Here is an 84052-nt window from a genome sequence, read left to right as displayed (position 1 = left end):
AAACCAAACAGGAAGCAAAGCAGAGTCTGTTTGAATACATCGAAGTCTTTTATAACAGACGCAGGCGTCACTCGTACTTGGGGTATGTAAGTCCTGCAGGATACGAGGCAAAGTGTGCCTCTTAATTAATTCATCCGTTAAACCGGGGGAGCCTCAACAAGGAACTAAATTAGGATGGGGATCTGTAGTAAATGGTGCGTAATAGCGCGTACGTAAAAGGGGCGGGGTGAAGATCCCCTAATGGATCGGACGCTTCAATTGGTAGACATTGGACTTCCTTCATTTCCGTGGACACTCAATCTGATTTTTCCATCTGTTCCTCCCATGCTTTGAATTTATCTATAGGAGTGTCTGTCGGTTTGGGGGATGTCTAAGATGGAGGTAGTGCATGGCAACGATTGTTAGTTGTTGATGGATAAGTATTTTGAAAAAGGAATGTGTTTTTTGACATGGAGGAAGTTAATGATGTTGCGTTTTGCTTTTCGATTTTGTTTTGTGGTTTCTGTTGTTGTCTTAATTGGGTGCTCTTCTGCGCCATCTAAGAATGTTCGGGCGGGGGTTGTTGGCGTCGAATATACGAGGAGTCTTCCCGATCAGTCGTATGTTAAAAACCTGCCGCAAGAGGTTCGCTTGATCAGTAGGGCTTCAACGGGGAAGAGTGTGGCTATGCAGGTTGGTGTAAATGTGTTGTCGCTTGCTCTTGGCGGAGAGGTGGGTGGCCAGGGTTTTTCGAAGAATGAGCTCAGGGGTGAGGTTATTTCGGATGTTGATGATCGCGATAATGTAAGAAATCCAGTGGCTACCAGGTTTGTCTCTAGGGTCAAAGATGTTGTCAATGAATCGGTGGCAACGAATCCTGAGTGGAAGTCGAAGGTTTTTGTGAATCCTATTCTTGTTGGTGGCGGAAGTGCGGCGCTGGTGTATGAGAGTCTGTTGGGTGACGATGAGCTCTTCCGTTTAAAGCTGTTCCTTGAGGTCTATAAACGGAAGGAGGCGCGCGGTTTCAGCTTTAGCGGTCCATATGAAGTGGTTGATTGTTCTACTGAGACTGAGAGTCCACGTGTTTTGAGTGAGTGGTCTAGCAACGATTACGTTCTGGTTAAGTCGGAACTGGCGTCCCAGCTTGATCGTTGCCAGGGAATGGTGATCGCTCAACTTGATCGTCTGTTGGCTAACTGAGCTTCTCTTCTAGAATCGAAAAAGGCGCCAAAGGGCGCCTTTTTCGATTAGGTCTTGGATCAGACCGTCTGGTAGTAGAGGTTCTGTGGGTGGTTTGCCTGGGCGAAGAAGAACCAACGCTCAAACAGTAGGCCGAGGTACTGGATGGCGAAGGCGAGTACCAGTGCCTGAGGATTGCCGTCCATGCCGAGCCAGAGCAGTAGCAGTGGCAGTGGGAAGACCAGTACCAGGAAGATCCACTTAATCGACTTGAGGAAGATGGCGGTCTTGCCGTGGAAGTACTCGCGGGTGTTGTAGGAGCCACCCATCATGCCCATCGCCTTCTGCTGGATCTGGGTGTGGCGTACGCCGATGGCGGTTTGCAGGGTCGACTTGTACTTGATACGTGCGTTGCGGAACAGGCTCATGGCGCGGCTGACCAGTGCGGCGAGGGTGATGATCATCGCCCAGCTAGCGTAGAAGGCGACCAGCTCAGGTGCAGCAAAGGCGCTGTAGGCAGCGGCGAGGGTGAAGCCGGAGGCGCCACCGAAGAGGATGTAGTTGAACACCGTCAGCGAGCAGTTCCACTCCTGCAGGAACTTGAGGCTGGCGTAGATCATGCCGGTGGCGACAAACAGGATAAATACAGCAGCGCTGCCGAGGCCGCCGATCACCAGAGTCAGCTGCCCCTTGGTCTCTGCGCTACCGAAGATGTCGGCATCCCAGCCGAAGTAGTGGAAGACCATGTAGAGGAACATCAGCCCCATCACCAGCGGCAGGGCGATCAATTCACGCGACAGCCAGGAGGTGCGCCACTGCGTGACTCCACGCCAGGCGCGGGTGATGAAATAGCTCGGTTTGCCGAGGTGGAAGACCGCGGCAAACAGGCCGCCGACCATGAAGGCGAGGGCGAGCAGGCTACCGGTGACGTAGAAGCTGCTCTCCTGTGCCGGAAGCAGGTTGACGGTTGAGTAACTCTGTTCGGTGAAAATCGCCAGGAACAGGCCCTGGCCGACACCGATCAGGGTGGTGAGGAAGATTACTGAAAATGTGGGATGCATCTGTCGGATCTCCTGATTTACATCATCCAGTCGTCGAGGGTGACGTCGTCGCTGATCTCATGACGGATGTCCTCCTTCTTGAGCGGATTGTCGGCACGGACCAGCTCATCCTCATGGATGTGCATCTTGGTCTTGCGCCGTGGCAGGTAGTGGTTGGAGGGCTTGGTGCCCCATTCGGGCATCAGCTGGTAGCCGCCCTGTTCACGAATGGTGACCGAGACCTCGGAGTCGGGGTCGTGTACATCGCCGAAGAGGCGTGCCGAGGTTGGGCAGGCGAGCACGCAGGCGGGCTTGCGCATCGACTCGGGCAGTGACTCGTCGTAGATACGATCGACACAGAGGGTGCACTTCTTCATCACCTTCTGGTGCTTGTCGAACTCACGCGCACCGTAGGGGCAGGCCCAGGAGCAGTATTTACAGCCGATGCACTTGTCGTAGTCGACCAGTACGATGCCGTCATCCTCGCGCTTGAAGCTGGCGCCGGTCGGGCAGACCGGTACACAGGGTGCATCCTCACAGTGGAGGCAGCTCTTCGGGAAGTGCAGCGTCTCGGTGCGTGGGAACTGACCGATTTCGTAGGTCTGTACACGGTTGAAGAAGGTGCCGGTCGGGTCCTTATCATAAGGGTTGTCATCGAACATCGGACCGGCGTCGCCGGAGGTGTTCCACTGTTTGCAGCTGGTGACACAGGCGTGGCAGCCGACGCAGACATTCAGGTCGATAACGAGGGCTAACTGGCTCATTTGAACTCTCCCTTGCGGAACAGGCCGGCGAAATAGTTTTGCATCTTGCGGCGCATCGGCGTGCCGGGTGCGGAAGGCATGGTGGCGTACTGTGGGAAGGTCTCCTGCTTCTCACCTGGATCGGTGGGATAGACACGAACCTGCACATCGTACCAACCTGCCTGCCCGGTGACCGGGTCGGAGTTGGAAATGTTGGCACCCGCCTCGCAGCTTGGCAGCTCCTCGCTGATCAGGTGATTCATCAGGAAGCCCTGCTTTGACTCGTTGGCCTTGCCGTCTAGATTCCAGGCGCCAGACGCCTTGCCGACAGCGTTCCAGGTCCAGACGGTGCCCGGCTCGGTGCTCTCGCTGTAGCGCGCCATGCAGCGTACCTTGCCGTGCATCGACTCGACCCACATCCAGCCACCATCCTCAATACCGGCAGATTTTGCCGTCACTGGGTTGATGTAGAGGAAATTGTAGGTGTGGATCTGACGCAGCCAGGCGTTCTGGCTGTCCCACGAGTGGTACATCGCCATCGGACGCTGAGTGATCGCGTTAAGCGGATATTTATGTTTATCCGAGAGCTGCGCCTCGAGCGGCTCCGAGTAGAACGGCAGTGGATCGAAGTGGGTCTCGATGCGTTTGCGCAGATGATCGGGTGGCTGTTTGCCCTGGCTCTTGCCCTGTGCAGCAAGGCGGAACTTCTGCAACACCTCGGAGTAGATATGGATGTTGATCGGCTCGTCATAGCGGGTCAGGCTGTGTGACTGTGCCCACTGCAGATAGCCCTGGTTCCAGTTACGCATGTACTGGTAGGACTTCGGCAGATGATGGTGGTAGACGCAGTTGTTCTTCTCGTACATCTCCCACTGCTTCGGATTGGCCTCACCCTTCATGCTCTTCTCACCCGACTGGCCGCGCCAGCCGCTGAGGAAACCGATGCCCGAACCGGGTGCGGTTTCGAAATTGGTGACAAAATCGGGGTAGTCGCGATACTTGCGTGAGCCGTCGTCATTAACAAACGGTGGCAGCTTGAGGCGTGATCCGAGTTCGATCAGCACCTCCTGGAACGGTTTGCTGTCGCCCATCGGCGGCACTACCGGTACACGCACCGAGTCGACTGGTCCGTCATATTCGGAAATCGGACGATCAAGCATCGACATCACATCGTGACGCTCAAGGTAGGTGGTATCGGGCAACACCAGATCGGCAAAGGCAACCGTCTCAGACTGGAAGGCGTCGGCCACCACCAAGAAGGGGATCTTGTACTCACCATCCTCATCCTTGTCGTTGAGCATCTTGCGCACTTCATCGGTATTCATCGATGAGTTCCACGCCATGTTGGCCATGAACAGCATCAGGGTGTCGACCTTGTAGGGGTCGCCGCGCCAGGCGTTGGTGATGGCGTTGTGCATCAGGCCGTGTACCGAGAGTGGGTGCTCCCAGGAGAAACCCTTGTCGAGTCGTACCGGCTCACCCTTATCATCAACAAAAAGATCGTCCGGATCGGCGGGCCAGCCCAGCGGCATACCATCAAGCGGGGTGTTGGGCTTAACTGCCTCGGGACCCGTTGGGGTCTTCGGGCAGGGTGGGATCGGACGTGGGAAGGGCGCCTTGTGACGGAAGCCGCCGGGCCGATCGATCGTGCCGAGGATCGACATCAGGATCGACATCGCACGGATGGTCTGGAAGCCGTTAGAGTGTGCTGCCAGTCCGCGCATGGCGTGGAAGCTGACAGGGTTGCCGGTGATGGTGTCGTGCTCGTTGTCCCACACATCGGTCCAGGCAATCGGCAGCTCGATCTTCTCATCACGGGCGGTGATACCCATCTCGTGGGCGAGGCGACGGATTGTCTCGGCAGGGATGCCGGTGATATCGGCGGCCCACTCCGGTGTGTACTGCTCTACACGCTCGGCTAGCAGTTCAAAGGCAGGTTTGACCGGGGTGCCATCGGAGAGCTTAAACTCGCCACGCAGATAGGGATCGGCACCCGGGGTGTGGGTCGAGATCGGTTTATTAAGTTCACGATCCCACCACAGCTTGTTCTGTGGATCGAAACAGCCCTCTTCGGGTGGAACCTCAAATCGAACGAACATACCGTATTCGCTCGAGTTCTCATCCATGTTGACCAGCTCTGCGGAGTTGGAGTACTGGATCAGGAAGTCGCGATCGTAGAGCCCCTGATTGATGATCTCGTGGTTGAGTGCCAGCAGCAGTGCGCCATCGGTGCCGGGTTTGATCGGAATCCACTCATCGGCGATGGCCGAGTAACCGGTTCGGACCGGGTTGATCGAGATAAAACGGCCGCCGTTACGTTTGAACTTCGCAAGCTCAATCTTCATCGGGTTGGAGTGGTGATCCTCGGCGGTGCCGATCATCACGAATAGTTTGGAGCGCTCCAGATCGGGTCCACCAAACTCCCAGAAGGAGCCGCCGATGGTATAGATCATGCCAGCGGCCATGTTGACCGAGCAGAAACCGCCGTGTGCGGCGTAGTTTGGAGTACCGAAGTTCTTGGCGAATAGACCAGTGAGCGCCTGCATCTGGTCGCGGCCGGTAAATAGCGCAAACTTCTTCGGGTCGGTGGCGCGGATATCGCCGAGGCGCTCTTCTAGGGTGCTAAAGGCCTCTTCCCAGCTGATCTCTTCAAACTCCCCCGCTCCGCGTTCAGAGCCCGCCTTGCGTTTAAGTGGCTTGGTCAGGCGTGCTGGAGAGTACTGCTTCATGATGCCTGATGAACCCTTGGCGCAGATCACACCCTTATTAAGAGGATGGTCAGGATTGCCCTGGATGTAACGAACCTGTCCATCGCGCAGATGGACACGGATACCGCAGCGACAGGCGCACATGTAGCAGGTGGTGTTTTTAACCTCAGTACGGCCTTCGGCCACAGCTTGCTGAGTGGTTGATGACATAGGGGAGTCTCGATTGCCTGAGTTGTTGCTAGGAAAATAACGCATCGCTGTGAATAGTTCGCCCCACAGATGATGATCGCTGTAAAATATCACAATATACTAATATGCGTATATCCCATATGGGGTATACGGCTGGACCGAGAAATACATTTGGTAATAAGGAGTTATCGCCCTTCCATATATAAAGGAGTAAGAATAAAGCCGCCTTATGGCAGCTAAAGATAATACTGTTTGGATTTCCCCCCCTGAATCATTATGGTAGACACCCTCCACAAGCCGGGTCATTGCGTCTACGCCTTACGACAGACAGCAACTTGAACAGCTTGGTGATGCGCTGAAGGTTGAAGTTATGGCCACAGCGGTGCGATCAGAAGCAGTGATTGGTCACACAAGAATTTAAGTCTTTATAAGACTCTAGAGTCCATCTTTCGGGGCCGCCTGTTAGATGGGTGTATAAAACTGCAGTTCAACGGAGAATAAAACATGCCTACATTCGTACGTACCGATAAATGCGATGGCTGCAAGGGTCAGGATAAGACCGCTTGCATGTACATCTGCCCGCACAACCTGATGAAACTCGATATGGACGGTTCTGAAACCGGCCACGCAATGAAGTCTTTCAATCAGGAACCTGAGCAGTGCTGGGAGTGCTACTCCTGCGTTAAGATTTGCCCACAGCAGGCAATCGAAGCTCGTCACTACGCTGACGTTGTTCCTCTTGGTGGTTCAGTACAGCCACTGCGTGGTTCTGATTCCATTATGTGGACCATCAAGTTCCGTAACGGCACCATGAAGCGCTTTAAGTTCCCGATCCGTACGACCCCTGAAGGTTCTATCGATCCTTACGGCGGCAAGGCTGACGCTGACATGTCTAAGATCGAAGAGCCCGGCTTCTTCAATCACAACGAGCAGAATGGCTACCGCGCTGGCGATCCCAGCGAGCTGATCTGTAAGTAAGCCGCGTCGAACAAATCTACAAGAGGAATTTAGAAATGGCAGAATTTGGAAATCCTGAGGTCGTTGAAGAAACAGTAGACGTCCTAATGATTGGTGGCGGTATGGCTAACTGTGGCGCCGCTTACGAAATCATGAAGTGGGCTGAAGGCACTAACCTGAACATCAAGCTGGTCGATAAGGCAGCTATGGACCGCTCTGGCGCGGTTGCACAGGGTCTTTCAGCAATCAACACCTACATCGGTTCTGAGCAGGATCCTGCGGACTACGCTCGCATGGTCTCTAACGATCTGATGGGTATCACCCGTGATGACCTCGCGTACGACCTCGGTCGTCACGTTGATGAGTCGGTTCACCTGTTCGAAGAGTGGGGTCTGCCAATCTGGAAGACCGACGAGAACGGTGAGCGTCATGACGGTTCTAAGGGTATGACTTCACTTAAGGACGGCGGCAAGCCAGTACGTTCTGGTAAGTGGCAGATCATGATCAACGGTGAGTCATACAAGTGGATCGTTGCTGAGGCTGCTAAGAAGGCACTCGGTATGGACCGCATTCAGGAGCGTGTCTTCATCGTTAAGCTGATTAACGACAAGAACGATCCTAGCCGTATCGCTGGCGCTGCTGGCTTCTCCGTACGTGAGCACAAGGTATACGTCTTCAAGGCAAAGGCTATCCTGCTGGCCGCTGGTGGTTGTGTAAACATCTTCCGCCCACGTTCAGTTGGTGAGGGCACCGGTCGTGCCTGGTACCCTGTATGGAACGCTGGTTCTACCTACTCAATGGCTGCTGAGGCAGGCGCTGAGCTGACCCTGATGGAGAACCGCTTCGTACCGACCCGCTTTAAGGACGGTTACGGTCCTGTTGGCGCATGGTTCCTGCTGTTTAAGTCACAGGCTACCAACGCTATCGGCGAGACCTACATGACCCGCAACAAGGAGATGCTCGACGACTATCCTCCTTACGGTCAGGCTGCTGTTCCTGCTTCATGTCTGCGTAATCACCTTATGCTCAAGGAGATGAAGGAAGGCCGTGGTCCTATCTGGATGGACACCGTCACCGCGCTGGGCAACCTGCGTGAGACTCTCTCTCCTCGTGAGGTTAAGCACCTTGAGGCAGAGGCATGGGAAGACTTCCTCGACATGTGTGTTGGCCAGTGTGGTATCTGGGTTGGTGAGAACATCGAGCCTGAGAAGAAGAACTCAGAGCTGATGCCTACCGAACCCTACCTCCTCGGTTCACACTCTGGTTGCTGCGGCATCTGGACCTCTGGTCCTACCGACGTAGGCGCGCCTACCGACGAGACCGAGGCTGGCGTTCCTGACCACCTGCCTTCAGGCTGGAACTGGGGCTACCGTGGAATGACCACCGTTAAGGGTCTGTTCACCGCAGGTGACGGCGTTGGCGCATCTGGTCATAAGTTCTCCTCTGGCTCACACGCCGAGGGCCGTATGGCAGCCAAGGCAATGGTCAAGTACTGCCTGGACAATGCAGACTTCACTCCTGAGCTGGACACCTCTACTGAGGATCTGGTGAATGAGATTCTGCGTCCGGTTAAGACCTTCCTTGAGCACAAGGATTACTCAACCGCTATCGACGTTAACCCTAACTACATCACTCCTAAGATGCTGCAGTTCCGTCTGCAGAAGATCATGGATGAGTACGTTGCTGGTGTTGCTACCTACTACACCACCAACGAGCACATGATGAAGGTTGCTGGTGAGAAGCTGGACATGCTGAAGGAAGACTCTGAGAAGCTGCGTGCTAAGGACCTGCACGAGCTGCTACGTGCTTGGGAGAACTATCACCGCATCCTGACTGCAGAAGCTCACCTGAAGCACATCGAGTTCCGTCAGGAGTCTCGTTACCCTGGTTTCTACTATCGTGCAGACAAGAACTTTGTCGACGAAGAGAACTGGCACTGCTTCGTTAACTCTATCTATGACAAAGAGACTGGTAAGTGGACCTGCTTCAAGCGCGCTCACGTTGATCTCGTAGATAAGTCTAAGCTGTTCAAGTAAGCATTACTTGAGTCGCAAATGACGAAAAAGTCCGGGTACCGAAAGGTGCCCGGATTTTTTATTTCTATGCCTTTAAAAAGAAAGGGTTATAGAAACATAGAGTTATGACCCTCCGAGGGGTTATAATCACAGATTCCGTTCCATGGTGGACCTTTCTGGTCGGCCATTTGTTTAAAGGAAATCGCTAGTAATTAGGATTTTCGTTTGAGAGTAAGGCGTACGAAGCGCAGCGACTGAGGCATATCAGTTCGACAGGCGAGGAAGTGCGTACCGCACAACGCCGCTATCAGACGAAAAGAGTATTAATAGAATTTCCGCAAGTTGTTCGAGGTCTAGTTATGAGTCTCATCGAAGATTCCCCATTTGATACAAGCCCGGTTGCTCCGGTTGAATACAGCCCTGATTCTGAAATAAGTTTCAGATGCCACAAGGGTGTTGATTGCTGGAATGCCTGTTGCCGCCAGATCGATATCACCCTGACTCCCTACGATATCGTGCGTCTAAAGAATCGACTCGGCATGAGCTCTGAGGAGTTTCTGAAGAAATATACCGCACCGTTCGAGTTTGATCGCCACGGCGTTCCCGGTATCAAGATGCGCACTCAGGAAGATGCACCGGTCTGTCTCTTTATGGACGAGGTTGATGGTTGTACCGTCTACGAAGATCGCCCCACCAGTTGTCGTTACTACCCGGTTGGTCTGCTCTCCAAGCGTAACGAGAAGGAGTACACCGACCGTACGGGTTATGTGCTGGTTGAAGAGGAGCACTGCCATGGTCACAGAGAGGATCGCAAGATCACTATTGGTGACTACCGCAAGGATCAGGGTGTTGAGGTCTTTGATGAGGAGGCGCGCCCATGGCGTCAGCTGCTGTTGAAGAAGCTCTCTTCCGGTCCAACTATCGGAAAGCCTTCGCCACAGAGCCTTTCGCTCTTCTTTATGGCCTGTTACAACCACGATAAATTCCGTGAGTTTGTTAATGCGCCTTCGTTTACGACTATGTTTGATATCAGTGACGAAGAGATGAAGAGACTCAACGAGGATGATGTTGCGTTGATGCACTTCGGCTTCAAGTTCCTCGCGCAGGTGCTGTTTGGCGAGCAGAGTATTCCGCTTAAAGAGGGTGCTGCTGACAAGCGAACTGAAGAGCGTAAAGAGACCTGGGAGCTGCGTCGCGAGGCTGAGGCTGAGATCCATCGCGCCAAGCAGGAGCAGGCGGAAAAGGACACGCTTTAACTACTCGATTGCTCTACGCAATGAGAGGCCGTCCAGTTGGACGGCCTTTTTTATGCGTAACGCTAAAGTCTAATTCCTCTACTACTGTGACGCGGATACAATAGAGTGCATCTCGTCTGGGTTCGGGCTTATATATGTCTATAGATCTGTTGATAATCATCTTGTTGATGCTGGTGCTGTTGCTCCTGCTGCACCTGTTACGACGCCTGGAAGAGGCGCAGCAGCAGAATGAGCAGGTACACACCGAGCTTGATGAGAAGATCGAGCGTGAGCGTGACAACCTCTTCGCCCAGCTTGAGGCCTACAACTCACTGCGCGACCGTCTCGATCTTCGCAAGGGTATGCCCTTTACCAAGTCGTGGTCGGCGGCACCCGATTTTCTGCAGTTGATCGTCAACCACGCACTGGCCGAAAAACCGCAGGTTATCTTTGAGTGCAGTAGCGGCCTCACCTCACTGATGCTGGCACGCTGCTGTCAGTTAAACGGAGCGGGGCATCTTTTCAGTCTGGAGAATGGTGAGGAGTATGCGGCAAAGAGTCGTGCCGAGATCGACCGCTATGAGTTGACCGATTTTGCTGATGTGGTCTATGCGCCGCTTGAAGGAACCGAGGTTAACGGTGATCTCTATCAGTGGTATGCCCAGGATGGGATTCCAGATGCCGCGATCGATATGTTGGTGATCGATGGTCCGCCAGGCTTTATTCAGCGCTATTCACGTTTTCCCGCGTTACCGCTGCTCTACGACAAGCTGGCCGACGGTTGTGTTATCTATATGGATGATGCGGCGCGAGAGGATGAGCTGGAGATAATTGAGATGTGGAAACGGCTCTATCCAAAGCTGGAACATCGTTACCTGAAAACCGAACGCGGCTGTTCGGTGGTGGTGATCAGGAAGTAGTTATTCACCTGAAGCGTTATGGCTGATATCCCACTCGGCCAGCGCCGCATCGAGATTCCCTTCTGCGCCGATACGCTCCCAGAACGTTTTGAAATCCTCTTTGGCGTTCTCGAGTCTAAATGCCATGCGTTTTGATTTGTCCTTGAGGAAAAGCTCGATATTGCTCTCAATGGTCTCGATGTAGTCGTGTGCAATATCGTGCGATTGCTGTTCGTTTCTCCCTTCAAGCAGGACTCCTTCGCGATACGCCTTCATAATGCCGTAGCTCTCTCGTTTGGCGAAGCTGGAAGCTGTCGCATCGATATTACGGCTCAGGTGGACATAGAAGGCCTCATCACCATAGCGTTTATCGAGTCGGCCCAGAATCCATGAGAGGCGATTGTCGGCTTCAATATGGTTGTCACTATAGGCGAGGCGTTGATCTCCGATCAGCTGTGAACGGGACTCGTGGTCAGAGCTGTAGTTTCTGATGTGGCCGCATGCCTTAATGAAGGTGGTCGAGCCACAGCGGCCTGTATTGAGCACAAAGATATTCATGTGCTAGCAAGCCCTTCGAGTGCGGAGCGCCAGCTGATTCTGTCCCACTCATAGCCGCTCAGCGCTATCTGAATCTCTTTGTAACGTTGGTGAAGATGGCGGGTGTCGTTAATTAATCGATAACCTTCGGCGTTAGTTCCGAAGTTATGATCGATATTGTCGATGAATCGCGTCATGTTGCTCAGCGTGGCTGTGTTGGGCTGGTCGTTCCACCAGTGGGCTGGATCGTGTGTAAGCGCCTTTAGCTGTTCAATACGATGAATGATTTGTTGATGTTTTGTGGTGTATAGCGACTGCATATGGGCGCCAGTCTGTTCTATCTGCTCACCAATTATCTTGGGCAATACGGGCGTGTCTGGAAAGCCCTGCTTGCAAAGAGCCTCCATAGTGAAGAGCATTACGTCACCGAAGAACTGCCGTTCAAATTCAGCAGACAGGTCGACGCGCTGATCGTTGCGATCAATGCCGGGGCGAAACTCAGACTCACCCAATTCATCTACTGTGCGTTTGTGCAGCATCGGTAGATTGGCTGAGACGAATTGAGTGTCGATTGAGGCCTTGAGCATGCGTCCAAGTGTGGGGCCTGCCATGCGCAGCTTAAGCGTGGCAAAGGGGATAAACCACTCTAATGCCTGTGGCTTGAAGATGTAGTTGCCGGTATAGATTGTTCTGGCAGGTTTGATGCTTTCAAACAGTGGTTCGAACTCGTAGAGACTTTTGCGTGTTGGGTGCTCACCATCGAAGAAGCGGTTGAGCTTGTCACTGAAGTCGTTAAGGCAGTCGCTGTGGTCGTGCTCACCCTTCAGAGTGCAGTAGTAGCGGTAGCTATCGGCCGCAGGTTTAAAGCCGAACAGGTCAGCCATGTCATGATAGGCAGCATCATCGGCCCGCTGTAGCTCATCATGGAAGGTGCAGCTATCTGAAGGATTCCGTATTGAGAGTTGATGGAGTGAGGCGATTAGATCCTCGAGAAAATTACCGGCCATCACTGAGGGTGAAACGGGCGGATCACCGACCACCTTGCCGGTGAGGATGGTGGCATCGGTTTCGCTAAAGATGCGATCTAGCTGATAGAGATAGTTGATGGCATAGAGTGGCCGCTCCCCCTCCGCCTGCTCAACGGTGACCTTGAACTCCTGATCGCTATCAATGAAGTAGAAGAGCGGTTTCTCCAGTTGCAGCGCCAGTTCATTAAGCTTCAGGTAAGCGATGTTCCGCGTGATCGAGGCGCCCTTATGGAAGAAGGCGTCGGGTGTGTTGGCACCGACAACATTGATCAGAGCGACACGCTCATGTTCTGACATATTTGCAAGCGTTGATTGCTGCTCAGTCTGTCCGAAATAGATCGTTGTAATGCCTAGCTGGTTATACTGTTCGGCAATCTTTTGATGCTCATCAATCGAGTCCTGCTCGCGACTGTCATCGGCAATGACGACTGTGAGCTTGTTGTAATGCCCCTCATGTTTGCCGCCGTAGTGATAGAGGCTACAGAGGGCATGAATACTCCCCAGGCAGTTGCGCAGGTGTTGTGGTCGATCAGCGACGGGAATGGTGATAACAAAGTGGTGGCGATGGTCGTCACCCCGAATTGCAATGAGCTGTTCGAGTAGCTGAAATAGCTTATGGTAGCTAGCTATTAATGTGTCGTTAGGTGTTGTGTCCCAGATGGCAGCTTCGAGTGGTTCGAGTGACGAAGATAATGCCTCTATCGTTGCTGAGATTGATTCTGTCTGGGTGAGTTTGATCGACTCAGCCAGAGCCAGTGCGTGACTGAGTACGGTGACGGATTCAAACTGCACAGAGAGTGTGCGCAGTGCACTGAGGTCGAGTTCACCCATGATGCAAAGCCGTTAACGTCTCGATGAGTAGTTGGGAAAGACGTTCTTGTCGATCACGATCTCGATCAGGTTAATCGTTCCGCGAAGATCGGTGGTGCTAAACAGTGCGTCGATATCGCTGTTCTGCTCAATTCGCTGATGGTTAATACCAAAGGAGCGAGCGAGGTAGGCGTAGTCGGGATTGTTAAAGTCGCAATTGATAAAGCGCTGTTCATACTGCTGGTGCTGATTCTTGCGAATCAGTCCCATGCTCTCGTTGTTGAACATCACGATGTTGAGCGGCTTGTTGTAGTTCACCGCTGTCATGATCTCCATGCAGCACATCTGGAAACCACCATCGCCAAGAATGGCGAACATCGGCACCTCTCGATAGAAGCTAGCTCCGATGGCAGCGGGGATCGCATGGCCGAGTGAAGAGATGCCGGAGTTGGGGTAGTAGCGGTTGGCGCTGGTCACATTGAAGAAGTTCTGCGCGAAGATGATGTTGTCATCAAAGACCACGGCATCCGTCGGAAAATGCGACTCGAGCTGGGAGAAGAAGTGCTCAACCAGTGAGAAGCCTGATTGGAAGACAGAGTAGCTCTTCTCTGAGGAGTCCTTGAGCTGTACGATGCTCTGCTCACGTAGGCCGCTGGTCTCGCAGTAGATGCCGCGCTGGGCAAGTTTGTTGAGTACGCCAGTTAAGGTGGTCTTGATATCACCATTGATCGCGACCTCGGCAGTAAAGACCTTCTCTAGCTGCTCCTGGTCGCTATCGACCTGGGCGATCTTGCACCCCTTGAGAAGTTTTTCGTCCCAGAGGTAGCTGGTGCGTTCATTGAATCCAGCGCCCAGCACTACAATCAGGTCTGCCTTCTCAGTAATGTACTTATACGCATGACCACTGGAAGTGACACCGAGGCTGCCGAGTGAGAGCGGAGACTGCTCGCTGATAATGCCCTTCGCCTTGAGGCTGGTAGTGACGGGGATTTTCAGCTGTTCACTAAGTCGAGATATCTCATCGTGAGCATTTGCACTGATCGCACCATAACCGGCAACGATGACAGGGTTGTCTGCACTCACAATCAGGTCGGTTAGTGTATCGACCTGCGGAGACTCCTCGTAGACAGTGTGGGCAGGGCGGTCAAACTTGATCTGATCGAGAATAGAGTCATTGACCAGCTCCTTCTGCACGTTATAGGGAAAGCTGAGTAGCACCGGCCCAGGGCAGGGTGAGAGCAGTCGCTTGGTTGCCTGGGTCAGTACCTGTGCCAGATAGTCGGTGCGTTCGATAATGCGGTTGTAGCGGGTGATGCCCTTAAATAGCGAGACCTGATCGATGCTGCCGCCTTCGCCCGAACTCTCCTGCAGCCCGCCCTTGCCAAAGATATGGGTCGGCGTCTCTCCAGTAATCACAAGAATGGGCTGCTTATCGGCATAGGCGTTGGCGATGCCGGTAACCAGGTTGGTTGCACCCGGGCCAGCAGTGGCGATACAGGCGGAGACCTTGCCGGAGTCCCGTGCATAACCGCCGGCCATGAAGGCCGCACCCTGCTCGTGTTTAACTAATACACTCTCGATATCAGAGGTATAGAGAGCGTCGTAGACAGGCAGGATGTGCGCACCCGGCATGCCAAAGATCACCTCTATACCGAGGCGCTCCAGATATCTAACAATCAGTTCACTGACTTTAATCTTCATAAGAGATGAGTGCCAGGTGGTTCCTGTGCTTCGCCAACCTTTTGTAGGGCGTAAGAAAAAATGAGTGGTTCATTATACAGAGTGTGATTTATAGAGGGAGTGGTTTAGGTGATGGGCTGCGTAGAATGAGAGTGAGCAATGTCGCAACGTTTTGAAGACAATAATTAAAGTAGGTGATAGTTAAATAATCCCCCTATTGGTACCACCAAGAAAGGGGACGAATGACCTTCTTAGTGAGTAGTCAGGGCGTGCGTAAAGGGTAGGGGTCTCTGTATTCGAGATGTTGTTGCGTTAGATCAATTACTGGGTTGGACTGATCATTTAGTTTCTAGGGCATTTTCCATCCGTACGGTTACTAGCGAAAAGCTCAAGAGGTTCAATATGGTCAGCACGCAGAAGAAGTTTGATAGCGCATCCACTCCCTTTAGTCTCGATAATGATGATCTCTACCAACGCTGGCGTGATCAGAAGCTAGAGGGCTATCCCAAGGGGTTGGGTGATCTGTTGGTTGAAATCAATGATCCACGCAAGCTCACTGAGAGTGAACATGCGGCGCTGCTCTCTCGCTGCCAAAAAGCGAATATGGCGCTCTATGTCAGTAACACGGGTACCGATACCGATCCTGAAATTCCGTTGACCATGGCGCGTCGTTTCGGGTTGCAGTATCTGAATAAAAACTGGCTTGCTGACGAGTCTGGCCTTACCTCGCTGACGGTTCGAGGTGATGGTGTTCGACAGGATTACATCCCCTTCAGTAATCGTGCGATTAACTGGCATACCGATGGTTATTACAATCAGGCATCAAAACAGATTCATGCGCTGAACCTTCACGTTACCCAACAGGCTGCGAGTGGCGGTGAGAACGCGCTAATGGATCATGAGATCGCCTATATTCTGCTGCGTGAAAAGAACCCTGAATATATCCGAGCCTTGATGGGGGCAAATGCGATGACCATTCCGGCCCGAATCGATGAAGGTGGTACTGTGGCGCGTCAAGAAGAGCCGGGGCCGGTATTTAGTATCATGCCATCGGGTGATCTGCATATGCGCTACACAATCCGTGTCAATAATGTCATGTGGGCAGATGACGAGGTTAGTCGTGAGGCGTTGGCCTTTCTCGAAGAGCTGCTGAATAGTGACTCACCCTATATCTACCGAGGTCGTTTGGAGTCAGGGATGGGGCTTGTGAGTAATAATGTACTGCATGACCGCGCAGCGTTCAGTGACGATGCGGATCATAAGCGCCACTATTACCGTGCGCGCTATTTTGATCGTCTGGCTGGTACCAGCATCTCAGATATATACGCGCTTTGATGTAACGGTGCCGTTACTCGGTTAGATAGAAAGAGCCCCTCATTGAGGGGCTTTTTTATTTGGCCATATGTAGCGGCTTTGCAGACATCTCGGATAAACAAGTAATTGAGTGAATTGAGTTGGAAGAAGTGTTTTGAGTTGTTAAATATAAGGCTGTTAAAGAAACTCAATAAGCAGTGGGTGATAAATTATTTCCCTATGTTAGATAAAGCTTGCTGCGTAGTTGAGAATAAGGCCGACCCAAAAACTGATGCATGGGTGAGATGATGGTCTGGACTATGTTTCGAGAGTTTCATAAACAGGCAAAACAAATTATCGGCTCTGATGTTTTAACGCACAAACCAGAAGAAAGTACGATAAGCACTCTTGAGGAAAGCTATAGGAACAATCTTAATATTGAGGGATGGATGCCGGAATGTGGCGCATACGAAGGTTTGTCAGTTAATGCCTAACAATAAGCCCATGGGGGATGTTGGTGGTTCACATTAGTTCGTTCTGTTGTTCTCGTGCTATGCCATGAACGGGTAATGCTGCATTTTACCTGTTCTATTGGGAGTATAATGCCACTATTTAACACCCATTGAGCTGATATTCCTATGAGTAATGAGATCAATTACAAGAGTAACCCCCTGCACGGGGTTGGTTTGAAAAGTGTATTGACTGAGATAATTGATCAGTACGGTTTTGAGATTCTCTTTGCCTATTTAAATATCAACTGTTTTAAGACAAATCCAAGTATTGAGTCCAGTGTGAAGTTTCTGAAAAAAACGGATTGGGCGCGTGAAAAAGTAGAAGCCTTCTATTTGTATGATTATAAAAACTTACCTAGAGCGTCTTCTGAACAGTTTTTGCTGCCCCCAAGGGAGCGGGTTATTCCAGAAGGCCAATCACCGGGTGAGCCTAAAGAGCTAAGTTTGGAAGATGCTGTGCGGTTGCAAGAGAAGCGTGCAAAAAAAGCAGCTGAACGAGATCAGCGGGTAGTGCGGCGCCCTGCAAAAGGTGTCGACCCATGGGGTGGTTGGAATGAAAAAACTAAGCGGTGATGGTACGGGTAGACGCCAGACGATGGCGATCACGGGGGGCTGAGCGTGCTACGTTAGTGTACATATTTCTGCAAAGTGGTTTCATGTCCATCGGATAACACGGGAAGTCACCTTGCGGGCATTAACTTTTACACACGAGAACCTACTAATGGCCCAAATAAAAAAGCCCCTCCGAGGAGGGGCTTTTTTGTGCTGCTAGATAGTGCCGCTGTTACTTGTTGGCAATATCTTCCAGCTGCTTGGCGCGGATCATCTGTCCATCGAGAGCAGCATCCTTGGCGTTGCGGCCGAAGGCGACTGACATCAGGGTGGAGTAGTAGACGACCGGGATGTTGAAGTTGGTGCCGTGGTCCTTGTTGATCTGACCCTGGTAGACCTCAACGTTCATCTGGCAGACGGGGCAGGGGGTGACGATCATGTCAGCACCGCCATCGTAGGCCGACTCGATGATGTCCTTGACCAGTGCCTGTGACTTCTGAGGCTCTGAGAACATCAGCGCGCCACCACAGCAAGAGACCTTCTTGTCGTAGTTGACTACGGCGTCTGCACCAACGGTTTCGATCATCTTATCGAGATACTTGGGATTCTCGTAAGACTCACCATCGATACCGAACGGACGGTTGGTCTGACAGCCGACGTATCCGGCGATCTTGAGGCCCTCGAGAGGGCGTTTAACCTTCTCAGCGATCTCGTTATAGCCAACGTCTTCGATCAGCACTTCAACCATGTGGCGGGTCTTAGGCATCTCGGTAGCGATTTCGATACCGATCTCGCCGAGGGCAGCGTTGACGCCCGTGCGTACCTTCTCGCTATCCTCGATGCGCTCTTTAGCCTCGCGGGTAGCCAGCCAGCAAGCGGCACAGGTCGCAACGATGTCCTGCTGGCCGTGGGCCTGCTGAGACTGTGCGATGTTACGCGCTGAGAGGCTGATACGGGGCAGCTCACCACCACCGCCGTAACCGATTGAAGCACCACAACAGTTCCAGTCTGGAATGTCGTTGAGCTGGATGTCGAGCTCCTCACAGATGGTCTGGGTAGACTTCTGGTAGTTGACCGAGGAGGCCTTGGACTGTGATGAACAGCCCGGGTAGAAGGAATATTCGTATTTAGCCATTTTCTATCTCTCCTCAGCCTTTGAACTCGGCAGTGTTACTCTCTTCGATCTCTTTGGCCTTGGCGAGCATCTTCTTGATGTCGCTGGCGCCCTTGCAGCTGTGGCCACCAAAGATTTCGAATGGGTTCAGACGGCCTGTCTTCATCATGCCAAGACCAACATCCTTCATCTTCAGAGCGGTCTTGATACCTTCACCAAAGCCGTTCATGAAATAGAGGGATAGGCCGAGCTTGAGCTCGTTGACGCGTCCTGTCTTGGTCAGGTTGTCCCAGAAGAGCTGGGAGAACTTAACGGTCGGTTGCTCCTTGGGAGCGAGGCCGAGACGCTTACCGTAGTGTGCCAGGCCGTGCATGATGTGGGTGATCGGCAGGCCGCGTGGGCAGCGAGCGATACAGTTGTAACAGGATGTACACATCCACATGGAGGAGCTAGAAAGCACCTCTTCACGCTTGTTGGCGCGGATCATCATGAAGAGCTCCTGGGGCGGATGCTCCCAGTTGTTCTCCATCGGGCATGAGCCCGAGCAGACGCCGCACTGCATGCACATCTTGACCCAGTCACCTTCCTCGACATTCGCCTCAACTTCTTTGAGGAAGGAGCTGCGATATTTCTCTACCATCGCGGTATTCATGTCACTCATGATCTCTCTCCTTTAGAACTTGAACGGGCTCATGCCGATCTTCTCGATGGTCTCTTCCATCTCGTTGATCAACTGAGGGATGCGCTGGGTATCGGTGATCGATACTTCGTAGGTGGCAACACGCTCCTGCTCCAGGTTGAGCGACTGGAGTGTGTCGTCGATCTTGCTCATACGATAGTGAGCCATCTCAGAACCCTTAACGAAGTGACACTGATAGTTGTCGCCCTTCTGACAACCCATCAGCATGATGCCGTCGTAGCCGCTGTTGAGTGCGTCGGTCACCCAGATGGTGTTGACCGAGCCGAGGCAGCGAACCGGGATAACACGGGCAAATGAGCTGTACTCGGTACGGTTCATTGCGGCCATGTCCAGTGCTGGGTAGGCATCGTTCTCACAGGCGAGGACCAGGATACGTGGCTTCTCGTCGAACTCGTCAGGCATATCAACGTTCTTGAGCTGCTGACCGACGGTCTCGACCGAGTAGTTCTCGAAGGAGATAACGCGAACCGGGCAGGCACCCATGCAGGTACCGCAACGGCGGCAGCGTGACTCGTTGTACTGCGGGTAGCCCTTCTCGTCCTCGTTGATGGCGCCGAAGGGGCACTCAACGGTACAGCGCTTACACTGGGTACAACCTTCGATACGGAAGGTTGGGAAGCTGAGGTCACCAGAGCGAGGGTGCGCTGCGCGACCCTGTGAGGCGTTCTCGCAGGCCTGAATCGCCTTCAGTGCGGCACCGGTAGCATCTTCCTGCGCCTGCTGCATATCCATTGGACGACGTACAGGACCGGCAGCATAGATGCCGGTACGACGGGTCTCGTAAGGGAAGCAGATAAAGTGCGAATCAGAGAAACCGTGCTTGAGGTGCGGCAGGTCAGTACCCTGACGGTAGTCGAGGTTCAGAACCGAAGGTGGAGCAACCTCAACCTTCGCCTGTAGCTCGGCAACCAGTGACTCATCTTCAGCCTCTTCAGCCGCCTTCAGGTCCTGTGCCAGATACGGATCAGGTCCATTGTTAGGCACCATGCCGGTAGCCAGGACAACGATATCGGCACCGATGGTGCAATCCTCATTGAGGATCATATCCTTGTACTTAACCTCAAGACCGCCGCCTGCTGAAACAACTTCAGAGACCTCGCCCTTGGAGAAGGAGACACCTGCCTCCTGACCGCCGCGGTAGAAGTCCTCACCACCGGCACCCGGGGTGCGCAGATCGGTGAAGATAACGGTTGCATCGGCACCCGCCTCTTTGGCGTAACGAGCCTGTTTGATCGAGGTCAGACAGCAGTGACCAGAACAGTAAGGGAGGTGACCCTCTTTCTCGCTGCGCTGACCGGCACACTGTACAAAGACAGCGTTGCTGATCTCTTTGCCGTCGGAAGGACGCTTGATAGCGCCACCGTTGGCCTCTTTAACCAGCTTCTCAAAGGTGAGCTGATCGACAACGTCGGGGCTCTGGCCACCACCAAGTTCAGGGAGCTTGTTGATGTCATAGGTATTGAAGCCGGTCGCCTGGATGATAGAGCCGGTGGTAACGGTGTTGGTCGCGCCGCTCTCGGTTGAAACCTCAACCTCAAAACGACCCGGTGCACCCGAGGTTTTGGTAACGCTGCTGTTGAGGTGAACGCTGATGTTGCCGTCTGCCTCAATGGCGGCGGCCATCTCTGCGATACCGGTATCGGCCATTTCATTATAAGGGGCCTTGGCAGGAACGCGCTTGACCAGCTGGCCAGCGACACCACCGAGTGCGCCACTTTTCTCGATCAGGTCGACCTTGTAGCCAGCCTTCGATGCTTCGATGGCTGCGGTCATGCCGGAAATTCCGCCACCGACAACCAGCAGCTCGCGGGTCAGCTCTTGCTCACCGCTGGCTGCAGGGATCTTCATGCTCTTCGACTCGGCACAGGCCATGCGAATGTAGTCGTCGGCCATCTCCTGAGTCAGCTCACGAGCCTCGTCGGTATCGGGACGAACCCAGATGACACCCTCACGCAGGTTAGCACGAGAGATGGTGACGTTTTCAAAGTTGAATGCTTCAGTCTTGGCACGACGTGAACAGGCACCGATAACAAGGTGGTTAACACCCTCATTGTCGATGTCGTTCTGGATCATCGCTACGCCCTCTGCATTACAGAGGAAGGGATGCTCCTTGGCGAGTGCCGCCTTACCATCGCGCGTGGCGGTGGTTGCCAGCTGGCCAGAGTCCAGGCGATCGCCCAGCTCACAGCCCTGACAGATATATGCTCCGATCTTCATATCAGACACTGTTTAACCCTCCGTTCCAGCAGCTTTGTTGACGACCTGAATCGCACGCAGCGCAGCGGCTGTGGCGTTCTGGGCGGCACGGTTGACGTCAAGTGCATCCGAAGAGCAACCTGCGCCGAAGATGCCACCGTTGGCCTCGTCAAGCTCAAGGAAACCGTGTTCGTTGATCTTGGTCTCTACAGGGAAGATTCCCTCAGGGACAGTCGATTCCATACCGGTCGCCAGTACCACGAGATCGTGCTCGGTCTCGTAGCGGTGGTAACCCTCGGTGTCTACACCGCGCAGCTTCAGATTGTCGTTCTCCTTGTTGCGAACAATGTTGGCAACCTTGGATTTGACGAAGCTGACGTTCTCATCGTCCTTAACCGCACGATGGAAGTCGTCGAGACGGTCAATGGCGCGGATGTCGATGTAGTAGATGGTCGACTTGGCATCATTCTGCTGCTCGGCCACGTAGGTGGTCTGCTTTAGAGAGGCCATGCAGCAGATGCGCGAGCAGTGCTTGAGGTGGTTGTGGTCACGAGAACCGGCGCACTGGATAAAGGCGATTTTCTTCGCCTCGGCACCATCTGAAGGACGCAGGATCTTGCCGCCAGTCGGGCCTTCAGGAACCATCATGCGCTCGAGCTCAACGTTGGTGATAACGTTCTCGAAACGATCGTAGCCGTAGGGCTGGATCTTGTTCGCATCGTATGGCTTCCATCCGGTTGCCCAGATGACTGCTCCGACGTTCAGCTCAAGGCTCTCTTCCCGCATCTCAAGGTCAACGGCGTCGTACTTACACGCCTCTTTGGCCTTGTTGCCATCATCGGTACCGATGATGGCAGGGTCGAGTGTATAGCGCTGAGGATAGGCGTGGTTATGGGTGAGGTAAGCACCCTTACGCTTCTTCATGCCGTAGTTGTGATCGTCGTCGAACTCTGCCTCGACCGCGTCGCCACAGGCGCCACAGGCAGTGCAGTTTTCGTTGACGTAGCGTGGGGCGACCTTGACGGTAACAGTGTAGTTACCTGCTTCCCCTGCTACTGACTCTACGTCCGCCATGGTGATGAGACGAAGATTCTTGTTCGCCTTGAGGCGACGCAGCTGAATCTCCACACCACAGGTGGGGTAGCAGAGTTTAGGGAAGTATTTGTATAGCTGGCTGACACGACCGCCGACGGTGGGCTTTTTCTCTAGCAGGATAACCTGCTTGCCGCACTCGGCCGCTTCAAGGGCCGCCGTCAGGCCGCTGATACCGCCACCCACGACCAGTATGGTCTGGTTGGTTGCGATGACCTCCGACATGGTATTCCTCCGTTCCGGATGATTTGAAAATGATTGGATGCAGTGCCAGGTAGATCTGTTGACCTAAAGACACTGCGCCGGGAATCTGCGGTCCGTTGGTGAAAAGACACGCTGATCCCCAGAATCACGAACCGTGAACGATACTCCGTCTCTACATGGGGTGCCAGCTTCTGAGATGAAAAGAGGTATCGAATTTTCCAATAGAGAAATAGATTGGCTATATAGCTACGCGCTACTAGGGTATTGATTATTAACCAACTTTGGCGCGTGGTTATTCCCGCTCTTTGGGTGGGGTAGCTACTTCGGCAGGGTTGTGCTGGTGCATATATATAAGGTGCGTTGCAGCATCTCCGCTGGGGTGGGGTATGATTCTCGCTCAGGTGTTGCAGAGTGCCGGTCGCTCCGTTAGGTTTTAGAGCGAACTGAGAACAATAATCAAAAAATTCCACGGCTTGTAGTGACAGTGTGCATAACGAAAATCTAAAATCCGGTCTGGTCGCCTGTCATGAGTGCGATCTCCTGCATGAGATCTGTGAGGTGCCGCACCACGGTCGCGCCCACTGCACCCGCTGTGGTGCCGAGCTCTATCGCCATATTCCAAACGGTCTCGACAAGATGCTGGCGCTACAGCTTGCGGCACTGCTGCTGTTTCTAATCGCCAACCTGTTCCCTTTCCTCTCCCTCGAATTTGGTGGTCGTGGAGAGCAGATGCTACTTGCCTCCGCCTCTTTTAAGTTTTTCAGCGCCGGGATGGAGGGGCTGGGGGTGCTGGTCTTTCTTACCAGTGTGCTCTTCCCGCTGATGACTATCGGCGGCATGGTCTACATTCTATTGCCGATTCGACTCGGGTATCGGCCACCGTGGATGTCGCAGGTCTATCGGGTGGTTCGTGTTGTGGCGCCCTGGAGTCTGCTCGGTGTCTTCATGCTCGGCGTGTTGGTCTCGTTTGTGAAGCTGCTCGATATGGCAACGGTGATTCCCGGTGTAGCGCTCTACGCCTTTGCCGCGCTGCTGCTGGTGACGACTATGGCACGTTATATCCACGATGAGTCGGTGATCTGGCCGCTGGTCGGTCACGATGTGGGAGAACGAGTGTTGAGCGGCAGCGCCAGTGAGCATGGGCTATTGCACTGCCATATCTGCGGGCTGCTGAGTGAAGGGCCGGCAGAGGATGAGCATCATGAGCATTGTCAGCGCTGCGGCAGCCAGCTCCATAGTCGTAAGCGTGAGAGTGTGGCGCGTACCTGGGCGCTGATTGCGACTGCAACCATTCTGTTTATTCCGGCTAATGTCTACCCGGTGATGACCATTACTCAGCTCGGCAGCAGTGATTCGAGTACGATTCTGGGTGGTGTGGTGAAGCTGATCGAGAGTGGTATGTGGCCGCTCGCGCTACTGGTCTTTTTTGCCAGTATAGTAGTGCCTGGATTGAAACTGATCGTGCTTACGTTACTGCTGGTGACGGTGCAGCGCGGTTCGCTGTGGCGACTGCGGGATCGCACTACGCTCTACCGTCTTACCGAGGCGGTTGGCAGCTGGTCGATGGTCGATGTCTTTCTGGTGGCGGTACTGGCGGCACTGGTCGATCTCGACGCACTTTCGACCATCAGCCCCGAGGTCGGGGTGAACTTTTTTGCAGCGGTGGTGGTGGTGACGATTGTGGCGGCGCAGAGTTTCGATCCACGACTGATATGGGATAGTGATGAGCGAAGTGGGAGAAAAGAGCTTGAGTAGCGAGCGCGAAGGAGCGCAGGGCGCGCCCAGCCCAAAGATAAAACAGCGTACGGGTCTCTCGGTGGTCTGGTTGGTGCCGTTGATTGCGGCGCTGATCGGCGGCTGGCTGGTGGTGAAGACACTCACCGATCAGGGACCACAGATCACCATCTCCTTTGAGACGGCTGAGGGAATCGAGCCGGGCAAGACGCTGATCAAATATAAAAATGTGCAGATCGGTCTGGTCGAGTCGCTGCAGTTTAGTGACGACTTCTCTCAAGTGACACTCACCGCCAATCTTTCCAAGGAGGCGGCCTCATTCCTGAAACGTGATACCCGCTTCTGGGTGGTGCGGCCACGTCTCGATATGCGCGGTGTCTCCGGGCTCGGTACCCTGGTCTCTGGTGCCTACATAGAGATCGAGCCGGGACGCGGTGCCGACCGACGCCACTTTATCGGTCTAGAGAATCCACCGGTAGTGCGCGAGGGAGATGAGGGCAAGAAGGTGGTGCTGGTCACCGAGAAGCTCGGCTCCATTGGCCAGGGCTCGCCGGTCTACTACCAGGGTCTCGAGGCGGGCGAGGTGCTCGGTTACGAGCTGGCCAACGACAAACGCAGCGTCTTTATCCACGCCTTTATCAAGGCCCCCTTCGACAAGCTGATACATGGCAATACCCGCTTCTGGAATGTGAGTGGCCTCGATATTTCGGCCGACGCCTCCGGTTTCCGCGTGCGAACCGAATCACTCACGTCACTGCTCTATGGCGGCATCGCCTTCGACACACCCGATGGTGGCGAGGTGATGGAGGAGGGGCTCGACGGACTGGTCTTCACCCTCTTTGGTGGTTTCGACAAGATTGAGGAGTATGCCTATACGAAGAAGGTGCGCTTTGTGCTCTTCTTCGACCGCTCGGTGCGTGGGCTGGCAATCGGTGCGCCAGTTGAGTTCAAGGGAATCAAGGTCGGCTCGGTGATCGATGTACGACTTGAGTTCGACACTAACGACGCCACCTTCCACATTCCGGTCACCATTGAGATTGAACCGGAACGGGTCATCGAGCGTGGTGGTGAGGCCTCCACGCCGATACAGATGTTGCAGACACTGGTCGAACGGGGCCTGCGGGCACGACTGCAGACTGGCAGTCTGCTGACCGGCCAGCTCTTTGTTGAGCTCGACATGTTCCCCGGTTCACCCCTCAAGCTCTCAGGTGAGGGCGGTAAGGTGGCCGAGCTGCCAACCCTGCCGGGTGAGTTCGATGAGATCGCCGCATCGGTGAAGGGTATTCTGGTCAAGTTCGAGCAGCTCGATCTTGAGTCGATCGCCAGTGAGCTGGAGCAGACCCTGGCCGGTGCGAACAAGTTGATCAACTCCGATGAGGTTGGCGGTGTGGTTTCCGATGCCAAGACCGCACTGGAAATACTGCGTGGCTTGTTGCAAAAGATCGATAAGCACGCCGAGCCGATGGTCGGCAATCTCGATCAGACCATCGTCGCTGCACGCGATGCAATGAAGAAGCTTGAAGTGACGATTGAGCATGTCGATGGCGTGGTCAAACCGGGTTCACCGACCCTTTATCGTGTCGATCAGATGGCCGAAGAGCTGGCAGAGATGGCACGCTCGATTCGTATCCTGGTCGACCTGCTGGAGCGTGATCCGCAGTCGGTACTGTTTGGTAAAGGGAGAACGGAGTAGTCACCGTGATCCGCTGGGAGATAACAATGTCTAGTTTCTACAGAAATAGCCTGTTGGGCCTGTTGCTGGCAGCGCTGGTTGGCTGCGGCGGATCGACGCTGCCGCATCGCTACTACGTGATCAATGCTGCACCGGCTGAGGCAGCCAGTGAGGTGGTTAACAAACAGCGGGTGCTGCAGGTGGGTTCTCTGCGCCTGCCGCAATATCTCGATCGACCGCAGCTGGTGACGCGCCACTCCGGTAATCGCCTGGCGATGGCCGAACATCATCAATGGGGCGGTAATCTGCGCAAGGATATGATCCGCGTGCTGGCCAAAAACCTCTCCATCATGCTCGAGACACCGCACCTCTATATTGCGCCGCAGCAGCCGAGCGGAAGGCTCGATGTGCGTATCGATGTAGAGGTGATGTCGTTTGAACGTGAGGCCGATGGACAGGTCGCCATCACCGCACAGTGGCGTCTGATCAGTGGTGACGGTAGCGAGATCGAGACTCGCTTCACCAGCCATAAGAGCCCGGTACTGCTCTCCGAAGAGGATTACGAGGGCACGGTGGCGCAGATGAGTCGGGTCTTCTCCGCTATGAGTAGAGAGATCGCCAATGCGATCATTGCGGACGCAGATTAACACCAGCCAGGCTGCCGGGGTGGCCGTCACGTGAGCGTGCGGCCACTGCTTGCGCTACTGCTGTTGGTGTTCACCAGCAGTGGTCTGCTCTATGCGGCTGAGCCGAGTGGGGCGGAGATCATGCAGGGTGCCCGTGAGCGTCACGACCACTTCCCCTACACCTTTGAACGCCAGAGCATGATCCTGGTTGATGCCAACGGCAGTCGCAATGTGCGCCGGATGCGCCGATTTACCCGCATCGAGGATGATGGTCAGCTTAACCATCTGCTGGTATTCGACTACCCGCGCGAGATTGCCGGAGTGGCGCTACGCCTGCGTCGGTTCCCCGATGGAAAGGTGGAGAACGATCTTTACCTGCCAGCCTACGGTGCGCAGCTCAAAGAGAGTGCCGCACATAGTCGTGGTGCGACCTTCCTCGGTTCCGACTTTACTGTGCGTGATCTTACCCCCGAGGTGATTGAGGATTATCACTACCGGCGCGAGGATGATCTGGTCATCGATGATATTGAACACTTCGTGGTGGAGGCGACGCCGAAGGGGCAGGCGATCGCGTTGGCGACCGGATACGGTATGCGACGACTCTTTATCCGTAAGGAGAATCTGTTTCCGATACGGATCGACTACTACGATCGCCATGAACGGCTCTTCAAGCGCGAGACGCGCCACGATATACGTCAGGTTGATGGAAAGATGTGGCGCTCGAACATGATCCTGATGGAAAACTTTCGCAAGCAGCATCGCTCATTGATCAAGATCGATCACCGCATCTTCTCCATCGACTATGTACCCGAGACTCATTTTGAAGACGCATGGGTATTGGAGAATCGTCATCTACCCGGTGCTGATCTGACGCAGCCGGCTGCCACAGATGAAACGAGCAATAGTGCGAGCGAACAGAATAATAACGAACCGGGTTCAGAACCCGTTGAGTAGATAGGGAGCGCAGAGTGTTCAACAGATTACTGATGGTCGGTGTTAACTACCGCATGGCATCACTGCTATTTCTGGTGTTGGTCACAGCGGTCAGTGCATTGGGGTTACAAAAACTGCGAGTCGAAACCGACTTTAGCAGTCTGATCGCGGCCAACGATCCGAAGAAGATGATGTATGACCAGGTGGCGGCGGAGTTCGGCTCCGATAACCGTTCGCTGATCTATGTGCGTGATGTACAGCTCTGGACGCCTGAAAAGCTCGCCTCGCTGGAACGTCTCCACCGTGCGCTGGAGTCGCTCGATTTTGTTGAACGGGTTGAGGATCTCTTCACCCTGCGCTCGATTCGCGACAGCGATGGGGCGATCGATTCGCGTCTGTTGATCGCCGAGGCGCCCGAGAGTGAGGAGGATGCGCGCAGCGCCTACGAGAATGCCAGCTATAACCCGCTGATCCTCGGCAACTATCTCTCCAACGATGGTCGAGTGGTGGCGCTGATGGTGAGCGTGAAGGCGCCGCCCGATGAGCGCGGCTTCGATCATCGTGTAAATGGTGCGCTGGAGCAGATCGTAAACAATTGGAAGGGCGAGTTTGACGAGTTGTTCCAGGTCGGACCGCCACGTATCAATGCCGAGATGCAGGCGAGTCTCTACGATGACCTGGTGCTGCTGGCACCGCTCTCAATGGGGCTGCTGATCGTTACCATCGTACTGCTGCTACGCAGTTTTATGGCGGCAATTATTCCGGTGATCACCTCGATATTGAGCCTGGTCTGGGCCTTCGGTCTGATGGGGTGGTCTGATATTCCGATCAACATTCTTAGCGCAATGATCCCATCACTGGTGGTGGTTATCGGTTCGACCGAAGATACCCACATGATGGCGGCCTACTTCCAGGGTGTGTCAGAGAGTCGAGGGGATCGACGGGCGGCGACACGTTTTATGATGCGCCATATGGGCGTGCCGCTGCTGTTGACCATCCTCACCACCTCGCTCGGTTTTGTCAGTAACATTTTCAACGGTATTGGCTTGATCCAGGATTTCGCCATCGCCTCGGCAGTAGCGATTCTCGCCAACGGTGTGATCACGGTGTTGATGGTGCCGATGCTGCTCGACCGTATCGGACCACGCGGTAGTTCGGTGAACGATGAGAGTGGTCGAGTCGGTGGTCTACCGGGTGTGGTGGTACGACTGTTTGGTTTCTCCCAACAGCGTTTCTCCAGTGCCATTCTGGTACTGACCACGCTGCTATGTGCCTTCTTTATCTACCACGCCTCACAGCTACACGTGACCAATGATCCGCTCACCTACTTCCACAGCGATCGGCCACTGATCCAGGATGTAAATCGGGTGCAGCAGGACCTCTCCGGTATCAAGCTCTTCTTCGTCACTCTTGAATCGAAGGATGAACGCGCCTTTCTCGAGCCGAAAAATCTACGCCGTCTGACAGAGATACAGGAGTTTATCGAGGAACAGGGGGTGTTTGATCGAAGCGTTTCTCTGGCCGATCAGCTGAGTCTGGTCAATAGAGAATTCCATCGCGGCGACGAGGAGTATCGGGTAGTACCCAATACACGCGAATTGGTGGCCCAATATCTGCTCTTCTTCCACCGTAACGATCTACGTAGCTATGTGAGCAACGATTTCCGGCGTACCAACATTGTGGTGCGCCACAATGTCAGTGATTCGGCCACGCTCAACCGCAGTATCAAGGAGTTGGAGGCGGTGGCGGAGGATATTGCCGGCGGTGATATCAAGGCCTATGTGGTGGGTGAGAACCTGATGATCAATGAGTCGGCCGAGCTGCTGATGAGTGCGCAGGTTAAATCGCTTGGTCTGCTGCTGATCGCCATCTTCCTGATCATGTCGACGATGTTCACCTCCTTCATGGGTGGTGTGATCGCACTGATCCCGGCGATGATTCCGATCGTGTTGATGTTTGGTGTGATGGGGCTGTTCGATATCCCGCTCAATCCCGGTACCGCGATGGTGGCGGTGATTGCGATCGGTATCGCGGTCGATGGCACCATTCACCTCTTTTCGCGTTACAACGAGCTCTGTCGCCGCACCTCCGACTACGAGGAGGCGGTACGCCAAACGGTGAAAATGGAGGCGACCCCGGTGGTCACCACCAGCCTGGCGCTCTCGCTCGGTTTCGGTGTGCTACTGCTCTCCAACTTCACCCTGATCGCCCAGTTTGGTGCCCTCTCGGCGTTGACCATGCTCTTCTCGATCTTCGCCAATCTGCTGATCACACCGATCATCATGACCCGTGTACGCGTGGTGGCTCTGCACCAGATTATCGGTCTCTCGGCCTCAAAGGAGGTGCTGCAGGGGAGCCCGCTGTTCAAGGGTATGAGTGAGTATCAGATCCGCAAGGCGATCCTGATCTCCGAGATGCACGACTTTACCGAGGGCGAGATGGTGATTCGCCAGGGCGATGTCGGGCGCAGCATGTATCTGATCCTCTCGGGTGAAGCGGAGGTGCTACGGCGTGTCGGTGGAGATGAGCAGTGCGTGGCACAGCTCAAACCGGGCGAGGTGTTTGGTGAGATCGGCTTTGTACGCGAGACGACCCGCACCGCCGGGGTGCGCGCAGCGAGTGATCTGCACATGCTGCGCTTCGACTTTGAGAAGATCGGCAAGGATCTGAAGTACTTCCCCAACATCGTGGCCAAGATCAATTTCAATATCAGTTGCATCCTTGGCGAGCGGTTGGTCGATGTGATGGAATCGCAGGCAAAGCAGCAGAGCTCGCAGGACTGACTACTGGCCGTCGCTGCCGTCCTGTAGCCTATACCCCTTGGCCCGACGGGTTTTAATGAGGTGGTGAAACGGGTTTAATCGAGCCACTTTACTCAAGCGGATAGCGCACGTGTCGGATCAGCAGACGGAATCAACCCTTACCCTTATCGAAAACGAGCCCTACTACGAGCCAGTGGCGCAGGAGATAGAGGTCTTCGAGGCCGCCTATCGTAACCACCTGCCGGTGCTGCTGAAGGGGCCAACCGGCTGCGGTAAGACGCGCTTTATGGAGTATATGGCGTGGCGTCTGCAGCGACCGCTGATCACCGTCTCCTGTCACGACGATTTGACCGCCTCCGATCTGGTAGGTCGTTACCTGATCAAGGGCGGTGAGACCACTTGGATCGATGGGCCGTTGGCACGCGCGGTACGTGCGGGTGCGATCTGCTATCTCGATGAGATCGTCGAGGCACGTAAGGATACGATGGTGGTGATCCACCCGCTCGCCGATGATCGTCGTGTATTGCCGATGGAGAAACTTGGTGTACAGCTTGAGGCCGATGGCAATTTCGCCCTCTCGATCTCATACAACCCCGGTTATCAGAGTGTGCTCAAGGATCTAAAACAGAGTACCCGCCAGCGCTTTGTCGCGCTCGAATTCGACTATCCAGACTCCGAACTGGAGCAGCGCATTGTGGTCAAGGAGTCGGGGGTCGATGCAGCGCTGGCAACACAGCTGGTCAAGTTCGCCCACATGACTCGTAACCTGAAAGGGAGCGGTCTGGAGGAGGGGGCGAGTACCCGTCTGCTGGTGCACGCGGCGAAGCTGATTGCTGCCGGTATCGATCCGGTGGTCGCCTGTGAGGGTTCGATTGCACAGGCACTGACCGATGATGCCGAGATGCTGGCCGCGGTCAACGAACTCTCTGCCTCGCTTTTCTGATGCCACTTTTCGTCATCTATTGAGTCATTGTGAGTCAGAACAGCGCACTCTCGGTTGAGACGATACTCGAGCAGCTCAACGAGCTGCTCGAGGTGGAGTTCACCTTTATCCATCCCGAGGGGGCGGCCAACGCCGTCGCCCAGCTCCCCCAGGAAGAGCAGCGCTTTCTGCTCGACTGGGTCGGGCGAATCGCCAGTACCAATATTCAGATCGCCTTTCAGTTTCTCGAGCAGGTCGCCTCGCTGATCGATGTGATGGATCGTGAGGTGATCGAGGCGTGGGCGCTCGATGCGGTCGATACCTACGACAGCTCCGGGCTGCGTGCAGCTATTGAAGTGATCGAGCAGGGCGCGGCCTATGTCGAACGGCACCGTGAGCGTCGAGTTGGAGCGCTGCTGGAACAGAATGAGAGTGTGCTGCTGCACTTTATCCAGGGGTTGAGTGGTCGCCGACTCAAACTCAAACCGGGCGGTGTCGAGGCCTATACCGATAGCGAAACACTGTTCCTGCCTAATGTGACCTCACGCATGGTGACAGCCGAGCAGAACTATCAGCTGCTCAAGGCGACGGCGGTCTATCTCTGGGCGCAGACACGGTTCGGCACCTTCCGCCAACCGTTGACCGAGCAGCTAAGTGGCTACGACGATCTTGGTCATGCCATCGCCTGCTTCGCCTCGCTTGAACGACTGCGGCTCGATAGTTATATCGAGCGGGAGCTGCCTGGCGTGGCACGTCAGATGGTCGCGCTGAAAACGGCATTGGGTGAACTGGAGCTGCCGCCGCAGTGGCAGGGGATTCGCGATTTGCTCTCCGTTGCTGACGCGACGGTTGCCGAGTCGGTGGCACTGGTCGAACAGTGTTATGCGCTACCGCCGCTGCAACCGGTCTGCTATCAGGGAGTGATCGATGCCGCAGAGGTGGCCACCGTTGCTGCGGCGCGAATCGAACGTGAGAAAGCGCTACTGCGCATACGCCTCGGTGAAATCTCACGAGAGGTGGAGGAGGGCGAAGAGGGTGAGGAGGGTCGAGACTGCTCTGAGAAGCCGAAACGTTTCGACATTGAGCTACCCGAAGATCAAGTGTCACATCAGCTGGAGAGCTTTGAGCTAACGATTGATGATCATCCGGTCGCACCACCCGAAGATGTGAAGGCGCTGGTCAGTTCGATCATGCTCGACCTGGGCGAGATTCCCGATGAGTATCTGGTTGCCGCCGGTCCTGGTGAATACGATCCAGGTTTCTATCGTGAGGAGGAGGCCGATCCTGATGCAGTGTGGCAGGGAACCTATCACGAGGAGGGGGCCTTCATCTATCACGAGTGGGACTACAAGCGACAACACTATCGAAAGAACTGGTGTGCGGTGCGTGAGCGTGAGGTGAAGCCGGTCGAGGATGAGTTTGTAGCCGAGACGATGGCGCGATACAGCGGCATGATCAAACAGTTACGTAAGACCTTTGAGGCGATGCGCGATGAAGATCGGCTGCTCAAACGACAGGTCGATGGCGAGGATGTCGATATCGATGCGCTGGTTGAGGCACTCGCTGATGCGCAGGATGGCAGTGAGATGAGTGATCGACTCTTTACTCGCATGCACCGTGCCGATCGAAATATCGCGGTGATGTTAATGGTCGATATGAGCGGCTCGACCAAGGGCTGGATCAACGATGCAGAGCGTGAGTCACTACTGCTGCTCAGTGAGGCGCTTGAATCGCTCGGCGATCGTTACGCCATTTACGGCTTTTCGGGTATGTCGCGCAAGCGTTGCGAGCTGTTTCGAATCAAACGTTTCGATGAGCCTTACAATGAGACGGTGCAGGCGCGTATCAGTGGTATTGAACCGCAGGACTATACCCGTATGGGTTTCGCCATTCGTCATCTCAGTCAGCTGCTCAACGAGGTCGATGCGCGTACTCGAATCTTGATTACCCTCTCCGATGGCAAGCCCGATGACTACAACGACTATCGCGGTGAGTATGGCATTGAAGATACACGCCGGGCACTGATCGAGGCGCGCCGTAGTGGCATCCACCCCTACTGCATCACCATTGATGAGCAGGCGCGCGACTACCTGCCCCATCTCTACGGACCAGCCTCATTTACGGTGGTGGATGATGTGCGTCAGCTGCCGCTAAAGGTCTCTGATATCTATCGTCGACTGACGACCTGAAGTGGGGGCTCCTCGCGCTGGGGTATTCTTGCGAACTAAAAAACGCCATACCGTGCGAACGGCGTGGCGTTTTTTTATAGGGTGTGACTCTTTTTTAGAGGATGCAGTTCTTGGTGTATTCACCGGCTTCGTTTGCGCTCCACTCACCCTTGGGCTTCTCTTTCATCTGCTTACACCAGGCATCGCTGCCAACCTCGGGAGAGCAGGCGGTGATGATAAAGAGCAGTGCGGCGAGTGCTGAGATATTACGGATGATTTTAGTCATTGTGATTCTCCTTGTGAGTGAAATCGTTGCTGATTGAGTCGTCTGTTTAGAGCATGCGCTTGAGAATGTCGCGCGCACTCCCTTTGGCGGTGATGCGGTGTTTGAGCGCGCCGAGGATGTGCAGAGTCACCAGCACCATAATTGCGGTGCCCATGATGTGGTGTGCCTGTTTGGCGGCGTTGGCGATCTCCTTATTCTTGCCTATTAGCTGTGGCAGTTCATAGAGATCAAACAGGTTGATCGGGTAACCTGCCGCCGTTGACATCAGATAACCGCTGACTGGAAGTAGGATGAGCAGCAGATAGAGTAGCCCCTGGAGTGCGTTGATGAGCGCGCTCTCGCCACGCGAGAAGTTGACCGGAAGAGGCGGTGCCGGGCTGATCTTTAGCCAGATGATGCGGGCAATCAGAAGCAGAAGAATCACGACGCCGACAGCCTTGTGCTGCCCGTAGATCATCTGCCGAGTGGTGTCGTCCCTGTCGAGTCCGGTCATATAGAGGCCGACACCGATGAGTGCGATGATCGCCAGTGCCATGATCCAGTGAAGTAGTTTTGAGATGGCACCGTATTCGTAGGCGTTGTTGTTCAGCATAGTGATCTCGATTCCCTGTTGTTTTTGTTGTTTCAGGCTACGCCTAGCATAACGGGCGGCGACGTTTATTTAAAACGGCGCATGGATCGTTATCTGGCGTAACGATGCCAGTACTGTTCGAAGGCCTCGGCATCAGTAGGACGGCTGAAGTGAAAGCCCTGGAAGCGGTTACAGCCGATATCATGCAGGAAGTCGAGCTGTCGCTCATCCTCGATGCCCTCGGCGACGGTCTCAAGTTTGAGCGATTTTGCGAGGCTGACCACGGCGGTGGCAATCATGCAGTCGTTATTGTTGTCGGGAAGATGCATCACAAAGGAGCGGTCGATCTTGAGCATGTCGATCGGCAGGCGGCGCAGATAGGAGAGTGAGGAGTAGCCGGTGCCAAAATCATCAATCGCCACACGGAATCCCTCACTGCGTAGCTGATCGAGTATAGATATGCAGGTGTCGATGTCGTTCATCATGATGTTTTCGGTGATTTCGATCTGGATCTGGTCGCCCGTTAGTCCATGTTTGAGCATCAGTGCGATTAGCGTCTCGGCGAAGTTGAAATGGTAGAGCTGGGCACCAGAGACGTTAATCGAGATGTAGTCGAGTTCGATGCCGCTGTCACGCCACGACTTATATTGTCTGATCGATTCCTCGAAGACCCAGTAGCCGATCGGGATGATAAGGCTCGACTCCTCGGCAATCGGAATGAATTTCATCGGGCTGACGTTGCCGAGCAGGGGGCACTGCCAGCGCAGCAGTGCCTCGGCGCCAAAGACGTGTTGTCTCTCGCAGTCGATCAGCGGTTGGTAGTGGAGGTGAAACTCCTGCCTCTCAAGTGCATGGCGTAGTGCGTTTTCGATGGTGAGCCGCTCGACGGCGCTCTCCGAGAGTTCGCTACTGTATTTGTGATAACCGTCGCGGCCCGACTCCTTGACCTTGTACATAGCCGTGTCGGCGTTCTTGATCAAGGTGACGGAGTCCTCACCGTCATCGGGATAGATGCTGATACCGATACTGCAGCCGATGTGGAGCTGGTGCTCATCAATATCGAATGGCTGCTTGAGTGCGTGAACAATCTTGTTGGCAAAGGTGGTGCAAGCGGTGTCGCTGGTGACATTTTCGATCAGGATGACAAACTCATCACCGCCAAGACGGGCGACGGTGTCCGACTTGCGCGACAGGGAGGAGATCTGTCGAGCAACCTGCTGCAGCAGCGTATCACCCACGTCATGTCCAAGGCTGTCGTTGATGATCTTGAAACGGTCGAGGTCGATGAAGAGCAGACCGATCTTGTTGTCGTTGCGCTCGGCACGTTCGATGGCGTGGTCGAGGCGGTCGTGAAACAGCAGTCGATTGGGTAGCTCGGTGAGTGCGTCGTGGTGGGCCAGGAAGTCGAGCCGCGTCTGCGTCTCTTTGAGTGAGGTGATGTCAGTCAGGATCGAGATATAGTTGGTGGTCTGTCCCTGCCAATCTGTAATCTTGCTGATAGTTTGCAGCAGTGGCACCAGGGAGCCGTTTTTGTGGCGATCAATGATCTCGCCCTTCCAGGTACCGCTCTCCTCCAGGCTCTTCCAGTGCGAAGCGTAGAACTCACTGTCGTGGCGGCCCGATTTGAGCAGGCTGGGGCGCTGACCGATCAGATCGGCGAGGCTGTAGCCGGTGATGCGGGTGAAGGCGCTATTGGTCTCGACGATCTTCGCCTCGCCATCGGTGATCAGAATGCCTTCGGCGGTGTTGTCGAAGACCTTCTCGTAGAGTCGCAGGCTCTCTTCGGCCTGCTTCTGTGCGGTAATCTCGGTGTAGAGGAGGACGGTGCGGCGCGGTGCGCCACCCTTTGATTCGAGATGGGTGGCGTTGACCATGAAGTCGCGTCCATCGATCACAGTCTCACAGGAGAGATTGAGGCTCTTGAGTACCTTCTCGCCGATGCCCTCTTCGCAGGTGCAGATTTCACGCGCAACGTGACCGATGATCTGCTCGCTCTCGAGCTGCTTGAAAAAGAGGGTGTGCGCCAGGCGATTGTACTCCTCGACGCGCCCCTGATCGTCGATCACGACCACGGCGGCGTTGATCGCATCAAGGATGGTACGAATCTCATCCTTGGCTGATGCCAGCTGTTCATTGGTCTCATGCAGGTGCTGCAGCACCTGAGAGAATGATTGCGCAACGATGCCGATCGGATCGAGCTCAATCAGGGTGTGATCATCGAGCTCCTCGGGGCGAAGTGGTAGGGTTCCCATCAGCTTTAATAGCTGATCGATCTTCGCCCTGATATAGGTGATCGATTCGGCATACTTCTCTTCGTAGTCCATCTCTTTCTCTGTAATGGTTTATGCCTTGAAGATCCGTATCTGGTAGCTGCCATCGTCCTTGTTGATTTCGGTTGTTAGACCCATGTTCTTCACGGTATCGGGAATGGTGGCAACTGCCTGTCGGTCATCGGAGATGATGTTGATGGTACATGCACCGCTCTTTAGCTGTTCGACGTGGTTGTTGATCTCCTTGAGTGCCAGCAGCAGACATGAGGGACAGATCTGTCCACGGATATCGAGCTCGATGTTCTGGTCATCTTCCATTCTCTCTCCTTCTCCTGTTTAACGTCCAACCACATATCGTGCGAGTAGACGGCTACCGATCCATGCGCCAGGCAGCAATCCAAGGGCGAAAATTAAGCTCTGCAGAGCGAGAACGGGTACCCCGCCCCAGAGGTGCCAGATGTTGCAGCCGGGAACCATTCTCGCAGCAAGGCCGACGATGAGGCCGCCGAGCAGTGCTGAGGCGTACTGGCGATGTGGGACGCGATAACTCAGCTTGAACTCCTTCAGCAGCAGTGCAGAGAGGGTTGCGCCGAGTGTGATGGCAATGATCAGGGGATATTGAATGGCAGCAACGGCATCGAGCTGTGGTCCTGCACCGCCGCTAATGCGGGTCTCAGTGAGGGGGGGGTGTAGTTGAGTGGCGTGGCATTGAAGTAGACGAGTGATGCGACATGTTCGGGTAGAAAGAGCGCCTCAAAGGTGGCGCCGAGCTTGGCATAGGAGGTGGTGATTCCAAACGGCATGCCGACAAAGAGATAGGAGATAAAACCGAGCAGTGCCAGCAGCAGTGCCGCCTTCCATGGCGCGATATAACCCTCAAGCGCGGTCGATTTGGTCAGCCGGTTGCCACGATGTAGTTGGTAGATATAGATAAGCCCAAGCAGTGCCAGAGGCAGGGTGAGCAGATAGGCTTCGATCTCAAATAGTTGTGGCAGAGTAATGTCACTACTGAGGGTCGTCGCCTTGGCAAATTGTGACCAGTGGGGGTGGAGGTCGGCATAGAGCGCGCTGCCGCTCAATAGACCGATGAAGGCGACAAGGCTCAGCACACTACCAGCCCCCATTTTGTAGAGCGTACCGACCACGCAGCCGCCGGCCAACACCATGCCGATGCCAAACAGCATGCCACCGACAAGGGTGGCGAGTGAGGGTTTGCCGAGTAGTGGGAAGGGGTTTGCGGTGAGTAAACCACTGCTGTTGCCGAGTTGAAATAGCAGCATGCTTGCAACGACCAGAATCAGTAGCATGCGCATCATGTAACCATCTTTGAACAGAAATATGTCGCGGAACATAGCGGTCACGCAGAAGCTGGAGCGGTGCATGATGAAGCCGGCGAGCAGTCCGGTCAGCAGCGAGGTGGTAATAATAAGAGTGTAGGGGTTAGTCATTAATACTTATGTGGTTATTATGGTATTTAATATCCCGATGATAGCGGGTTCTTTGTGTTATTAAAAACAGTCTAAATTGGATCTGGCGTGGTTGGTGTGGCTGGCTGCTACCGGTATGCTTGCCGCGACAACTCATTAACGATGCGGGATATCGATGTCACTTGAGATTACCTTAGTCACCCTCTTCACCATTGGTCTGCTGGGTGGCGTCCACTGCGTGGGAATGTGTGGTGGCATTGTTGGTGCGCTGACCTTTGGTCTGGATGCTGAGCGTCACAACAGTGCCGGCCGTATGATGCCGCTACTGCTGGCCTATAACGCTGGCCGTATTACCAGCTATGTCATTGCGGGCGCTCTGTTTGGCGCGATCGGTATGGTGGCCTCACAGCTCGGAGAGCTACGACAGGTGCAACTGCTGCTACAGCTGGTAGCGGCGTTATTCATGCTGGGCATTGGCCTCTATCTGGGGGGCTGGTGGTATGGCGTGACGCGGATCGAGAAGCTCGGTGGTGTACTGTGGCATCGGATCGAGCCGATCGGACGACGTTTCCTACCTGTTCGCACACCTCGACAGGCGCTGCTGCTCGGTATGTTATGGGGCTGGCTGCCGTGCGGGCTGGTCTACAATGCTCTGATCTTTGCCATGACCTCTGGCGATATTATCTCGGGAGCACTGCTGATGTTGGCCTTCGGCCTTGGTACCCTGCCGAATCTGCTGGCGATGGGATTGGTGGCAACACGGCTGACACAGTGGGCACGCCATCTCTGGGTACGGCGGGCGGCGGGTGTGATGGTGCTGGTTTTCGGCTTTTACATGCTGGCTCTGGCGTTACGCGGCTGGTATCCCAGTTAGCCTGCAACCTCCTGACTGAGGGTGGCTTTGCCGCTGATCCCCTTAATGGTTTGCACCGGCAAAAAATCGGCCTGTGGTCGGCTGAGGTAGTAGCCCTGTCCCATATCGATCCCGATCTCCTGAAGTATCGCGAGGATCTCATCGTTTTCAATGAACTCAGCGATCGCTGTCATGTTGAGACTGCGAGCAACATCGTGGATGGCTCGGATAAAGACCTGATCGGTGCTGTCCTGATGTAAGTTGCGCACAAAGCTGCCGTCGATCTTGATGTAGTCGACATTGAGATTTTTCAGGTAGTGGAACGAGGCGAAGCCAACACCGAAATCATCCAGAGCAAAGCTACAGCCGAGCTCGCGCAGGTCGTTAATGAAGCTGCGCGCCTTATCGAGATTCTCAACCGCCACCGTCTCTGTGACCTCAAAGATGATGGCGTGCGGATCGGCGTTTGAGATGGTGATGGTGTTGCGCACCAGCTCCAGGAAGTCGTTATCACCGAAGTTGCGACCCGAGAGGTTAATCGCCAGTTTAACCGGTTCGCCACGCTTCTCACTCACACCCTGGGTGCGAATGGTCTGCTCTACTACCCAACGGTCGATATCGCGTATCAGACCAAAACGTTCTGCGGTGTCGAGGAAGGCGCCGGGCGGTATGAGTGTGTCGTCGTCATCGAGCATGCGTAGAAGCGCTTCGTAGTGGCTGATCGCACCGCTCTTCAGATTGACAATTGGCTGGTAGTGAAGCACAAAACGATCATTCTCCAGCGCCTGGTGAATACGATCCTCCCAGCGTACCTTGTCGTGCATACGAGCCAGCCGAACATCCTGTTCGCAGTAGATATGGTAGCGATTGCGGCCGAGCTCCTTGGCGGCGTACATGGCGGTATCGGCACGGGCCAATAGTTCACTGGGTAGGGTGCCCTGCTCTGGGAACAGTGCGATACCGATGCTGGCACTGACGCGTGAGGCGTGTTCGCCGTGAATCAGCTCCTCGCCGGTGAGTGCCTCGAGCAGGTTGGTTGCTACCTGCTCCGCCTCGCCCTCTTCAACGCGTGGCAGGATAACGCCGAACTCATCACCACCAAGACGACCGAGCACATCGGTATTGCGAAGAGTGCGCTGCAGGCGTTTAGCGACCTGAGTCAGGTACTCGTCACCGGAGTGGTGGCCGTAGGTGTCATTGATATATTTGAACTGATCGAGATCGATGAAGAGCAGGCCGCCGCTGTGCGCGTAGCGCTCGGCGTAGGCGATATGCTGGTCAAGAATAGTCTGGAAACGGCGACGATTGATCAGGCCGGTGAGTGAGTCGTGTTCGGCAAGATAGACGATGCGTTCCTCGGAGGCCTTCTGCTCGGAGATGTCGAGTAATAATCCACGCAGTACCAGTTCGTTCTGATCGTTATATTCACTGGTGCTGATCATGCGTGCCCAGATGGTGTGGCCACTCTCATCGTAGAGGCGGAAGTCGATGCTAAAGCGGCCAGTGGCGCTGCTGTTGTCCGTAACTGATTCGATCACACACTGCAGGTCATCGGGGTGGGCATGCTTGTGGAAAAAGTCGGGGTGGTACCAGCGCTCTATCGGTAGTCCGAGAAGGTTCTTCGCCTCGTTGCTGACGTAGGTGAAGCAGCCCGATTCCGGCTCTGCCTCCCAGATAACGGCATTAACACCATTGAGCAGGTTGTTGAGATGTGCGGTTTGACGCAGCAGCTTGGTGTGTTCCAGCTCCAACTCTTTCTGTGTGGCATCGAGGTGGTTGGCGAGCTGGTTAAAGGAGTTGGCAACATCGCCAATCTCATCGCTACGATTGATCTCGATACGATGATCCAGGTCACCGCGTTGTAGTGCTTCGGATCCCTGTTTTAGTTGGCGCAGGCTACGGGTCAGAAAGAGGCCGATGGCTACCGTCACCATGATTGAGAAGAGTAGCGCGGCAGCAGCAATAGCGGTGTTTTGGAAGCGAGTCTGTTTGGTCAGGGCCACGACCAGTTTGGTTGAGTAGCCGATGTGCAGGCTGCCGAGCGGTTGACCCGAAACGACGACCGGGTGGGAGAGGTCGAAAACACCATCTTCGGTGGCTTCAATGAAACTCAGGTCGTGGTGGCTATGTGAAAGGTCGGAGCGTTTCTCTATCTTGGTGCCGATGTGCGCCAGTACCCGGTTGTCGAGACCGTAGACGGTGGCGTAGAGCAGGGTCGGATTTTTCTTCAGTGGTGCGAGCGCATCGATGAGCAGCGCACGGTCGAGTGTGATCAGCCCTGGAGCCAGAGAGTTGGCGAGCAGTTCGGCCTTCTCATTGAGTGACTGTTCCATGAGTTCGGCGTGACTGGTGTTGATCAGTCGTACGCTGTTCCAGACCAGTAGAGAGAGCATCAGCGCCTCGATGATGACTACGCTAAGGATGATGCGGGACGCAAAGCGTAGTTGCATCAATGCAGTCCCTTCTTGAGATTGGGCATGAATGCGCGAGCGGGTTCAAACTCCTCGATCGAGGCCGTACGAAATCCTGGGAAGGCAATCTTCTGTAGGATCTGTTGACCATTCTGTGAGCGTTGCAGTGAGATCATGGTCTCGACGAAGAGCCGATTGGTCCTGTCATCGTTGCTGTTGGCGACGAGCACACCCATTCCAGGAAATTGTCGACTAAATTCAATCACTCTGAGCGGAATGCCACTGTGGTGGACTTTTTTGAGTACGTAGTTGGAGATGATTGCTGCGTCCGCCTCGCCGCCAAGCACCGCCTGATAGGCGGCGTTATGTGTCCTGAAGGGAATATATGTGGGACTCTTGTTGCCGGTTACACCGTTCTGTGTAAATAGCTCCTTTCCTGCCAGTGAGATGAAGCCCTGTGCGGGAGGTGTGGCGACACGTAGTTCAGCCAGATCCTCGATGGTTCGATAGGGCGCAGGGTAGGAGACTACGACCTGTGCAGAGACGGCGTTGATCGGCGTGGCGGCCATGCGGTAGTAACCGCTATCAACTGCGAGCAGAGAGAAGGTGGGTGAGGTAAAGACAAGATCGTAGCGTCGTTGTGCGGTGCGCTTAATGAACTCATCGAAGCTACTGGCAGTTTCGATCAGTACCTGTCGTTTCAAGGTGTGGCTGAGGTGGTTGCGTAGCGCTGTGAATCGTTGCATCAACGCAATGGGGCTCATAAAGGGTGTAATACCAAATATGATCGGTCGTTCAGAGTCGTGTTCGGCACTCTCAGCTGCGTATGTTGATGAGAAGTGCGAAACGCAGAGCAGGGCTAGAAGCAGCGTTAACCACTTCCTTAAGCCTATACGGGTTGGTCCCAAGATAGCCTCCATACCACTGGTTGTTTTTTTTATTGTCAGACAAAGTATAGGGCAGTTTAAACCCAAATGGTCAACTGTCCCTTGCAGAGTGGGTGGATTAGTTAAGGGTGGTGAATACGGTAGAGCGCGATCTCACCAAAAAGGTTGGGTAGTTTGGAAGCGAGCAGGGTTTTATTGTGTTTGCGGTTGACCACGCTACGTTCGAGGATTTCGATCCCCTTCTGCTCACAAAGACGTTCGAAATCGGCAATGGTGCAGAGATGTATGTTGGGTGTGTCGTACCACTCGCTGGGCAGGGTGCGGGTGACCGGCATATGACCGCCCAGTGCGAGCTGGATACGGTTCGGCCAGTGGCCGAAGTTGGGGAAGGTGACGATACCCTGACGACCGACACGCAGCATCTCATCGAGCAGCCGCTCAGGGAAGTGCATTGCCTGTAGGGTCTGCGTCATGATCACGTAGTCGAAGGTGTCGGCCTCAAAATCGGCCAGCCCTGCATCGAGATCGGTGTGGATGACATTGACGCCGGCGCGAATACAGGTGGCGATGTTCTTCTCATCGATCTCAAGCCCATAACCGCTCACGTTGTGGCGTTGCTGCAGATGCGCGAGCAGGGTGCCGTCTCCGCAGCCGAGGTCGAGCACCTTGGCCCTGGGTGTGATCCAGTCGTGGATGATCTCCAGGTCGGCGCGAAGGGTCATGATTGCGCTACCTCTTTAATGATGCGTTCCATGTAGGCGTGGAAGATGTCCATATAGGGTTTGATCGGTACCAGGAATGCGTCGTGGCCATGGTGCGCCTCGATCTCGGCGTAGCTTACCTGTTTGTTGCCATCGAGTAGCGCACGCACGATCTCACGCGAACGCTCTGGTGAGAAGCGCCAGTCGCTGGTGAAGGCGATCACCATAAATTTGGCAGTTACCATTGCCAGTGCTGCGGCGAGATTGTCGTTGTGCTCGCTGGCGGGGTCGTAATAGTCGAGTGCCTTGGTCATCAGCAGGTAGGTGTTGGCATCAAATCGGTCGACAAAAGAGCGTCCCTGATAGCGCAGATAGCTCTCCACCTGAAATTCCACATCAAAGCCGTAATTGATCTGTCCCTCGCGTAGTTCTCGCCCGAACTTGGCGCGCATCGAGTCGTCAGAGAGGTAGGTGATGTGCCCCAGCATGCGTGCCAGCATCAGGCCGCGGCGCGGCACCGTATCGTGGCTGTAGTAGTCGCCGTCGTAGAAGTCGGGATCTGACATGATCGCCTGGCGTGCCACCTCGTTGAAGGCGATGTTCTGTGCCGAGAGTTTGGGGGCTGCGGCGATGACGATGGCGTGGCTGATACGCTCCGGGTAGTCGATTGCCCACTGCAGTACCTGCATGCCGCCCAGGCTACCACCAATCACTGCGCTCCAGCGCTCAATACCGAGTACATCACCGAGTCGTGCCTGACTATTGACCCAGTCCTCAACGGTGACGATGGGAAAGTCGGGGCCGTAGGGTCTGCCGGTTTCCGGGTTGGTGGTGGTGGGGCCTGTTGAGCCTTTGCAGCCGCCAAGATTATTAGAGCAGACGACAAAGAAACGGTCGGTATCGATCGGTTTTCCCGGTCCAATTGCCGATTCCCACCAGCCCGGTTTGCGATCATCCATCGAGTTGTAACCAGCGGCGTGCTGGTCACCCGAGAGTGCGTGGCAGATCAGGATCGCATTACTGGCAGAGCTGTTGAGCGTGCCGTAGGTTTCATAGACCAGCGAGTATTCGCCCAGCGTCTTACCGCAGGCAAGCTCGAGTGGCTGACTGAAGTGGTGCGTCTGTGGGGTGACCAGACCGATGGAGTCGGCCGGGATCGTGTCTGGCATTGCGTTCTATTACCTTGCTTCGGTGTCGTTTTGATCGACCGCTGATTCTATGTGAGCACTCGCTCTAAACCAAGCGCTACTGCATGCGCTGCTATTCGGGGGGCTGGAAGGTGACGAGCAACTGCGAAAGCTCCTCATACTGCTGGACCAGCTCTTTCAGGTGCGCCTCAAGCTCGCTGATCTTCGCCTCAACCGTCTCACGCGATTCGTTAATCTTACGTAGCGTCTCGAGACGTTTCTCCATCGACGCCTTGTGCTCCTTGATCTGATTGACCAGCGGGTTCATCACCTCTTTGAGCCAGTTGTCGGCTTGCTGGTTCGCCTTGAAGAAGAGGTTGCGGGCGTGGCTAACCAGCGAAATAAAGAACTTCTTCACCACAAAGCTCTGTTCGGTGAGGGTGGTGACCGGGCTGTTGCGGAATACCTCCGCCTCTTCGTAGAGCTTGTCGAGATCGCCCTTGTAGCGGCTCACGGAGAACATCTTCGGGTTGCCGACGGGCAGTCCATGCTCTTCGTTGAACTTCTTGTAGATAGACATGATTAGACGGCGTGTCTGTTCGGCCTGTTCGCCAGCACGCTCCATAGTGTCGTGGGCGCCCTCAAATAGCGTCTTCATGCCTTTTTTCATGCCGACGGTGGTCCAGCTGTCGACCATCTCCTGACGGGTCTCTGCGATCAGGGTGTCGAGGGAGTCGACGCTCAGGGTGTCGAGCAGGGACTTGGCCTGACGAGCCAGGATGCGGCGGCTGGCCTGGAAATTCTCAACATTCTTCAGGTAGTCGGCCTGCTCGTCGCGGGTCTTGCTCATCAGGTGAGCGATGACCTCGGAGTTTTTGCCACTGATGGCGTGCAGCTCTTCGAGCTGCTTGCGAGTGTTATTGATGCGGGTTTCAACGGTCTGACGGCTTTCGTTGACCATGCCACCGATCTCACCCGCAACGCTCTCCTGCACGATGCGCTGTTTGTCGGGTAGTACCGACTCGGCGATGTGATTCTCCAGCGTCAGCAGCTGGCTGCGCTGGAGTAGTTCATGATCGTCGCGGATCTTGCCTAGCAGACCCTTGTGGGCCGAGAGAGGGAAGATAGAGTCGGCATCAATCTTTAGTGTCTCGGCAGTGGTGTCGCACTGTTGCTTGATGCTGGCCTGAATGGCAGGTTCACCCTTGAGTTCATCCCAGAGGGTATCGGTCTTGTTGAGTACGACCAGCAGCCCCTTGGGATGGCTGTTGCGCACGCCAGTGATGTAGAGCTGCCAGACATCGAGATCACTCTTGGTGACGCCGGTGTCGGCAGCGAGGATGAATAGCACCGCTTGCGCCGAGGGCAGCATATTGACGGTCAACTCCGGCTCCGTGCCGAGAGCGTTGAGTCCAGGGGTGTCGAGAATTACCAATCCCTGCTTGAGCAGCGGATGAGGGAAGCTGATCAGGGCGTGGCGCCACATCGGAATTTCGAGGTGATCAGGTGGATTCTTACGTTCCTCCTGGGTGAGCCACTCCTCGTTGTACATACCGAGTTTTTTCGCCTCATCGAGTGTGACGCGCTTGGTGCGAATCACCTGTTTGAGCGCTTCGGCGACCTGCTCGGGATCGTTGGTGTCGAGTGCAGTCGAGACCCACTGCATCTTATCCAGCTTGAATTCGGCAAGGCTGGTCTCCTGCAGGCGTGTCTCGATAGGGAGCAGTTTGATATAGGCGCCCTTCTCATCCTGGTCATAGAAGAGTTCGGTGGGGCACATAGTGGTACGGCCCGCCTCGGAGGGGAGCAGGCGGCGCTGGAAATCGGCAAAGAAGATGGCGTTGATCAGCTCAGTCTTGCCGCGTGAGAACTCGGCAACAAAGGCGATGGTCAGGTGGTCTTTGCGTAGTGACTCGAGTGTGTCGTAGATGCGCAGATCGACATCGGGACCCCCCAGCTCATTGCGGTCGAGCCACTTCTGGTAATCCTTGATCGCCTCGATGAGATCGCTCTTCCAGTGATCGAAGGCCTCTACCTGTTTTCTGAGTTGATCTTCTGCTGTTGCCATGAGATTGAGTCTACTCGTTTCCGTGAAATTATTGTTCTGTCAGTAGCTTAGCACTGAAAAAGCGCTGCCCCGATCTGCGATTATAGTATAAGTGGCTGATTGGCGAATACCGGGATCTGTCTCACAGTGTAGTTAAGGGATAAACGGCGGCATCTGGCGGGGTGAGCGGATGCGAATTCGTTTGTCGCGACCACTCTCTCCGCTGAGTAATTCGATCTCCCCTTTGGCCACCTTGAACAGCTGGGAAAAAAGTTTGATCAGGTGATTGTTTGCCTTGCCATCGACCGGTGGCGCGGTGATTCGGACTTTAAGTGCATCACCATGCTGACCAATCACCTCGTCGCGACTGGCGCGCGGTTGAATGCGCAGTCTGAGAATCAAATCACTCCCCTCACGGGTCAACCAGCTGGGTTGATCGGTCATTAGTGTGGTAGCGGCATGGCGAGCTGTTGTCCTAGCGCCAGGCTGAAACCAAAATCTCTTAGCGGATCGAGTAGCAGAAGTGAGATGAGGTGCAGTGCTGCCAGCACCAGTAGTGGTGAGAGGTCGAGTCCCGAAACGGGTGGAATCATGCGCCGTGCGCGACCCAGCAGTGGTTCGTTGATCTGGTGCAGCAGGATCATCACCGGATTGTATCCACCCTGCTGCAGCCAGCTGGCGATCACCTGGATAATGATCGAGAAGAGGAAGATGTAGTAGGCGAGTCGGAGTAATCCCTCAACGGTGAGCAGTAGCAGGCCAATCACGTTAGCGCTGTAACCCAGGATCAACATGGTCAGCAGCAGCTCAACAAACTGCAGCGTCACCATCAACGTTACGCTGGCCATGTCGATGCCCCACAGGCCGGGAATGATGCGCCTGATGGGGACCAGTATCGGGTTGGTTACCTTGACCAGAAACTGGGAAAAGGGGTTGTAGTAGTCGGCGCGAATTAGCTGCAACAGAAAACGCATCATGACGGCGAGAATCACTACCCCAAACAGGGTGCTGATTAGAAAGGTACCGGCGTTGCTGAGATAGGGCATTACTCGGCTCCGAACTGCTCGGCCAGCTCAGTGGCGCGGTGGCGTGCGGCACTGAGAGCATCCTTAAAGGCCTTCCGAAGCTCTGCCTGTTCAAGGCTCTTCAGGGCCTGTTCGGTGGTGCCTCCGGGTGAGGTAACGCGTTCACGCAGGGTGGCGGCATCGTCGCTGCTCTCCAGGGCCATCTTGGCGGCACCAAAGGCGGTCTGCAGAGTCAGAAGCTGGGCGTTTTTTTGTGACAGGCCTAGCTCGATGCCTGCCGCTTCCATCGCCTCCATCACCAGGAACAGGTAGGCCGGTCCGCTGCCGGAGAGGGCGGTGACCGCATCCATCTGCGCCTCATCCTCAACCCAGAGGGTGAGGCCGACGGCACGCATGATCGATTCGGCCTGATCTCGTTGCCCGCTGCTGACCGCGGCGTTGGCGTGCAGCGCGGTAGCGCCACTCTGCACCAGTGCCGGGGTGTTGGGCATAGTGCGTACCAGTGCGGTGCTGCCACCGAGCCAGCGATCGATATCCCCTTCGCGAACACCGGCGGCGATCGAAATCAGCAGCGGTTTACGTCGCTGCACCGCTTCGCTCAACCCTTCGCAGACGGTTTTGAGCAGTTGCGGTTTAACCGACAGTAGAATCACATCGGCAGCTTCGATTACATCGAGATTGTTGTCGCTACTATGGATCGGATAGTTGGCGCGAATTGTTTCACGCTGGCCCGGATCGGGATCTGCGACCCAAATCTGGTCGGGATCGAAACCGTCGGCAATCAGCCCGCCGATCAGGCTGCGCGCCATGTTGCCGCCGCCGATAAAACCTACAGTTGTGTTCTTCATGGCTCTCCAGATGGGGTGCTATCGATTCGATTTCAAGTAAGCATACCGCGCCTAGGCGTGACGACAAGCTATGTGATTAATTTCGTGCGCCAAAAATGGCGCTGCCGATCCTGACATAAGTTGCACCCTCGGCGATGGCCGCCTCAAGGTCACTCGACATGCCCATTGAGAGAGTGTCGAGCTGATGCCCCTGTTGGTTGAGTCTCTCAAGCGCCAGTCGAAGTTGGCGAAAGGGAAGTCGTTGTCGCTCGAAATCGTCTTCGGGCGCAGGGATGGTCATCAGGCCACGAAGGGAGACTCCAGGCAGTGCAACTACCTCCTTTGCCAGATCCTCGAGCTCGTCAAAGGTGATGCCCGACTTACTCTGCTCGCCACTGGTGTTGACCTGCAGGCAGATGTTGAGAGGTGGTAGTGATTCAGGTCGCTGTTCGCTGAGGCGTCGGGCAATCTTGAGTCGATCCACGGTATGTACCCAGTTAAAGTTGGCAGCAATGGTCGCCGTTTTGTTTGACTGGATAGCGCCGATAAAATGCCAATCGAGGGCGGGGTTGTGTAGCGTTTCGATCTTCTCTACCGCCTCCTGCAGATAGTTTTCACCAAAACTGTGCTGCCCCTCTGCAATGGCGGCACGAATGGCATCGATTGGTTTGGTCTTGCTGACAGCAAGTAACTGCGCCGAGCCGGGTGACCGCTCAAAGCGCCGTTCGGCATCACTGATTTGCTGGCGAATTTTCTGTAGCTGTGCGGCGATTGTCTTCATGTTCGAATATGTGGTTCTGGACTATAGTGAGATGCCGGTTTAGATTACGAACTATAACTAATTATGGCTGCAAGAACTTAGGGGAATTGCATGGATATTGCCGAGCTGCTCGCCTTCAGCGTAAAGAACAATGCGTCTGACTTACATATCTCAGCGGGCCTGCCACCGATGATTCGTGTCGATGGTGATGTACGTCGAATCAACGTACCTGATCTTGATCACAAGACGGTGCACGGTCTGCTCTACGACATCATGAACGATAAGCAGCGTAAGGATTATGAGGAGTTCTTCGAAACTGACTTCTCTTTTGAGATCCCCAACCTGGCCCGTTTCCGTGTCAATGCCTTCAATCACAATCGTGGTGCAGGTGGTGTGTTCCGTACCATCCCATCCGATATCCTCTCGCTTGAAACCCTTGGCTGTCCGCCGGTGTTCAAGGAGATATCCGATACACCGCGCGGTATGGTGCTGGTTACCGGGCCGACCGGTTCGGGCAAGTCGACTACGCTGGCGGCGATGATCGATTACATCAACGATAATCATCCGGCGCATATCCTTACCGTTGAGGATCCGATCGAGTTTGTACATCAATCGAAGAAGTGTCTGATCAACCAACGTGAGGTGCATCGAGATACACTCGGTTTTAACGAGGCGCTGCGTTCAGCACTGCGTGAAGATCCCGATATCATCCTGGTCGGTGAGATGCGAGATCTCGAGACCATCCGACTGGCGTTGACCGCAGCCGAGACCGGTCACCTGGTCTTCGGTACCCTCCATACCAGCTCAGCGGCAAAGACCATTGACCGTGTTATCGACGTATTTCCAGCGGCTGAGAAGTCGATGGTCCGCTCAATGCTCTCAGAGTCGCTGCGAGCAGTCATCTCCCAAACCCTGTTGAAGAAGACAGGTGGTGGCCGTATCGCGGCACACGAGATCATGATGGGTACGCCTGCGATTCGAAACCTGATTCGTGAGGATAAGGTGGCGCAGATGTACTCTGCGATTCAGACCGGACAGTCGATCGGTATGCAGACCCTTGATCAGTGTCTGCAGGAGATGGTTAAAAAGGGCCAGATTAGCCGTATTGATGCGCGCGCCAAGGCATCGAACAAGGATACCTTCTAGGCGGCCTTTACCCACTCATAGTGCGTTGTAAACGCACGATAATAACAGTGATGCGAGCACCCCTTTGAGGGCAGTGCCCGGGAAAAGATTTGGAGAGTCATATGGATATCGGTTCCCTGCTGAAGTTAATGGTACACAAGGGGGCGTCTGACCTTTTTATTACCGCAGGTGTCCCACCAAGCCTCAAGATCATCGGTAAGGTAGCGCCTGTCACCAAGGAGGCGTTTACTCCCGACCAGGCTCGAGAAGTGGTGATGAGCACCATGAACGAGAAGCAGCGAGCGGAGTTCGAGGCCAACAAGGAGTGCAACTTTGCGCTCAGTGTCTCCGGGGTTGGACGCTTTCGCGCCAGTGCCTTTGTTCAGCGTAACAATGTCGGCATGGTACTGCGTCGTATTGAGGTGACGATTCCGACCTTTGAAGAGCTGACACTGCCGCCGGTGTTGAAAAATCTGGCGATGACCAAGCGTGGTCTGATTATCTTTGTTGGTGGCACTGGTACGGGTAAATCGACCTCACTAGCGGCGATGATCGGTTATCGCAACCGCAATAGCACCGGTCATATCATCACCATTGAGGATCCGATTGAGTTTATTCACCATCACGAGGGTTGCATCGTTACCCAGCGCGAGGTGGGCGTTGATACCGACTCTTTTGCGGTGGCACTGAAAAATACCCTGCGTCAGGCGCCCGATGTGATTCTGATCGGCGAGGTACGTACCCGTGAGACGATGGACCACGCGATCGCCTTTGCCGAAACGGGTCATCTCTGTCTGGCCACCCTGCACGCCAACAACGCCAACCAGGCGCTCGATAGAATGATCAACTTCTTCCCTGAGGATCGTCGCGATCAGCTATTGATGGATCTCTCGCTCAACCTCAAGGCGATCGTGGCGCAGCAGCTGATACCACTTAGGGATGGTGAGGGGCGAGGTGTAGCTGTGGAGGTGTTGATCAACACCCCGCTCGCCTCCGACATGATCCGCAAGGGTGAGGTTCATAAGCTCAAGGAACTGATGAAACAGTCAACCCAGCACGGCATGCGCACCTTCGATCAGGCGCTGTTCCAGCTCTTCAAGGAGGGACGTATCGATCAGGAGGATGCAATCACCTATGCTGATTCGGCCAACGAGGTGCGCCTGATGATCAAGCTCGATGCAGATAGTAGTCGTGCAGACCTTGCCAACTCGCTCGATGGTGTTTCGTTACTCGACGAGGACGTTAATTAGCGTCTGTTAGCCGACCGCAGGGAAGACCTGGTTGGCGTCGAATACTGGGCCATCTACGCAGACCCGCTTCATCGCAGTACCACTCTCAGTGGTCACCTCTACCGCGCAGCCGGCACAACCACCTACAGCACACGCCATGAACTCCTCCAGAGAGACCTGACACGGCAATCCGTAGTCACGGGCAACCGCCGCAACCGCCTCCAGCATCGGATGTGGTCCACAGCTGAAGATCTCCACCTGAGTGCGCTCATCACTGCTGAGTGAGTCGAGCCAGCGGCGTGCCAGATCGGTGACATAACCCTGATGGGTGCCGTTATAACCCTGCAGCGAGGCGAGGCGACTGGCCACACCCCACTCTTCTAAGAGAGGCATTGCGGCATTGGTGTCGGCATCGATACCAGCGACCTCAAGCTTTGATTGGCTGGCGTTGAAGGGGAAGGGTACCTCGGAGCCGAGAATCACCAGTGGAGAGGTTTTGGCTCCACTTTGACGCATCGAATCTGCAAGAAACACCATCGGGGGCATTCCCACGCCGCCACCAATCAGCAGTGGACGGGTGCGTTCTGGAGTAGGTTTGAAGGGGGTGCCGATCGGCCCAATCATGCTAATCGTCTCGCCGGGCTGTCGTTGAGTTAGCAGGCGAGTCCCCTCGCCGAGTGCCTTGTAGAGGATATCCACCCAGCCCGCTTCACTGTCGACGAGCATTAGAGAGAGTGGTCGACGCATCGCCAGCATCGGATCGCACTGAAGGTGAACAAAGCTGCCGGGAAGCGCCTTGGCAGCACACTTCGGTGCCTGCAGACGCAGGATGTGTTGATCACCCTCGAGGTGGCTGTGGCTGATGATTTCAGCCTCCTCGACAAAGAGGGTGCCGCGGTGGGGTCGTTCGATCTCTGCTGCTTGTTGCATCTGTCAGTTCTCTGTTCAGTCTGTGATTAACCGCTGTGGCGCTCGAAGACGAGTCGGCCCTCCAGCAGGGTGTAGTTGATCTGACCCACCATCTCACGCCCTAGGTAAGGGGTGTTATGGCCACGGCTTACCAGTCGTTCTTCTGTAAGCTGCCAGCGTGTCTCTGGATTGAAGATGGTGATATCCGCCGGCATGCCAACCTCAAGCCGGCCACGTTCGATACCGAGTGTGGCAGCAGGCCCCGCAGTGAGGCGCTGCACTATCTGTGATAGCTGCATGCCCGTTCTGCTGCCAAGCTCGAGCATTAGTGGCAGTAGCGTCTCGAGTGCCGAGATGCCTGGTTCAGTCGCAGGGAATGGGGCCAGTTTGGCGTCAGCTTCATGTGGCTGATGATCGGAGCAGACTGCCGAGAGGGTGCCGTCGGCAACCGCTTTACGCAGGCTTTCGCGATCGCTGCTGCTACGCAGGGGTGGCAGCAGGTGATAGAGGCTGTTGAACTCACCGATATGCTCATCGATCAGCATCAGCTGGTGAGCCGCTACATCCGCGGTGACCTTGAGACCATCGTGCTGTGCACGTCGAATCATTTCAATGGCTGCGGCAGTAGAGATGCGGCAGAAGTGGGCGCGTACGCCGGTCTGCTGAATCAGGGCCAGATCGCGGGCTACCTCAGTGGTCTCGGCGGCCTCCGGTATGCCGGGCAGTCCCAGTCGGGTTGCCGTGGGGCCCTCGTGGGCACAGCCATTATTGGCGAGCCAGTGGTCCTCGGGATGGAGGAAGACGACCAGGTCGTGGGTGGCGGCGTACTCAAAGGCGCGACGTAAGACCAAGGGGTTGGCGATCGGCTGGCGTGCATTACTGACGGCGTTACAGCCGGAGCGTTTTAGATCAGCCAGTTCGCTCAGCTGTTCACCTTTTAGTCCCTGAGTCAGGGCGCCGATCGGCAGAACACGCGCAAAGCCTGCATTGCGTGCTCGTTTGCGTACCAGCTCGGCGACGGCGGCAGTATCGGTAACCGGGTCGGTATCGGGTGGCTGGCAGAGTGTGGTGATACCCGCCGCTGCGGCTGCGTGGCTCTCTGAATGGATGTCGGCCTTCTGTTCATCGCCGGGTTCACGAAGGCGTGCGCCAAGATCGATCAGACCGGGGCAGACGACCTGCCCTGCGGCATCAATCGTCTGTTCTGCCACAAAGTTATCGGTTATCTCACCAACGGCGGCAATCCTGCCCGCCTCAATGGCAATTGATGTGATCTCATCGATGTTGTTGGCCGGATCGATCAACCGGCCATTGTTTATCAGGATGCGCACTATTCTGCCCCCCGTTCCAGATCTGGCTGTTGCATTGCCATCGACATTACTGCCATACGCACCGCGATACCGTGGCTGACCTGCTGCAGAATTACTGAGCGTGGCCCATCGGCGACAGTCGAGTCGATCTCGACGCCGCGGTTGATTGGGCCGGGGTGCATCACGATCGCATCCTGCTTGGCGGCGCTGAGCCGCTTTTCGGTAAGGCCGAAACACTCGAAGTACTCGTCTTCACTTGGCAGCATTGCACCCTGCATCCGTTCACGCTGAAGGCGCAGCATAATCACTACATCGACATCCTCAAGTCCCTCGCTGAGGTCGTGGTAGGGGGTGGCGCCAAGCTCGGTGATACCACTCGGCAGCAGTGTGTCGGGTGCAACGACGCGCACCTCTTCGGCACCGAGAATGTTGAGTGCATGGATCTGTGAGCGTGCCACCCGTGAGTGGAGAATATCGCCGACAATCGCCACTTTTAATCCAGTGAATTCGCCCTTGTGGCGACGAATGGTGAACATGTCGAGCATCGCCTGGGTAGGGTGGGCGTGGCGCCCATCACCGGCGTTGATGATGCTGACGCCGGGGGCCGCATGGCGGGCGAAGAAATGGGCGGCGCCGCTATCGGCGTGACGTATCACGAACATGTCGGTATGCATCGCCTCGAGGTTGCGCAGGGTGTCGAGCAGCGTCTCCCCCTTGGTGGTCGCAGAGGCGGCTAGATTAATGTTGAGTACATCAGCCGAGAGACGTTTCTCCGCCAGCTCGAAGGTGGTGCGGGTGCGGGTTGAGGGCTCGAAGAAGAGGTTGACGATGGTCTTGCCGCGTAGCAGTGGGACCTTCTTCACCGGCTGTCCGGTTAGTCCGGAGAACGACTCGGCGGTGTCGAGAATCTCGGTCAGCAGTTCGCGCTGCAGCCCCTCGATGGTGAGAAAGTGACAGAGCTTGCCGTTGTCATCAATCTGGATGTTCTCGCGACTCATGAGCTCTCCTGAACGGTTAGCGAGAGGGGGGCAGGGCCACTCAGTTTGATCTGTTCGCTGCTGGCTAGATTCATGTGTACGCCTGAGACATCGGCGGCGATCGGTAGTTCTCGTCCGGGGCGATCGACCAGTACCGCCAGGGTGATCGAGGCGGGACGTCCGTAATCGAATAGTTCGTTCATTGCCGCACGGATGGTGCGGCCGGTGTAGAGAACGTCATCGACCAGGATGATATGGCGCTCTTCAATCGAGAGCGGCAGGCTTGAGGGTTTGACCTGCGGGTGCATGCCGATACGGGTGAAGTCGTCGCGGTAGAAAGAGATGTCGAGGCTGCCGAGTGGACTCTCCAGATTGAGTAGTTGGTGGAGTCGTTCGGCGACCCAGACGCCACCGGTGTGGATGCCGATCATGATCGGGTCGCTAATAGTACACTCGCTGATATGGGTGCGAAGATCGCGCACCATGTTCTCGAGCAGTAGTCCGGTATCGGTATTGGTCACGTTGTTATGCCCTGTTGGCTATCGAGCCAGCTTTGAAGAATGATTTGCGCGGCAAGTTTATCGATGTCGCCCTTGTTAACGCGACCCTTTCGTCCAGCGCGCCGTGCTTCGCGGGTAATGCGTTCGGCCTCCTGCGAGGAGAGCCGTTCGTCCATCATATAGACAGGCAGGTTAAAACGCCCATGTAGCTGGCGAGAAAAGCGTCTTGCCGCCAGGGTGATCTCACTCTCTTCGCCATTAAGGTGGCACGGCTCACCGACTATCAGGGCGGCAGGGCGCCACTCTTCGATCAACGACCCAATCGCCTCCCAGTCGGGTTTGTTATTGCGACTCTCAAGAGTGATGAGTGTGCTGGCTGAGCTGGTTACTCGCTGTCCAGAAGCGATGCCAATCCGCTTCAGGCCAAAGTCGAAGCCAAGCAGCGTGGCGTTAAGCGGTAGGTCAATAGCGGATTGCTGCGTTTTATCTCGGTTCATCGTGGTGCAATGGTTGATCAAGCGTGACCTGTATCGGAGGAGAGGGTGTTGATATCGATTCCGAGCAGCGAAGCGGCCGCCTTCCAGCGGGCATCGCTCTGGGTGTCGAAGATAATTGCTTCATCGGCAGGGCCGCTGAGCCAGGCGTTATCAAGCATCTCCTGGTCAAGCTGACCAGCGCCCCAGCCGGCATAACCAAGCGCGATCAGCGACTTCTCCGGCCCCTTGCCCTCAGCAATTGCCTGCAGGATGTCGCGAGAGCTGGTAACGGTGATCTCATCGCTGATCTTCAGGCTTGAGCTCCACTCCACCTTCGATTTTGGTTTGTGGATTACAAAGCCGCGTTCCTGCTGTACCGGCCCGCCGTTGTAGATTGGCGTGGATCCAATCGCCGGGGTTGCGGCATCAAGATCAAGCTGCTTGAGAATGTCCCCCAGTTCAATGTCGAGAGGGCGGTTGATCACAATACCGAGCGCCCCATCGCTGTTGTGTTCACAGATATAGGTGACGGTATGAAAAAAATGGGGGTCCGCTAGTTGCGGCATGGCAATCAGGAAGTGATTGCTGAGTGATTCAGCTTCGTCCATAGGGCGTAAGTATCCGTCTATAGCAGCACAGAGGCAAGCCGATCAGCGGCTTGAAAAGCGGTTGTCATCGGCAAACTGCCAGGTGCGGGTGATGTGCAGGATATCGGTCTCTTCGCGGATGTTGTCGGGGAAGCGTGCGAAGGGGGCGGCAAGTTCGACGATACGGATGGCTGCATCATCCAATACCCGGTAGCCGGAGCTGCGCAACAGGTTGATGCTCTCGATGGTGCCGTCGGGATTGAGTGCTACATCAAGCAGCAGGGTGCCGGAGAGCTGGTTGCGGCGTGCCTCATCGGGGTAGTTGAGGTTACCGATGCGCTCGATCTTCTTACGCCACGCATCCAGATAGCTGGCGTATTTGTACTCCCGGGTGTTTGCAGTGATGGAGGTGTGTTTTTTGCGTTGTGAATAGGCCTGAATGTTTTCAGAGAGTTCGGCGGTGAGGCTGGCAATCTCCAGACTGCGGCTGATCAGCTGGCTGGCGCTCGGTTTCTTGGCGCTTTTTGTCGTTTTAACGGTCGTCTTGGGTGCGGTTCTCGGTTTGGCCTTTTTGCTCACTGTGGTGATGACCGTGGGCTGCTTGACGGGCTGAGACGCCGGTTTTACCTGGGGGATAGGTGGTGTTGGTTGAATCGGCTCTGGGTAGGGTTGTGGTGAGGGTTCTGGTTGTGGTTCGACCAACTCGGGTGTCGGGACAGGATCGATCTCGGGAATCGGTGCGGGCGCCATCCCCTCACCTTTGGCGGGCAGCAGTGATGACTGGGTGTCCTGTGGGCGCAGTAGCTCTTCGTTCTCGCCGCCGCCCTCCTGACTTGCCTGGGCGAGATAGTCGGCATCCTCGGGAGCATTCTTGCTACGAGTTTGCACCAGGATGATTTCGAGCGTTTTAGCCGATGGGGTGATGCGTTTTTCCTGGCTGAAGGTGATGCCGAGAATGATTAGTCCGTGCAGTACCAGAGCGAGAAACAGGGTGAGACCGAGCCGGTCTCCTGATGTGATCTGTGGTGTGGTTGTGGTGGCGCTCATCGGGCTGAAACTATATCACTCGGCGGCGTGGCTGGCGTGGCATTTTGCTTCGATGACATCCATCAACTGACCAGCGATATCGAGTTCGTAGAGCGTGTCGAGTTCGCGGATACAGGTTGGGCTGGTGACGTTGATCTCGGTGAGGTAGTCGCCGATGACATCGATACCGACGAAGAGCAGACCACGCTCTCGCAGTGCGGGGGCAATCTGTTCGCAGATCCAGTAGTCACGCTCAGTGAGTGCTACTCCTTCGCCCCGCCCGCCAGCAGCGAGATTACCACGCGTTTCGCCCTCGGCAGGAATGCGTGCAAGGGCGTAAGGGACCGGCTTGCCATCAACCAGCAGGATCCGTTTGTCACCTGCGGTGATCTCAGGCACAAAGCGTTGTGCCATGGCGGTGCGTCGACCGTGGTCAGTGAGCGTCTCAATCACGACGCTGACATTGGGGTCATCCAGTTTGAGGCGGAAGATCGAGGCACCACCCATGCCATCGAGTGGTTTGAGCACGATGTCGTGCTGCTCGTCGAGAAAGGCACGTAGTCGTTCACCGTTGCTGCTGACCAGAGTGGGTGCACAGCATTGAGGGAACCAGGCAGTGAAGAGCTTTTCATTGGCGTCGCGGATTGCGCTGGGACGGTTGACTACCAGGGTGCCGCGTTGCTGCGCCAGCTCGAGTAGATAGGTGGTGTAGATGTATTCCATATCGAAGGGCGGGTCTTTGCGCATCAGGATGGTATCGAGCGCATCGAGTGGCAGATCCTCACTCTCGCCGAGGTTGAACCAGTTGTCGCGATCATCAACGACCTGCAGGCTGCGCGTGCGAGAATAGCTTCTGCCGTCACGAAGGTAGAGATCACCCTGTTCCATATAGTAGAGCTGCCAGCCGCGCTGCTGTGCTGCTAACAGCATCGCAAAGCTGCTGTCCTTAACGGTTTTGATCGACCCGATCGGGTCCATAACGATGCCGAGTTTGATGCTCATCTCTCTATCTACTCAATTTTAGGTGGCTATGGGAGTGGCAGATTGGTCTGAAATTTAGTGCTCACATGCTAACCCAGCAGGGTGTTCAGGGTGTAGGTGCATTTTAAGATTGATAATTGAATTTGTAACGGTAAGCTATGTCCCTAGCCCGTTTTCGTAGAAGGCAGAGGGATATTGTGTTAATAAGTGGTCGGAGTACCGATAACAATAAGATGGTTAGACCATTCAGGAGGGGTAGTGGCGAGTGCAGTCATGAAAAATGATTTCGCCAGCATGAAGGTGATGGTGATGGTGATCGACGATAGTAAGACGATTCGTCGTACCGCAGAAACCCTGCTCAAGAAAGAGGGGTGCGAGGTAATTACCGCCACCGATGGCTTTGAGGCGCTGGCTAAAATTGCCGATAGTCGCCCCGATATTATCTTTGTCGACATTATGATGCCGCGTCTCGACGGTTATCAGACCTGTGCGCTAATCAAAAACAATAACGCCTTTAAGGGCACGCCGGTGATCATGCTCTCCAGCAAGGATGGGCTGTTTGACAAGGCGCGCGGCAAGATTGTCGGTTCCGAACAGTATCTGACCAAGCCCTTCACCAAAAACGAATTGCTGGACGCTATCCGGAGTCACGTACACAAAGGTTAGTCCGTCCCGAAATGAGGTCGCACGATAGAGGCGGCAAGAATAACAATCAGAAGCAAAAGGGGATCTGAATTGGCACACGTATTAGTAGTTGATGACTCACCCACCGAACTGCACGTACTCAAGACCATTCTGGAGAAGAACGGCCATCAGGTCTCGACTGCCGAGAATGGCGAAGAGGGTATTGAGGTGGCCAAGCTGCTCAAACCCGAACTGATCCTGATGGATGTGGTGATGCCTGGCCTGAACGGCTTTCAGGCGACACGCAAGTTGAGCAAGGATGATACGACCAGTGGTATTCCCGTCATCATCGTTACCACCAAAGATCAGGAGACCGATAAGGTCTGGGGTATGCGGCAGGGGGCCAAGGAGTATGTGGTCAAGCCGGTCGAGGAGGCCGAGCTGCTGGAGAAGATCCAGCAGGTAATGGGCTAGGGCGCATACCGTGTCGCAGCTGACGACAGAACAGATTCTCAAACTGCTGGCCGATCTCTCGGCACGCAGTGTCAAACACGCCTCGGGCCTTCCTCAGCAGGAGGAGGTCAAGCAGGCGTGGACCGGCATCGCTTTTCGCATCGGCGATATTCGCCTGGTAGCACCGCTTGGCGAAGTCATCGAAATCCTCAACTATCCACGCCTTACCCGAGTGCCGGGTGCCAAGGTGTGGGTTAAGGGTGTCGCCAATGTTCGCGGTAATCTGCTGCCGATCATGGATCTGCGCGGCTTTCTCGGGCAGAACGCGACGCGCCTGCATCGCCGTAGTCGAGTGTTGGTTATCAGTCATCAGGGGATCGAGGCCGGTCTGCTGATCGACGAGGTGCTGGGCCTGAAACATTTTTTTGATGAAGATCGTGCCTCGCTGTCGGCACCCGAGGTTGAGGGCCTGGCTCCCTTCCTATCGGATAGTTACCGTCGCGATAGCGAACAGTGGGACGTCTTCAGTATGCGAAAACTGGCCGAAAACCCCGCCTTTATGAAGGTGGTGGCCTGATAGTGACAGAGTAGATCGCAGTCGTCGGTCAACCGATGTGGCTGTGGTTATTGGAACAAGAATAAATAGATCACCTTGGATCGGGAGAGTTAGGAATGAGTGAGTCGACAGGGCAGGATAGTGCCAGCAGCGTCTGGAAGAGCCGCAACCTTCAGGATGTGGGTTCCAATAAGCGCGTGCTGTATCTCATTATCACGCTACTGATATTTGGCCTGTTAACGGTTTTTGCCTTTGCCTATAACGCGATCAAGGATAACCACGATAAAGAGTACATCGCGCTCGCCGCGGAGCAGCAGGTACTCTCGCAGCGCATCGCCAAACACGCCCTTGAGGCGGCGAGCGGCAAGATCGACTCTTTCGAAACGCTTAGCTCACTACGTGGTCGCTTTGCAGAAACGGTTGGTTACCTGACGGAGGGCAATAGTGAAAGTGGCCTGCCGCCTGTGCCCGAAGAGATCAGTGATCGTCTCAAAGCGATTGAGCTGAACTGGACGCCGGTCGAAACGGGGGCTGATCAGATCCTTGGTGGTCAGGAGATGATCTCGACCATCCGAGAGTATGTCGACACCATTAACGATACCGTACCACCGCTGCTGACCTTCTCTGATGAAGTCATCGAGATCATGGTCAACAAGGAGGCCGATCGCGATCAGATCTATATCGCCGGCCGCCAGCTGATGATCGCACAGCGTATCGAGAACAACCTCAATCAGATTCTCTCCGGTGGAGGTGACGTTTCGGTCGCTGCTGACCGTTTTGGTCGTGACGCGGCCTTCTTCGGTCGAGTGCTGGAGGGCATGCTGCAGGGTGATGCCTCAATCAATGTACGCCGCCTACGCGATGAGGATGCACGTCTGAAACTGGGTGAGGTGGCGATGCTGTTTAAGACCGTCAGCGATCACGTTGGTGGTATTCTCGATCTCTCTCCCGATCTGTTCCTGATTCAGGAGGCGGCGGCCGATATGGTGGCGGGCAGTGATGTGTTGCTCGATGCCAGCCGTAACCTCGAAAAGGCCTTTGCCGGTGAGGTGAGCTATCGGATCATTCCACCTTGGCTCGGTTACATCTTTAGTGCCATCGCCTTTACCGTCATGTTTATGCTCGGTATTCAGCTGATTGTCGATGCACGTCGCCGTACCGAAGCAGCCAACATGCAGAAGGAGCAGGCGGATGAGCAGAACAAGCGTAATCAGACTGCAATCATGCAGCTGCTCGATGAGATGGGTGACCTCGCTGATGGTGACCTGACTGTAACCGCTACCGTATCGGAGGATATAACCGGTGCGATCGCTGACTCGATCAACTATGCGATCGAGGCGCTAAGAACCCTGGTTACCACCATTAACGAGACCTCTGTGCAGGTCTCCTCAGCAGCGCAGGAGTCGCAGGCCACGGCGATGAGTCTGGCAGATGCGAGTGACCATCAGGCATCACAGATTACTGCAGCGAGTGCAGCGGTCAACGAAATGGCGATCTCGATTGCAGCGGTATCGGAGAACGCCACTGAGTCGACCGAGGTTGCGGAGCGCTCAGTAAATATCGCACATGCTGGTGGTGAGACGGTACGTAGCACCATTACGGGTATGGACGGTATTCGTGAGCAGATCCAGGAGACTTCGAAACGTATCAAGCGCCTCGGTGAGAGCTCGCAGGAGATCGGCGATATCGTTGAGCTGATTAACGATATTGCTGACCAGACCAACATCCTGGCGCTTAACGCTGCGATCCAGGCGGCAATGGCCGGTGAAGCGGGTCGTGGTTTTGCGGTGGTTGCCGATGAGGTTCAGCGTCTTGCGGAGCGCTCCAGTAACGCGACCAAGCAGATTGAGGCGCTGGTTAAAACCATCCAGACCGATACCAACGAGGCGGTCATCTCAATGGAACAGAGTACGACCAACGTGGTCGAGGGGGCCAAGCTGGCAGAGAACGCGGGTGAGGCGCTGGATGAGATCGAGAAGGTATCGAAATATCTCGCGGATCTGATCGAAGGTATCTCGCAGTCGGCCACCCAGCAGACCAGTGCAGCAGGCAATATCTCCGACACCATGAACTCGATCCAGGAGATCACCACCCAGACCTCTGCAGGTACCACCGAGACGGCGGCATCGATCGGTAATCTAGCTGAGCTGGCGAACGATCTGCGCAAATCGGTATCTGACTTTAAGCTGCCGGAGTAGGGCGGTAGACGGAGACAATATTGGCTTCTGTCGCCAACAATAGGGCTGGCGAGTGGTTCGGTCTGGAGCGTCTTCCAGAGATGGATGATGCGCTCTTTAATGGCTGGACTGAGATGCTCGAGGCACGTACCGGGATGGTCTTGCACCCGGCGCGTCGCTCATTCCTGCTCACCAGCATCTCAATCCGTATGCGCGAGATCGGTTTTCGCGATCCTCTCGCCTACTTTGAATTGCTGCAATCGAACGGTGAGGGTGTGGTTGAGTGGACCACTCTGGTTGATCGTCTCACCGTTCATGAGACATGTTTCTATCGCCATCCCGAATCGCTCCAGTTTATTCGTGAACAGTTTCTTCCAGAATCACTCTCAAATCACGACAAGCCCTATTCTCTACAGGTCTGGAGCCTGGGCTGTGCCACCGGTGAAGAGAGCTATTCACTGGCGATGTTGATCGACCATCACCTCAAATCGCTGGGTGGTGACTACTACTTTGGCGTAACGGGCACTGATATCAGTCTCGATGCAATTGCCGAGGCAAAACAGGCAACCTATGGCCCAATGCGGCTGAGCAAGCTACCGCAGTCGTTACTCGAAGCGTACTTTTCCCCGGTCGAGGGAGGGCGGTATCGAGTCAATGAGTCGCTGCGTCGACGCGTCTGTTTTGCCAAATTAAAGATCATGGATATCGATCGTGCGCCGATGGGGGCGATGGATATCATCTACTGTCAAAATGTCCTGATCTATTTTGAACGCGCACGACGTTTTGAGATTCTCAATAGCGCTGCACGCTATCTGGCACCTGGTGGTCTATTGATCTTGGGTCCCGGTGAGGCGCCTGGTTGGAAACCTGATGGGTTGGAACGGATTAACGATTCAAACGTCGTTGCCTACCGGCGCCGCGCAGATGCTGAAGGGTCAGAGGTTAAGTTATGAGTAGTGACACAACGGGCGTCGATTACACCACGCTAAGCTGGGTTAAGCAGGAGCTCGACGAGACTCTCTCCCAGGCTCGCATCGCGCTAGAGAGTTTTGTCGAGGATGACGATGATCCAACCCAGCTGCGCTTCTGTGTAACCCACCTTCATCAGGTCTACGGCACGTTACAGATGGTTGAGCTCTACGGTGCGGCGATGCTGGCTGAAGAGATGGAGGCGTTGGCCGTTGTGCTGCTTGAGGAGGAGAGTAAACGCCGCGATGAGACCTTTGAGGTCCTGATGCGGGCGATGCTGCAGTTACCCGACTACCTCGAGCGTCTGCAGGCAGGGCATCGTGATATTCCGATTGTATTACTGCCGTTGGTTAATGACCTGCGCGCTGCCCAGGGCAAGGCGTTGCTCTCTGAGAATGCACTCTTCACTCCCGATCTCTCGGCTCTGGCACCACTGCGTGAAGATGAGCAGTCAGCAGCTGACGATAGCGCGCTACTCGATACGGCTCGTCGTCTACGTCCCTACTTTCAGAAGGGATTGTTGGGATGGATAAAAAACCTCAATCGTGAACAGGGCGTTACAGAGCTGGAACGTGTTGTTGCCGGGCTCGAGCACGCCTCGACACTGGCTCCTGTAGTACAGCTATGGTGGCTTTCCGGGGCAGTGATTGAAGCGCTGCAGGAGCAGAAGCTTGAACCTGCACTCTCGCTCAATATGGTGCTTGGGCAGATCGATCGACAGATCAAGTCTCTTATTGATGAGGGTGAGTTGGCGCTGGCCAAGCAGCCTCCGCTTGATTTGATAAAAAATCTACTCTACTTCGCTGCCCTGGCTGAGCCAGGAGGTGAGCGTGTTGATGCCGTCAAGTCGGCCTTCAAGCTTGATCATGCGCTGCCCAAGGAGGAGGAGATCGAGGCGGCACGAGCGGGTATCAGTGGTCGTAATGTCGAGGTGATGCAGGCGGTTACCGGTGCTTTGAAGGAAGATCTTGCCACCATTAAAGATAGCCTCGATCTGTTTGTTCGCAGTGAGCAACGTGAAACAGCTGCATTACAGCCTTTGGCCGATAATCTGAAACGGGTCGGCGATACGCTCGGCATGCTGGGTTTTGGCCATGCACGCAAACTGGTGATGGAGCAGTTCCACAGCACTGAGGATATGGTGCAGGGCAGTCGGCCGGTCGATGATGCGGCATTGATGGATATTGCCGGTGCGCTGCTCTATGTCGATAGTTCGCTCAGTGGTGATACGCAGCAGCAGCTTGAAGAGGGTGGTGATGAGGCCGCTGCAGGGGTTCAGCTTCCCCAGGCCGAGATTCAGCAAATACATACGGCCGTCCTTGATGAGGCGAGCAAGAGTCTTGCTGAGTCAAAAGAGGCGATCACCAACTATCTCGAGGATAGTGATGAATCTGAGCCGATGACTGCGGTCCCTCAGCTACTGCAGCAGGTGCAGGGTGCGCTGCAGGTGATGAATCAACCGCGCGCAGCAACGATGTTGCTCCAGGCTACGCGCTATGTTGAACAACAGCTGATAGATGTCGATGAGCTCCCTGTGAACGATGATCAGGCGGCACTGGCAGAGGCGATTGCCGGCATTGAACTCTATATGGAGGGGCTGGCAGCAAATCGTCCGCATAGCAATCTACTGGATGCGGTAGAGGGGCGTCTGACGTTGCTCGGCTGTGAAGAGGTTGCACTCAATGAGAGTGAATCAACTGCATCAACAGATGCTGAGTTGCGTGCCGAATTTAGTGCAGATGTGGTCTCTGATGATGCACCTGAGAGCGCCGGATTGGATGAGGTGTCAGAGAGTCTCGAAGAGTCTCAGTTGCCTGAAGTGATATGTGGCGAGCCCATCGGTACCCTACGTACAGAGGTTACACAAACAGAGGAGAGCGCCGATTTTGAGTTCTCCGATGAGCTGGATGATGAAATCCTCGATATCTTCGTCGAAGAGGCCGAAGAGGAGTACGCCGATATCAAGGTACATCTGCCGAGGTGGCTGGCCAATCCGGAGGATGAGGAGAGTCTGACGATTATTCGACGCTCTTTCCACACCTTGAAGGGTAGCGGGCGTCTTGTCGGGGCGAATCTGGTCGGTGAATTCGCCTGGTCGATGGAGAATATGCTCAACCGAGTCATCGATAACAGTGTTGAGCTGTCCCCAACCATGAGCAGGCTGCTTGAATCGGCGCTTGATGCGCTGCCAGAGTTGCTGGTGCAGATAAAGGAGGGCATTAAGCCGCACTCCGATATTAAGGGTTTGATGGCCCAGGCAGCAGCGATGAGTCAACCTGGTGAGGTCGAGATCCCACCGCTGGCAGCGGTACCGTTAGAGCCGGCGCTGGGTCATGTTGAGGACGAGGTTGCAGAGGCGGTGCCCGCGCTTAAGCTGGAAGCTGAGTCTGAGCCGGAGCCACAGAGTGAGGCGATGGATCCCGTGCTCTATGGGATTTTCAGAAAGGAGTCGGAAGGACACTTTGCTGAGATTCACCGCTTTGTCGATAGCGCCAGAGGAGGCGAGACAGCACTGAGTGAATCGCTGGCGCGAGCACTTCACACCCTGCATGGCAGTGCTCATATGGCCAATGCAAACAGCATTGCTGAGCTGACGGGACGGATGGAGCAGTGTGTCAACGCGATGATGGAGGCCGGTGTCAGAGCCGATCCATCGCTTCTTACCCTGTTGGAAGGCGTAGTCACTCGCACAGAGTCGATCCTTCATCTGCTTGATCAAGCAGATCCCGAGATACCCGATTACAGCGATCTGCTGAGTCGTATTGATGCGACCCAGACCTCGATTGAGGAGCGGCAGGCCGAGCCTGTCCAGAAGAGTGACGAAGAGCAATCAGCGCTCTCCACTGCAGGTGAAGCGGCGCAGGTGATTGAGCTGCCAACTACGCAGGAGCAGGCCTTTGTCGAGCATCTGGCAGAAGATGAACCCGATGCTGAGCTGTTGTCGGTGTTCCTCGAGGAGGGTGATGAGATCCTCGAGTCGAGCGATGAGATTATCCAGAGCTGGCGCAGTGATCCCGAGTCGCGTGAATCGGTTGCGGCACTGCAGCGTGAACTGCATACCCTCAAGGGTGGTGCGCGAATGGCTGGTCTCAGCAGTATCGGAGACCTGAGTCATGGGCTGGAGTCACTGCTCACGGCGATAGCGGAGGGGCAGCTCATCGGTACGGTGGCTGCGGTCGATCTGGTTCAGCGCGCGCTCGACAGGCTTCACCAGATGCTCAGTATGGCCCATCGTAGCGAGCGTGCAGAGGCGGCAGATGAGTTGCTGTTGCAGCTAGAGCAGATGCGCAGAGGGGTACCCAATGGGGCGCCACAGCCAGAACTGGTTGGGGAGTCTGTGCCGAATGAAGAGCTAGAGGCCGCTCCTGAAGAGAGCGATCTACAGCTCGCAGCAATAGAAGCTCCTTCCGAGCCGGTGGAGGCTGATGATCAGGAAGCGGCGGTAGCTGCCGAGGCCGTCAGTGGAGATGAGGCGAAACGCAGCCAGCATGAGGTGGTGCGCGTCCGCGCGGATCTGCTCGATGACCTGGTCAACTACGCCGGTGAGGCGAGCATCTATCGATCGCGTCTGGAACAGCAGGTCGGCACGCTCGGTTTCAATCTTCAGGAGATGACCCAGACCGCACAGCGCCTTCAGGCACAGCTGCGCCAGATCGACCTGGAGACCGAGGCGCAGATTCTTTCGCGTCACGAACAGATTGCGCTGGATCAGAATGCCGAGTTTGATCCGCTCGAGATGGATCGCTATACCCATATGCAGGAGCTGTCGCGCGCGCTCTCAGAAACGGCCAACGATATGGTCAGTATTCAGAACCTGCTCGAGAGTAGTACCCGTGAGTCAGAAACTCTGCTGCTGCAGCAGTCGCGAGTAAATACGGAGCTGCAGGAGGGGTTGATGCGCTCACGCATGCTGCCCTTCTCCGGTCTAATTACCCGTCTACGTCGTCTGATGCGACAGACTGCCGATACGGTCGGTCGTGATGTGGGGCTGTTTGTACGTGGAGCGGAGCTGGAGCTGGATCGTAAGGTGCTCGATCGTATCGTGGCACCGCTTGAGCACATGTTGAGAAACGCGATCGCCCACGGTATCGAATCGCCCCAGCAGCGACAGGCACTGGGTAAATCTGCGGACGGGCGTGTAGAGATTTCGCTGGCACGAGAGGGTGCTGAGATCGTGCTGAGCATGAAGGATGATGGCTGCGGTATCGATGTGTCGCAGGTGCGCGAGAAGGCGATCGAACGTGGTCTGATGCGTGCCGATAGTGAGCTCGACGATCATACGATTATCCAGTTTATTCTCACCTCTGGTTTCAGTACCGCGCAGGAGGTGACCCAGGTTGCCGGTCGTGGCGTCGGCATGGATGTGGTCAACAGCGAGATAAAACAGCTGGGTGGCTCACTGGAGATCGATTCGACCCAGGGTGAGGGGAGTGAATTCACCATCCGTATGCCGCTCACGCTGAGCGTGAATCGTGCCATCATGGTGCAGAATGGCGAGGATATCTTTGCGATTCCGCTGACCGCTGTTGAGGGCGTTACGCGAATCAGTGGTAAGGATATGCAACGTTATCAGGAGGATGCGTCGCTCGGTTACGAATATGGTGGCCGTACCTACTTTGTCACCCCGCTCGCCTCGCTGCTGGGACTCGCGAGTCAGAAACAGCACGATGAAGGCCGTATGTATCCGATGTTGCTGGTGCGCTCCGGTAATGTGCGGGTGGCGGTACAGATTGAGAACCTGCAGGGTAGTCGTGAGATCGTGGTCAAGTCGGTCGGCCCGCAGATTGGCGGTGTGCCGGGCGTCTCTGGCGCGACCATCCTCGGTGATGGCCGTGTGGTACTGATCCTCGATATCGGTGCGATGACGCGTCAGCACCAGTTCGATATGGAGATCGATTCGAGTGCTGCGATGGCGGCAGCAATGGCGATGTCAGAATCTGATGAGACGCTGGTAATGGTGGTGGATGATTCGATTACCATTCGCAAGGTCACATCGCGCCTGCTGGAGCGAAACCAGATGAATGTCTTCACTGCTAAGGATGGTGTTGATGCGGTTGCTCAGCTGCAGGAGCGGATACCCGATGTCTTCCTGCTCGATGTGGAGATGCCGCGCATGGACGGCTTTGAACTTGCCACCTTTATCCGCAGTGAACCGCAGTTGAAACATATCCCGATCATCATGATTACCTCGCGCACTGGCGAGAAACACCGTGCCCGAGCCTTTGAAATTGGTGTTAACCGCTATCTCGGTAAGCCCTACAAGGAGCAGGAGCTGGTTGAGAATATCCGTGAGGTGTTAGAGCTCGATCATGAGTCAGCCTGAAGTCGTTAATCAACCGATTCGCGTGGGACTGCTTTGTGCCAGTGAGCAGCGTAGCGATGACCTGAGACGGTTACTCGAAGAGCATCAGCTCTCAGTGGTGGTCGTTAACCGCGTTGAGGAGTGGTTTGATCGCTCATTTGACCGTCATCAGGCCGATGTATTGCTGGTCGATCTGGATGAGTCGGGCGAGCATGCCGATGAGGTGTTAGAACGTCTGATGGAAACGGTCAGCCTGCCGATTTTATTTAGTGAGGCTGCAGCGCTGAGCAGTGGTGAGAGTGGTCGACGGAGCGTGCGTCGCCTGGCAAAGAAGTTGGGTGAGATTGCCAGAGCTGAGACTTCGCGGGAGCAACCTGAGGCCGTGGCGATCATCGAAGAGCCGCTCAAGAGTGAAGAGCCAGCGCAGAGGCCGGCAGTTCCGATCAGACTATTGCGTGAGCCGGATGAGGGGGCAGCACAGTGCGTGTGGGTGCTGGGTGCCTCTATCGGTGGCCCCCCCCCGCTGTGAAGGCATTTCTCAATGAATTGCCTGCAGAACTGCCCGCAGCTTTTGTGCTTGCGCAGCATATCGGCGCCAGTTTTGTGCCGCTGCTGGCCGAACAGCTCAACCGCACCTCGGCACTGACGGTGAAGGTGGCCGAGCAGGGTGAACTGCTCAGAGAGGGAGAGGTGGTGCTGGTGCCGGTAGAGCATGAGGTGGTGATAACCGCTGAGGGCTATATCTCACTGCGCCCTGCTCGAGAATCGCTGCATCTGCCATCGATCGATCACGTGATGGAGATGGCCGCAGGACGTTATGGCAAACAGGGCGGTGCGATTATCTTTAGTGGCATGGGCGGCGATGCGATGGCCGGTTGTGCGGCGATGGCAGAGGCGGGTGCCCCCGTTTGGGTGCAGCAGGCTGAAAGTTGTGTAGTCAGTACCATGGTTGATGGGGCCAAGCTTGCCGGCGTGGTGAGTTGTGAGGCTGACGCTGAACAGCTGGCAGACCATATCACTGCCTACCTTGAGGGGCAGGGCGGGGATGTTGAGAATAACGCGATAGGAACTGAGTGATGAGTGGAGCAGAGTTGGTTGATGAGGTTCGGTGTCTGATGGTTCCACTTGAGGGTGGGCAGATGATGCTACCCAATACAGCCATTGCAGAGATAGCGGCATACGACGGTTTTATCGCTGGAGAGGGATATCCAGACTGGCTACTGGGGACAGTGATGTGGCGCTCGCTAGCCCTGCCGCTCGTCTCAATGGAGGTTGTTCTCGGACAGGAGGCTCCGGAGGTCGATGCACGTAGCCGAATCGCAGTGGTGAATACGCTCTATCAGAAACAGGGTATGCCCTTCTTCGCTGTGTTGACCCAGGGCATCCCAAGGCTGGTGCGTGCCTCATTGGATAACCTCTCGCCTGCCGATAGTGGTGGTAAGCAGATGGTGAGTGCCGAGGTAACGCTGGATGGTGAGTCTGCGGTGATTCCCAATCTTGAGCAGCTGGAGGCGGCGATCAAAGAGAGCGGTATCGATGTGAAATTTGTCCGCCCACCCTGAGTCTAAAACGCGGTGAAGAGTAGCCCAGACCGTTAACCCAGATCACCCCAGAGCGTCTGTAGTGCGGTCACGGCCGCCAGTGCGGCCGTCTCGGTTCTCAGCACCCTCGGTCCCATCGTGATGGATTGATAACCAGCGCTGTTTGCGGCTGCAATCTCTCGATCACTCAACCCTCCCTCTGGACCAATCAGTAAAGTGATCTGCTGCTGTGGCTCCAATGTGGATAGTGAGTGTTTCGCTTCTGGGTCGAGTACCAGCGCCGCACCCTTGATTGTTTTCTGAAATAGCCGGTCGATGGGAGTGATCGATTCCAGCTGTGGGAGCTGGCTGCGTCCACTCTGCTCGCATGCCCCGGTGATGACGCCCCGCCAGTGGCTAAGCTTCTTCTCCTGACGCTCACCCTTGAGCTGTACGGTGGTGCGCTCGGTGACAACCGGCACAATCACGTCAACGCCCAGCTCCACCGCCTTCTGCAGCGCGAAGTCCATCCGTTCACCGCGTGAAACACCCTGAGCAAGGGTGATCTTGAGTGGGGACTCTCGATCACAATCGATAAACTGCTCAATCTCAACAGTGACGTTATTGCGTGTTACAGCGGTCAGTTTTGCACGATACTCGCCCCCCTCCCCATTGAAGAGAATCAGAGGCGCTCCCGGTTTGATGCGTAACACACGGCCGACGTGGTTGGCCGCGTTCGACGCCAGTGCGACCTGTGTGCCGCACTGAAGTGTGCCGGGATGAAAAATACGTGGAACTCTCACGCAATGAGCCGATGTTTAGTCGTTGCTCAGGTCGAGCTGTTGCCAGATCGTTTTGACCGGCTCAACGCGATTCATCGAGTAGAAGTGCAGCCCCGGTGCACCGGCTTCAAGCAGTCGGCGACAGAGCTCAGCTGTGATCTCGAGGCCGTAGGCACGCAGACTCTCCATGTCGTCGCCATAACTCTCGAGACGCAGGCGTAGCCAGCGAGGGATGTCGGCACCGCACATCTCGGAGAAACGAGCCAGCTGTTTGATGTTGGTGATCGGCATGATGCCGGGCACGATCGGAATTGTGATCTCACGTTTTTCACACTCATCAACAAAGTGTAGATAGGCGTCGAGGTTGTAGAAGTACTGAGTAATGGCGGCGTTAGCCCCCGCCTTTACCTTGTGGGCGAAATTATCGAGGTCGGCACTGGCCGAGGTGGCTTGGGGGTGGAACTCGGGATAGGCGGCCACTTCGATGTGGAAGTGATCGCCGGTCTCGCTGCGGATGAACTCGACCAGTTCATTGGCGTGGTTGAAGGCGCCTGCACCACCCATACCCATGCCGGAGGGCAAGTCGCCACGCAGGGCAACAATACGCTTTACCCCCATCTCGATGTAGCCATTAAGTAGAGCGCGGATATCCTCTTCGGATGAGCCGATACAGGAGAGGTGGGGAGCGGTATCGAGCCCCGCTGCCATCATTTCGCGTACCGTCTCGACGGTACCCGCATGGGTAGAGCCGCCGGCACCAAAGGTGACTGAGGCGTACTTCGGATTGAGCGTTGCTAGCTCGTCACGTACCTGGCGCAGATTCTCAGCACCCTTATCCGTTTTAGGCGGGAAGAATTCGAAGCTGAACTGTTTGGGGTGGTTTTGTTGTGATTTCATTACTCTTCACCCTGGAAGTTAATAATTAACCGTGAAGGACACGAAGTGACGCAAAGAGATCTAAATCAATAGTTCAAGAGTGAGATCGCGTACGACTATTCTGGCTGGATGATCTGTATTGATAACAGCCAGAAAAGGAGCGAGTCGTACTCTCGCACCCGCTTACTCTCTTTGCGTTCCCTTGCGTCCTTAACGGTTAACCTGATTTGTTAATAACGATAGTGATCAGGCTTGTAGGGGCCGTCAACCGGTACGTCGATGTAATCGGCCTGCTCCTCAGAGAGGGTGGTCAGGTTGATACCGATTTTCTTTAGATGCAGTCGTGCGACCTTCTCATCCAGAACCTTGGGCAAGACATAGACCTTATTCTCGTAGTTCTCACCCTTGGTGAAGAACTCGATCTGTGCCAGTACCTGATTGGTAAAGGAGGCAGACATGACGAAGCTGGGGTGGCCGGTGGCACAGCCCAAATTGACCAGACGACCCTCGGCGAGGATGGTGATGCGCTTGCCGTCGGGGAAGATGACGTGATCGACCTGTGGCTTGACGTTCTCCCACTCATACTGGCGTAGTGAGGCGATATTGATCTCAGAGTCGAAGTGACCGATGTTGCAGACGATCGACTCGTTCTTCATCGCTACCATGTGGTCGTGATCGATGACGTTGACGTTGCCGGTGGTGGTAACAAAGATGTCGCCCAGTTTGCACGCTTCCTCCATGGTGACGACGCGGTAACCCTCCATCGCCGCCTGCAGCGCACAGATCGGATCAATCTCGGTGACCAGGGTGGTGGCACCCATGCCGCGGAATGCCTGCGCACAACCCTTGCCGACATCGCCGTAACCGAGAACCACGGCGATCTTGCCAGCAACCATCACATCGGTAGCGCGCTTGATGCCGTCGAGCAGTGACTCGCGACAGCCGTAGAGATTATCGAACTTAGACTTGGTGACCGAGTCGTTGACGTTCATGGCTGGGAACAGCAGTTCGCCATCCTTCTCCATGTGGTAGAGACGATGTACACCGGTGGTGGTCTCTTCGGTGACCCCCTTCATCTCGTCGGCGATGTCGCTCCATTTGCTACCATCAATCGGCAGATTGCGACGCAGTACCTCGAGAATGGCGACATACTCTTCGTTGTCACCCTCCTGTGCATCGGGTACCGCACCCGCCTTCTCAAACTCAACGCCCTTGTGCAGCAGCAGGGTGGCATCGCCACCGTCATCAAGGATCATGTTGGGCCTCTGACCGTTGGGCCAGTTGAACGCCTGCTCGGTACACCACCAGTACTCCTCGATGGTCTCGCCTTTCCAGGCGTAGACCGGTACACCAGAGGCGGCGATAGCCGCTGCAGCGTGGTCCTGAGTGGAGAAGATGTTGCACGATACCCAGCGCACCTCGGCACCGAGAGCGGTGAGCGTCTCGATCAACACGGCGGTCTGGATGGTCATGTGCAGGGAGCCCATGATGCGGGCGCCCTTGAGTGGTTGTGATGCACCGAACTCCTCGCGCAGGGCCATCAGCCCCGGCATCTCGGTCTCGGCAATAGCGATCTCCTTACGGCCCCAATCGGCCAGGGAGATGTCGGCCACTTTATAGTCAGTGAACTCAGACATAGGTCTCTCTCCTAGTTTCGTTTGGGAGCGCCGTTAAGAAGATCAATCTTTCCCGAGCCTGACGGAGATTCCGCTGCAGCGCTCCTCGGGAGAGAGGTGTTTTTGCCGCCCCTGCTGGGGCGGCAGTCGAGCATTATAGGCCAGCAGCCTCTTTAAGTGCAGCTGCTTTGTCGGTCCGCTCCCAGGGAAGGTCAACATCGTCACGGCCAAAGTGACCGTAGGCTGCAGTCTGCTTGTAGATCGGTTGTAGCAACTCGAGCATCTCTACCATGCCTTTGGGGCGCAGATCGAAGTGTTCACGTACCAGTTCAACCAGTCGTGTCTCATCAAGCTTGCTGGTACCGAAGGTCTCGATGCTGATTGAGGTCGGCTCGGCGACGCCAATGGCGTAGGAGACCTGGATCTCACAGCGCTCGGCCAGGCCGGCGGCAACAATGTTCTTGGCGACATAACGACCGGCGTAGGCGGCTGAGCGGTCGACCTTGCTTGGGTCCTTGCCGGAGAATGCGCCGCCACCGTGGCGTGCCATGCCGCCGTAGGTGTCGACGATGATCTTGCGTCCGGTCAGGCCGCAGTCGCCGACTGGTCCACCGATGACAAAACGACCGGTTGGGTTGATGAAGTACTTGGTGTCACCATTGAGCCACTCGCTCGGCAGCACAGGCTTGATAATCTCATCCATTGCCGCCTCTACCAGAACGCTCTGTTCGATATCGGGATTGTGTTGAGTGGAGAGTACGACCGCATCGACGCCGACCGGTTTGCCATTCTGGTAGCGGAAGGTGACCTGACTCTTCGCATCGGGGCGCAGCCAGGGGAGGGTGCCGTTCTTGCGAACCTCGGCCTGACGACGAACCAGGCGGTGCGCGTAGGTGATTGGGGCTGGCATCAGCACATCGGTCTCGTTGCTGGCGTAGCCGAACATCAGTCCCTGATCACCAGCGCCCTGCTCGTGATCGCTGCTCTCATCAACACCCATGGCGATGTCGGGCGACTGTTTGCCGATACCGTTGAGCACCGCGCATGACTCCCAGTCGAAGCCCATCTCGGAACTGTTGTAGCCGATCTCCCTGACGGTATCGCGCACGATCTCTTCAAGATCGACCCAGGCGGAGGTGGTGATCTCACCGGCCACCAGCACCATGCCGGTCTTCACCAGGGTCTCACAGGCGACGCGCGCCTTGGTGTCCTGCTCCAGTAGTGCATCGAGTACCGCATCAGAGATCTGGTCAGCGACCTTGTCAGGATGTCCCTCGGAGACAGACTCTGAGGTGAAGAGATGATTGTCGGCCATGCTTCAAAATTCCTTGTGTTCAGTTATGGAGCGAGCGATAAGCGGGCAATTCTAGCCGTATTGCCCTTTCTTTGCCTAGTAAGCATCCCTTATTAGGTCTCAACTCTGATTGGGCGGTGATGGGTGATGTGCAGAGCTTTGTACCGTTTTGAACGGGTTGGATTGGGGGATTCTAGAATATTCTCCTTAAAAAACATTGTGATGCGTAAATTTATGGGGGTGAAAGTAGTATTGCTATTGCTGAAAAGTGTCAACTGAGGGAAAATACGCGGCTCTATGCGCTTGGCGCATGGCATGAATATTTGAGCCATGGTGGTGCAATCAGCTGCCAGAGAACTAGAACGAACAGCGGTTGAATTCTTCTGGCCGGACATGGCTGGAACTGACTTCTTAGTGGTTGCCGCATTTGTTGAAACAAGTTGGCAACACGCGCCAGTTAAACTATCGCGCCCTCTTTACCGGCTTCTAGCAGGTCGGTGTTTGTAGTACAGGGAGCTGCGTTTTTAACGACGACAATTAATTCGATTTAAGCAAGTTTTTAAGAAAAAACTAATAGGAGATACACATGCCTTCACGCAGAGACCTAGCCAATGCCGTCCGTGCCCTGAGCATGGATGCCGTGCAAAAAGCCAAATCCGGACACCCTGGTGCGCCCATGGGTATGGCCGACATCGCCGAGGTGCTGTGGAACGGCCACATGAAGCACAATCCGAATAACCCCCAGTGGGCTGACCGCGATCGCTTTATCCTCTCTAACGGTCACGGCTCCATGCTGATCTACTCGCTGTTGCACCTGACCGGTTACGATCTGGGTGTCGAGGATCTGAAGAACTTCCGTCAGCTCCACTCACGCACCCCGGGTCACCCTGAGTATGGCTATGCCCCCGGGGTTGAGACCACCACCGGTCCTCTCGGCCAGGGCATTACCAACGGTGTTGGTATGGCGATTGCTGAGAAGGCAATGGCTGGCCAGTTCAACCAGAAGGGTCACGACATCGTTGATCATAATACCTACGTATTCCTGGGTGACGGCTGCATGATGGAGGGTATCTCCCATGAAGCGTGTTCACTGGCTGGTACGCTGGGTCTGGGCAAGCTCATCGCTTTCTGGGATGACAACGGTATCTCTATCGACGGTCACGTTGATGGCTGGTTCACCGATGACACCGCCAAGCGTTTCGAAGCCTACGGCTGGCACGTTATTGCTGATGTGGATGGTCACGATGCTGAGGCGCTTGAGAAGGCGATCGAATTCGCCAAGGCGATGACCGACAAGCCGACCCTGATCTGCTGCAAGACCACCATCGGTTTCGGTTCTCCGAATAAGGCTGGTAGCCACGCCTGTCACGGTGCGCCATTGGGTGATGAAGAGATTAACCTGACCAAGGCTGCGCTGGGCTGGGAGCACGACGCATTTGACGTGCCTGCCGACGTTTACGCTGGCTGGGATGCAAAAGAGAAGGGCGATGCTGCTGAGAAGGCGTGGGGCGAGAAGTTCGAGGCCTACCGTGTAGAGTACCCTGAGCTGGCGGCTGAGTTTGAGCGTCGTTCAAGTGGCGAGCTGCCTGCCGATTGGGCAGAGAAGTCAGCGGCCTACATCGCCTCGGTCAATGCCGATGAAAAGAGCCCGGCGACTCGTCAGGCGTCTCTGGCTGCAATCGAAGCTTACTCTCCAATGCTGCCTGAGCTATTTGGTGGTTCTGCCGACCTCGGTTGCTCCAACCTGACCGAGTGGTCTGGTTACAAGCCAATGGATGCCAACGAGGAAGCTAACTACATTCGCTACGGTGTGCGTGAGTTCGGTATGTCCGCCATCATGAACGGTATCGCCCTGCACGGTGGTCTGGTTCCTTTCGGTGCGACCTTCCTGATGTTCATGGAGTACGCCCGTAACGCCCTGCGTATGGCTGCGCTGATGAAGCAGCGTTCAATCTTCGTCTACACCCACGACTCTATCGGCCTGGGTGAAGATGGCCCGACTCACCAGCCGGTTGAGCAGATTGCTACCATGCGCCTCACTCCTAATATGAGTGTATGGCGCCCCTGTGACGCGGTTGAGACCGCTGTTGCATGGCAGCAGGCGATTGAGCGTAACGACGGTCCTACCAGTCTCTGCTTCTCGCGTCAGGGTCTGCCACACCAGACTCGTACCGATGCGCAGATCAGCGACATCGCCAAGGGTGGTTACGTGCTGAAGGATTGTGACGGCACCCCGGATGCAATCATCCTCGCGACCGGTTCTGAAGTGGCTCTGGCCATGGATGCAGCTGCAGCGCTGAATGGTAAGAATATCCGTGTTGTCTCCATGCCAAACGTCAACATGTTCGAGCAGCAAGATGCCGCTTATCAGGGTTCTGTACTGCCGGCAGGTGTTAAGACCGTAGCAGTCGAGGCTGGTGTTACCGCCATGTGGTACAAGTACGCCGATAAGGTTGTCGGTCTTGATCGCTTCGGTGAGTCTGCGCCTGCAGGCGAGCTGTTCAAGGAGTTTGGCTTCACCGTTGAAAACGTTGTGAGCGCTGTTGAGGGTGTCCTCTAAGGACCCCGCTCCACTCAGACAAATTTAGATAATTAGTAACCTTTAAGTTAAGGAGAAATTAAATGACTATCAAAGTCGGTATTAATGGTTTCGGTCGTATCGGCCGTATGGTTTTCCGTGCAGTAGCGCAGGAGTTTGACGATATTGAGATCGTCGGTATCAATGACCTGCTGGGCGCTGATTACCTCGCATACATGCTCAAGTACGATTCAGTTCACGGCCGTTTCGGTGGTGATGTTGCTGTTGATGGCAACAACCTGGTTGTAGATGGCAAGAATATCCGCCTGACCGCAGAGCGCGATCCTGCTGATCTGAAGTGGGACGAGGTTGGTGCTGAGCTGGTTATCGATTGCACCGGCTTTTTCCTCACCGAAGAGAGCTGCCAGAAGCACATCGATGCGGGCGCGAAGAAGGTTGTACAGAGTGCTCCTTCTAAGGATGGCACCCCAATGTTCGTATACGGCGTTAACCACGACACCTATGCTGGTCAGGCGATCGTCTCTGCTGCATCTTGCACCACCAACTGTCTTGCCCCGATGGCTAAGGTCATCAACGACAAGTGGGGTATCAAGCGTGGCCTGATGACCACCGTTCATGCTGCAACCGCTACCCAGAAGACTGTTGATGGTCCTTCAATGAAAGATTGGCGCGGTGGCCGCGGTATCCTCGAGAACATCATCCCTTCATCTACCGGTGCTGCTAAGGCCGTTGGTGTTGTACTGCCTGAGCTGAATGGCAAGCTGACCGGTATGGCGTTCCGCGTCCCGACCTCTGACGTATCTGTTGTCGATCTGACCGTTGAGCTCAACAGCGATGCTACCTACGAAGAGATCTGTGCAGCAATGAAGGATGCTTCTGAGAACGGTGACATGAGCAAGACCCTCGGTTACACCGATGAGAAGGTTGTCTCTACCGATTTCCGTGGTGTTGGCTTCTCTTCAATCTTCGATTCAGGCGCGGGTATCGCTCTGGATGGCAGCTTCGTCAAGCTGGTTTCATGGTACGACAACGAGTATGGCTACACCTGTAACATGCTGCGTCTCGTACAGCACGTCTCTGCCTAAAATTAGCGGATCTTTTGCGCCCTGACGGCGTTGTTTGGATGGCTCTGAATACTCACGTACCTATGTACGCTCCGTGTTCAGAGCATCCAAACGCCTTGTCAGAACGCAAAATCTCTCGCCAATTTTTATTGGTTCAGTTGAGGGGTGAGCATCTGCTTACCCCGCAACTTCAATAAAAACAATTTGCCAAGTCTTCAGGCTGAGTATTTGGCAAATCGTTTTTTATATTCAAAACATACTCAGGAGTTCGATATGTCTTTCACCAAGCTGACCGATCTTGATCTTGCCGGTAAGCGCGTTCTGATTCGTGCTGACCTTAATGTTCCGGTTAAAGATGGCAAGGTAACCTCCGATGCGCGTATTTCCGCTTCTATGCCGACCGTTGAGCACTGCGTAAAAGCGGGTGCCAAGGTCATGGTGATGTCTCACCGTGGTCGTCCTACCGAAGGTGAGGTCGACTCTGAGAACTCAATGGCACCGATCGCTGCTGATATGAGCAGCAAGCTGGGCAAAGAGGTTCGTCTGATCAAGGACTACATCAACGGCGGATTCGATGTTGCTGAGGGTGAGGTGGTTCTGCTGGAGAACGTTCGTTTTAATGCCGGTGAGAAGAAGGACAACGAGGAGCTGGCGAAGAAGTACGCAGCACTCTGCGATATCTTCGTCATGGACGCTTTTGGTACCGCTCACCGCGCCCAGGCCTCTACCCACGGTGCAGGCAAGTTTGCCCCGGCGGCATGTGCAGGTCTGCTGCTCTCAAACGAGCTCGATAGCCTGGCCAAGGCACTGGCCAATCCGGCCCGTCCAATGGTTGCCATTGTTGGTGGCTCCAAGGTCTCTACCAAGCTGACCGTACTCGAGGCACTCTCCGAGAAGGTTGACCAGCTGGTCGTAGGTGGCGGTATAGCCAATACCTTCCTCAAGGCGATGGGCAACAACGTCGGTAAGTCACTCTGCGAGGATGATCTGGTCGACACCGCCAAGGCGCTGGTTGAGAAGATGAAGGCGCGTGGTGCCAATATTCCGATCGCGACCGATGTGGTCTGTGGCAAGGAGTTCTCTGAGACTGCTGAAGCGACCCTTAAGGTCGCTGGTGACGTTGAAGATGACGACATGATTTTCGACATCGGTCCCGACTCATCTAAGGAGCTGGCCGAGATTATCTCCAAGGCGGGCACCATCGTCTGGAACGGCCCAGTTGGCGTATTTGAGTTCGACCAGTTCGGTGAAGGCACCAAGACCGTCTCAATGGCGATCGCCGATGCCGATGGCTTCAGTCTCGCCGGTGGTGGCGATACCATCGCTGCGATCCAGAAGTACGACATCTACGACAAGGTCACTTACATCTCTACCGCCGGTGGTGCCTTCCTCGAGTACCTCGAGGGCAAGACCCTGCCAGCCGTTGCGATGCTTGAAGAGCGCGCAAAGGGTTAATCAACCAATAACGGACGGGCCAAACGGCCCGTCCCATTTAACTGTAGCGAGTCAATGAGACGCACAAAAATAGTTGCAACTCTAGGTCCGGCCACCGACGATCCGAAGGTATTGGACGACATTATTGCCGCGGGTGTCGATGTGGTGCGAATCAACTTTTCGCACGGCAGTCACGAAGAGCACACCGCACGCGTAGAGACGGTCCGTAACCGTGCGCGCGCCCACGGTCGACAGGTCGGTGTTTTAGCTGATCTGCAAGGCCCCAAAATTCGTATCGATCGTTTTCTTGAAGGCAAGATTGAACTGATTGAGGGTGAGCTATTCATTCTCGATGCGGCACTCGATTCTAAGTCTGGAACAAGTTCACGTGTCGGTATCGCTTATAAAGACCTGCCCAATGATGTGAAGCGTGGTGACACGCTGCTGCTCGATGATGGGCGAATTGTGCTGTGGGTCGATCAGGTTGATGGTTCTGAGGTCAGATGCAAGGTGATTGTCGGTGGCGAGCTCTCCGACAAGAAGGGAATTAACCGCCAGGGTGGTGGTCTCTCAGCGCCAGCTTTGACCGAGAAGGATCGCGAGGATATTAAATGCGCAGCGGCACTGGGTGCCGATTATGTCGCAATTTCATTCCCGCGCACTGCAGCAGATGTTGAAGAGGCTCGCGAACTACTGCGTGCTGCCGGTGGCCAGGGCAGTATCATGGCGAAGATTGAGCGTGCCGAGGCGCTGGATGTATTGGAGGAGATTATCTCGGTCTCCGATGCAATCATGGTGGCACGTGGCGATCTCGGTGTAGAGATCGGCGATGCCGAGCTACCCGCAGTGCAGAAACGCATTATCAGCATGGCTCGCACCATGGATCGTGTGGTGCTAACTGCCACGCAGATGATGGAGTCGATGATCAATAATCAGATCCCGACCCGCGCTGAGGTGTTTGACGTGGCCAATGCGGTACTCGACGGTACCGACGCGGTGATGCTTTCAGCCGAGACCGCAGCGGGTAAGTACCCCGCCAAGGTTATCAAGGCGATGGACCGGATCTGCCGTAGCGCTGAGAAACAGCGTCTGGCCAAGGTCTCCGATCACCGTATAAATACCCGCTTCCGCCGTAGCGATGAGGCGATTGCGATGGCCTCGATGTATACCGCCAATCACCTTGGGGTTAAGGCGATTGCCGCGTTGACCGAATCGGGCAGCACACCGCTGTGGATGTCGCGAATCAGCTCCGGCATTCCGATCTATGCTTTGACGGGACATGTCGAGACGCGTAGAAAAGTAACGCTCTACCGCGGTGTTTATCCGGTTAGCTTCGATTCGCAGACCACTGATCACGCCGAGATTAATAAAGAGGCGATCGATGAGCTGGTGCGTCGCGGTGCGGTCCGCAAGGGCGATCTGGTGATCATTACCAAGGGTGACCTGCTCGGTCAGCATGGTGGCACCAACGCAATGAAAATCGCCGTCGTCGGCGAGCTAGAGCTCGATGCCAACAACGGCAGTTAATTGGCAGGAATTTGTTTTTTCACGATATGGTCTAGGCTGTATCAGGTTTTAATTAAGATTTTATAACTCACAATATCAGGAGGTTGTAATGGCTCTCGTATCCTTGCGCCAACTACTGGACCACGCTGCAGAAAATGGCTACGGTCTTCCCGCTTTTAACGTCAACAACATGGAGCAGGTCCACGCTATCATGCAGGCTGCTTCAGCCGTCGACAGCCCAGTTATCCTTCAGGGCTCAGCCGGCGCTCGCTCCTATGCGGGCGAGCCCTTCCTGCGTCACCTGATCGAAGCTGCGATCGAGAGCTATCCCAATATTCCTGTTGTTATGCATCAGGACCACGGTGCTTCTCCTGCGATCTGTGCACGCTCAATCCAGTCTGGCTTCTCTTCGGTCATGATGGACGGCTCTCTTGAGGCTGACGGCAAGACCCCTTCAAGCTTCGAGTACAACGTTAACGTCACCAAGGACGTCGTCGATATGGCTCACGCCTGTGGCGTATCTGTTGAGGGTGAGCTGGGTTGTCTCGGTTCTCTCGAGACCGGTGAGATGGGTGAAGAGGATGGCCACGGTGCCGAGGGCAAGCTCGACCTCGACATGCTGCTGACCGATCCTGATGAAGCCGCTGACTTCGTTAAGAAGACTGGTGTTGATGCCCTGGCAATCGCCATCGGTACCTCACACGGCGCCTACAAGTTCACCCAGGAGCCTACCGGCAAGATCCTCCGTATCGACCGCGTTAAAGAGATCCACGAGCGCATCCCTGATGTACACCTCGTCATGCACGGTTCATCGTCTGTGCCTCAGGATTGGCTCAAGATCATCAACGACTTCGGTGGTGATATGGGTCAGACCTACGGTGTGCCTGTTGATGAGATCGTTGAGGGCATCAAGACGGGTGTTCGTAAGGTCAACATCGATACCGATCTGCGTATGGCCTCTACCGGTTCTGTACGTCGTCATCTCTCTGAGAACCCCAGCAACTTCGATCCTCGCAAGTTCCTTAAAGAGGCGACCAAGGCGATGTCTGATATCTGTAAGAATCGTTTCGAGTCGTTCGGTTCTGCGGGTCAGGCTGCCAAGATCAAACCAATCTCGCTTGAGACCATGTTTGGTAAGTACGAAGCTGGCGAGCTGGAGCCTAAGGTCAACTAAGCACCTTGCTCCGAGCAAAAAAGGCGACCTTCGGGTCGCCTTTTTTTATGTCTGAAGGGTGCTCAATAGAGACGCTTGATGGAGTACAATGAAGGGATCGGCGGCCTGATTTCTCTGCTTGAGACTGCTGAAACAACAATAATTAGGAGTGGCATATGAATCCTGAGAAGGTGGTCTTTGGCTTCTTTATCGTCCTGGCGCTAACGCTCAATTTTGGTTTTTTTATCGGCGAATTTGATAATCCCGCGCACCACCACGTCTATGAGCTATTCGCAGCCATTGTGGTCAATCTGGTTGCCACCACCCTCAAGTTTGGTGATCGCACACAGATGGGCGCGATCCTGCTCGCTACCAGCCTGGTGGCCGACCTGCAGTTGATCGTCGCTGCGATCGTTTGGGGTGCTGCACTCCATATCACTGAAGTCGGTATGACCCCGTCGGTGATGGGTAGCATCGTTTCTCTCTCCGGTGGTGCGCTACTGGCGAACATCACTTCGGTGGTACTGCTGGTAATCGAAACCGTGATGCTGCGTCGCTAAGCGCAGAGCACATTTGATCGATTAAAGGGCGTCGATGAATCGCACCTTCTTCTTAATCCTGCGCCGTATGCGTGCGCCGTTGATCTTCCTGATCGCGGCCTATGCCATCTCGGTTCTCGGCATGGTATTGATGCCCGGGCTCGATGATCAGGGAAATCCATGGAACATGGATTTTTTCCATGCCTTCTATTTCACCAGTTTTATGGCCACCACCATCGGCTTCGGTGAGATTCCCTACGAATTCACCGATGCCCAGCGCATGTGGGCGATGGTCTCGATCTACATCACCGTCATCTCCTGGCTCTATGCGATCGGTACCATTATCGGCCTGATGCAGGAGCCCGCTTTCAAGCAGGCACGGACCGAAAACGCCTTTGCTCGCAGCGTACGGCGCATTAGTGAACCCTTCTATCTAATCTGCGGCTTTGGTGATACCGGTTCACTGCTGATTCAGGCGCTGACCGACCGAGGCCGTCACGCGGTGGCCGTCGATATACAAGAGAGACGGGCGAACGCGCTGGCACTGCAGGATTTTGACGTCTACGTGCCGGGCAGCCATGCCGATGCCTCCAAGCCGGAGAACCTGATTCGTGCCGGGCTACAGCTCCCCAACTGTGCCGGTTTGATTGCCCTGACTGATGATGATCACGCCAACCTCTGTATCTCGATTACAGGTCGACTGCTGCGTTCTGATATGGAGGTGATCTGCCGCGCCGAGTCACACGATGTAGAGGCGAATATCGCCTCCTTCGGCACCCAGCACATCATCGATCCCTTCGATGCCTTTGCCGAGCACCTGGCGATGGCGATCCACTCCACCGGTGTCTGGTTGTTGCACGAGTGGCTCACCGAGGTACCCAATACACCGTTGGCGCAGCCACTCTATCCACCACGTGGGACCTGGATCATCTGTGGTTACGGTCGTTTCGGTAAGGCGGTGACGGCCAATCTGCGTCGCGAGGGAATCGATGTCATCATCATTGAGGCCGATCCAGATAAGACAGATTGCGAAGAGTGTGTGATCGGACGCGGTACCGAGGCGGAGACGCTGATCGATGCAGGTATCCACGACGCGGTGGGTATCGTTGCCGGTACCGATAACGATGCCAATAATCTCTCGATTGTAATTACTGCACGGGATATCAAGCCCGACCTGTTTGTCGTTATGCGCCAGAACAAACACTCAAACGACGACCTGTTCCGCACCATCAATGCTGATATCGTGATGCAGGCGAGTCAGATTATTGCCCACGAGATCCTGGCCCTGCTCACCGCACCACTGCTGGCGCAGTTCCTGCGCATGGCGCGTGAACACGATAACGACTGGGCCAATCAGTTGATCTCAAGAATTAGTGCCGTGACGGGGGATTTTGTGCCGGAGATCTGGGGTGCTGAGATCACCATGGGGCGCTCGGCGGGTGTGCATCGTGCGTTGGCCAATGGCTGGGAGATTCGTCTCGAACACCTGCTACACGACCCGAGCGCACGTGAGCGCGACCTTGCCTCGATTCCACTGCTGCATGAGCGGCGTGGAAAATTGACTCTGCTACCCGATGAGAAAACCGCGCTTCGTTTTGGTGATCGACTGCTCTTTTGTGGCAGCAAGGGCTCATCGGCGGCGATGCAGTGGTCGCTGCAGAACCACAACGCCCTGACCTACATTATGACCGGGCGGGAGAATCCCGACGGTTCTGTCTGGCGCTGGCTGGAAGGGAAGGCGAAACGCTAGATATCGAACGCTGACCGCCATGGATAGCGAAGCGAAGGCGGTTAGTCCGCGATAGTCGACGCCGTCTGCATATTCGTAGTTGAGAGCGGGAGCGAACGACGAAGAAG

The 84052-nt window shown here is 55.2% G+C and carries 72 protein-coding genes and 1 riboswitch; of the genes, 35 read left to right on the top strand and 37 right to left on the bottom strand.

Annotated features, from left to right (window positions below; genetic code table 11):
• Together BOW52_RS02040 and BOW52_RS02035 are read left to right on the top strand one after the other, a co-directional pair.
• Positions 1-125, top strand: a 125-nt coding sequence (locus BOW52_RS02040) for an IS3 family transposase (RefSeq protein ID WP_153043210.1), incomplete at its 5' end; no start/stop codon positions are given.
• A 286-nt stretch (positions 126-411) separates the two neighbouring features.
• Complete coding sequence (locus tag BOW52_RS02035) at positions 412-1179, top strand: hypothetical protein (protein WP_135621936.1); 768 nt, start codon at positions 412-414, stop codon at positions 1177-1179.
• Positions 1180-1238: 59 nt separating this feature from the next.
• Here BOW52_RS02035 and BOW52_RS02030 read toward each other — a convergent pair whose 3' ends face one another.
• The 3 genes from BOW52_RS02030 to BOW52_RS02020 are packed head-to-tail and all read right to left on the bottom strand — an operon-like array spanning position 1239 to position 5859.
• The gene (locus tag BOW52_RS02030) at positions 1239-2219 is read right to left on the bottom strand and encodes a dimethyl sulfoxide reductase anchor subunit family protein (protein ID WP_078482418.1); all 981 of its coding nucleotides are present in this window, start codon (positions 2217-2219) and stop codon (positions 1239-1241) included.
• A 17-nt stretch (positions 2220-2236) separates the two neighbouring features.
• On the bottom strand, positions 2237-2962 hold the full coding sequence (locus tag BOW52_RS02025; protein ID WP_078482417.1) for a 4Fe-4S dicluster domain-containing protein: 726 nt from the start codon (positions 2960-2962) through the stop codon (positions 2237-2239).
• Positions 2959-5859, bottom strand: a complete 2901-nt coding sequence (locus BOW52_RS02020) for a molybdopterin oxidoreductase family protein (RefSeq protein WP_078482416.1) — start codon at positions 5857-5859, stop codon at positions 2959-2961. Before BOW52_RS02020 ends, BOW52_RS02025 begins: the two co-directional genes overlap by 4 nt.
• A gap of 483 nt (positions 5860-6342) precedes the next feature.
• Between BOW52_RS02020 and aprB the strand changes: the two genes are divergently transcribed.
• From aprB to BOW52_RS02000, 4 genes are all read left to right on the top strand, one after another.
• Positions 6343-6816 carry an adenylyl-sulfate reductase subunit beta gene (gene aprB / locus BOW52_RS02015; protein WP_078482415.1) on the top strand — a complete coding sequence of 158 codons (474 nt, stop codon included), beginning with the start codon at positions 6343-6345 and terminating at the stop codon, positions 6814-6816.
• A gap of 35 nt (positions 6817-6851) precedes the next feature.
• Positions 6852-8831, top strand: coding sequence for an adenylyl-sulfate reductase subunit alpha (aprA, locus tag BOW52_RS02010; protein WP_078482414.1), 1980 nt, complete (start codon positions 6852-6854; stop codon positions 8829-8831).
• 338 nt (positions 8832-9169) lie between these two features.
• Positions 9170-10066 (top strand): YkgJ family cysteine cluster protein, encoded by an 897-nt coding sequence (locus tag BOW52_RS02005; protein ID WP_078482413.1) that lies wholly within the window; start codon positions 9170-9172, stop codon positions 10064-10066.
• Between the two features lie 134 nt (positions 10067-10200).
• Complete coding sequence (locus BOW52_RS02000) at positions 10201-10965, top strand: class I SAM-dependent methyltransferase (RefSeq protein ID WP_236725609.1); 765 nt, start codon at positions 10201-10203, stop codon at positions 10963-10965.
• Here the strand turns inward: BOW52_RS02000 and BOW52_RS01995 are convergent, their stop codons facing one another.
• The 3 genes from BOW52_RS01995 to BOW52_RS01985 are packed head-to-tail and all read right to left on the bottom strand — an operon-like array spanning position 10966 to position 15020.
• Positions 10966-11502: a hypothetical protein gene (locus BOW52_RS01995; RefSeq protein ID WP_078482412.1), complete on the bottom strand. Its 537-nt coding sequence runs from the start codon at positions 11500-11502 to the stop codon at positions 10966-10968.
• Positions 11499-13340 (bottom strand): hypothetical protein, encoded by a 1842-nt coding sequence (locus BOW52_RS01990; protein ID WP_078482411.1) that lies wholly within the window; start codon positions 13338-13340, stop codon positions 11499-11501. Before BOW52_RS01990 ends, BOW52_RS01995 begins: the two co-directional genes overlap by 4 nt.
• A gap of 12 nt (positions 13341-13352) precedes the next feature.
• Positions 13353-15020: a thiamine pyrophosphate-binding protein gene (locus tag BOW52_RS01985; protein ID WP_078482410.1), complete on the bottom strand. Its 1668-nt coding sequence runs from the start codon at positions 15018-15020 to the stop codon at positions 13353-13355.
• A gap of 381 nt (positions 15021-15401) precedes the next feature.
• Between BOW52_RS01985 and BOW52_RS01980 the strand changes: the two genes are divergently transcribed.
• The 3 genes from BOW52_RS01980 (at position 15402) to BOW52_RS01970 (ending at position 17377) form a co-directional block, all read left to right on the top strand.
• Positions 15402-16334: a TauD/TfdA family dioxygenase gene (locus tag BOW52_RS01980; RefSeq protein ID WP_078482409.1), complete on the top strand. Its 933-nt coding sequence runs from the start codon at positions 15402-15404 to the stop codon at positions 16332-16334.
• 254 nt (positions 16335-16588) lie between these two features.
• A complete protein-coding gene (locus BOW52_RS01975) occupies positions 16589-16786 on the top strand; it encodes a hypothetical protein (RefSeq protein WP_078482408.1) in 198 nt (65 codons plus the stop codon).
• A gap of 144 nt (positions 16787-16930) precedes the next feature.
• On the top strand, positions 16931-17377 hold the full coding sequence (locus BOW52_RS01970; RefSeq protein ID WP_078482407.1) for a VF530 family protein: 447 nt from the start codon (positions 16931-16933) through the stop codon (positions 17375-17377).
• Between the two features lie 211 nt (positions 17378-17588).
• Here the strand turns inward: BOW52_RS01970 and BOW52_RS01965 are convergent, their stop codons facing one another.
• The 4 genes from BOW52_RS01965 to BOW52_RS01950 are packed head-to-tail and all read right to left on the bottom strand — an operon-like array spanning position 17589 to position 22683.
• Positions 17589-18491, bottom strand: a complete 903-nt coding sequence (locus BOW52_RS01965) for a CoB--CoM heterodisulfide reductase iron-sulfur subunit B family protein (RefSeq protein WP_078482406.1) — start codon at positions 18489-18491, stop codon at positions 17589-17591.
• A gap of 13 nt (positions 18492-18504) precedes the next feature.
• Entirely contained in the window at positions 18505-19131 is a 627-nt protein-coding gene (locus tag BOW52_RS01960; RefSeq protein WP_078482405.1) for a 4Fe-4S dicluster domain-containing protein, read from the bottom strand.
• Between the two features lie 12 nt (positions 19132-19143).
• On the bottom strand, positions 19144-21387 hold the full coding sequence (locus BOW52_RS01955; RefSeq protein ID WP_172840068.1) for a hydrogenase iron-sulfur subunit: 2244 nt from the start codon (positions 21385-21387) through the stop codon (positions 19144-19146).
• Between the two features lie 12 nt (positions 21388-21399).
• On the bottom strand, positions 21400-22683 hold the full coding sequence (locus BOW52_RS01950; protein ID WP_078482403.1) for an FAD-dependent oxidoreductase: 1284 nt from the start codon (positions 22681-22683) through the stop codon (positions 21400-21402).
• A 465-nt stretch (positions 22684-23148) separates the two neighbouring features.
• Between BOW52_RS01950 and BOW52_RS01945 the strand changes: the two genes are divergently transcribed.
• The 7 genes from BOW52_RS01945 (at position 23149) to BOW52_RS01915 (ending at position 33500) form a co-directional block, all read left to right on the top strand.
• Positions 23149-24417 carry a paraquat-inducible protein A gene (locus BOW52_RS01945; RefSeq protein ID WP_236725608.1) on the top strand — a complete coding sequence of 423 codons (1269 nt, stop codon included), beginning with the start codon at positions 23149-23151 and terminating at the stop codon, positions 24415-24417.
• A complete protein-coding gene (locus tag BOW52_RS01940) occupies positions 24410-26089 on the top strand; it encodes a PqiB family protein (protein WP_236725607.1) in 1680 nt (559 codons plus the stop codon). The genes BOW52_RS01945 and BOW52_RS01940 overlap by 8 nt, the downstream gene beginning before the upstream one ends.
• Positions 26090-26115: 26 nt before the next feature.
• Positions 26116-26715 (top strand): PqiC family protein, encoded by a 600-nt coding sequence (locus tag BOW52_RS01935; protein ID WP_078482401.1) that lies wholly within the window; start codon positions 26116-26118, stop codon positions 26713-26715.
• A gap of 30 nt (positions 26716-26745) precedes the next feature.
• The gene (locus BOW52_RS01930) at positions 26746-27648 is read left to right on the top strand and encodes an outer membrane lipoprotein-sorting protein (RefSeq protein WP_078482400.1); all 903 of its coding nucleotides are present in this window, start codon (positions 26746-26748) and stop codon (positions 27646-27648) included.
• Between the two features lie 14 nt (positions 27649-27662).
• Positions 27663-30410 carry an MMPL family transporter gene (locus BOW52_RS01925; RefSeq protein ID WP_135621934.1) on the top strand — a complete coding sequence of 916 codons (2748 nt, stop codon included), beginning with the start codon at positions 27663-27665 and terminating at the stop codon, positions 30408-30410.
• Positions 30411-30519: 109 nt separating this feature from the next.
• Positions 30520-31332 carry a CbbQ/NirQ/NorQ/GpvN family protein gene (locus BOW52_RS01920; RefSeq protein WP_078482398.1) on the top strand — a complete coding sequence of 271 codons (813 nt, stop codon included), beginning with the start codon at positions 30520-30522 and terminating at the stop codon, positions 31330-31332.
• Positions 31333-31361: 29 nt separating this feature from the next.
• Positions 31362-33500, top strand: a complete 2139-nt coding sequence (locus tag BOW52_RS01915) for a nitric oxide reductase activation protein NorD (protein WP_078482397.1) — start codon at positions 31362-31364, stop codon at positions 33498-33500.
• Between the two features lie 94 nt (positions 33501-33594).
• Here the strand turns inward: BOW52_RS01915 and BOW52_RS01910 are convergent, their stop codons facing one another.
• The 6 genes from BOW52_RS01910 to BOW52_RS01890 form a co-directional block, all read right to left on the bottom strand.
• Positions 33595-33765, bottom strand: a complete 171-nt coding sequence (locus BOW52_RS01910) for a DUF3012 domain-containing protein (RefSeq protein ID WP_078482396.1) — start codon at positions 33763-33765, stop codon at positions 33595-33597.
• A gap of 46 nt (positions 33766-33811) precedes the next feature.
• Positions 33812-34357: a cytochrome b gene (locus BOW52_RS01905; protein ID WP_078482395.1), complete on the bottom strand. Its 546-nt coding sequence runs from the start codon at positions 34355-34357 to the stop codon at positions 33812-33814.
• An 89-nt stretch (positions 34358-34446) separates the two neighbouring features.
• Entirely contained in the window at positions 34447-36660 is a 2214-nt protein-coding gene (locus tag BOW52_RS01900) for an EAL domain-containing protein (RefSeq protein WP_078482394.1), read from the bottom strand.
• A gap of 18 nt (positions 36661-36678) precedes the next feature.
• A complete protein-coding gene (locus BOW52_RS01895; protein ID WP_078482393.1) occupies positions 36679-36924 on the bottom strand; it encodes a sulfurtransferase TusA family protein in 246 nt (81 codons plus the stop codon).
• Between the two features lie 18 nt (positions 36925-36942).
• Positions 36943-37173, bottom strand: coding sequence for a YeeE/YedE thiosulfate transporter family protein (locus BOW52_RS17265; RefSeq protein WP_236725610.1), 231 nt, complete (start codon positions 37171-37173; stop codon positions 36943-36945).
• Positions 37174-37214: 41 nt separating this feature from the next.
• On the bottom strand, positions 37215-38054 hold the full coding sequence (locus BOW52_RS01890) for a YeeE/YedE thiosulfate transporter family protein (RefSeq protein ID WP_236725606.1): 840 nt from the start codon (positions 38052-38054) through the stop codon (positions 37215-37217).
• Between the two features lie 154 nt (positions 38055-38208).
• On the opposite strand from BOW52_RS01890, the gene BOW52_RS01885 reads away from it, so the two are divergent.
• On the top strand, positions 38209-38907 hold the full coding sequence (locus tag BOW52_RS01885; protein ID WP_078482392.1) for a sulfite exporter TauE/SafE family protein: 699 nt from the start codon (positions 38209-38211) through the stop codon (positions 38905-38907).
• Here BOW52_RS01885 and BOW52_RS01880 read toward each other — a convergent pair.
• The 9 genes from BOW52_RS01880 to BOW52_RS01840 all read right to left on the bottom strand — a co-directional run bounded on the left by BOW52_RS01880 (position 38904) and on the right by BOW52_RS01840 (position 48692).
• On the bottom strand, positions 38904-41336 hold the full coding sequence (locus BOW52_RS01880; RefSeq protein WP_078482391.1) for an EAL domain-containing protein: 2433 nt from the start codon (positions 41334-41336) through the stop codon (positions 38904-38906). The two genes, BOW52_RS01885 and BOW52_RS01880, sit on opposite strands and share 4 nt — an antisense overlap.
• The gene (locus BOW52_RS01875; protein ID WP_174672504.1) at positions 41336-42205 is read right to left on the bottom strand and encodes a phosphate/phosphite/phosphonate ABC transporter substrate-binding protein; all 870 of its coding nucleotides are present in this window, start codon (positions 42203-42205) and stop codon (positions 41336-41338) included. The genes BOW52_RS01880 and BOW52_RS01875 overlap by 1 nt, the downstream gene beginning before the upstream one ends.
• A 101-nt stretch (positions 42206-42306) precedes the next feature.
• Positions 42307-42906 carry a methionine biosynthesis protein MetW gene (gene metW, locus BOW52_RS01870; protein WP_078482389.1) on the bottom strand — a complete coding sequence of 200 codons (600 nt, stop codon included), beginning with the start codon at positions 42904-42906 and terminating at the stop codon, positions 42307-42309.
• Positions 42903-44054, bottom strand: coding sequence for a homoserine O-succinyltransferase MetX (gene metX / locus BOW52_RS01865; RefSeq protein ID WP_078482388.1), 1152 nt, complete (start codon positions 44052-44054; stop codon positions 42903-42905). Before metX ends, metW begins: the two co-directional genes overlap by 4 nt.
• A gap of 91 nt (positions 44055-44145) precedes the next feature.
• The gene (locus tag BOW52_RS01860; RefSeq protein WP_078482387.1) at positions 44146-46080 is read right to left on the bottom strand and encodes a dynamin family protein; all 1935 of its coding nucleotides are present in this window, start codon (positions 46078-46080) and stop codon (positions 44146-44148) included.
• Positions 46081-46212: 132 nt separating this feature from the next.
• Positions 46213-46503 carry a DUF167 family protein gene (locus tag BOW52_RS01855; protein ID WP_078482386.1) on the bottom strand — a complete coding sequence of 97 codons (291 nt, stop codon included), beginning with the start codon at positions 46501-46503 and terminating at the stop codon, positions 46213-46215.
• A complete protein-coding gene (locus BOW52_RS01850; RefSeq protein ID WP_078482385.1) occupies positions 46503-47105 on the bottom strand; it encodes a YggT family protein in 603 nt (200 codons plus the stop codon). The genes BOW52_RS01855 and BOW52_RS01850 overlap by 1 nt, the downstream gene beginning before the upstream one ends.
• Positions 47105-47932, bottom strand: coding sequence for a pyrroline-5-carboxylate reductase (gene proC, locus BOW52_RS01845; RefSeq protein ID WP_078482384.1), 828 nt, complete (start codon positions 47930-47932; stop codon positions 47105-47107). The genes BOW52_RS01850 and proC overlap by 1 nt, the downstream gene beginning before the upstream one ends.
• A 76-nt stretch (positions 47933-48008) precedes the next feature.
• On the bottom strand, positions 48009-48692 hold the full coding sequence (locus BOW52_RS01840) for a YggS family pyridoxal phosphate-dependent enzyme (protein ID WP_078482383.1): 684 nt from the start codon (positions 48690-48692) through the stop codon (positions 48009-48011).
• 90 nt (positions 48693-48782) lie between these two features.
• Between BOW52_RS01840 and BOW52_RS01835 the strand changes: the two genes are divergently transcribed.
• A complete protein-coding gene (locus tag BOW52_RS01835) occupies positions 48783-49817 on the top strand; it encodes a type IV pilus twitching motility protein PilT (protein ID WP_078482382.1) in 1035 nt (344 codons plus the stop codon).
• A gap of 101 nt (positions 49818-49918) precedes the next feature.
• On the top strand, positions 49919-51046 hold the full coding sequence (locus BOW52_RS01830) for a PilT/PilU family type 4a pilus ATPase (RefSeq protein ID WP_078482381.1): 1128 nt from the start codon (positions 49919-49921) through the stop codon (positions 51044-51046).
• Positions 51047-51052: 6 nt separating this feature from the next.
• On the opposite strand, the gene BOW52_RS01825 is transcribed toward BOW52_RS01830, so the two are convergent.
• Genes BOW52_RS01825 through gshB form a run of 8 tightly spaced genes read right to left on the bottom strand, consistent with a single transcriptional unit; the run spans position 51053 to position 57812 of the window.
• Complete coding sequence (locus tag BOW52_RS01825) at positions 51053-51955, bottom strand: dihydroorotate dehydrogenase electron transfer subunit (protein WP_172840067.1); 903 nt, start codon at positions 51953-51955, stop codon at positions 51053-51055.
• 26 nt (positions 51956-51981) lie between these two features.
• Positions 51982-53265 carry a dihydroorotase gene (locus tag BOW52_RS01820; protein WP_078482380.1) on the bottom strand — a complete coding sequence of 428 codons (1284 nt, stop codon included), beginning with the start codon at positions 53263-53265 and terminating at the stop codon, positions 51982-51984.
• On the bottom strand, positions 53265-54242 hold the full coding sequence (locus BOW52_RS01815) for an aspartate carbamoyltransferase catalytic subunit (protein ID WP_078482379.1): 978 nt from the start codon (positions 54240-54242) through the stop codon (positions 53265-53267). Before BOW52_RS01815 ends, BOW52_RS01820 begins: the two co-directional genes overlap by 1 nt.
• Positions 54239-54742 carry a bifunctional pyr operon transcriptional regulator/uracil phosphoribosyltransferase PyrR gene (pyrR, locus tag BOW52_RS01810; RefSeq protein WP_269087622.1) on the bottom strand — a complete coding sequence of 168 codons (504 nt, stop codon included), beginning with the start codon at positions 54740-54742 and terminating at the stop codon, positions 54239-54241. The genes BOW52_RS01815 and pyrR overlap by 4 nt, the downstream gene beginning before the upstream one ends.
• Positions 54739-55218, bottom strand: coding sequence for a Holliday junction resolvase RuvX (gene ruvX / locus BOW52_RS01805; RefSeq protein ID WP_078482420.1), 480 nt, complete (start codon positions 55216-55218; stop codon positions 54739-54741). The genes pyrR and ruvX overlap by 4 nt, the downstream gene beginning before the upstream one ends.
• Before the next feature lie 17 nt (positions 55219-55235).
• Positions 55236-55805 (bottom strand): YqgE/AlgH family protein, encoded by a 570-nt coding sequence (locus BOW52_RS01800; protein WP_078482378.1) that lies wholly within the window; start codon positions 55803-55805, stop codon positions 55236-55238.
• 42 nt (positions 55806-55847) lie between these two features.
• Positions 55848-56831 carry an energy transducer TonB gene (locus BOW52_RS01795; RefSeq protein WP_078482377.1) on the bottom strand — a complete coding sequence of 328 codons (984 nt, stop codon included), beginning with the start codon at positions 56829-56831 and terminating at the stop codon, positions 55848-55850.
• Between the two features lie 15 nt (positions 56832-56846).
• Positions 56847-57812 (bottom strand): glutathione synthase, encoded by a 966-nt coding sequence (gshB, locus tag BOW52_RS01790; protein ID WP_078482376.1) that lies wholly within the window; start codon positions 57810-57812, stop codon positions 56847-56849.
• 273 nt (positions 57813-58085) lie between these two features.
• Here gshB and BOW52_RS01785 point away from each other — a divergent pair, with 273 nt between their 5' ends.
• The 9 genes from BOW52_RS01785 to BOW52_RS01745 all read left to right on the top strand — a co-directional run bounded on the left by BOW52_RS01785 (position 58086) and on the right by BOW52_RS01745 (position 69434).
• A complete protein-coding gene (locus tag BOW52_RS01785; RefSeq protein ID WP_408021559.1) occupies positions 58086-58457 on the top strand; it encodes a response regulator in 372 nt (123 codons plus the stop codon).
• Positions 58458-58526: 69 nt separating this feature from the next.
• Complete coding sequence (locus BOW52_RS01780; protein ID WP_078482374.1) at positions 58527-58889, top strand: response regulator; 363 nt, start codon at positions 58527-58529, stop codon at positions 58887-58889.
• A gap of 10 nt (positions 58890-58899) precedes the next feature.
• Entirely contained in the window at positions 58900-59445 is a 546-nt protein-coding gene (locus tag BOW52_RS01775; protein WP_078482373.1) for a chemotaxis protein CheW, read from the top strand.
• A 95-nt stretch (positions 59446-59540) separates the two neighbouring features.
• Positions 59541-61622 (top strand): methyl-accepting chemotaxis protein, encoded by a 2082-nt coding sequence (locus BOW52_RS01770; protein ID WP_078482372.1) that lies wholly within the window; start codon positions 59541-59543, stop codon positions 61620-61622.
• Positions 61623-61642: 20 nt separating this feature from the next.
• Entirely contained in the window at positions 61643-62554 is a 912-nt protein-coding gene (locus BOW52_RS01765) for a CheR family methyltransferase (protein WP_078482371.1), read from the top strand.
• Positions 62551-67893, top strand: a complete 5343-nt coding sequence (locus tag BOW52_RS01760; protein ID WP_078482370.1) for a hybrid sensor histidine kinase/response regulator — start codon at positions 62551-62553, stop codon at positions 67891-67893. Before BOW52_RS01765 ends, BOW52_RS01760 begins: the two co-directional genes overlap by 4 nt.
• Entirely contained in the window at positions 67880-68401 is a 522-nt protein-coding gene (locus tag BOW52_RS01755; protein ID WP_078482369.1) for a hypothetical protein, read from the top strand. The genes BOW52_RS01760 and BOW52_RS01755 overlap by 14 nt, the downstream gene beginning before the upstream one ends.
• Positions 68398-68949: a chemotaxis protein CheB gene (locus tag BOW52_RS01750; protein WP_172840066.1), complete on the top strand. Its 552-nt coding sequence runs from the start codon at positions 68398-68400 to the stop codon at positions 68947-68949. The genes BOW52_RS01755 and BOW52_RS01750 overlap by 4 nt, the downstream gene beginning before the upstream one ends.
• On the top strand, positions 68949-69434 hold the full coding sequence (locus BOW52_RS01745; RefSeq protein ID WP_078482367.1) for a chemotaxis protein CheW: 486 nt from the start codon (positions 68949-68951) through the stop codon (positions 69432-69434). Before BOW52_RS01750 ends, BOW52_RS01745 begins: the two co-directional genes overlap by 1 nt.
• 32 nt (positions 69435-69466) lie before the next feature.
• Here BOW52_RS01745 and BOW52_RS01740 read toward each other — a convergent pair whose 3' ends face one another.
• From BOW52_RS01740 to metK, 4 genes are all read right to left on the bottom strand, one after another.
• Positions 69467-70195 carry a 16S rRNA (uracil(1498)-N(3))-methyltransferase gene (locus BOW52_RS01740; RefSeq protein ID WP_078482366.1) on the bottom strand — a complete coding sequence of 243 codons (729 nt, stop codon included), beginning with the start codon at positions 70193-70195 and terminating at the stop codon, positions 69467-69469.
• Between the two features lie 15 nt (positions 70196-70210).
• On the bottom strand, positions 70211-71071 hold the full coding sequence (metF, locus tag BOW52_RS01735; protein ID WP_078482365.1) for a methylenetetrahydrofolate reductase [NAD(P)H]: 861 nt from the start codon (positions 71069-71071) through the stop codon (positions 70211-70213).
• 209 nt (positions 71072-71280) lie between these two features.
• Entirely contained in the window at positions 71281-72687 is a 1407-nt protein-coding gene (ahcY, locus tag BOW52_RS01730; protein WP_078482364.1) for an adenosylhomocysteinase, read from the bottom strand.
• 18 nt (positions 72688-72705) lie between these two features.
• Positions 72706-72780, bottom strand: a riboswitch (S-adenosyl-L-homocysteine riboswitch).
• A gap of 40 nt (positions 72781-72820) precedes the next feature.
• Positions 72821-73981 (bottom strand): methionine adenosyltransferase, encoded by a 1161-nt coding sequence (metK, locus tag BOW52_RS01725; protein ID WP_078482363.1) that lies wholly within the window; start codon positions 73979-73981, stop codon positions 72821-72823.
• Positions 73982-74546: 565 nt separating this feature from the next.
• Between metK and tkt the strand changes: the two genes are divergently transcribed.
• The 7 genes from tkt to BOW52_RS01690 all read left to right on the top strand — a co-directional run bounded on the left by tkt (position 74547) and on the right by BOW52_RS01690 (position 83945).
• Complete coding sequence (tkt, locus tag BOW52_RS01720; protein WP_078482362.1) at positions 74547-76520, top strand: transketolase; 1974 nt, start codon at positions 74547-74549, stop codon at positions 76518-76520.
• A 62-nt stretch (positions 76521-76582) separates the two neighbouring features.
• The gene (gene gap, locus BOW52_RS01715) at positions 76583-77584 is read left to right on the top strand and encodes a type I glyceraldehyde-3-phosphate dehydrogenase (protein ID WP_078482361.1); all 1002 of its coding nucleotides are present in this window, start codon (positions 76583-76585) and stop codon (positions 77582-77584) included.
• A gap of 252 nt (positions 77585-77836) precedes the next feature.
• Positions 77837-79018: a phosphoglycerate kinase gene (locus BOW52_RS01710; protein ID WP_078482360.1), complete on the top strand. Its 1182-nt coding sequence runs from the start codon at positions 77837-77839 to the stop codon at positions 79016-79018.
• A 54-nt stretch (positions 79019-79072) separates the two neighbouring features.
• The gene (gene pyk, locus BOW52_RS01705; protein ID WP_078482359.1) at positions 79073-80524 is read left to right on the top strand and encodes a pyruvate kinase; all 1452 of its coding nucleotides are present in this window, start codon (positions 79073-79075) and stop codon (positions 80522-80524) included.
• A gap of 88 nt (positions 80525-80612) precedes the next feature.
• Positions 80613-81677, top strand: a complete 1065-nt coding sequence (fba, locus tag BOW52_RS01700; protein ID WP_078482358.1) for a class II fructose-bisphosphate aldolase — start codon at positions 80613-80615, stop codon at positions 81675-81677.
• A gap of 155 nt (positions 81678-81832) precedes the next feature.
• Positions 81833-82216: a DUF6394 family protein gene (locus tag BOW52_RS01695; protein WP_078482357.1), complete on the top strand. Its 384-nt coding sequence runs from the start codon at positions 81833-81835 to the stop codon at positions 82214-82216.
• 34 nt (positions 82217-82250) lie between these two features.
• Entirely contained in the window at positions 82251-83945 is a 1695-nt protein-coding gene (locus BOW52_RS01690) for a potassium channel family protein (RefSeq protein WP_078482356.1), read from the top strand.
• The last annotated feature ends 107 nt before the right edge of the window (positions 83946-84052 follow it).

Source organism: Solemya pervernicosa gill symbiont (assembly GCF_002020875.1).
Taxonomy (GTDB): domain Bacteria; phylum Pseudomonadota; class Gammaproteobacteria.
This window is presented reverse-complemented; position numbering and strand designations above follow the sequence as displayed.

Excerpts from the sequence above, each read along its gene's own strand:
- BOW52_RS02035 (WP_135621936.1), top strand. The coding sequence starts at position 412 with ATGGATAAGTATTTTGAAAAAGGAATGTGTTTTTTGACATGGAGGAAG.
- BOW52_RS02030 (WP_078482418.1), bottom strand. The coding sequence starts at position 2,219 with ATGCATCCCACATTTTCAGTAATCTTCCTCACCACCCTGATCGGTGTC.
- BOW52_RS02025 (WP_078482417.1), bottom strand. The coding sequence starts at position 2,962 with ATGAGCCAGTTAGCCCTCGTTATCGACCTGAATGTCTGCGTCGGCTGC.
- BOW52_RS02020 (WP_078482416.1), bottom strand. The coding sequence starts at position 5,859 with ATGTCATCAACCACTCAGCAAGCTGTGGCCGAAGGCCGTACTGAGGTT.
- aprB (WP_078482415.1), top strand. The coding sequence starts at position 6,343 with ATGCCTACATTCGTACGTACCGATAAATGCGATGGCTGCAAGGGTCAG.
- aprA (WP_078482414.1), top strand. The coding sequence starts at position 6,852 with ATGGCAGAATTTGGAAATCCTGAGGTCGTTGAAGAAACAGTAGACGTC.
- BOW52_RS02005 (WP_078482413.1), top strand. The coding sequence starts at position 9,170 with ATGAGTCTCATCGAAGATTCCCCATTTGATACAAGCCCGGTTGCTCCG.
- BOW52_RS02000 (WP_236725609.1), top strand. The coding sequence starts at position 10,201 with ATGTCTATAGATCTGTTGATAATCATCTTGTTGATGCTGGTGCTGTTG.
- BOW52_RS01995 (WP_078482412.1), bottom strand. The coding sequence starts at position 11,502 with ATGAATATCTTTGTGCTCAATACAGGCCGCTGTGGCTCGACCACCTTC.
- BOW52_RS01990 (WP_078482411.1), bottom strand. The coding sequence starts at position 13,340 with ATGGGTGAACTCGACCTCAGTGCACTGCGCACACTCTCTGTGCAGTTT.
- BOW52_RS01985 (WP_078482410.1), bottom strand. The coding sequence starts at position 15,020 with ATGAAGATTAAAGTCAGTGAACTGATTGTTAGATATCTGGAGCGCCTC.
- BOW52_RS01980 (WP_078482409.1), top strand. The coding sequence starts at position 15,402 with ATGGTCAGCACGCAGAAGAAGTTTGATAGCGCATCCACTCCCTTTAGT.
- BOW52_RS01975 (WP_078482408.1), top strand. The coding sequence starts at position 16,589 with ATGGGTGAGATGATGGTCTGGACTATGTTTCGAGAGTTTCATAAACAG.
- BOW52_RS01970 (WP_078482407.1), top strand. The coding sequence starts at position 16,931 with ATGAGTAATGAGATCAATTACAAGAGTAACCCCCTGCACGGGGTTGGT.
- BOW52_RS01965 (WP_078482406.1), bottom strand. The coding sequence starts at position 18,491 with ATGGCTAAATACGAATATTCCTTCTACCCGGGCTGTTCATCACAGTCC.
- BOW52_RS01960 (WP_078482405.1), bottom strand. The coding sequence starts at position 19,131 with ATGAGTGACATGAATACCGCGATGGTAGAGAAATATCGCAGCTCCTTC.
- BOW52_RS01955 (WP_172840068.1), bottom strand. The coding sequence starts at position 21,387 with ATGAAGATCGGAGCATATATCTGTCAGGGCTGTGAGCTGGGCGATCGC.
- BOW52_RS01950 (WP_078482403.1), bottom strand. The coding sequence starts at position 22,683 with ATGTCGGAGGTCATCGCAACCAACCAGACCATACTGGTCGTGGGTGGC.
- BOW52_RS01935 (WP_078482401.1), top strand. The coding sequence starts at position 26,116 with ATGTCTAGTTTCTACAGAAATAGCCTGTTGGGCCTGTTGCTGGCAGCG.
- BOW52_RS01910 (WP_078482396.1), bottom strand. The coding sequence starts at position 33,765 with ATGACTAAAATCATCCGTAATATCTCAGCACTCGCCGCACTGCTCTTT.
- BOW52_RS01905 (WP_078482395.1), bottom strand. The coding sequence starts at position 34,357 with ATGCTGAACAACAACGCCTACGAATACGGTGCCATCTCAAAACTACTT.
- BOW52_RS01900 (WP_078482394.1), bottom strand. The coding sequence starts at position 36,660 with ATGGACTACGAAGAGAAGTATGCCGAATCGATCACCTATATCAGGGCG.
- BOW52_RS01895 (WP_078482393.1), bottom strand. The coding sequence starts at position 36,924 with ATGGAAGATGACCAGAACATCGAGCTCGATATCCGTGGACAGATCTGT.
- BOW52_RS01890 (WP_236725606.1), bottom strand. The coding sequence starts at position 38,054 with ATGACTAACCCCTACACTCTTATTATTACCACCTCGCTGCTGACCGGA.
- BOW52_RS01885 (WP_078482392.1), top strand. The coding sequence starts at position 38,209 with ATGTCACTTGAGATTACCTTAGTCACCCTCTTCACCATTGGTCTGCTG.
- BOW52_RS01880 (WP_078482391.1), bottom strand. The coding sequence starts at position 41,336 with ATGCAACTACGCTTTGCGTCCCGCATCATCCTTAGCGTAGTCATCATC.
- metW (WP_078482389.1), bottom strand. The coding sequence starts at position 42,906 with ATGACCCTTCGCGCCGACCTGGAGATCATCCACGACTGGATCACACCC.
- metX (WP_078482388.1), bottom strand. The coding sequence starts at position 44,054 with ATGCCAGACACGATCCCGGCCGACTCCATCGGTCTGGTCACCCCACAG.
- BOW52_RS01860 (WP_078482387.1), bottom strand. The coding sequence starts at position 46,080 with ATGGCAACAGCAGAAGATCAACTCAGAAAACAGGTAGAGGCCTTCGAT.
- BOW52_RS01855 (WP_078482386.1), bottom strand. The coding sequence starts at position 46,503 with ATGACCGATCAACCCAGCTGGTTGACCCGTGAGGGGAGTGATTTGATT.
- BOW52_RS01850 (WP_078482385.1), bottom strand. The coding sequence starts at position 47,105 with ATGCCCTATCTCAGCAACGCCGGTACCTTTCTAATCAGCACCCTGTTT.
- proC (WP_078482384.1), bottom strand. The coding sequence starts at position 47,932 with ATGAAGAACACAACTGTAGGTTTTATCGGCGGCGGCAACATGGCGCGC.
- BOW52_RS01840 (WP_078482383.1), bottom strand. The coding sequence starts at position 48,692 with ATGAAGACAATCGCCGCACAGCTACAGAAAATTCGCCAGCAAATCAGT.
- BOW52_RS01835 (WP_078482382.1), top strand. The coding sequence starts at position 48,783 with ATGGATATTGCCGAGCTGCTCGCCTTCAGCGTAAAGAACAATGCGTCT.
- BOW52_RS01830 (WP_078482381.1), top strand. The coding sequence starts at position 49,919 with ATGGATATCGGTTCCCTGCTGAAGTTAATGGTACACAAGGGGGCGTCT.
- BOW52_RS01825 (WP_172840067.1), bottom strand. The coding sequence starts at position 51,955 with ATGCAACAAGCAGCAGAGATCGAACGACCCCACCGCGGCACCCTCTTT.
- BOW52_RS01815 (WP_078482379.1), bottom strand. The coding sequence starts at position 54,242 with ATGAGTCGCGAGAACATCCAGATTGATGACAACGGCAAGCTCTGTCAC.
- ruvX (WP_078482420.1), bottom strand. The coding sequence starts at position 55,218 with ATGAACCGAGATAAAACGCAGCAATCCGCTATTGACCTACCGCTTAAC.
- BOW52_RS01800 (WP_078482378.1), bottom strand. The coding sequence starts at position 55,805 with ATGGACGAAGCTGAATCACTCAGCAATCACTTCCTGATTGCCATGCCG.
- BOW52_RS01795 (WP_078482377.1), bottom strand. The coding sequence starts at position 56,831 with ATGAGCGCCACCACAACCACACCACAGATCACATCAGGAGACCGGCTC.
- gshB (WP_078482376.1), bottom strand. The coding sequence starts at position 57,812 with ATGAGCATCAAACTCGGCATCGTTATGGACCCGATCGGGTCGATCAAA.
- BOW52_RS01785 (WP_408021559.1), top strand. The coding sequence starts at position 58,086 with ATGAAGGTGATGGTGATGGTGATCGACGATAGTAAGACGATTCGTCGT.
- BOW52_RS01770 (WP_078482372.1), top strand. The coding sequence starts at position 59,541 with ATGAGTGAGTCGACAGGGCAGGATAGTGCCAGCAGCGTCTGGAAGAGC.
- BOW52_RS01760 (WP_078482370.1), top strand. The coding sequence starts at position 62,551 with ATGAGTAGTGACACAACGGGCGTCGATTACACCACGCTAAGCTGGGTT.
- BOW52_RS01755 (WP_078482369.1), top strand. The coding sequence starts at position 67,880 with ATGAGTCAGCCTGAAGTCGTTAATCAACCGATTCGCGTGGGACTGCTT.
- BOW52_RS01745 (WP_078482367.1), top strand. The coding sequence starts at position 68,949 with ATGAGTGGAGCAGAGTTGGTTGATGAGGTTCGGTGTCTGATGGTTCCA.
- metF (WP_078482365.1), bottom strand. The coding sequence starts at position 71,071 with ATGAAATCACAACAAAACCACCCCAAACAGTTCAGCTTCGAATTCTTC.
- ahcY (WP_078482364.1), bottom strand. The coding sequence starts at position 72,687 with ATGTCTGAGTTCACTGACTATAAAGTGGCCGACATCTCCCTGGCCGAT.
- metK (WP_078482363.1), bottom strand. The coding sequence starts at position 73,981 with ATGGCCGACAATCATCTCTTCACCTCAGAGTCTGTCTCCGAGGGACAT.
- tkt (WP_078482362.1), top strand. The coding sequence starts at position 74,547 with ATGCCTTCACGCAGAGACCTAGCCAATGCCGTCCGTGCCCTGAGCATG.
- gap (WP_078482361.1), top strand. The coding sequence starts at position 76,583 with ATGACTATCAAAGTCGGTATTAATGGTTTCGGTCGTATCGGCCGTATG.
- BOW52_RS01710 (WP_078482360.1), top strand. The coding sequence starts at position 77,837 with ATGTCTTTCACCAAGCTGACCGATCTTGATCTTGCCGGTAAGCGCGTT.
- pyk (WP_078482359.1), top strand. The coding sequence starts at position 79,073 with ATGAGACGCACAAAAATAGTTGCAACTCTAGGTCCGGCCACCGACGAT.
- fba (WP_078482358.1), top strand. The coding sequence starts at position 80,613 with ATGGCTCTCGTATCCTTGCGCCAACTACTGGACCACGCTGCAGAAAAT.
- BOW52_RS01695 (WP_078482357.1), top strand. The coding sequence starts at position 81,833 with ATGAATCCTGAGAAGGTGGTCTTTGGCTTCTTTATCGTCCTGGCGCTA.
- BOW52_RS01690 (WP_078482356.1), top strand. The coding sequence starts at position 82,251 with ATGAATCGCACCTTCTTCTTAATCCTGCGCCGTATGCGTGCGCCGTTG.